Annotated in this window: 114 protein-coding genes, 5 tRNA genes and 1 riboswitch (1 of these 120 cut by a window edge); of the genes, 114 read left to right on the top strand and 5 right to left on the bottom strand. The window is 36.4% G+C overall.

Annotated features, from left to right (window positions below):
* Nucleotides 1-181 precede the first annotated feature (181 nt).
* The 31 genes from HMPREF1151_RS05105 (at nt 182) to HMPREF1151_RS04955 (ending at nt 26,809) form a co-directional block, all read left to right on the top strand.
* Nucleotides 182-379 carry a cold shock domain-containing protein gene (locus HMPREF1151_RS05105; protein WP_005379075.1) on the top strand — a complete coding sequence of 66 codons (198 nt, stop codon included), beginning with the start codon at nt 182-184 and terminating at the stop codon, nt 377-379.
* Between the two features lie 235 nt (nt 380-614).
* A complete protein-coding gene (gene hpf / locus HMPREF1151_RS05100) occupies nt 615-1,148 on the top strand; it encodes a ribosome hibernation-promoting factor, HPF/YfiA family (protein ID WP_005378989.1) in 534 nt (177 codons plus the stop codon).
* Between the two features lie 201 nt (nt 1,149-1,349).
* On the top strand, nt 1,350-3,785 hold the full coding sequence (gene secA, locus HMPREF1151_RS05095; RefSeq protein WP_009661221.1) for a preprotein translocase subunit SecA: 2,436 nt from the start codon (nt 1,350-1,352) through the stop codon (nt 3,783-3,785).
* Between the two features lie 125 nt (nt 3,786-3,910).
* Nucleotides 3,911-5,018, top strand: a protein-coding gene (prfB, locus tag HMPREF1151_RS05090) for a peptide chain release factor 2 (protein ID WP_227041155.1) whose coding sequence is annotated in 2 segments (ribosomal slippage) — nt 3,911-3,967 and nt 3,969-5,018 — 1,107 coding nt in all. Because the reading frame shifts where the segments join, the coding sequence is not laid out codon by codon here.
* Nucleotides 5,019-5,026: 8 nt separating this feature from the next.
* Nucleotides 5,027-5,719, top strand: coding sequence for an LmeA family phospholipid-binding protein (locus HMPREF1151_RS05085; protein ID WP_009661039.1), 693 nt, complete (start codon nt 5,027-5,029; stop codon nt 5,717-5,719).
* A gap of 12 nt (nt 5,720-5,731) precedes the next feature.
* Nucleotides 5,732-7,768 (top strand): DUF5693 family protein, encoded by a 2,037-nt coding sequence (locus HMPREF1151_RS05080; RefSeq protein WP_038141282.1) that lies wholly within the window; start codon nt 5,732-5,734, stop codon nt 7,766-7,768.
* On the top strand, nt 7,761-8,855 hold the full coding sequence (csaB, locus tag HMPREF1151_RS05075) for a polysaccharide pyruvyl transferase CsaB (protein ID WP_009661218.1): 1,095 nt from the start codon (nt 7,761-7,763) through the stop codon (nt 8,853-8,855). Before HMPREF1151_RS05080 ends, csaB begins: the two co-directional genes overlap by 8 nt.
* Before the next feature lie 36 nt (nt 8,856-8,891).
* Complete coding sequence (locus tag HMPREF1151_RS05070; protein WP_009661286.1) at nt 8,892-9,728, top strand: transketolase; 837 nt, start codon at nt 8,892-8,894, stop codon at nt 9,726-9,728.
* Nucleotides 9,728-10,660, top strand: coding sequence for a transketolase family protein (locus tag HMPREF1151_RS05065; RefSeq protein ID WP_009661116.1), 933 nt, complete (start codon nt 9,728-9,730; stop codon nt 10,658-10,660). Before HMPREF1151_RS05070 ends, HMPREF1151_RS05065 begins: the two co-directional genes overlap by 1 nt.
* A gap of 11 nt (nt 10,661-10,671) precedes the next feature.
* Nucleotides 10,672-11,358, top strand: a complete 687-nt coding sequence (gene ftsE / locus HMPREF1151_RS05060) for a cell division ATP-binding protein FtsE (RefSeq protein ID WP_009661118.1) — start codon at nt 10,672-10,674, stop codon at nt 11,356-11,358.
* Nucleotides 11,348-12,235 (top strand): permease-like cell division protein FtsX, encoded by an 888-nt coding sequence (gene ftsX, locus HMPREF1151_RS05055; protein WP_016475509.1) that lies wholly within the window; start codon nt 11,348-11,350, stop codon nt 12,233-12,235. The genes ftsE and ftsX overlap by 11 nt, the downstream gene beginning before the upstream one ends.
* Nucleotides 12,236-12,245: 10 nt before the next feature.
* The gene (locus HMPREF1151_RS05050) at nt 12,246-13,445 is read left to right on the top strand and encodes a murein hydrolase activator EnvC (protein ID WP_009661318.1); all 1,200 of its coding nucleotides are present in this window, start codon (nt 12,246-12,248) and stop codon (nt 13,443-13,445) included.
* Nucleotide 13,446: 1 nt separating this feature from the next.
* Nucleotides 13,447-14,583, top strand: coding sequence for a S41 family peptidase (locus HMPREF1151_RS05045; RefSeq protein WP_009661282.1), 1,137 nt, complete (start codon nt 13,447-13,449; stop codon nt 14,581-14,583).
* Nucleotides 14,584-14,605: 22 nt separating this feature from the next.
* On the top strand, nt 14,606-15,877 hold the full coding sequence (gene obgE, locus HMPREF1151_RS05040) for a GTPase ObgE (RefSeq protein ID WP_009661231.1): 1,272 nt from the start codon (nt 14,606-14,608) through the stop codon (nt 15,875-15,877).
* Between the two features lie 8 nt (nt 15,878-15,885).
* Nucleotides 15,886-16,170: a ribosome assembly RNA-binding protein YhbY gene (gene yhbY, locus HMPREF1151_RS05035; RefSeq protein ID WP_009661159.1), complete on the top strand. Its 285-nt coding sequence runs from the start codon at nt 15,886-15,888 to the stop codon at nt 16,168-16,170.
* A 36-nt stretch (nt 16,171-16,206) separates the two neighbouring features.
* Nucleotides 16,207-17,328, top strand: a complete 1,122-nt coding sequence (proB, locus tag HMPREF1151_RS05030) for a glutamate 5-kinase (protein WP_009661082.1) — start codon at nt 16,207-16,209, stop codon at nt 17,326-17,328.
* An 11-nt stretch (nt 17,329-17,339) separates the two neighbouring features.
* Nucleotides 17,340-18,593: a glutamate-5-semialdehyde dehydrogenase gene (locus tag HMPREF1151_RS05025; protein ID WP_009661313.1), complete on the top strand. Its 1,254-nt coding sequence runs from the start codon at nt 17,340-17,342 to the stop codon at nt 18,591-18,593.
* A gap of 139 nt (nt 18,594-18,732) precedes the next feature.
* Nucleotides 18,733-19,347 (top strand): nicotinate-nucleotide adenylyltransferase, encoded by a 615-nt coding sequence (nadD, locus tag HMPREF1151_RS05020; RefSeq protein ID WP_038141325.1) that lies wholly within the window; start codon nt 18,733-18,735, stop codon nt 19,345-19,347.
* 6 nt (nt 19,348-19,353) lie between these two features.
* Nucleotides 19,354-19,926, top strand: coding sequence for a bis(5'-nucleosyl)-tetraphosphatase (symmetrical) YqeK (gene yqeK, locus HMPREF1151_RS05015; RefSeq protein ID WP_009661125.1), 573 nt, complete (start codon nt 19,354-19,356; stop codon nt 19,924-19,926).
* A 1-nt stretch (nt 19,927) separates the two neighbouring features.
* Nucleotides 19,928-21,052, top strand: coding sequence for an LCP family protein (locus tag HMPREF1151_RS05010; RefSeq protein ID WP_009661276.1), 1,125 nt, complete (start codon nt 19,928-19,930; stop codon nt 21,050-21,052).
* Between the two features lie 11 nt (nt 21,053-21,063).
* A complete protein-coding gene (gene rsfS, locus HMPREF1151_RS05005; RefSeq protein WP_005378863.1) occupies nt 21,064-21,426 on the top strand; it encodes a ribosome silencing factor in 363 nt (120 codons plus the stop codon).
* A gap of 3 nt (nt 21,427-21,429) precedes the next feature.
* Nucleotides 21,430-22,323 carry a S1 RNA-binding domain-containing protein gene (locus HMPREF1151_RS05000; RefSeq protein WP_005381314.1) on the top strand — a complete coding sequence of 298 codons (894 nt, stop codon included), beginning with the start codon at nt 21,430-21,432 and terminating at the stop codon, nt 22,321-22,323.
* 3 nt (nt 22,324-22,326) lie between these two features.
* Entirely contained in the window at nt 22,327-23,667 is a 1,341-nt protein-coding gene (gene trkA, locus HMPREF1151_RS04995) for a Trk system potassium transporter TrkA (protein ID WP_005378830.1), read from the top strand.
* Between the two features lie 7 nt (nt 23,668-23,674).
* Nucleotides 23,675-25,162 carry a TrkH family potassium uptake protein gene (locus HMPREF1151_RS04990; protein ID WP_005381312.1) on the top strand — a complete coding sequence of 496 codons (1,488 nt, stop codon included), beginning with the start codon at nt 23,675-23,677 and terminating at the stop codon, nt 25,160-25,162.
* 46 nt (nt 25,163-25,208) lie between these two features.
* Nucleotides 25,209-25,805 carry an MBL fold metallo-hydrolase gene (locus HMPREF1151_RS04985; RefSeq protein ID WP_009661137.1) on the top strand — a complete coding sequence of 199 codons (597 nt, stop codon included), beginning with the start codon at nt 25,209-25,211 and terminating at the stop codon, nt 25,803-25,805.
* A 50-nt stretch (nt 25,806-25,855) separates the two neighbouring features.
* Nucleotides 25,856-25,931 (top strand) — tRNA-Asp (locus tag HMPREF1151_RS04980).
* 5 nt (nt 25,932-25,936) lie between these two features.
* Nucleotides 25,937-26,012, top strand: a tRNA-Phe gene (locus HMPREF1151_RS04975).
* Between the two features lie 7 nt (nt 26,013-26,019).
* Nucleotides 26,020-26,094, top strand: a tRNA-Gly gene (locus HMPREF1151_RS04970).
* A 12-nt stretch (nt 26,095-26,106) separates the two neighbouring features.
* A tRNA-Cys gene (locus HMPREF1151_RS04965) sits at nt 26,107-26,181 on the top strand.
* A gap of 16 nt (nt 26,182-26,197) precedes the next feature.
* Nucleotides 26,198-26,286, top strand: a tRNA-Leu gene (locus HMPREF1151_RS04960).
* A gap of 67 nt (nt 26,287-26,353) precedes the next feature.
* Nucleotides 26,354-26,809: a DUF523 domain-containing protein gene (locus tag HMPREF1151_RS04955; RefSeq protein WP_009661067.1), complete on the top strand. Its 456-nt coding sequence runs from the start codon at nt 26,354-26,356 to the stop codon at nt 26,807-26,809.
* A gap of 37 nt (nt 26,810-26,846) precedes the next feature.
* On the opposite strand, the gene HMPREF1151_RS04950 is transcribed toward HMPREF1151_RS04955, so the two are convergent.
* Nucleotides 26,847-28,679 carry a phosphoethanolamine transferase gene (locus HMPREF1151_RS04950; protein ID WP_009661169.1) on the bottom strand — a complete coding sequence of 611 codons (1,833 nt, stop codon included), beginning with the start codon at nt 28,677-28,679 and terminating at the stop codon, nt 26,847-26,849.
* Between the two features lie 168 nt (nt 28,680-28,847).
* On the opposite strand from HMPREF1151_RS04950, the gene HMPREF1151_RS04945 reads away from it, so the two are divergent.
* From HMPREF1151_RS04945 to HMPREF1151_RS04885, 13 genes are all read left to right on the top strand, one after another.
* Nucleotides 28,848-29,594 carry a ScpA family protein gene (locus tag HMPREF1151_RS04945; protein ID WP_009661090.1) on the top strand — a complete coding sequence of 249 codons (747 nt, stop codon included), beginning with the start codon at nt 28,848-28,850 and terminating at the stop codon, nt 29,592-29,594.
* Between the two features lies 1 nt (nt 29,595).
* Nucleotides 29,596-30,180, top strand: coding sequence for an SMC-Scp complex subunit ScpB (scpB, locus tag HMPREF1151_RS04940; protein WP_009661252.1), 585 nt, complete (start codon nt 29,596-29,598; stop codon nt 30,178-30,180).
* 13 nt (nt 30,181-30,193) lie between these two features.
* On the top strand, nt 30,194-30,919 hold the full coding sequence (locus HMPREF1151_RS04935) for a pseudouridine synthase (RefSeq protein ID WP_005378808.1): 726 nt from the start codon (nt 30,194-30,196) through the stop codon (nt 30,917-30,919).
* Nucleotides 30,916-32,166, top strand: coding sequence for an NAD(P)/FAD-dependent oxidoreductase (locus HMPREF1151_RS04930; RefSeq protein ID WP_009661047.1), 1,251 nt, complete (start codon nt 30,916-30,918; stop codon nt 32,164-32,166). The genes HMPREF1151_RS04935 and HMPREF1151_RS04930 overlap by 4 nt, the downstream gene beginning before the upstream one ends.
* Nucleotides 32,167-32,235: 69 nt before the next feature.
* Entirely contained in the window at nt 32,236-32,910 is a 675-nt protein-coding gene (cmk, locus tag HMPREF1151_RS04925) for a (d)CMP kinase (protein ID WP_005378996.1), read from the top strand.
* Nucleotides 32,911-33,531, top strand: a complete 621-nt coding sequence (locus tag HMPREF1151_RS04920; protein WP_005378899.1) for a 1-acyl-sn-glycerol-3-phosphate acyltransferase — start codon at nt 32,911-32,913, stop codon at nt 33,529-33,531.
* On the top strand, nt 33,522-35,420 hold the full coding sequence (locus tag HMPREF1151_RS04915) for a bifunctional 4-hydroxy-3-methylbut-2-enyl diphosphate reductase/30S ribosomal protein S1 (RefSeq protein ID WP_005378840.1): 1,899 nt from the start codon (nt 33,522-33,524) through the stop codon (nt 35,418-35,420). The genes HMPREF1151_RS04920 and HMPREF1151_RS04915 overlap by 10 nt, the downstream gene beginning before the upstream one ends.
* Nucleotides 35,421-35,535: 115 nt before the next feature.
* Complete coding sequence (gene der / locus HMPREF1151_RS04910; protein ID WP_009661107.1) at nt 35,536-36,870, top strand: ribosome biogenesis GTPase Der; 1,335 nt, start codon at nt 35,536-35,538, stop codon at nt 36,868-36,870.
* 39 nt (nt 36,871-36,909) lie between these two features.
* Nucleotides 36,910-37,503, top strand: a complete 594-nt coding sequence (gene plsY / locus HMPREF1151_RS04905) for a glycerol-3-phosphate 1-O-acyltransferase PlsY (RefSeq protein ID WP_038141322.1) — start codon at nt 36,910-36,912, stop codon at nt 37,501-37,503.
* Between the two features lies 1 nt (nt 37,504).
* Nucleotides 37,505-38,503, top strand: a complete 999-nt coding sequence (locus HMPREF1151_RS04900; protein ID WP_005378850.1) for an NAD(P)H-dependent glycerol-3-phosphate dehydrogenase — start codon at nt 37,505-37,507, stop codon at nt 38,501-38,503.
* Between the two features lie 69 nt (nt 38,504-38,572).
* A complete protein-coding gene (gene rsmD, locus HMPREF1151_RS04895) occupies nt 38,573-39,124 on the top strand; it encodes a 16S rRNA (guanine(966)-N(2))-methyltransferase RsmD (protein ID WP_005378836.1) in 552 nt (183 codons plus the stop codon).
* Between the two features lie 4 nt (nt 39,125-39,128).
* Nucleotides 39,129-39,620 carry a pantetheine-phosphate adenylyltransferase gene (coaD, locus tag HMPREF1151_RS04890; protein WP_009661312.1) on the top strand — a complete coding sequence of 164 codons (492 nt, stop codon included), beginning with the start codon at nt 39,129-39,131 and terminating at the stop codon, nt 39,618-39,620.
* Between the two features lie 14 nt (nt 39,621-39,634).
* Nucleotides 39,635-40,099 carry a hypothetical protein gene (locus HMPREF1151_RS04885; RefSeq protein WP_005381306.1) on the top strand — a complete coding sequence of 155 codons (465 nt, stop codon included), beginning with the start codon at nt 39,635-39,637 and terminating at the stop codon, nt 40,097-40,099.
* Between the two features lie 73 nt (nt 40,100-40,172).
* On the opposite strand, the gene HMPREF1151_RS04880 is transcribed toward HMPREF1151_RS04885, so the two are convergent.
* Nucleotides 40,173-41,891, bottom strand: a complete 1,719-nt coding sequence (locus tag HMPREF1151_RS04880; protein WP_009661041.1) for an NFACT family protein — start codon at nt 41,889-41,891, stop codon at nt 40,173-40,175.
* Nucleotides 41,892-41,998: 107 nt separating this feature from the next.
* On the opposite strand from HMPREF1151_RS04880, the gene HMPREF1151_RS04875 reads away from it, so the two are divergent.
* The 50 genes from HMPREF1151_RS04875 to HMPREF1151_RS04630 all read left to right on the top strand — a co-directional run bounded on the left by HMPREF1151_RS04875 (nt 41,999) and on the right by HMPREF1151_RS04630 (nt 94,815).
* Nucleotides 41,999-42,880: a YicC/YloC family endoribonuclease gene (locus HMPREF1151_RS04875; protein ID WP_009661254.1), complete on the top strand. Its 882-nt coding sequence runs from the start codon at nt 41,999-42,001 to the stop codon at nt 42,878-42,880.
* 12 nt (nt 42,881-42,892) lie between these two features.
* Complete coding sequence (gene remA / locus HMPREF1151_RS09775) at nt 42,893-43,162, top strand: extracellular matrix/biofilm regulator RemA (protein ID WP_005379012.1); 270 nt, start codon at nt 42,893-42,895, stop codon at nt 43,160-43,162.
* Nucleotides 43,163-43,170: 8 nt separating this feature from the next.
* A complete protein-coding gene (gene gmk, locus HMPREF1151_RS04865; RefSeq protein ID WP_005378959.1) occupies nt 43,171-43,800 on the top strand; it encodes a guanylate kinase in 630 nt (209 codons plus the stop codon).
* Nucleotides 43,801-43,804: 4 nt separating this feature from the next.
* A complete protein-coding gene (rpoZ, locus tag HMPREF1151_RS04860) occupies nt 43,805-44,020 on the top strand; it encodes a DNA-directed RNA polymerase subunit omega (protein ID WP_005378818.1) in 216 nt (71 codons plus the stop codon).
* A gap of 54 nt (nt 44,021-44,074) precedes the next feature.
* Nucleotides 44,075-45,277, top strand: a complete 1,203-nt coding sequence (gene coaBC, locus HMPREF1151_RS04855; protein WP_009661232.1) for a bifunctional phosphopantothenoylcysteine decarboxylase/phosphopantothenate--cysteine ligase CoaBC — start codon at nt 44,075-44,077, stop codon at nt 45,275-45,277.
* Nucleotides 45,278-45,398: 121 nt separating this feature from the next.
* Nucleotides 45,399-45,498: riboswitch (SAM riboswitch) on the top strand.
* Between the two features lie 47 nt (nt 45,499-45,545).
* The gene (metK, locus tag HMPREF1151_RS04850; RefSeq protein ID WP_005379087.1) at nt 45,546-46,736 is read left to right on the top strand and encodes a methionine adenosyltransferase; all 1,191 of its coding nucleotides are present in this window, start codon (nt 45,546-45,548) and stop codon (nt 46,734-46,736) included.
* Nucleotides 46,737-46,824: 88 nt separating this feature from the next.
* Nucleotides 46,825-49,008 (top strand): primosomal protein N', encoded by a 2,184-nt coding sequence (gene priA / locus HMPREF1151_RS04845; protein ID WP_009661152.1) that lies wholly within the window; start codon nt 46,825-46,827, stop codon nt 49,006-49,008.
* A 12-nt stretch (nt 49,009-49,020) separates the two neighbouring features.
* A complete protein-coding gene (def, locus tag HMPREF1151_RS04840; protein WP_009661291.1) occupies nt 49,021-49,509 on the top strand; it encodes a peptide deformylase in 489 nt (162 codons plus the stop codon).
* A complete protein-coding gene (gene fmt, locus HMPREF1151_RS04835; protein WP_009661086.1) occupies nt 49,502-50,509 on the top strand; it encodes a methionyl-tRNA formyltransferase in 1,008 nt (335 codons plus the stop codon). The genes def and fmt overlap by 8 nt, the downstream gene beginning before the upstream one ends.
* Entirely contained in the window at nt 50,466-51,290 is an 825-nt protein-coding gene (locus HMPREF1151_RS09945) for a DUF116 domain-containing protein (protein WP_038141277.1), read from the top strand. The genes fmt and HMPREF1151_RS09945 overlap by 44 nt, the downstream gene beginning before the upstream one ends.
* The gene (gene rsmB, locus HMPREF1151_RS04825; RefSeq protein ID WP_009661080.1) at nt 51,274-52,632 is read left to right on the top strand and encodes a 16S rRNA (cytosine(967)-C(5))-methyltransferase RsmB; all 1,359 of its coding nucleotides are present in this window, start codon (nt 51,274-51,276) and stop codon (nt 52,630-52,632) included. Before HMPREF1151_RS09945 ends, rsmB begins: the two co-directional genes overlap by 17 nt.
* A 30-nt stretch (nt 52,633-52,662) precedes the next feature.
* Nucleotides 52,663-53,709: a 23S rRNA (adenine(2503)-C(2))-methyltransferase RlmN gene (gene rlmN, locus HMPREF1151_RS04820; RefSeq protein ID WP_009661279.1), complete on the top strand. Its 1,047-nt coding sequence runs from the start codon at nt 52,663-52,665 to the stop codon at nt 53,707-53,709.
* Nucleotides 53,702-54,403, top strand: coding sequence for a Stp1/IreP family PP2C-type Ser/Thr phosphatase (locus HMPREF1151_RS04815; RefSeq protein WP_005378761.1), 702 nt, complete (start codon nt 53,702-53,704; stop codon nt 54,401-54,403). Before rlmN ends, HMPREF1151_RS04815 begins: the two co-directional genes overlap by 8 nt.
* Before the next feature lie 26 nt (nt 54,404-54,429).
* A complete protein-coding gene (pknB, locus tag HMPREF1151_RS04810) occupies nt 54,430-56,355 on the top strand; it encodes a Stk1 family PASTA domain-containing Ser/Thr kinase (protein WP_009661209.1) in 1,926 nt (641 codons plus the stop codon).
* Between the two features lie 7 nt (nt 56,356-56,362).
* Nucleotides 56,363-57,226, top strand: a complete 864-nt coding sequence (gene rsgA / locus HMPREF1151_RS04805) for a ribosome small subunit-dependent GTPase A (RefSeq protein WP_009661131.1) — start codon at nt 56,363-56,365, stop codon at nt 57,224-57,226.
* A gap of 1 nt (nt 57,227) precedes the next feature.
* Entirely contained in the window at nt 57,228-57,878 is a 651-nt protein-coding gene (rpe, locus tag HMPREF1151_RS04800) for a ribulose-phosphate 3-epimerase (protein ID WP_009661048.1), read from the top strand.
* A 238-nt stretch (nt 57,879-58,116) separates the two neighbouring features.
* Nucleotides 58,117-58,836, top strand: a complete 720-nt coding sequence (gene rpsB, locus HMPREF1151_RS04795; protein WP_005379396.1) for a 30S ribosomal protein S2 — start codon at nt 58,117-58,119, stop codon at nt 58,834-58,836.
* Between the two features lie 112 nt (nt 58,837-58,948).
* Nucleotides 58,949-59,629, top strand: coding sequence for a translation elongation factor Ts (tsf, locus tag HMPREF1151_RS04790; protein WP_005379419.1), 681 nt, complete (start codon nt 58,949-58,951; stop codon nt 59,627-59,629).
* A gap of 62 nt (nt 59,630-59,691) precedes the next feature.
* Nucleotides 59,692-60,417 carry a UMP kinase gene (gene pyrH, locus HMPREF1151_RS04785; protein ID WP_005378934.1) on the top strand — a complete coding sequence of 242 codons (726 nt, stop codon included), beginning with the start codon at nt 59,692-59,694 and terminating at the stop codon, nt 60,415-60,417.
* 6 nt (nt 60,418-60,423) lie between these two features.
* Complete coding sequence (gene frr / locus HMPREF1151_RS04780) at nt 60,424-60,984, top strand: ribosome recycling factor (protein ID WP_005378949.1); 561 nt, start codon at nt 60,424-60,426, stop codon at nt 60,982-60,984.
* Complete coding sequence (locus tag HMPREF1151_RS04775) at nt 60,984-61,235, top strand: hypothetical protein (protein ID WP_005383252.1); 252 nt, start codon at nt 60,984-60,986, stop codon at nt 61,233-61,235. Before frr ends, HMPREF1151_RS04775 begins: the two co-directional genes overlap by 1 nt.
* Nucleotides 61,216-61,977 carry an isoprenyl transferase gene (locus HMPREF1151_RS04770; RefSeq protein WP_005378832.1) on the top strand — a complete coding sequence of 254 codons (762 nt, stop codon included), beginning with the start codon at nt 61,216-61,218 and terminating at the stop codon, nt 61,975-61,977. Before HMPREF1151_RS04775 ends, HMPREF1151_RS04770 begins: the two co-directional genes overlap by 20 nt.
* A gap of 3 nt (nt 61,978-61,980) precedes the next feature.
* Nucleotides 61,981-62,802 (top strand): phosphatidate cytidylyltransferase, encoded by an 822-nt coding sequence (locus tag HMPREF1151_RS04765; RefSeq protein ID WP_005378915.1) that lies wholly within the window; start codon nt 61,981-61,983, stop codon nt 62,800-62,802.
* A gap of 27 nt (nt 62,803-62,829) precedes the next feature.
* On the top strand, nt 62,830-63,981 hold the full coding sequence (locus HMPREF1151_RS04760; protein WP_009661237.1) for a 1-deoxy-D-xylulose-5-phosphate reductoisomerase: 1,152 nt from the start codon (nt 62,830-62,832) through the stop codon (nt 63,979-63,981).
* Nucleotide 63,982: 1 nt separating this feature from the next.
* Complete coding sequence (gene rseP / locus HMPREF1151_RS04755) at nt 63,983-64,999, top strand: RIP metalloprotease RseP (protein WP_009661208.1); 1,017 nt, start codon at nt 63,983-63,985, stop codon at nt 64,997-64,999.
* Between the two features lie 24 nt (nt 65,000-65,023).
* Nucleotides 65,024-66,100, top strand: coding sequence for a flavodoxin-dependent (E)-4-hydroxy-3-methylbut-2-enyl-diphosphate synthase (gene ispG, locus HMPREF1151_RS04750; protein ID WP_005379002.1), 1,077 nt, complete (start codon nt 65,024-65,026; stop codon nt 66,098-66,100).
* Between the two features lie 4 nt (nt 66,101-66,104).
* Nucleotides 66,105-67,823 (top strand): proline--tRNA ligase, encoded by a 1,719-nt coding sequence (locus HMPREF1151_RS04745; protein WP_009661043.1) that lies wholly within the window; start codon nt 66,105-66,107, stop codon nt 67,821-67,823.
* Nucleotides 67,824-67,999: 176 nt separating this feature from the next.
* Entirely contained in the window at nt 68,000-68,824 is an 825-nt protein-coding gene (locus HMPREF1151_RS04740; RefSeq protein WP_009661138.1) for a PHP domain-containing protein, read from the top strand.
* Between the two features lie 20 nt (nt 68,825-68,844).
* A complete protein-coding gene (locus tag HMPREF1151_RS04735) occupies nt 68,845-69,723 on the top strand; it encodes an Asp23/Gls24 family envelope stress response protein (protein ID WP_009661250.1) in 879 nt (292 codons plus the stop codon).
* 8 nt (nt 69,724-69,731) lie between these two features.
* Nucleotides 69,732-71,048 (top strand): tRNA (N6-isopentenyl adenosine(37)-C2)-methylthiotransferase MiaB, encoded by a 1,317-nt coding sequence (gene miaB, locus HMPREF1151_RS04730; RefSeq protein WP_009661060.1) that lies wholly within the window; start codon nt 69,732-69,734, stop codon nt 71,046-71,048.
* A gap of 2 nt (nt 71,049-71,050) precedes the next feature.
* A complete protein-coding gene (mutS, locus tag HMPREF1151_RS04725; protein ID WP_009661142.1) occupies nt 71,051-73,672 on the top strand; it encodes a DNA mismatch repair protein MutS in 2,622 nt (873 codons plus the stop codon).
* A complete protein-coding gene (mutL, locus tag HMPREF1151_RS04720) occupies nt 73,672-75,630 on the top strand; it encodes a DNA mismatch repair endonuclease MutL (protein ID WP_009661128.1) in 1,959 nt (652 codons plus the stop codon). The genes mutS and mutL overlap by 1 nt, the downstream gene beginning before the upstream one ends.
* A 1-nt stretch (nt 75,631) precedes the next feature.
* Nucleotides 75,632-76,426 carry a class I SAM-dependent methyltransferase gene (locus HMPREF1151_RS04715; RefSeq protein ID WP_009661316.1) on the top strand — a complete coding sequence of 265 codons (795 nt, stop codon included), beginning with the start codon at nt 75,632-75,634 and terminating at the stop codon, nt 76,424-76,426.
* Nucleotides 76,423-77,346, top strand: a complete 924-nt coding sequence (gene miaA, locus HMPREF1151_RS04710; protein ID WP_009661112.1) for a tRNA (adenosine(37)-N6)-dimethylallyltransferase MiaA — start codon at nt 76,423-76,425, stop codon at nt 77,344-77,346. Before HMPREF1151_RS04715 ends, miaA begins: the two co-directional genes overlap by 4 nt.
* Nucleotides 77,347-77,363: 17 nt before the next feature.
* The gene (locus HMPREF1151_RS04705) at nt 77,364-78,602 is read left to right on the top strand and encodes a methionine gamma-lyase family protein (protein ID WP_009661186.1); all 1,239 of its coding nucleotides are present in this window, start codon (nt 77,364-77,366) and stop codon (nt 78,600-78,602) included.
* A 199-nt stretch (nt 78,603-78,801) separates the two neighbouring features.
* The gene (mnmA, locus tag HMPREF1151_RS04700) at nt 78,802-79,863 is read left to right on the top strand and encodes a tRNA 2-thiouridine(34) synthase MnmA (RefSeq protein WP_009661196.1); all 1,062 of its coding nucleotides are present in this window, start codon (nt 78,802-78,804) and stop codon (nt 79,861-79,863) included.
* A 38-nt stretch (nt 79,864-79,901) separates the two neighbouring features.
* A complete protein-coding gene (gene lepA / locus HMPREF1151_RS04695; protein ID WP_005379091.1) occupies nt 79,902-81,701 on the top strand; it encodes a translation elongation factor 4 in 1,800 nt (599 codons plus the stop codon).
* 1 nt (nt 81,702) lies between these two features.
* A complete protein-coding gene (gene hemW, locus HMPREF1151_RS04690) occupies nt 81,703-82,881 on the top strand; it encodes a radical SAM family heme chaperone HemW (protein ID WP_009661190.1) in 1,179 nt (392 codons plus the stop codon).
* Nucleotides 82,882-82,962: 81 nt separating this feature from the next.
* On the top strand, nt 82,963-83,565 hold the full coding sequence (locus HMPREF1151_RS04685) for a nitrite and sulphite reductase 4Fe-4S domain protein (RefSeq protein WP_005379020.1): 603 nt from the start codon (nt 82,963-82,965) through the stop codon (nt 83,563-83,565).
* A 278-nt stretch (nt 83,566-83,843) separates the two neighbouring features.
* The gene (hrcA, locus tag HMPREF1151_RS09730; RefSeq protein WP_009661111.1) at nt 83,844-84,860 is read left to right on the top strand and encodes a heat-inducible transcriptional repressor HrcA; all 1,017 of its coding nucleotides are present in this window, start codon (nt 83,844-83,846) and stop codon (nt 84,858-84,860) included.
* A gap of 12 nt (nt 84,861-84,872) precedes the next feature.
* The gene (gene grpE, locus HMPREF1151_RS09725) at nt 84,873-85,424 is read left to right on the top strand and encodes a nucleotide exchange factor GrpE (protein ID WP_005379060.1); all 552 of its coding nucleotides are present in this window, start codon (nt 84,873-84,875) and stop codon (nt 85,422-85,424) included.
* Nucleotides 85,425-85,451: 27 nt separating this feature from the next.
* Nucleotides 85,452-87,290 carry a molecular chaperone DnaK gene (gene dnaK / locus HMPREF1151_RS04670; RefSeq protein WP_009661280.1) on the top strand — a complete coding sequence of 613 codons (1,839 nt, stop codon included), beginning with the start codon at nt 85,452-85,454 and terminating at the stop codon, nt 87,288-87,290.
* A gap of 16 nt (nt 87,291-87,306) precedes the next feature.
* Nucleotides 87,307-88,464, top strand: a complete 1,158-nt coding sequence (dnaJ, locus tag HMPREF1151_RS04665) for a molecular chaperone DnaJ (RefSeq protein ID WP_005383294.1) — start codon at nt 87,307-87,309, stop codon at nt 88,462-88,464.
* 55 nt (nt 88,465-88,519) lie between these two features.
* Complete coding sequence (locus HMPREF1151_RS04660; RefSeq protein ID WP_009661238.1) at nt 88,520-89,383, top strand: 50S ribosomal protein L11 methyltransferase; 864 nt, start codon at nt 88,520-88,522, stop codon at nt 89,381-89,383.
* A complete protein-coding gene (locus HMPREF1151_RS04655; RefSeq protein WP_009661290.1) occupies nt 89,380-90,111 on the top strand; it encodes a 16S rRNA (uracil(1498)-N(3))-methyltransferase in 732 nt (243 codons plus the stop codon). Before HMPREF1151_RS04660 ends, HMPREF1151_RS04655 begins: the two co-directional genes overlap by 4 nt.
* A 52-nt stretch (nt 90,112-90,163) precedes the next feature.
* Entirely contained in the window at nt 90,164-91,459 is a 1,296-nt protein-coding gene (gene mtaB / locus HMPREF1151_RS04650) for a tRNA (N(6)-L-threonylcarbamoyladenosine(37)-C(2))-methylthiotransferase MtaB (RefSeq protein ID WP_009661068.1), read from the top strand.
* Between the two features lie 16 nt (nt 91,460-91,475).
* A complete protein-coding gene (locus HMPREF1151_RS04645; protein ID WP_005378992.1) occupies nt 91,476-91,820 on the top strand; it encodes a histidine triad nucleotide-binding protein in 345 nt (114 codons plus the stop codon).
* Nucleotides 91,821-92,008: 188 nt separating this feature from the next.
* The gene (gene rpsU, locus HMPREF1151_RS04640) at nt 92,009-92,188 is read left to right on the top strand and encodes a 30S ribosomal protein S21 (protein WP_004695751.1); all 180 of its coding nucleotides are present in this window, start codon (nt 92,009-92,011) and stop codon (nt 92,186-92,188) included.
* Nucleotides 92,189-92,308: 120 nt separating this feature from the next.
* Nucleotides 92,309-92,752, top strand: coding sequence for a GatB/YqeY domain-containing protein (locus HMPREF1151_RS04635; protein ID WP_009661126.1), 444 nt, complete (start codon nt 92,309-92,311; stop codon nt 92,750-92,752).
* A gap of 161 nt (nt 92,753-92,913) precedes the next feature.
* Nucleotides 92,914-94,815 carry a glutamine synthetase gene (locus tag HMPREF1151_RS04630; RefSeq protein WP_005378861.1) on the top strand — a complete coding sequence of 634 codons (1,902 nt, stop codon included), beginning with the start codon at nt 92,914-92,916 and terminating at the stop codon, nt 94,813-94,815.
* Nucleotides 94,816-94,892: 77 nt separating this feature from the next.
* Here the strand turns inward: HMPREF1151_RS04630 and HMPREF1151_RS04625 are convergent, their stop codons facing one another.
* On the bottom strand, nt 94,893-95,288 hold the full coding sequence (locus tag HMPREF1151_RS04625) for a phosphate-starvation-inducible protein PsiE (RefSeq protein WP_009661285.1): 396 nt from the start codon (nt 95,286-95,288) through the stop codon (nt 94,893-94,895).
* A gap of 60 nt (nt 95,289-95,348) precedes the next feature.
* Nucleotides 95,349-95,864: a thiol peroxidase gene (gene tpx, locus HMPREF1151_RS04620; RefSeq protein ID WP_005378916.1), complete on the bottom strand. Its 516-nt coding sequence runs from the start codon at nt 95,862-95,864 to the stop codon at nt 95,349-95,351.
* A 198-nt stretch (nt 95,865-96,062) separates the two neighbouring features.
* Here tpx and HMPREF1151_RS04615 point away from each other — a divergent pair, with 198 nt between their 5' ends.
* The 11 genes from HMPREF1151_RS04615 (at nt 96,063) to HMPREF1151_RS04565 (ending at nt 106,972) form a co-directional block, all read left to right on the top strand.
* Nucleotides 96,063-97,778 carry an ABC transporter ATP-binding protein gene (locus HMPREF1151_RS04615; RefSeq protein WP_009661151.1) on the top strand — a complete coding sequence of 572 codons (1,716 nt, stop codon included), beginning with the start codon at nt 96,063-96,065 and terminating at the stop codon, nt 97,776-97,778.
* On the top strand, nt 97,778-99,508 hold the full coding sequence (locus HMPREF1151_RS04610) for an ABC transporter ATP-binding protein (RefSeq protein WP_009661226.1): 1,731 nt from the start codon (nt 97,778-97,780) through the stop codon (nt 99,506-99,508). Before HMPREF1151_RS04615 ends, HMPREF1151_RS04610 begins: the two co-directional genes overlap by 1 nt.
* Entirely contained in the window at nt 99,490-100,284 is a 795-nt protein-coding gene (locus HMPREF1151_RS04605) for an RNA methyltransferase (RefSeq protein ID WP_009661162.1), read from the top strand. Before HMPREF1151_RS04610 ends, HMPREF1151_RS04605 begins: the two co-directional genes overlap by 19 nt.
* A gap of 251 nt (nt 100,285-100,535) precedes the next feature.
* Nucleotides 100,536-101,390 (top strand): ChbG/HpnK family deacetylase, encoded by an 855-nt coding sequence (locus HMPREF1151_RS04600; RefSeq protein WP_009661085.1) that lies wholly within the window; start codon nt 100,536-100,538, stop codon nt 101,388-101,390.
* Entirely contained in the window at nt 101,387-102,373 is a 987-nt protein-coding gene (locus HMPREF1151_RS04595; protein ID WP_005383313.1) for a lysylphosphatidylglycerol synthase transmembrane domain-containing protein, read from the top strand. Before HMPREF1151_RS04600 ends, HMPREF1151_RS04595 begins: the two co-directional genes overlap by 4 nt.
* 16 nt (nt 102,374-102,389) lie before the next feature.
* Nucleotides 102,390-102,839, top strand: a complete 450-nt coding sequence (locus tag HMPREF1151_RS04590; protein ID WP_005379031.1) for an ACT domain-containing protein — start codon at nt 102,390-102,392, stop codon at nt 102,837-102,839.
* A 42-nt stretch (nt 102,840-102,881) separates the two neighbouring features.
* A complete protein-coding gene (locus tag HMPREF1151_RS04585) occupies nt 102,882-104,171 on the top strand; it encodes a homoserine dehydrogenase (protein ID WP_038141268.1) in 1,290 nt (429 codons plus the stop codon).
* A 4-nt stretch (nt 104,172-104,175) separates the two neighbouring features.
* The gene (thrB, locus tag HMPREF1151_RS04580; RefSeq protein WP_005378865.1) at nt 104,176-105,102 is read left to right on the top strand and encodes a homoserine kinase; all 927 of its coding nucleotides are present in this window, start codon (nt 104,176-104,178) and stop codon (nt 105,100-105,102) included.
* A gap of 46 nt (nt 105,103-105,148) precedes the next feature.
* A complete protein-coding gene (htpX, locus tag HMPREF1151_RS04575) occupies nt 105,149-106,009 on the top strand; it encodes a zinc metalloprotease HtpX (RefSeq protein WP_005379787.1) in 861 nt (286 codons plus the stop codon).
* Nucleotides 106,010-106,027: 18 nt separating this feature from the next.
* Nucleotides 106,028-106,435, top strand: a complete 408-nt coding sequence (gene ndk, locus HMPREF1151_RS04570; RefSeq protein WP_005378852.1) for a nucleoside-diphosphate kinase — start codon at nt 106,028-106,030, stop codon at nt 106,433-106,435.
* A 21-nt stretch (nt 106,436-106,456) separates the two neighbouring features.
* Nucleotides 106,457-106,972, top strand: a complete 516-nt coding sequence (locus HMPREF1151_RS04565) for a cob(I)yrinic acid a,c-diamide adenosyltransferase (protein WP_009661319.1) — start codon at nt 106,457-106,459, stop codon at nt 106,970-106,972.
* Between the two features lie 38 nt (nt 106,973-107,010).
* Here HMPREF1151_RS04565 and HMPREF1151_RS04560 read toward each other — a convergent pair whose 3' ends face one another.
* The gene (locus tag HMPREF1151_RS04560; RefSeq protein ID WP_005379051.1) at nt 107,011-107,349 is read right to left on the bottom strand and encodes a hypothetical protein; all 339 of its coding nucleotides are present in this window, start codon (nt 107,347-107,349) and stop codon (nt 107,011-107,013) included.
* Nucleotides 107,350-107,413: 64 nt separating this feature from the next.
* On the opposite strand from HMPREF1151_RS04560, the gene cobU reads away from it, so the two are divergent.
* From cobU to HMPREF1151_RS04515, 9 genes are all read left to right on the top strand, one after another.
* Nucleotides 107,414-107,992, top strand: a complete 579-nt coding sequence (gene cobU, locus HMPREF1151_RS04555) for a bifunctional adenosylcobinamide kinase/adenosylcobinamide-phosphate guanylyltransferase (RefSeq protein WP_005379783.1) — start codon at nt 107,414-107,416, stop codon at nt 107,990-107,992.
* On the top strand, nt 107,985-109,511 hold the full coding sequence (locus tag HMPREF1151_RS04550; RefSeq protein WP_009661129.1) for a cobyric acid synthase: 1,527 nt from the start codon (nt 107,985-107,987) through the stop codon (nt 109,509-109,511). Before cobU ends, HMPREF1151_RS04550 begins: the two co-directional genes overlap by 8 nt.
* A gap of 5 nt (nt 109,512-109,516) precedes the next feature.
* A complete protein-coding gene (gene cbiB / locus HMPREF1151_RS04545; protein WP_038141318.1) occupies nt 109,517-110,509 on the top strand; it encodes an adenosylcobinamide-phosphate synthase CbiB in 993 nt (330 codons plus the stop codon).
* Between the two features lie 7 nt (nt 110,510-110,516).
* Entirely contained in the window at nt 110,517-111,404 is an 888-nt protein-coding gene (gene cobS, locus HMPREF1151_RS04540) for an adenosylcobinamide-GDP ribazoletransferase (protein ID WP_038141266.1), read from the top strand.
* Between the two features lie 45 nt (nt 111,405-111,449).
* Nucleotides 111,450-112,328 carry a GHMP kinase gene (locus tag HMPREF1151_RS04535; protein WP_009661188.1) on the top strand — a complete coding sequence of 293 codons (879 nt, stop codon included), beginning with the start codon at nt 111,450-111,452 and terminating at the stop codon, nt 112,326-112,328.
* Between the two features lie 13 nt (nt 112,329-112,341).
* The gene (locus tag HMPREF1151_RS04530) at nt 112,342-113,472 is read left to right on the top strand and encodes a histidinol-phosphate transaminase (RefSeq protein WP_009661269.1); all 1,131 of its coding nucleotides are present in this window, start codon (nt 112,342-112,344) and stop codon (nt 113,470-113,472) included.
* Between the two features lie 9 nt (nt 113,473-113,481).
* Nucleotides 113,482-114,120 carry an alpha-ribazole phosphatase gene (cobC, locus tag HMPREF1151_RS04525; protein WP_009661061.1) on the top strand — a complete coding sequence of 213 codons (639 nt, stop codon included), beginning with the start codon at nt 113,482-113,484 and terminating at the stop codon, nt 114,118-114,120.
* A gap of 35 nt (nt 114,121-114,155) precedes the next feature.
* Nucleotides 114,156-114,851 (top strand): pseudouridine synthase, encoded by a 696-nt coding sequence (locus tag HMPREF1151_RS04520; RefSeq protein ID WP_009661194.1) that lies wholly within the window; start codon nt 114,156-114,158, stop codon nt 114,849-114,851.
* A gap of 70 nt (nt 114,852-114,921) precedes the next feature.
* Nucleotides 114,922-115,343: the beginning of a Xaa-Pro peptidase family protein gene (locus tag HMPREF1151_RS04515; RefSeq protein ID WP_009661114.1), read on the top strand. The gene runs 652 nt beyond the window's last position; only the first 422 of its 1,074 coding nucleotides appear in the window; it begins with the start codon at nt 114,922-114,924; its stop codon lies beyond the right edge, outside the window.

Genomic DNA, 115,343 nt, shown 5'->3' with positions numbered 1-115,343 from the left:
AGTAAAACCAATAATAAAAAGGAATTAAGAATAAAAGTTATTTATTTCTTAGAGTTGAATCTGCATAATAATTTAAATGAAATACGAGTGTTGTAATTTGATATTTTATACACGCTATGTTATTATACAGATATAGAGCAAGACAGTAAGACAATATATATTTTATAGGAGGATATTACCCATGTTAGGTAAAGTAAAATGGTTTAGTGCAGAAAAAGGTTATGGATTTATTGAAAGAGAAGATGGTAGCGATGTATTCGTTCATTTCTCTGCTATTCAAGACGAAGGTTTTAAATCCTTATCTGAAGGTCAAAATGTAACATTTGACATTGTTGATGGCAATCGTGGTCCACAAGCAGCAAATGTTGTAAAAGCGTAATCATATACCAAATATTACATAAAAACTAAATTAAAAAAATCCCAACATCTTATTTGTTGGGATTTTTTGCACATTTAATAGTGTGCAATACATATTTCTACAAAAAATATAAAAATTTTTATAAAAAAAGAGGAGTTTTATATGTAGATGTAGAAATACTAATTAAGACACCAGAAATAGAGTAATAAGAACATTCTAACAACTGGTCGTTGATTTTTAGAAAGGGTGTTGACATATGAAAGTAGCAATCAGAGGTAAAAACATTGAAGTAACTGCGGCTCTTCGTGAGTATGTAGAAAAAAGATTGGGTAAGTTGACCCGTTACTTTGATGATGAGTTAGATGCACAAGCAGTATTATCTGTAGTGCGTGATAAAGCAACCATTGAAATTACATGTTTCGTTGATAAAATTGTACTTCGTGGCGTAGAAACAAATGATGATATGTATGCAGCAATCGATTTAGTAGTAGATAAAATCGTTCGCCAAATTCATAAACATAAAACTCGTTTGGCAAAACGTTTTAAACGTCAAGAAGCTTTCCATCCAGATGTAGCACCTCTTGATACACCTGTAGAAGAAGAAAAAATTGAAGTAGTAAAACGTAAACATTTTGCTGTTCGTCCTATGGATGTAGAAGAAGCTATCTTGCAAATGAACTTGATTGGACATGATTTCTTTATGTTCTTCAATGCGGAAACAGAAACAATGAATGTAGTATATCGCAGACATGATGGTTTCTATGGTTTGATTGAACCAGAATTAAAATAATATAATCGATTATTCAATTAATTATCTTTCTACGATGATTTAATCGAGTGAAATATAGAATGGATACCAGAAACGGTATCCATTTTATATTTCTAGTTGTATATCTATAGAAAAGCCTTGAATTCTTTGACTATTCAAGGCTTTTTCGTTATAATGAATTAGATATAATAATGTAAGATATCCCGAAGAGGAGTGATTTGTTTGTTCGGCTTTTTACAAAGTCTTATAGGAAATAATAGCGCAAAAGAAGTTAAAAAAATGCGCAAAATTGTAGATCATATTAATGAACTAGAACCTAATTATGTAAAATTAAGTGATGCTAATCTCGTTGCTAAAACTGATGAGTTTAAACGTCGCTTACAAAAGGGAGAAACGTTAGACGATATTTTACCAGAAGCTTTTGCCGTATGTCGTGAAGCATCTAAACGTGTACTTGGTATGCGTCATTTTGATGTGCAAATGCTAGGTGGTATTTGCTTGCATAGAGGTAATATTGCAGAAATGCGTACTGGTGAAGGTAAGACCTTAGTTGCTACCTTAGCTGTATATCTTAATGCTTTATCCGGTAAAGGCGTTCATGTTGTTACTGTCAACGATTACTTGGCTACACGTGATAGTGAGCAAATGGGTCGTTTGTATAATTTTTTAGGCCTTTCTACTGGTTTAATCGTTGCAAATCTCGATTATAATCAACGTAAAGAAGCATATGCTGCAGATGTAACATATGGTACTAATAATGAATTTGGTTTCGATTATCTTCGTGATAACATGGTGTCCGATGTATCTCAAATGGTACAACGTCCGTTGAACTATGCCATCGTCGATGAAGTTGACTCCATTTTGATCGATGAAGCGAGAACTCCGCTCATCATTTCTGGCCCTGGTAGTCGCTCTACTGACAACTATTATAAATTGGCGCAAGTTGTACCACATCTTGTAAAAGATGAAGACTATACAATCGATGAAAAACAAAAGACGATTGCACCGACAGATTCTGGTATTACAAAAGTTGAAAAAATGTTAGGCATCGAAAATTTATATGATGCTGATAATATTGAACTCAACCATTTACTAGGTGCCTCTTTACGCGCTTATGCTATGATGCATCGCGATACAGACTATGTAGTAAAAGATGGTGAAGTTGTTATTGTCGATGAGTTTACAGGTCGTTTGATGTTTGGCCGTCGTTATTCTGATGGTTTACACCAAGCTATTGAAGCAAAAGAAGGTCTTAAGGTCGAACGTGAAAGCCAAACATTAGCATCTATTACGTTCCAAAACTATTTCCGTATGTATGAAAAATTGTCTGGTATGACTGGTACTGCTAAGACGGAAGAAAAGGAATTTAATGATATTTATGGCTTGGAAGTAATTCCTATTCCTCCAAATCGTCCTTTGATTCGTGTGGATTTATCTGATCTTATCTTTAAATCTAAAGCAGCAAAATATCGTGCTGTTGTACGCAATGCTGTAGAACGTCATCAAACGGGTCAACCTATTTTGATTGGTACTACATCCATCACTCAATCCGAAGAACTTTCAGATATGTTATTGCGTGCTGGTGTACCACATAAGGTATTGAACGCTAAACATCATGAACAAGAAGCGGAAATTGTTGCCAATGCTGGTCAAATGGGTATGGTTACAATCGCCACAAACATGGCTGGTCGTGGTACTGATATTACATTAGGTGAAGGTGTGCCTGAACTTGGTGGTTTAGCTATCTTAGGTACTGAACGTCATGAAAGCCGTCGTATTGATAACCAATTACGCGGTCGTGCCGGCCGTCAAGGTGATCCAGGTTCTTCACAATTCTTCCTATCTTTGGAAGACGACTTGATGCGTATCTTTGGTGCTGATAATATTTCTGGCATTATGGATAAACTAGGAATGGAAGAAGATGAACCAATTGAACATTCCTTAATCACAAAATCTATCGAACGTGCTCAAAAGAAAGTTGAAGATCATAACTACAATATTCGTAAATATATCTTGGAATATGACGATGTTATGAATCAACAACGTGAAGTGTTATATGAGCAACGCCGTCGTATATTACGAAATGAATCTTTAAGAGATACCATTAATGAAATGATTGACAAGCTTGTCACTGAAGCTGTTGATACATATGCTGATGAAAAATTGTATCCTGAAGAATGGGATTACGAAGGTTTACATAAACACTTGAGTCAATACTTCTTGACTTCTGAACTTATGTCTGCAGAAGAGATGGAAGAATATACACGTCAAGAATTGGATGAACGTTTACACGAAATCGCACATAGCGAATATCAAGATCGTGTTGATCTTTTAGGTGAAGCAATGTTTAGCCAACTTGAAAAAGCGATTATGCTACGTGTTGTCGATAGTAAATGGATGGAACATTTGGATAATATGGATATGCTTCGTGAAGGCATTGGCCTTCGTGCATATGGCCAAAAAAATCCTTTGGTTGAATATAAATTTGAGGCCTATGATATGTTCCAGCACATGATTGAATCTATTCAAGATGAAACAATCATGGCATTGTACAAAATTCGTGCACAATTGATTCAAGAAATTGAACAACCAGTTGATCACTTAGAAGGTGCACAACCCCATCATGAAGATGTGTTGGAGCCACAAAACATAGATTAACATTTGTGAATGGCACGTTGCTCAATGGGAAAACACCTTCTGGGCAACGGCCATTTTTCATTTTAAAAATACAGTAAATCGTTACTATGTACATGTAGTAATTCTATAAAGGTGGTGAACATAAATTGTTAGAGGATTTAAAACCAATTATCTCTGGTTTAGAAGAGCGAATTTATGGAATGAGGGATTCACTTTAACATAGCTCAAAAAGAAGAACGAATCTTCACACTTGATGTACAGATGAGTGATCCTACATTTTGGGATAATCCTGATAAGGCTCGTGAGATTTCTCAAGAGGCAACACAATTAAAAAACTCTGTAGAGGGGTATAAACAGTTAGTGTCTGATATCGAAGATGCTAGTGTCATGTTGGATATGGCAATAGAAGAAGAAGATACCTCTATGGAGGGGGAAATCAAACAATTTGTAAATGGCATTCAAGAGGCTGTTGAAAAACAAGAGGTATTGCTTTTGCTCGGCGGCGAATATGATCAGAATAATGCTATTCTTACATTCCATGCTGGTGCAGGTGGTACAGAAGCACAAGATTGGTGTTCTATGCTGATTCGAATGTATTTGCGTTGGGCAGAAAAGACAGGGTTTTCCGTGGAACTTATGGATGAACAACCTGGCGATGAAGCGGGAATCAAAAGTGCAACATTTCTCATTAAAGGCGAAAATGCCTTTGGCTATTTAAAATCTGAAAAAGGCGTTCACCGTCTCGTTCGTATATCGCCATTTGATGCTGCTGCACGTCGTCATACTTCATTTGCAGCTGTTGACGTAATGCCAGAAATTGATGATACTGTGGAAATCAATATCGATATGAAAGATGTCCAAGTTGATACATATCGTGCAAGTGGTGCCGGTGGGCAGCATATTAATAAAACGGATTCTGCTGTTCGTATGACGCATAAACCAACAGGCATTGTAGTGCAGTGTCAATCTCAGCGTTCTCAAATGCAAAATAGAGAACAAGCTCTTCGTTTATTACGTGCAAAATTATTTGAATTAGAACTTGAAAAGCAGGCTGAATTAAAAGAACAAATTGGTGGGACATACCAAGCTATTGAATGGGGAAGCCAAATTAGATCCTATGTATTCCATCCTTATAATATGGTAAAGGATCATCGCACATCGGTTGAAACTGGTAATGTACAGGCTGTTATGGATGGCAATATCGACCAATTCATAGAAGGCTATTTAAAGAAAGAAGCTAATTTAACAGTATAGGTGTTATAATGAAAAAATTTTTAATATTCATCGTCTTGCTTATCATTGTATGTGTGGTGGGTGCTCAATTTGTAGTTCCAAAATATATGGAATCTATTGTAGAAGATGAGTTAAATCAATCACTTAAACCTTCCAGCCAAACTGTTGTTATTGAATCTACACCAGCCTTTAAACTGGTTTACGGACAAGCAGATCACGCGGCAGGAACATTGGAAAATGTTCAATTAGGAAAGTTGAATTTTTCTAGTCTTCATTATGAGGCAAATAATATTGTTATTAATCCTATTTCTCTCATTGCATCTCATGAGGTTGAGGTCCTAAGTCTTGGTCCATCCTATGCAGAAGGTATTGTGTTAGAGGATGATTTAAAGAAATTCCTGATTCAGAATACAGAAGGTCTGCAGGATGCTAATGTAGTAATTAATAATGACCGTATAGCATTAACTGGGACTGTTAACATTATGGGGTCTTTGAAAGGAACAGCTAGTTTGGAAGGCGCCTTGCAGTTGAAAGATAATGTTTTATCATTTGCTCCTAGTCGATTTACAGTTAGTGGATTGACTATTGCAGGTATTACATCACAACAATTGCATCCTATTGCTATCTATGATTTTAATAATTTCCCAGTTCCGGTTAAAGCTGAGTCTGTTAACGTTGAAAATGGAGAAATTCATATTAAGATTAAACCTGTACTCAATTAGAAAGGAAATATCGTGCATACTGTTAAGAAAACTAAGCACTCATTAGTTCTTATACTATGTATCATAGTAGGACTTATTTCAGCACTCTATTTAGTAATGGAGCGCAATACAATTGAAAAGGCACAAAATCATATTGAGAATATAGTAGATTATGATGCTGTACTTCGAGCTAATGCCTTTGAAAAACGTAGTCAAAAAGATGCTTTTGATGCACTGAAAGAGGCGGGAATAACGGCATTTGCCATTTATGATAGAACATTAGAAAAGGCAAATGACGCTGGTGAAATTAAATTACTTTCATCACAAGATATGTCCGATGTTCGTATCAATGGTGGTTCTATTAAACCAGGTGCTACTTATGTTGCACTTATTCCTGGTAAAGAAGGCTATTATAAAGAAATTCGCGAAGACCTATATCATCGTATTAGTAAAGAAAAGGTTAAAGAACTTAATACTAGTATAGGACCCGTTTTAGAATTACAAGGTGCTACTTCAGATAGCTATGCGAAGATGAACTTAGGCATCTCTAAGATTCAAGCCATGGAAGTGGCCAATCGCGGATTTAATGTAATTGTTCGACCTACTAATTATCGCAATGTTACATCTGATGATATTAAATATGTATTTAATCGTCTAGATGGGGTTCCTCATGTAACAGGTATTATATTTGCTGGTAAAGAGGCATTAGGTGCACCAGATCATATTGATGAAACCTTAGAGGCTATGAATAATCTTCATATTCCATTGGTTGGTATTGAAGCTGTTAATCAGTTGCAATATGAGCCTCAGTTAGGATTCTTAGATATGGCAGCTAAGAAGAATTACAGTGTAGGTCGTGTTTACACAATTTCTAAAGATGAGTTAAAGAAGATTACTCCGGAAGAAGCGGCTCAACGATTCTATATTAGCGATATTGAGCGCAACATTCGATTTAATTTATTCCCTATGTATGAAGTAGGGCAAAATAATGAAACTGTGTTACAAACAACGATTAACTATGTACATAGTGCAACAGATAAATTGAGTGCTAAGGGCTATGAATTTGGGCCAGCAGATATTTATCCTGCCTATACACCTAATCCTTTATTAGTTGTTCTAACAATGATTGGTAGTATTGCGTTATTTGTGTATGTAGGACAAATGTTTATAGCTATGTCACAACACAAACAATTAGTTCTATTTTTTGCACTATCACTACTATCCATTGTTGGATTTATTGTAACTAGCGGTACATTATTAGTTCAAATTTGGGCTTTATCTGCAGCTATTATGGCACCTGTTGGAGCCTTGGTGATTCTTATGGAAGAATGGCGCAGATCAGATGGTACACGTCCTATAGGTGCGTGGAAATCTACGCTACTCGCATTACTCTATCTCGTAATAGCAACATTATTTGCTGCTATTGGTGGCATGTATATTGCGGCATTATTAGGTAATACAAAATTCTTTATGGAATTTGAAATCTTTAGAGGTGTAAAACTTACCTTCGTATTACCAATCATCCTTGTTATGATTGCATATTTACAACGCTTTCCATTATGGAAAGGTCGCATGATTAACTCTAGAACAGAAGCTAAGCAATTCATTAAAGAATTTCTAACTACAGATGTAAAAATGTATGTGTTCTTTGTGTTTGCTGCTATAGGTGCTGCGGCTTGGGTATTTGTAGGTCGTAGTGGTCATACGGCAGGTGTGCCTGTTCCAACATTTGAACTCGTATTGCGTAGATTCCTAGAGAATACACTATATGCTAGACCAAGAGAAAAGGAATTTATGATTGGTCATCCATTGTTGATGCTCGCAACATTTGCATTCTTACGTAAATGGCCTATGGTTATTCACTTTGTATTAACTATAGCTGGCGTTATCGGCGTAGCGTCTATGGTTGAAACTTTCTGTCATATTAGAACACCTGTCTTCATGTCTATTATGCGTGGGTATGATGGCTTGTTGCTCGGTTGTGCTATAGGTATTGTTCTTATTCTTGCAGTTCGTTTCCTTATTTACATCTCGCAATGGGCTATGCATCGGGAGGACAGTCATGAGTAATATCGTTATTTCCGGTTACTATGGCTTTGGTAATGCTGGTGATGAAGCTATGCTTTGCGCCATTATCGACGCTATTCGTGATGTAGAAGACGATGCACATATTACGGTTATCTCCGGCAATCCTCAAGAGACTAGTAGAAAACATAATATTAAGGCTGTTGGAACATTTGCTGCCTTTGGTATTTTGAATGCCATACGTAATGCTGATTTAGTGATTAGCGGTGGAGGTAGTTTATTACAGGATGCTACAAGTATTCGAAATACCTATTATTATCTAAGTATCATGGGACTTGCAAAATTACTCGGAAAACCTGTTATGCTGTACTCTCAAGGTATTGGTCCTTTATATCGTAAATCTACAAAACGAGCTGTTAAATTTATGTTGAAATATGTAGATGGAATTACAGTTCGTGATTCCATTTCGAAAGATGAGTTGAATGCTCTAGGAATTTACGATGTTGAGGTTACGGCGGATGCTGTATTAGCTATGCATAAGGCCAATCCTAGTATCGGTGCTAATATTTTAACCAAATATAATTGTGCTCCTATTGAAAGTGGTAGAAAACGCATCGGCATTGCTGTGCGTAGTTGGAAGGATGATACAGCGTATAGACAGAGTTTAGCAGATGTATTGAGCCGGTTAAGTTTAGAGCAAGATGCTGAAATAGTATTCATACCTATGTCTCATCCTGATGATACGAAGGAAGCAAAGATTATAGCTTCATTAATGAAGATCAAACCAATCGTATTAGAAGGACCTTTTACCACAGAAGAGCAACTATCCTTATCTGGCAATGTAGATCTAATGATTGGCATACGCCTACATGCACTTGTATTTAGTTCCTTAATGGGAAAACCAGTTATTGGTATTTCCTATGACCCTAAAATTACAAGTTTTTTACATATGATTGAACAAGAACCAATTGGTACTATGACAGAATTAGATTCTAATGTTCTATATGATCGATGTGTAGAACTTTTACAATCTACAGAATCCTATCAACATTCATTCAATCGCATTCAAACATTGCGTAAGGTATCGAAACGCAATGCGGAATTTGCTATTTCACTTTTAGAAGAGTATTAAATATAAATTGGAGATTATCCAGAAAGTGAGGTCTTTATGGCTACATTGAGTCAAGATCAAAAACAATTAGTACAAGAGAAAGCAAAAGCGATTCGCGTAAGCATCGTACAGTCTGTTACAGCAGCTAAATCTGGACATCCAGGTGGCTCTTTATCCATTGCTGATGTAATGTCTCTGTTATATTTTGTAGAAATGAATGTAGACCCAAGTAATCCTAAAAAGCAAGATCGTGACCGGTTTGTGTTATCAAAAGGTCATGCAGCGCCAGCATTGTATGCGACACTTGCTGAAAAGGGATATTTTCCTAAATCTGAATTAATCAATTTGCGTAAAATTAATCATTTTCTACAAGGTCATCCTGACATGAAGCATACATCCGGTGTAGATATGTCTACAGGTTCTTTGGGCCAAGGAATTTCTGCCGCTTGTGGTATGGCATTAGCAGGTAAAATCGATAATGCTGATTATCGTGTATATTCCATTCTCGGTGATGGAGAACTTGAAGAAGGTCAAGTATGGGAAGCTGCTATGTTTGCAGGCCACTATAAATTAAATAATTTGACTGCCTTTGTAGATTATAATGGCCTACAAATTGATGGTGATATTGAAAAAGTTATGTCCCCATTGCCAATTCCAGATAAATTTAAAGCTTTCAAATGGAATGTTATTGAAGTAAATGGTCACGATATTGACGAATTACATCAAGCCATTGAAGAGGCGAAAGCTTTCACAGATGGTCCTACATGTATCGTAATGCATACTGTAAAAGGTAAAGGTGTTGCAGAAATGGAAGGTCAAGCTGGTTGGCATGGTAAGGCACCTAGTGAAGAACAAGGTGTAGCATTCGTAAATGAAATCATGGGGGTACAATAATGGGTAAAGCAACACGTGAAGCGTACGGTAATGCGCTAGCAAAAATTGGTAAAGAAAATTCTAATATTATTGTTCTTGATGCTGATTTATCAAAATCTACTAAGACTGATACATTTAAGAAGGAGTGTCCAGACCGTTTCTTTAATGTAGGTATTGCTGAACAAAATCTAATCTCTGTAGGTGCCGGTTTAGCTGCAGCAGGTAAGATTCCATTTGTATCTTCCTTTGCTATGTTTGCAACTGGTCGTGCATTTGAACAAATCCGTAATGCTGTATGCTATCCAAAACTTAATGTGAAAGTATGTGCTACACATGCAGGTATTACTGTAGGTGAAGATGGTGCAACTCATCAAAGTTTAGAAGATATCGCATGTATGCGTGTTTTACCAAACATGACTGTTATTGTGCCAGCAGATGAAAAAGAAACAGAATCTGTCATTCAATGGGCAGCTGATTATAATGGTCCAGTTTATGTACGTCTCGGTCGTGCTGGTGTTGATGATGTAACAGCAGAAGGATATACTTTCACACCTGGTAAATCCAATCAATTAAAAGATGGTTCTGATGTGACAATTATCGCTTGTGGTGCTTTAGTAGGCCCTGCAGTTGAAGCAGCTAAACAACTAGAAGGTGAACAAATTTCTGCTCGCGTTATTAATATGGCATCCATTAAACCTATCGATGCTAATGCCATCATTAAAGCCGCTGAAGAAACAGGTGCTATTGTGACTGCTGAAGAACATAATATTTTAGGCGGTTTAGGTTCTGCTGTATCTGAAGTTGTTGTTGCACATAAACCTGTTCCTATGGAATTCGTTGGTGTTCAAGATACATTTGGGGAGAGTGGTACACCAAAAGAATTGATGGCGAAATATGGTTTAACAGCTGAAGATATTGTAAAAGCAGTTAAAAAAGTGGTGACACGTAAATAAAAGGGGAACCAATGATAGAATTTAAGAATGTTAGTAAAGTATATGAAAACGGATCTACTGCACTTGATAATGTGTGCATCACCATTAATGATGGTGAGTTTGTATTGATTTGTGGTCATAGTGGGGCTGGTAAATCTACGTTGTTTAAATTATTAACTCATGAAGTTACACCAGATTCTGGATTAGTTATAGTCGATGAATTTGATGTTACAAAATTGAAACGTAGTAAAATACCAAAATTGCGACGTAAATTAGGCGTAGTATTTCAAGATTTCCGATTATTACCTAACAAAAGCGTAGCTGAAAATATTGCTTTTGCTTTAGAGGTTATCGAGGAGAAACCTAAGGTAATTAAAGAGAAGGTAGCTCACGTTCTTGAATTAGTTGGCTTATCTGATAAGGCGAATGATTTACCAGAAGATTTATCTGGTGGTGAACAGCAACGTGTAGCGATTGCACGGGCTATCGTCAATCGTCCATCTGTATTAATTGCAGATGAACCAACTGGCAATCTTGATCCGAATACGAGTAAAGACATTGTAGATTTGTTCAAGCATATCAATAATTTTGGCACTACTGTAATTATGGTTACCCATAATATGGATATTGTTACCTATTTAAATAAGCGAGTTATCGAATTAAAAGATGGTCGTGTTCTTAGTGATAATATGAGGGGTGCAGAATTTAATGAAGCCTAGAACAATGAAATATTTCTTTAAGGAAGCCTTAAAGTCCATGAAACGCAATGGACTTATGACATTAGCGTCTATTTCCACTGTAGCATTATCTTTATTTATGCTTGGTGTATTTCTCTGTGGCGTTATCAATCTTAATAACATGGCATCGAGCTTAGAGAATCAAGTGCAGTTAAGTGTGTATTTGAAAGATGGTCTTACTACAGAGCAAATTATGGCTGTTGGTAAGCAAGTGAAAGCAATTCCAAATCTAAAACACTTAGAATTTGTTAATAAAGAACAAGCTATGAAAGAATTTAAGGAGCGCTTGGGGGATCAACAACAATTGGTGAATGCCTTAGGTGGTGTAAATCCATTGCCAAACTCTTATGTTCTTACCTTTGAAAATCCTGAAGATGTTAAATCTACAGCTAAATTAGTAACTACATTCCAAGGCGTAGAAAGTACACATTATGGTCAAGACATCATTGAGGAATTGTTCCGAATTACACAAATTATCCGTATTGGTGGTATCGTACTCATCGGTTTCTTAGCAGCAGCTACATTGTTTATTATTTCTAACACTATTCGTTTAACTGTATTTGCTCGTCGCAAAGAGATTGCGATTATGAAATATGTAGGTGCTACTAATGGCTTTATTCGTTGGCCATTTGTTATCGAAGGCATGTTGTTAGGCTTTATTGGGTCCATTATTGCCGTACTATGCGTGGGTGAGTTCTATCATTTTATTACCATAGAAGTATCCGATTCACTTGCATTCTTCCCATTAGTTCCTATGTTCCCATTCTTCTATCAATTAGTAGCATGCTTAATTGGCGGTGGGATTATCGTAGGCATTATTGGCAGTACCATTTCATTGAAACAATATATGAAAGTATAGTAGAGGGATTATGAGACAGTATACATTTAAAACTCGTCTCGTAGCAGCCCTTCTTTCGGGAGTGGTATTATGCGGGACACCAGCCTATATTATGGCTGAAGATGAAGATTTAACAAATCAATTAGATTCGATTCAACAACAAGTTAACCAGCAAAATGCTGCAAAAGCAGATGCGGAAACTGTGATTGGAAGCGTTTCTGAACAGTTGCGACAAATTGAAGAACAACTTCGTCAAGCGACTGCTGAGTTAGGTACGATTAAAGAGCAGCGTGTAGCTGTAGAAAATGATATTACAGTTAATGAACGTCAATTGGCAGAAGCTCAAAAACGATTAGAAGGTCGAGAATCCGTATTTTATAAACGAGTTCGTGATATTTATATTAATGGACGACTTAGTTATCTTGATGTAGTCATTGGATCTAAAGATTTTAGTGATTTCGCTAATCGATTAGAGGTTTTAAAACGCATTATTGATTCCGATATTACATTGATTAACGAAATTAAAAAAGAGCGTGCTGAAATTGAAGCTCATAAACAAAAACTCGAAGCAGATCGTGCTAAGTTGGTTGAATTAGAAAAAGCTGCACTTGCTAAACAGGCTGAAATTGAACAGAAAAAAGCAGAACGCAATGTGGTTCTTCAAAAAGCGCAAAATGATAGAGCAACTGCAATGCAAGCAATTGAAGAACTTAATGCTTCCTCAGCGCAAGTAAGTGCTATGTTGAAAGAACGACAAGCTGCACGTGCCGCCGCAGCTGCTGCAGCGGCTGCGGCCGCGGCTCAATCCTCTGGTGGACAAGGTGCATCAGATAATTGGGTACAAGGTACAGGACAACTTGGCTGGCCTGTTAGTGGTGAAATCACTTCTCCTTATGGCTATCGTGTTCATCCAATTTGGGGGACCACAATTTATCACTCCGGTATTGATATTGGCGTTGATGAAGGTACACCTGTTCATGCTGCTGATGGTGGCGTCGTAGTTTGGTCTGGATGGATGGGCGGCTATGGTTATGCTGTTGTTATCGATCATGGTAATGGACTTTCTACACTATATGGTCATAACTCTGAGCTCGCCGTAGATGAAGGTCAATCCGTTGCAAAGGGCCAAGTTATTTCTTATGCCGGCAGTACTGGCAATAGTACAGGACCTCATGTTCACTTTGAAGTTCGTGTAAACGGGGATCCAGTAGATCCTATGGGTTATTTATAGAATGAATAATAATTTTAAAAGAATTGGTTTAGCCTTAATTAAATATATATTTGCGTCCATCATTATGTTGTGGCTCGTATTTTGGTATATTTCTGGTTCAGCCATGGGTTTACCACGATTTGTCGTAACCTATTACATAGCGACTCAGAAATTTATGACACCTGTAAGTAAAGCCACATTATTTGATGGTATGTTGAAAGGTTTAGTGGCTTCCTTAGGAGAACCTCATAGTGTCTATTTAGACAAGGATGACTTTGAATCTATGAAAGAGCATACCTCTGGCACCTATGCAGGTGTGGGCATGGTTCTTGGTCATGGTTCAAAAGGGTTAGAAGCAGTATCCGTGATTGATGATATGCCGGCTTATAAAGCTGGCATCAAAAGCGGTGATCACATTGTATCCATCGATGGCGTAGACACTAATTCTATGACGATTGAAGATGCAGCTTCAAAAATACGTGGTGAAGCTGGTAGCGATGTAACGATTGTGGTTGAACGGGATAATCAATTATTAACGTTTAATGTTACAAGAGAAGAAATCGTATTACCTACAGTAAAAAGTAAGATGTTATCAGACCATATTGGATATATTCGCATCAGTCAATTCGCTGAGCATACAGCAGGTGATTTTAAAACACAATATGAGCAGCTTTTATCCGAAGGAATGACTTCATTAGTTCTAGACTTACGCGATAACCCTGGTGGATTACTTAATAGTGCGCAAGATATTGCTAGCATTATTATGCCAGAAGGTACATTAGTATCTTTCACAACACGAGATGGAAAAACCAAAAATTATGTATCTGATGGAAAAAATCCTGCATTACCTATGGTAGTTCTCATTAATAAAGGTTCTGCTAGTGCATCTGAAATCATTGCTGGCGCTATTCAAGATAGAAAATTAGGTACCATTGTTGGCACTAATAGTTATGGTAAAGGCACTGTTCAAAGTGTATATCCAAATCTAGAGGATGAAGGTATTAAAGTGACTATAGCTAAATACCATACTCCTAATGATCGTGTTATTGATGGAACTGGTATTCAACCAGATGTAGTTCTAGAATTACCAAAGGGAACTACCCCATCTAGTGATATGTCAGATATTCAAATTCAAAAGGCAATAGAACTATTAAAATAGTTTTGCAGAAAAGGATGTAATTATGTTTATAGATCGCGCTCGTGTATTTGTAAAAGCGGGTGATGGCGGAGATGGTATGTCTAGTTTCCGTCGAGAGAAATATGTTCCTAATGGCGGACCAAGCGGTGGCGATGGTGGCCAAGGGGCAGATGTTATTTTAAAAGCAGATAAAAATATTAATACTCTTGTAGATTTTCGTTATAAACGCCAATTTAAAGCACCAAAGGGTGGTAATGGTGAAAGTGCCAATAAACATGGTCGCGGTGCAGAAGATTTAATTATTCCTGTTCCATTAGGCACCGTTGTTAAGGACGAAGAATCAGGTAAGGTGTTCTGTGACCTAGTTCATGATGGTGATACCTTTATCATCGCTAAAGGCGGTCGCGGTGGACGCGGTAATGCGAGATTTTTATCTAGCTCTAATCGTGCACCTACTTTTGCTGAAAAGGGGGAACCAGGGGAAGAACGCTGGTTACAACTAGAGCTAAAGGTATTGGCTGATGTTGGCTTGCTTGGCTATCCAAGCGTTGGTAAATCAAGTATTCTACGCAAAGTATCTAAAGCACAACCAGAAGTGGCGGCTTATCATTTTACAACATTAACTCCTGTATTGGGTGTTGTAACGCTCCCTGGTGATCGTAGCTTTGTATTAGCTGATATTCCTGGTCTTATTGAAGGGGCTAGTGAAGGTGTAGGCCTTGGTCATAATTTCTTGCGCCATGTAGAACGCACGAATATTCTGATTCACGTTCTAGATGTATCTGGCATGGAAGGTCGTGACCCTAAAGTAGATTTTGATGCTATTAATGATGAGTTGCGTAAATACTCAGAGAAATTAGCTAATAAGAAACAAATCGTGGCACTTAATAAAATAGATCTTGTCTTTGATGATGAAACAATTCCAAATACAAAATCTTATTTTGAAGACAAAGGTTATGAAGTTTTCTTAATCAATGCATTGAGTGGTGAAGGTTTACCTGAGCTAATGGAACGAGCGTATTATTATGTAGAAAATTATGAGCCAGAGGTTGAAGCCACTGATGATACCGTTATGTATGAAGCAAAACCAGATACGGATTTTGTTATTACACGTGGTGATGATGCTGCTTTCTATATTACGGGTAAACGTATCGAACGACTTGTGGCAATGACCAATCTTGACGATGATCAATCCTTACGTCGATTCCAACGTATTTGGCGTTTCATGGAATTGGATAATAAATTACGTGAAAAAGGATGTCAAGAAGGCGATGAAGTTGTTATTGGTGAACAACGATTCACATTCAGAGACTAGGAGTTATAATGACAGGAAAACAGAAACGGTATTTACGCTCATTAGCTGCAACTATGCCAGCTATTGTGCAAATTGGTAAAAATGGTCTTGAGGATAGCGTGATTGATAGTGCACGAGCAGCACTGATGGCACGTGAATTAATCAAGGTTAAATTGCTTAATAATAGTCCAGAAGATAAAGCGATATTCCAAGAATTAGCAGATATGCTTGGTGCTGAGTTAGTACAAGTTATTGGATTTAATGGTGTTCTTTATAAAGCTAAAAAAGAACCAAAAATTATATTACCGAAATAATAGTTATAACCTTTTTCCCTTATAGGAGATGATTGTATGAGAGATGCCATTAAGAATGCTAAACGCATTGTTGTAAAAGTGGGTAGCAGTACATTATGTTACCCAAATGGTCATTTAAATTTAGAACGGATAGAACATTTAGTCCGTCAATTATCAGATCTTGCCAACCAAGGGAAAGAGGTTATTCTTGTTTCCTCGGGTGCTACGGGTGCAGGTCTTGCGCCGTTAGGATTTAAAGAGAAACCAAGAGATCTTGTGTTACGACAAGCATCAGCAGCGGTAGGACAAGGTGTACTCATTCATATGTATGAACGCATGTTTCGAGAGTATGGTAGAACGGTTGCTCAAATATTATTGACGAAGGAGGATAGCACTTCTCGTCATAGCTATTTGAACCTACGAAATACATTACATGCGTTATTACAATTACATGTCATTCCAATTATTAATGAAAATGATGTAGTAGCTATTGAAGAATATAAAATAGGCGATAATGATACATTATCGGCTACTGTAGCAGGGATTGTAGAAGCCGATGTGCTTATTATTTTATCTGATATTGATGGTTTATATACGGCTAATCCAGCTACGGATTCTACAGCTACTTTAATCCACGAAGTTTCTGTAATTACAGATGAAACTTATGAAATCGCTGGTGGTGCAGGTTCAAGTATGGGTACTGGTGGTATGTATACAAAAATTAAGGCTGCCCATATGGCGACTAATTCAGGTATACATATGATTATTGCCAGTGGTGAATCGGATAATTCTTTACGTAAAGTATGTAAAGGTGAGAATATAGGTACATTATTTGTCGCTAATGATCAAGGTGTTTCTCAAAAGCATCATTGGGTAGCTTATGGGAAACGCTTAAGTGGAAGCATTACTATAGATGAAGGATGTACGAAAGCCGTATTAAATCACGGAGCTAGTATTTTACCAGCTGGTATTATTGAAGTGGATGGGTCTTTTGAACCTGGTGATACAGTATCAATTATTGCTAAGGGAAAAGAAATCGCTAGAGGATTAGTGAATTATAGTTCTACAGATTTACTTAAGATTAAAGGTCACAATACGCAAGATATAGCTCGTGTATTAGAAATTGATACAACATATGATGAGGTTGTTCACAGAAATAATCTAGTAATTATTCATTGATGAGGTACAGTATGAATTCATATGAAAGTATATTTAAAGAAATGGGTGAATCTGCACGAGCAGCATCTATTGTTTTACAGCAATTACCAGAGAAACGCATCAATGAGGTGTTATGTGCTATAGCCGATGCGTTAGTTGAATATAGTGAACAAATTTTAACTGCCAATCACATGGATATGGATTCGGCTAGAGGCGTGGTGCCTGATACGATGTTGGATAGATTACTACTATCTAAAGAGCGCATTAATCAAATGGCAGAAGGTGTTCGTCAAGTTAGTCTATTACCATCACCGGTAGGAACCATCCTTGAAACTATTAATAGGCCTAACGGACTTCATATTGAAAAGCGTGCCGTACCATTTGGTGTTATAGGTATCATTTTTGAAGCGCGTCCTAATGTCACTGTTGATGCTGGCGCCTTATGCTTTAAAACCGCTAATGCCACTATTCTACGCGGTGGTAAGGAAGCATACCGTACAAATCGCGTCATCGTATCTATTATGCAAGATGTATTAGAAGCCAATGATTTACCAAGAGCAGCTATCCAGTTAGTAGAAGTATTAGATCGTGAAGCTGTAAGTGTATTGCTACAACAACGCCGTTATATAGATGTAGTGATTCCACGTGGCGGTGCAGGACTAATACAACGGGTTGTACGTGATAGTATGATACCAGTTATAGAGACGGGAAGCGGTGTCTGTCATACCTATGTTGATGCTGAAGCTAACATTGACATGGCTGTTGATATTGCTGTGAATGCAAAGGTACAACGTCCTTCTGTATGTAATTCTATGGAGACTCTATTGGTTCATAAATCTATCGCTCACGAATTTCTGTTGGCATTAGACCATAAATTAGAGCTCCATCATGTAACGATTCACGGTACACCAGATGTATTACAGATTGTTAAGGGGATTGCTGTTGATGAGCACTCATTTAGTACAGAATATAATGATTTTGATTTAAATGTAGCTATCGTATCATCTGTGGATGAGGCTATTTCACATATTAATCAATATACGACACATCATTCTGAAGCGATTGTAACAGATAATATGAAAACCGCTCAGCATTTTATGAATCTTATCGATTGTTCTACTGTATATCATAATGCGTCTACACGTTTCACAGATGGTTTTGAATTTGGATTTGGTGCTGAAATTGGCATTAGTACACAAAAACTCCATGCTCGTGGACCAATGGGATTACAAGCATTAACATCCTATAAATATTTTGTATTTGGTACAGGACAAATTCGTTCGTGATGCGTTTATATTATTTGATACGAGCTTATTATCGTTATATTCAGACTCCAAAAGGTCGTTATGAGTGGGTATCATATGTAAAAGCATTAGCATTATTTATCTTGATTTGTATTATAGTCATAAAGGGTGTGACTTATATATGGTAGAGAACCGGCGGATTGGTATTATAGGCGGAACTTTTAACCCTATCCACTTAGGACATCTAATGATTGCAGAGGTGGCAAGGGAAAACTTTCATTTAGAAAAGGTTATATTTGTTCCTGCAAGAATACCTCCTCATAAACATAATGATGTTATTGATGCTAAGCATCGTTATGCCATGACGGCTGCGGCGGTAGCAGATAACCCGTATTTTGAAATATCCGATGTGGAAATGCGTCGTGAAGGGCCTTCCTATACAATTGATACTATTCATCATTTCAAAAAAATATATGGGGATTCTGTTTCTTTTTACTTTATTGCTGGTACAGATACAATACGAGACTTACCTAATTGGAAATTTATTGATGAATTATTAGAGCATTGTCATTTTATTGGTGCTATGAGGCCTGATGGATCTCAAGTTATTGATACAACATTAGAGTTATTAGGTCCCAAAGCTAAGAATAGAATTCATTTAATGAATGTACCAGAAATGAAATTATCTGCTACTTATTTACGAGACCGACTGCGTCATGGCTTGACGGTCAGATATATGTTACCTAAATGTGTAGTTCAATATATTGAAAAATATGATATTTATCGGAAGGAATAATTAAAGGTGGATATACAGCAAATTGAAACCGACTTATCTTATAAATTAAGTAAAAAACGTTTTATACATACCTTAGGTGTTGTAGAGTCAGCGATTTATTTAGCTAAAAAATATGGGGCTAATGTAGAAGACGCTCGGTTAGCAGCGATGTTACATGACTGTGCTAAAGAATTACCATTATTGGAAATGCAAGATTTAGTTGCAGATTTGGCCTGTGATGTTGATATGTTACATAGCGGTGCTTTATTACATGGTTTAGCAGGTATGGTGTTAGCGAATACTCATTATGGTATTACTAATCGAGAAGTATTAGAAGCAATACGTGTTCATACAACTGGAAAAGTGGGCATGTCAAAGTTGGATAAAGTTATATTTTTAGCTGATTATATTGAGCCTAATCGTAATTTTCCTGGCGTAAACGATATTCGTGCAGCTGCAGAACAGTCTCTTGATGCCGGAGTATTGTGTGGATTTGATATGACCATTCGACATTTAATAGATAGTAATGATACTATTTATCCTCTTACTATTATTAGCCGTAATGATCTTATACAGCATATGAAAAAAGGAGGTGCCTAGAATGGATGAACGTGAAAAAGCGCGAGCTCGTCGCCGTAGAAGACGTCGAGAACGTCAGATGAAAAAAAATAAGCTCCAATGGGGCCGTCTAATCATCGCATTCGTGTTAGCACTTACTGTTATTTGTGGCATCGGTTGGGGTATGTATAGTGGAATCAGCTATGTATATCATCGAGTAACACAAACTGATACTGCAAGTGAGATTGAAGAATCCAGTGAACCTAAGCATACTGATACAGTTAATGTAGAACAGAAAGCATTGGACAAGCCGGTATATGTATTAATTGTAGGGCGAGATAAAAATAATCCGAGTCAAGCTGACTCATTATTCCTCATGTCTATTAATATGAATACTAATACGATGGATATAATTGGTATTCCTAGCAATAGTAAAATTGAAAGTAGAGATCAAAAATCTGCATCTATGTTAAATCAAATGTATGCAGAAGGTAATATTGAACTAACGAAAGCCGTTGTAGAGGATATATTCCATATCAGCATACCTTACTATGTTGTCGTGGATGAGGCAGCTTTCAAAAAAACAAGTGATGTTTTAGGCAGTCAACAGTTTTACGTAGAAAAGAATATGGAACATGTTGATGCTGAAACTGGTAGTAAAGACATAGATTTACGCAGAGGCTATCAAAATTTAGATAGTGATAATGCATTAGCATATTTACGTTACACAGACGAAAATAATGATAATTTTGGACGTGTTCAACGACAAGAACGGTTCTTGAAATTATGGGTTGATCGGGAACAAGATACTTGGTTTATTACAAAAGCTTGGCATATATGGCGTTTATGGAGTCATTATGAAAGTAATATATCTACATGGGATGCTATTAAATTAATGCGTTCTATCGGTCAAATGGATAAAGACCATATTCATTTTTATATTTTGCCTGGTGAAAAAGAAAAAATTAATGACGTCGTGTATTGGCATGTAAATCCAACTGAGGCTCAGCGCTTAGTGGGAATTACAATGGGGACATTGGCACCAGAAGATTTAAGTCAATTTGTTTCTACACCTGAAACTAAAAAAGCACCTGTTGCGGTAGAATCAGAACAAAGCACACGTGTAAAACCATCAGAACCAGGTTCAGAACCAGAAAAGAAAGAATAATAGGAGATACAATGAAACAAAAAGAAGAAATTAAACAACATGTTTTAGCGCTTGCACAAGCGGCTTATGATAAGAAAGGTCATGATATTGAAATACTTGATTTGGAAGGTGTTTCTATGTTAGGCGATTATTTTATGATTGTAAGCGCCAATAATATTAAACAATCTCAAAGTATTGCAGATGAAATTGAGGATATAGCAGCAGAACAAGGTATGACGGTCCTCCATCGTGAAGGATATCGCGAAGGTGAATGGGTATTATTGGACTTTGGCGATATTATTTGTCACGTGTTTGGTAACGATGAAATTCGTGAATTTTATGGACTAGAAGCCTTATGGAACGATGCTGGACGTGTTCCTTTTGAAGGAGAATAATCTATGGCTAGCGAATTATTGGAAAATACCATTGCTACACTGCGTGTTCTACGTACTAGTGATCATGGCGCTTTCCTTGATGGTCAAACGGGAAATACAAATGATGATATTTTGCTCCATAAGGATCAACAAACTTCACCAGTTGCTATAGGTGATGATGTAGAGGTATTTCTATATCGTGACCCTAAGGGACGTTTGACTGCCTCCATGCGATTGCCTGCTATGAAGGTCGGTCAAATTGGTTATGTTGAGGTTATTAATGTAACCAATTTTGGTTGTTTCGTTGAGGTTGGTACTGAGCGGGGGATTTTTATGCCTCACGCTGAAATGCGTGGCAGACCTCAAGTAGGGGAAAAGGTATGGGTAAAATTATATACCGATAAATCTGGTCGTATGGCCGTTTCTATGGACGTTGATGATGAGATGAGACGCGCCTCTAAAGCTGCTACCGATGCTGTTGTAGGACAACAAGTAAGTGGTGCTATTTACAATTTGACTAGTGATGGAGCCTTTTTTATTACTCCTGAGCGATGGATTGCTTTTTTGCATCGTTCAGAAATGACACGCAAATTAAATGTTGGAGAAATGGTAGAGGCTCGTGTTACGTTTAAACGTGAAGATGGTCGTATTAATGTATCTATGCGTCCAATTAAAGAAAAAGCGTTAATCTCTGATGGTCAGATTATTATGGAATACCTATTACAACGGGGCGGTAAAATGCCTTATAGTGATGAATCATCAGCTATGTTGATTAAGGATAAATTTAACATCAGCAAGGCTGCATTTAAACGAGCGTTAGGTCATTTAATGAAATCCCGCCTTGTAGTACAAGAAGATGGTTGGACATTGTTGACAGAAACTGGTAAACAATGGACCCCAAATTCACAAGAGGTCTAAACTATGAAGATTATTGTAGTAGGCGCTGGTAAGGTTGGGTATTCCTTGTGTGAAAGACTGGTGCAAGATGATCATGACGTATATCTTATAGACCGTTCTCAGGAACGTATCCATAATTTAGAAAATACATTGGATGTTAGTTTAGTATGCGGTAATGGTAGCGATATTCAGTTGTTGAATGAAATTGACTTATCTGATGTGGGGATGTTTATCTCAGTTACCGATTCAGATGAAGTTAATATGTTATCTTGTGCGGTAGCTAAAATAGCAGGTGTTCCATCTACTGTAGCACGTGTGAGGGATACAAATATCGTTGATCATATGGACGATCATATGAAAGAACGATTAGGTGTTGATTTATTCATTAATCCAGAAATGGTTACGGCGCAAGAATTACTTCATATTATTGAAACACCATCCGCTTTGGACGTAGAAGAATTTGGTCAAGGCGCTGTACGTTTAATGGAATTTAAAATTAATAGTACATTCCCGCTCGTAAATAAACCTTTAAAAGAGTTAACTTTTCCAGAAGGTGTGTTATTGGTTGGCATTTTACGATTAGGTGAAATGATTATACCTCATGGTGAAAGCATATTATTACCTAATGACAGTGTTTTCTTTTTAGGTTTAAAAGATGGTATTAATGAAGTAGAACAAGAATGGTTTTCTAATCATGCAACCTTCCATAAACGGGCTGTTATTGTAGGCGCTGGTTTATTGGGTCGCAATCTAGCTATCTTATTAGAAAAAGCAGGATTTACTGTTAAGGTTATTGAGAAGGATATTGAACGTTGTGAAGCCTTGGCTGCACAAGTGGATAAAACCATTGTCATCAATGGGGATGGTACGGATTTTGATTTATTAGAAGCCGAAGAAGTAGCCGATAATGATGTTATTATTGTTTTAACAGATGATGATAAATTAAATCTTTTAGTTGCTTTAGTAGGGAAACATATGGGCATACCTAAAACCGTTGTTCGTGTGGGACGTCCTGAATATATTATGCTCATGGAACAAGTTGGTATAGATATTGTATTTTCACCACGTCTAATGACTGCAGGACAAATACTACGATTTGTTCGAAGTGGAGAAGGCGTAGTGTCCATATCTACTTTTGAAGGTGGCAAGGCTGAATCTATAGAGATTCTTATTACAGAACAATCTCCCGTAGCTGGTAAACAACTAAAAGATATTCGTCTACCTGGTAAAGCCTTAGTTGGTGTTATACTCCGCGGTGATGACGCGATTGTTCCACGGGGGAATACAGAGCTATTAGTGGGGGATCATATTGTACTATTCTCATTGCCTGAATCTGTTACTAAATTATTGAATTATTTAACGTAGGGGTTATATGCGTATACAGATTGTCATGTCCTTGGTAGGCAAATTACTCTATATTTTTGGAGCTTTTCTTGTTATACCATTTATATATAGTATTCTATTTGAAACTGCATATTGGTCCTTTTGTATTACAGCTATATTATCCATACTGCTCGGTGGTCTACTAGTACTTGGTGGAAATAAGAGTAAAACCTTTAGCTTGAGAGATGGCTTCTTAGTGGTTAGCTCAACATGGATTTTAACAATGTTATTGGGGGCGTTTCCCTTTATAATATCTGGTGTATTAGTTAACCCGATGGACGCGCTGTTTGAATCTATGTCAGGTATTACCGCTACTGGTGCTACAGTTATTTCTGATGTTGATAGCATACCAAAGTCTTTCATACTGTGGCGTGGATTAATGCATTGGATTGGCGGTATGGGAATCATTGTGTTGATTCTATCATTCTTACGTAATCTTGGTGCTGATGCTGCGCATTTTTTCAATGCTGAGGCATCTGTGCCAAAACCAGGTGTAGTGTTACCACGAATTCAATCTATAGCATCGAAATTATGGACATTGTACGTAATATTTACAATCATCTGTTTTATCATGCTTTGTTTAGGTGGTATAGATCCTTTTGATGCATTGAATTATGCTTTTTCTATTATTGCTACTGGTGGATTGACACCAACTACTGCAGGTACTTTTTTATATAGTCAAAATACATATATATGTGTTGTATTTATACTGTTTATGGTCATTGCAGGCGGTAATTTTGCCGTATATTATAATGTAATTCAAAAAGGATTCTCAGCGTTATTCTCTGATTTTGAAACGCGTATGTATTGGCTTGTATTAGTTATTGGTATTCTTATCACCTTTATATCCTTATATTTTCAATCTAATTCTATGGATATAGGACAAGTTTTTCAAGATGCAGCCTTTACCTTAGTATCAATACAAACGGGCAGTGGTTTTGCCGTATCTGATTACGATTTATGGCCTGCTGCGGCTCAAATGATGTTATTTATAGCTAGCTTTTTTGGAGGGTGTAGTGGATCTACGACCGGTGGCGTTAAGATTATTCGTCTCATTATATTAATTAAGAGTAGTATCATTTATTTGAGAAAAGCCATACATCCAGATATGGTTCAAGTTGTACGAATCAATGGAAAGCCATTACCAGATAAATGGGTGCATATGACGCAACAATTTATATTTCTATATTTAATGATTTATGTTATATCCGTATTTCTTATGACATGTTTTGGTTTATCTACAGGTGATGCACTCCAAATAGTCACCGCATTCCAAAGTAATGTAGGTTTAGCCTTTGGTGGTTATGGACCAACTGATTCCTTTGCATTATTGCCATTAGGTGCAAAAGGTGTGGCTATTGTAGATATGCTATTAGGTCGTTTGGAATTATTTACGATTCTAGTTATGCTTCATCCCCAATTCTGGGAAGGGTATTTTATTAAAAAAGATACTACAAAACGATATAGAATTTTATAGAAGTTTATATTGTATACTGCATTAGTTATGGGGGAGGGATTGTATAATGGAAATAATAAAACGCCCATTAGGCTTGTATAAGGCAAATTGTTATGTATTAAAAAAAGACAATCAATCTCTCATAATTGACCCTGGATTTCATAGTAAACATATAATTGAGATGGTAGGAGATTCCAAACCAATTGCGGTTTTATTAACACATGGTCATTGTGACCATGTGTCGGCTCTTGATGATATTTGTGGACATTATAATATACCTGCATATCTACATGATGGAGATCATGAATTATTGCAATTGATTCGTCGTCGACCAAGTGTATACAAGAAAAAAATGTTCACCCAATGTATTCCTTTGCAAGAAGGTATACTAAATATCGGACCATTTCATATACGGGTGTATCATACACCGGGTCATAGTGCGGGTTCAGTATGTTTTGAAATAGAAGGTCATCTATTTACAGGTGACACTATTTATAAACAAAATGTGGGCAATAGTGATAACTATAATGGCAATGCTGAAGATTTACGTAAAAGCTTATGTAAAATACTGGAGTTAGATGATGCATTATTAGTAGAACCTGGACATAGGGAGAGCACTATTTTGGGAGATGAAAAAAACTTCATCAAGAATTTACACATATAGTGTTGACAAAAACTCTGATAACAGATATACTAAGCAAGTACTTTGGATACGGCCCCGTGGTGTAGCGGTTAACATGTCGCCCTGTCACGGCGAAGATCGTCAGTTCAAATCTGATCGGGGTCGCCATTCATGCCTCGGTAGCTCAGTCGGTAGAGCAACGGACTGAAAATCCGTGTGTCGACAGTTCGATTCTGTCCTGAGGCACCATGTACATGCGGGAATAGCTCAGCGGTAGAGCACCGCCTTGCCAAGGCGGGGGTCGCGAGTTCGAATCTCGTTTCCCGCTCCACTAATTTTATATGGCGGCATAGCCAAGCGGTAAGGCAGAGGTCTGCAAAACCTTTATTCCCCAGTTCGATTCTGGGTGCCGCCTCCACAAAATCGTTACCCATGCCGGGGTGGCGGAACAGGCAGACGCAACGGACTTAAAATCCGTCGGTTAGAAATAACCGTACCGGTTCGATTCCGGTCCTCGGCACCATTAGACTAACTTCGGTTAGTCTTTTTTTGTATATAATTTTAACTGTATTTACGTGTAGGTATATAACGTGAGTAAACCGAATCTGTTGATTAGTGAATGTCTTTGCGGTGTTTGTTGCCGTTATGATGGTGACCATAATAAAATAGACTGTTTGGAAGAACTTAAGAGCCTCTATAACCTTATACCAGTATGTCCTGAGGTTATGGGTGGGCTTTTAACACCAAGACCCCCAGCGGAGCGGATAGGTGGTCGAGTCCAAACGAGAAATGGTATAGATGTTACAGAACAATTTAAAGGGGGTGCAGAATTAGCTTTAGCAATTGCTATAGATAAAAATTGTTTGTGTGCTTTACTAAAGGCTAAGAGTCCAAGCTGTGGATATGGTGAAATATATGATGGTACATTTACTAGAACCCTCGTAAATGGGGTTGGTGTCACGTCTGAGCTTTTATTACAACATAATATACAAATCTATACAGAAAAGAATGTACAGGACCTTATACAGCACAATAGCGACGATTGATATGTATCAATCGTCGCTATTGTTGTATTAGTGTATGTTATTGGCCTGCATTAACTGGGTCATTTGTTAATGGCTGTTCACCTAATAGTGTTGTTAAATTGTGTAAATTAAATCGATAAGCACTATTACTAAAGTCTCTTGTTTTATCGTAACGACTGTTTGGTGCATGCATGAGACCAACTAATGTATCGTATAATAAATCATTTGTGAAATATTGATGTTCATGACTATCGAGTGCTGATACCGTTTGAGGATATGCTGCACGATATTGAGGCGATAAGTACATCCAGAATGGAATGTGAGTCATCACAAAATCAAAGGTGTCTGGATTGTGGGACTTGTCAACGCTTTCACCATGATCAGAGAAGTAAACCATAGCTTGAAGATTTAAATTATCTTTACCATAGGTGTAGATTTGTTGTAACAACCAATCTGTATAGAGCTGACTATTAGCATAAGCCTCGATACCTTCAGGATTGGGACCTTTTTTCCATTTACTGAATTCATGCGGATAGCGGTCATTATAATAAATATGACTGCCCATAATATGAATTACGATAAAATTATTTTTACTTGGATCAGCTGTTTTTAACAATGGCAATAATGCTTCATCATATAAATCAGAGAAGCCATAGGATTCGTGAGCCCACTTTGTAGTATCCGCCGTTTTAGCCATTAAAGAAATAGCTGTATCGTATTCGCCAAATACGCCTTGGTTACTGAACCATGATGTGGTGTAACCTGCTTTTTTAGCTACATCCAAAATATTAGCAGAATCTAAGAATGGTCGGTCGTTATATTGATTGCGCTCTGAAAGGGCACGTTCTAAGGTTGGTACTGTTTGTACGTAGGAAGAGTACGCATGATTAAAAAAGATAAAATCTTTATTGTGATCGCGCATATCCTCTTGCCAAGGCGTGTCATCGTATTGGAATTTTGGATTGTAGACCTTCATATAGTCACGAGAACTGGATTCGCCGATAACGAGAATGATAGTTCCAGGCGTTTTAGTAGGTGTCGTATCCTTTGTATCCAAATTGAATGAATCAAATACAAGATGGTGATTATCGTTGTATTGTTGCATTTCTTTAACATAATTACCGGCAGCCGTCCAATTGGCTACGATGCATGTTTGAGGGAATAAGAAGAATGGTACATATACGATAAATGCTACCATGGATGCGATGAGTACACCTAATCGTAAAGGACGTGTTGTATTTAAATCGACAACTCGTTTCATACCTAGGTTGCACCAATATAGAAAGAGTGTCCATAAAATAAGGCCTATGACGATAGCGATAAGGCCGGGAATACCAGCAGCATTTTTTAAGAATCCAAAGGCTTCTTCAGGATTTGTCATGTATACGGCCAATAGGCTTGCTGGTGTTAAACAGTGCCAGGTGGTTATATAATAACCAATTTGTAATAATGGAATAAGACTAAGGAACGAAGAGAATAAAGCTAGTATAGCTGATGTTAATTTCTGTAGACGTCCCGTTTGGGTTACCAAATATTGGATACCTGAAAGCCCCATAAATAGAAGTAAGCCGAATAGAAAATCATTGGCAAACTCATAGAAATATAGAGGTTTTACATAAGACCAATGAAATAATAATGGAAATGTGAGTCCCCATAGTAAGCCTACTAAACCATATCCTAAGAACGCACGATGAAATACGGTACAACTCATAAAGTATTGGAATAAAAACATACCAACCATGGTCGGTACCGCAAGGATTGTAATATCCTCTACATCAAGTCCTAATGTGACAGGTTCATAAATAAAAAATAGTGCAATGTAGAGCACTATGCCTATAATGCCAAAGCGCAAAATAGGATTTTGAATCAATGATTTCATTGATGACAACATAATGTATCCTTTCTAAAGGAGATTATAACAAATATATAATTTTCTTCACATTATAAGATAACAAAGAATACTAAAAAATACAATTATATATGGTGAACGTAGAAGAAATTTTCGATTTACGATATAATTATATAGTTATGAAATAGTATCGTTAAGGAATGGGGATTCATGGGGGACTATAATTATAAATTGGATGTATTCGAGGGACCTCTCGATTTACTTTTACATTTAATTGAAAAACATAAAATTGAAATCACGGATATCCCAATCGTTGAAATCACAAGCCAGTATTTAGAATATCTAGATAATTGGAATCATTTTGATATCCATTATAGTAGTGAATTCCTTGTAATGGCATCTACATTATTACAAATTAAGTCCCGTATGCTATTACCTAAGATTGAACCGGAACCAGATGAAAGCGAAGATCCACGAGATGAATTAGTGGCTAAGTTAGTAGAGTTTAAAAAGATAAAAGATTTTACTCAGCTTTTAATGGAAAAAGCATCGGTTGAGTCGAATGTGTTTAGTCGCCCTGAAGAAACGAGTGTATTAGGTTTAGATAGTTATTATAATTTAGAACTATCTAAATTATATGATATATTCTATTCTGTATTACATAAGACCGTTGAATCTGAAGATGAACAACAGGTTCGTCAAGTAACTGTTGAGAAAGATGCATACAGCTTAGAGGATATGATCGTATCCTTAGCGAGTCGTGCAAGGCGTGGTGAACGATTGGCGTTTCGTGAGCTACTTGTTGCTATAGAATCTAAAAGTGGTATGGTAACTATATTCATGGCTGTACTAGAACTTTTAAAACAACAAGAATTAGTCATGTTTTACGAAAATGATGATATTATTTTTACCGCACCTATCATTGGTGAACGGGATGTACAAGTAGAGGAGGAGTAGCATGGGTATATCAGATTTAGAAGCTGTATTGTTTTCTGCGGCTAAACCTATTTCTATTGATGTCATTCAAGATATATTTAAGCTTTCAAAACAAGATAGCTTGACATTGATAGATCACTTAGCATCTGATTTAGAATCCCATAAACGCGGTATCCGCGTGCGAATCTCTGCTGCTGGTGTGGAACTGGTAAGTGCACCAGAATCGGCTATGTATATTGGTCATATACGTAAAAAAGAGGATAAATTATCTAATGCAGCTATGGAAACACTAGCGGTTATTGCATATAAACAACCAATTACAAAAGCTGAAATAGAAGAGGTGCGCGGTGTTAATAGCGACAAGGTAATTAAACAATTATTGTCTCGCTCATTAATTGCTGAGTTGGGCCATAAGGATACGGTAGGTCGCCCTATTCTGTATGGCACAACTGATGAATTTCTGCGAAGTACAGGTGTTACTTCAATTGATGATTTGCACAAAGAGCTAGATACTGTTGAGTCTGATATGTCAGGTGTATCAATAGACAGTGTGAAAGTTAAAAGCTTAATAGAACCTCCTAATGAGGATGGAACAGAGAACATATAGAAAAGGATATAATATGGAACGATTACAAAAATTTATCGCCAGCTGTGGTGTAGCTTCTCGTCGTAAGGCAGAAGAATTAATTGCGTCTGGTAAGGTACGTGTCAATGGACGTAAAGTGACGGAACTGGGTGTTAAGGTTGATCCTATGAAAGATAAGGTCATGGTTGATGGACAATTATTAGCCGTGGAAAAACCTGTGTATTATTTAATGAATAAACCGAAAGGTGTTATTACATCTGTTACAGACCCACAAGGACGGGAAACTGTAATGGATTATATTAAAAATGAAAAACGCCGTATCTATCCAATTGGGCGACTTGATTTACATACGGAAGGTTTATTGCTTTTAACAAATGATGGAGAACTAGCTCAGAATCTTACACATCCATCTAAAGGCGTTGAAAAGACATATGAAGTTCGTATTAAGGGGCGTGTAAATGATACAGATTTACAGGTTATCGCCGATGGTGTGCCTCTTGAAGATGGTGTGACAGCACCTGCTACACTTGTAGATTTAGGATTTGATGACCACAATGGGGTTCACGAAGTAGAAATTACTATTCATGAAGGTCGTAATCGACAAGTACGTCGTATGTTTGAACATTTTGGTTATCGAATTCATAATTTAAAACGTATTGCTTATGGTGGATTAACATTAAGTGGTGTTAAGCGCGGTGGTGTTCGTCAACTGACGCAACGTGAAGTAAGTGCACTTAAAGCGCTAGGAGCTTCTAAATGAAGCGCGTCGTAGTTATCGGAGGTGGTGCAGCAGGGCTAATGGCTGCTGTCATTGCTGGTCGAGAAGGGGCAAAGGTAACGCTTCTCGAAAAAATGAATTATGTTGGTAAAAAGATGGGCATTACCGGCAAAGGACGCTGCAATATTACGAATGCTTGTGATATGTCTGATTTTATTAAAAATACACCGGGCAATGGTAAGTTTTTATATGGTGCTTACGAGCGCTTTACCAATGAAGATTTGTTGCAGTTATTACACGACGCTGGTTTAGAAACCAAGGTAGAGCGAGGCGGCCGCGTATTTCCAGCTTCAGATTCCGCTCTGGATGTGCGAAATACCTTTATGAAGCTTATGAAACACTATGGTGTAGATGTTCATCTTGAGGAACCAGTTAAGAAACTTTTGATAAATGATGGTGTTGTCACCGGTGTTGTGACAGACAAAGAAACCTATCACGCTGATGCTGTGGTTATTGCTACGGGAGGTAAATCATATCCTGCTACCGGTTCTACTGGTGATGGATATATTTTGGCGGCTCAAGTAGGCCATAAGATTACCGATATCCGTCCATCTTTAGTACCGATTGTAACGGAAGAGCCCTGGGTAAAAGATTTAATGGGGCTTAGCCTACGGAATGTTGAATTGTCTGTAGTTGCTAAGAATAAGGTGCAAGCCAAGATGTTTGGGGAAATGATGTTTACCCATTTTGGCATTACCGGTCCTATCGTTTTATCCCTTAGTCATACGGTGGGAAAATTGATGTGCAAAAAAAATATCGGCACTATAGGTTTAGATATAAATTTAAAACCTGCATTATCTCCAGAGACATTAGATAAACGATTACAAAAAGATTTTGATCTCTATTCTAAGAAACAATTAATTAATGGGATGAAAGATTTGTTACCAAGTCGATTGATACCATTAATTATTGAATTGGCCGGTATTGATCCACAAAAACCGATTAATCAGATTTCAAAGGAAGAACGACAACAAATCGGTTATATGTTGCAACATATGCCTCTTACCGTGAAAGGATTACGTCCTGTAGAAGAGGCAATTGTTACTGCTGGTGGCATTTCTCTTAAAGAATTTAATCCTAAAACTATGGAATCTAAGTTGGTTAAAGGTTTATATGGTGCAGGTGAAGTATTGGATATTGATGCTTTTACAGGTGGATATAATTTACAGGCTGCCTTTTCTACAGGATATGTAGCAGCTATGCATATAACTCACCCTGAAGCGTTTTAATAGAGACATTTTACGCTGTATGATTGAATAGTATATTTTATATAATTTGTGAAAGTGATACAGGGACTTATGAATACACATAAAATTGCCGTTGCTGTTGACGGCCCAGCAGGCGCTGGAAAATCATCTATTTCTAAAATAGTGGCAAAAAAACTGGGGTATCTTTATATCGATACAGGTGCTATGTACCGTTCTGTTACATGGGCTGTATTGCATAATCATATCGATGTAAATAATCAAAAGGCAGTGGAAGCATTATTACCAGAATTAGATCTTACTATGGAGGCCAGTGATGATTCATGTAAGGTTTTTATTGCAGGTCAAGATGTGACTGATTTTATCAGAACGCCACAAGTGAACAATGCTGTATCTATAGTGGCTTCATATAAAGGTGTGCGTCAATATTTGGTTGAACGACAACGACTTATGGCAGAAGCTGGTGGCGTTATATTGGATGGACGTGATATCGGTTCCGTTGTATTACCTAATGCGGAATTAAAAATATATCTAACCGCTTCTGTAGAGGCTCGTGCTATGCGCCGTTACTTAGAAGTGAAGGGGACAGTTAACGAACAAACTTTAGAGGATATTAAAGACAGTGTTATGCAACGTGATGATATGGATAAGAATCGAAAGGAATCTCCATTGATTCAGGTAGAGGATGCTGTATTGGTCGATTCTAGCGAAATGACATTTGATGAAACTGTAGAACATATATTACATCTAGTACAGGAGCGAATCTAAATGAACAAATTTTCTACATGGCTTTGGCGAACTGCCTTTTGGTTGCGCTATAAAGTCGGCTATGGATTAAAGGTTTATGGTCGCGATAATTTCCCTATGGAAGGTCCGGTTATTGTGGTGCCAAATCATTTAAGTAATAACGATCCACCTATTTGCGGCTATGCATTGCCTAGGCACGTACACTTTATGGCAAAACAGGAATTATTTGTAAATCCAATTTCAAGATTTTTTTGTACCTGGCTTGGTGCATTCCCTTTAAACCGTGGAGCCATAGATAAAATAGCAATTCGTCATGCTTTAGGACTATTAAAGAATAATAAAGTATTAGGGATTTTTGCAGAAGGTAATCGTCAAAAGAATGGAAAATTAGGACGCTTTCACGATGGGGCCGCATCCATTGCGTTGCGTACAGGAATTGGTATTACCCCAGTTGCCATTATCGGTTCTCATAATATGAAGAGAAACCAAGTTGCTTGCATCATTGGTAAACAGGTACCTGTTAGTAAAGCTAAACCGACACCTGAGGCTATTAAAGAGGTTAATGATCGCGTAAAGGGTGAAATTCAACGCATGATTGATTCCTATCATGAAAATCGCATAGAGGAGACATTATGGAAATAATTTTAGCTGAAAATCATGGCTTTTGTTATGGCGTAAAACGAGCTGTTGAAATGGCCAATGAAGCTGCTGATAGCGATGGTAAAAGCTATACATTGGGTCCTATCATTCATAACCCACAAGTAGTTGGTCGTTTAGAGAGTAAAGGTGTTAGCCCGATTCAAGAGGTGTCGGATATTGATGAAGGAACTATGATTATTCGGTCTCATGGTGTGGGCCCTGCAATTTACGAAGAAGCAGAAGAGAAAGGCTTAAACATTTTGGATGCCACTTGTCCACATGTGAAAAAAGCTCAACAAGATGCAAAATCTGTTATCGAAGATGGTATGACACTGGTTATATTGGGCGAAAAAAACCATCCTGAGGTTAAAAGTATTAATTTATGGGCGAATAACAAAGGAATAATCATCGAAGATGAAGAATCCGCAAAAAATCTACAAGTTGTTGAAAAAATGGGCGTAGTTGTTCAAACGACCTTTTCACAATTCAAATTTAACAGTATAATAGAGATATTAGAGAAAAAATCTAAGAATCTTAAGATTTTCAAAACGATATGCAATGCAACTCAGGAACGTCAGAATTCTGCCGTTGAATTAGCTCGTAACGTAGATCTTATGATTGTGATAGGTGGTAAGAACAGCGGTAATACGAATCGATTGGCAGAGGTTTGTCGAGACGTTGGATGTACAACATATCACATTGAAACTTCTACTGAATTACAACTGGAATGGTTTAACCGAGTACAGACGGTAGGAGTAACAGCAGGAGCATCGACTCCCGACTGGATTATTAAGGAGGTCATTGAGACAATGAAAGATTTTGCAGAATTATTAGCAGCAGAAGGTCAAGAAGAATTTAAGAAAGGAAACGTTGTAGAAGGTCAAGTAGTACAAGTTGAAGATGAACGCGCATGGGTATCTTTTGGCTACAAAACTGAAGCAATTTTGAATAGAACTGAAATTTCTTATCCAGCACCAAACTCTGCCAAAGATGTGTTGAAAAATGGTGATGAAATTAAAGCAGTTATCATGAACCACATCAAAGAAGATAATCCTATTTATCTTTCCATGACTCGTTTGGCTAAAGATGAAGATTGGCAATATGTTATCGAAGCTCAAGAAAAAGACGAACCTATCGTATGTAAAGGTATCGATGCTATCCCAGCTGGCTTGGTGGTAACAGTAAAATCCCTTCGTGGTTTCATTCCATTGTCCCAAGGTGATGTGCATTTCGTAAAATCTTTGGACAACTTGGTTGGTACTGAATTCGAAGCAAAAGTTCTTGAAATCGACGAAAAGAAAAACCGTTTGGTTCTTTCCCGCCGTGCAGTACTTGAAGTGGAACGTCAAGCAAAATTAGCTGAAGCATTGAAAAATATCAACGTTGGTGAAAACTATAAAGGTATCGTTCGTAAAATCATGCCTTATGGTGCATTCGTAGATATCGGTGGTATTGAAGGTTTACTTCATATTTCCGACATTTCTTGGCAAAAAATTAAAAAAGTGGAAGATGTTCTTTCCGTTGGCCAAGAAATCGAAGTTAAATTGCAATCTTTCGACCCTGAAAGCAACAAATTATCCTTGTCCTTAAAAGCTTTAACTAAGAGCCCATGGGATGTTGCTGAAGAAACTTTACATGTTGGTGATGTAATCACTGGTAAAGTTGTTCGTTTGGTAGCTTATGGTGCATTTGTAGCTGTTAACGATGATATTCAAGGTTTACTTCACATTTCTCAAATTACAAAACAACGTAATGCGAAAGTTGAAGATTACTTGAACCGTGGTCAAGAAGTTGAAGTTAAAATCATTTCTCTTAACAAAGATGAAAAGAAATTGGGCTTGGCTTTGACTGAGTTGATGGAAGCAAAAGAAACAGAAGAAGACGCTGAATAATTCAGAATCTTTTAATGAGGCTAATCAAGGTTTTCCTTGATTAGCCTTTTTGCGTACATTCACTTTAATATGATAGAATGAAGTGATGTATATAGATAATAAAAGAGGTGAAAGTATGGCAAAACCATTAGTGGCCGTAGTTGGTCGTCCAAATGTAGGTAAATCTACATTATTTAATGCCATTGTTAATAAACGAATTTCTATCGTCGAGGATATACCTGGCGTTACACGAGATAGAATTTACTTCGATGCAGAATGGCTTAATCGTGAGTTTACAATGATTGATACAGGTGGTATCGAGTTTGTAACAGAGAACAGCCATGTCATTCCTAAAATGATGCGTTTACAAGCTGAACTCGCTATTGAAGAAGCTGATGTAATCCTCTTTGTGGTTGATGGCAAGCAAGGTATTGTACCGGCTGATGAAGAAGTGGCCAATATTTTACGTACTAGTGGAAAACCAGTAGTCCTTGTAGTAAATAAAATTGACAGTGTAAATCAAGAACCTAATATTTATGAGTTTTATAATTTGGGACTTGGTGATCCAATTGGCATTTCTGCAAAGAATTTAATGAATCTAGGTGATTTATTAGATGATACGGTTAAACATTTCCCACCTGTAGGAACTAATGTAGATGAGGAAGATACCATTCATGTGGCCATCATTGGTCGTCCTAATGTAGGTAAATCATCCTTGACTAATGCACTGTTAGGTCAAGATCGCGTTATCGTTTCCGATGTAGCTGGCACTACTCGGGACTCTATTGATACGCACTGGACACATGGTGATCAAAAATTCGTACTCATCGATACGGCAGGGATGAGACGTAAATCCAAGATTGATGAAGCTGTTGAACGTTACAGCATTGTTCGCTCTCTTCGTTCCGTTGATCGCTCTGATATTGTTGTATTTGTATTAGATGGCGTTGATGGCGTTACAGAACAAGATAAAAAAATTGCTGGTTATGCTTATGAAGCCGGTAAGGGCGTTATCATTGTAGTTAATAAGTGGGATCTTGTAGAAAAAGATGATAAAACTACATTGAGATACACTGAAGATATTTATGATGAGTTAGGATTCTTGCAATTTGCACCAATTCTATTTGCTTCCGCATTGACAAAACAACGTATTCATCGTTTAGCTGATATGCTTAAATTCGTATCAGAACAACAATATCGTCGTGTTTCTACTGGTACATTAAATCAATTACTACAAGATGCTCAAACTGTAAATCCAGTTCCATCCCGTAATGGTAGAATTCCAAAAATTTACTATATGACACAAGCCAGTGTTAAACCTCCAACATTTATCCTATTTGTAAATGAACCCGAATTAATTCATTTCTCGTATATGCGTTTCTTGGAAAATCGTTTACGTGAAAGTTTTGGTTTCGAAGGTACTCCAATTCGATTAATCCTTCGCGGTAAAAAACGTGAAGATGAAGAGTAATAAGTACAAAGGGTAAGGGTGACAGTTGTGAATGATTTTATGCCTATTATAGGGTATGCGTTATTAGCCTATGTAATCGGTTCAATTCCTAGCGGACTCATTATTGGTAAATTATTTTTCAATACAGATGTCCGTCTATATGGATCAAAAAATATAGGTGCTACAAATACATATCGTGTTATTGGTTTAAAGGCAGCGCTTCCTGTATTTTTCTGTGATGCATTAAAGGGTGCCATTGGGGTATTTTTGTTTTCCCATTTAAATCCAATGTACATGATTCTAGGTGGCATTTTGGCCATGGTTGGACACAATTGGTCAGTATTTCTTGGCTTTAAAGGTGGCCGTGGTGTTGCAACTGGTTTGGGGGTACTCATTGCATTATCTCCAATAGTTGCAGTTATTTGTTTTGCTATTTGGGGTATCATTGTATATTTCACAAAATTAGTCTCTCTAGGTTCTATAATAGCGGCTGCGCTTGTTCCTGTATTGATGTATGTAATGGGTGAATCCTGGTGGTTTGTAGGATTTGGTGCGCTAGCTGCATTGTTTGTTATCATACGTCATCGAGAAAATATTTCTCGTTTACTAGCTGGTAAAGAATTAAAGGTAGAACGCGTTAAAAAAGGAGAGTAATATGAAAGTTTGCATCGTCGGATCTGGTAGTTGGGGGACAGCTCTTGCTATTAAATCTGTAGTGGCCGGAAATGATACAACCTTATATTGCAGACGTTCAGAGTTTAAGGATGAACTTATTAAGTACAGGGAAAATAAGTCATATTTAGCTGGTGTTATATTGCCTGATGAACTCATCATTAGTTCTGATTTACAAACATCTATTGAGCAGGCTGATATTGTATTGATTGTTACACCATCTATTCATGTGCGCACAGCTTTACAGAATTTAAAAAGATATGCTCACAAAGATCAAATATACGTGTTATGCTCTAAAGGTGTAGAACGGGAAAGTGGTAAGTTATTGACTACAGTCATGAAGGAGGAATTATCCTCTGTCGGATGCCATTTAACTGTTTTATCCGGTCCTAATCACGCTGAGGAAATTGGTAGAAACTTACCTGCTGCAGCCGTAGTAGGTACGACATCTATGGACATAGGTAAAAAGGTACAACAGGCATTACACAGCAAAGAATTTCGTATATATACGAGTGACGATTATATTGGTGTTGAATTAGCAGGGGCTACAAAAAATGTAATAGCCTTGGCTGCTGGTATCGTTGATGGATTATCTCTTGGAGATAATTGTAAGGCTTTATTACTAACTCGTGGTCTACATGAAATGACTCGATTTGGTTTAGCTCTCGGTGCAAGAAAAGAAACTTATGCAGGCTTAGCTGGTATGGGGGATTTAATTGCTACTTGTATGAGCCAGCATAGTCGTAACCGTGCTGCAGGACAACAGCTAGCAGATGGTAAAACAATGGACTACATTATGAATCATACGAATATGGTGGTAGAAGGATTTTTTGCAACATCTATTATTCGTGATATGGCTATAAAACACCATGTAGAAATGCCTATCACACAATCACTATATGAGGTATTATATGAAGAGAAGTCCCCTCAATTAGCATTGCAAGAATTGATGGGCCGAGATAGTAAAATCGAAGTATCATAATTGTAAAAGATACTTTTATTTTAGGTATTTATATACTATAATTAATGAGTATAATCTAGTGAGGATTGTATGCGAATTATCGGAGGCACTGCAAAGGGCCATACTATAAAAGCTCCGAAGGGGATGGATACACGTCCCACCTTGGATCGTGTTCGTGAAAGTATCTTCAACGTATTAGCGCATCGCGGTATATTTGGTACTCGTGTATTAGATTTATTTTCTGGTACTGGTGCTGTTGCCATTGAAGCGCTCAGTCGTGGAGCTGAATCAGCGATTGCTGTTGATTATCGAACTGGTAAATTAATTCGAGAGAATGCGGAACATTGTCGTGTGTTGGATCGAATTCAAATCATACCTAAGAAACTTTCACAATTGAAACATTTTATAGGTGACCAGCAGTTCGATTATATTTTTTCTGATCCACCATATGAAAATGGCTTTATACAGGAGACTATTGATTTTGTTGTGGCTCATGATGCATTAGCTGATGATGGTGTTTTAGTCTTGGAACATCATAAAGATGAGGCTTTCACCATGCCACCAGAATGGGAATGTATAAAGGAACAAAAATTTGGTTACACCCTTGTTTCATATTTTGTGAAACATAGTGAAAGGAGTTAGACCCTTGCGGATAGGAGTTTGCCCAGGAAGTTTTGACCCCGTTACAAATGGTCACGTTGACATTTTTGAGCGCGGTAGTCGTCTCGTAGATAAGTTGATTATCGCTGTAAGTTCAAATCCTAATAAGAATTCATTGTTTACTATGGAAGAACGCGTTGAGATGATTCGCAATGCGGTTAAGCATATTCCTAATGTAGAAATCGACTGTACAGGTGGATTGCTCATCGATTATGTTAAATCCAAAAATGCAAGTATTATTATTCGTGGACTTAGAGCTCTTAGTGATTTTGAATATGAATTTCAACGTGCTCTATTTGCAAAATACTTGGATGATGATATTGAAACCGTGTTTATTATGACCAATAATAAATATTCTTTTGTAAGCTCAACAGGGATTCGTGAGTTAGCTAAATTTGGTGGTAAGTTAGATGGACTTGTTCCTGACGATGTAAAGGTAAAATTAGAAAAACGTTTTAACATCGATGGTAATAAATAATAGGAGTGAATTGTATGAAAACAGAAAAATTACTTGAAGATTTAGAGGTTCTTATTGAATCTAGCAGCCGTATTCCTATGACTACAAAACGCATGGTTGAAGAAGATGAAATTATGCGTATTATCGATGCAATTCAAGAATCTTTACCACTTGAGCTCGATGAATCTCGTCGTATTGTGGCCGAAAAAGATAAAGTATTGGCTGATGCTCAACGTCAAGCTGAAACATTAATCGATCAAGCTAAAGATTACATTGCTAAATTGACTGCTGAAAGTGAACTTGTTAAGCAAGCACAAGAACAAGCTAATCAAATTATCAATGCTGCAAACCAATCTTCTGAAGAGTTAAAATCTAGCTCTATTCAATATGCTGGTGATGTATTGAAATATGTAGAAAACAATTTAGAAAAAACGTTGGAAAGCCTTCGTCAAAACCGCGAAAGCTTGCAACAAAGTGAACAAAAAACTGATAATCAATAATATATTGTAATCAGTACAGATAATGCTAATGATTGCAGAGAAAACCCCCGATAGGTATCTATCGGGGGTTTTGTTATTCCTCATACATAGGTGGTTTTTCTGGTTCAACAATCATTGTTTGATGAGTGTTAAAAATCACAAATCCTAAAGGTGATTTAGGTGGTTTTTTGATATTTTTTATATATGTATAGTCTACAGGAACCTTTGATGAATGACGGGCCTTGCTAAAATAGGCAGCATATTTTGCTACTTGTGAAATGACCATATCATCAGGTTCATGATTCGTACGTAAAATAAGATGGGAACCTTGAATATCCTGTGTATGAAACCACAGATCATTTGGTTTTGCAAAACGATGAGTTAAGTATTCATTTTGCTGGTTATTTCGTCCGATATAAAGTTCGCCTTCTGGGATTTCAAGATGAATGTAATTCGATTTTCCCAATTTATAGGAGAGAGGTTTTTTAGATTTCTTAATAATGCCTGCATCCATACATTCATGGCGTATTTCTTCTAGTGATTCTCTAGTTGTGGCTAAAGATAAACTGTATAAGATTGTTCTATAATATTCTAATTTTATCGTACTTTGGTCTAGTTGGTATTGGCCACTAATAATCCGATTCTTTAATTTTGTATATAGTTTGTAATACCATTGTCCATTTTCCACAATGGTCAATTCAGGTTTTAAGGGAATTGTTATAGTTTCTACTGTTTCTGAAAGTAAATTTTGTACGTCAATAGAAGATTGATAGTGAGCTTGTATATGACTATTAATCATCAAAAGATCACCATATAATTTATAGGTTTCCATCTTTTTAGTATCATCTAGTTCATCTTTAATCTTTTTGTGACGTAACTCTTCTTTTTTTATAGCATTAGCTATAATACGTTCCAATTCCTTGTCAACCGTATGAATTGAACCCGTGTCAGCGATAGACTGTTCTATTGCTTTTGAGATGGTTGGATACGTTTCTATTAATGTACAATCCGTTTCCATTGGAAATGGCATATATATTTTTTTACCATTTTCATTTTTATAGACATATAATTGATTAGCGTTTAATAATTTTTCTTTTAAATTTTCTAGAGCCCCTGATAATCTTTGAATTGCATCGTCTGATAAGGCTTTTAGTTCTTCAGTGCCATCTAAACTAGATAATGTTAGAACATAATCCAATAGCGATTTCCCAAATCCATTAAAGACAGAGCGTATAGTATTAGTGACTGTACCAGAGCCAAAGGATGTAAGAATATTTAATATTTCTTTCTCATTAAAATCTAGTAAAGATACACGATTAGAATTAGGTGGTAATTCATATGCCATCTTAGGACCTACTGAACGTTCTCTGTTCATTATTGGTGATACATGAATAATAGATTCTAAAATTATATCATTTTGTACAAAGATACAGTTAGAATATTTCCCCATAAGTTCTATATATATCGATGTTGATGTGATGGAACCATCCATTTCAAGCTTATCAATATGGATACAGAGAATACGATCCCCGTTAATTTGCTCTACAGATGTAATACGGCTGCCCTCTATATGTTTGCGAAGAAACATGCATAATGAACTAGGTTCTTTGGGCAAATCTTGGATAGGTTTACATATATATATTGCGGGATTGGCCCCTACAGTTATCATCAGATTTACGTCTTGATTAGCATTACGTACTTTAAAAAGTAATGAGTGTTTATCTACTTGATAAAGTTTTTGTATTTGTCCACTCTGTAGGCTTTCATTTAATTCTCTTGCCAATACAGACATGGTTAATCCGTCTAAATTCATGGTGATCCTTTCATTTGGTAACTCACAATGTATAGTTTAGTATAACATAGATAATTAATAGATATCTTTAAAATTCGTGATACAATATATAAAAAGGAGGTTCTTCCATGAATAGCATGACGGGATTTGGGCGAGCAACTCAAATTGTAGATGGTTTACAATGTATCATAGAAATTAAATCTGTTAATTCTAGATTTTTAGATCTCAACATACGAAGTCCTAAACAAGTTAATTCTGTAGAGCATAGTATCCGTAAATGTATACAAAAAACAATACATCGAGGTAAAGTTGATGTGTTTGTAACATTGCAGGATGTAGCGGATAGAGAAAAACAGTTCATAATAAATAGTTCTTTAAAACATCAAATTCAAGACTTACTGGTATCAGAAGGATTTTATAGGGAGCCTCAAGAGGTACCTTTATCAGCAGTGATGGCCATATCCAATGATTGGGTACAAATCCAAGATTCTGAAGTTACAGAAGATGTACTTCAGTCTTTAGTTACTGATACTACAACTAATGCACTTAATGCATTAGTCAGTATGCGACAATCTGAGGGAATCCATATTCAACAAGATTTGTTACACCGGCTTTCACAAATGACAAATATTATAGAAGACATTAACAGTCATAAAGCCGATGCTGTTATTGCTTATAAAGAAAATTTGCGAACTAAAATGATGGACTATGTGGAAGGTCTTGATATTACTGCCAATGAAGATCGTTTACTACAAGAAGTTGCTATTATGGCTGACAAAACTGATATTACGGAAGAGATTGTCCGATTTAGGTCTCATGTGGTACAATTAACCAATACACTTAAGATGGATGAACCGATTGGTCGTAAGTTAGATTTTATCATTCAAGAGATGAATCGTGAGGTTAATACGATTGGCTCAAAAGCGATGGATATAACACTGACAGACTATGTGGTACAATTGAAATGTGAATTAGAAAAAATTAGAGAACAAGTACAGAATATTGAGTAAGGAGGTCTATTTATGAGTATCCAATTACTAAACATTGGTTTTGGTAATATGGTTTCTGCTAATCGCGTTATCGCTATTATTAGTCCTGAATCTGCACCTATTAAACGCATGGTTCAAGATGCAAGAGATAAAAGTCTCCTCATAGATGCAACCTATGGACGTAAAACTCGGGCTGTGCTCGTTATGGATAGTGGGCAAATCGTTTTGTCAGCTATTCAACCTGAAACGGTGGCACATCGTATTGTGCAACACGAAGTCGATGAAGATACTGTAGAAGCTTAGGAGTTAATATGGCAGATCGAGGTTTATTAATTGTTATCTCCGGCCCATCTGGTGCAGGCAAGGGAACGATTTGTTCTAATATACGAGGTGAAATGCCTAATCTTGTATATTCTGTATCTATGACCACACGTGAACCGCGGGTTGGAGAAAAGGAAGGAATTAATTATTTCTTCCGCACAAAAGAAGAATTTGAATCATTATTGTCAGAAGATGCATTTTTAGAGTATGCTAAGGTATATGATAATTATTATGGCACCCCAAAACAACATGTGATGAATTTGTTGGATGAAGGGAAGAGTGTACTTCTTGAAATCGATATTCAAGGTGCTATGCAAGTTAAAGAGCGATTTAGTGATGCCGTATTTATTTATATTGTGCCACCGTCTTTAACCGAATTATCTGAACGTCTTCATAATCGAGGAACTGATGCAAAAGAGGTTATCGATAAGCGTTTATCATTGGCATGTTCTGAGTTAGCATTAGCTCATCGTTATGATTATATTGTGGTCAATGATGATTTAGAGGATGCGTCTTTAAAGGTTGCTTCTATATTGCGTGCTGAAGCTTGTAAAATCAGTCGTAATAAAGAGCAAATTCAATATATTTATAAGCAATATCAAGAGTCTAAGGAGAAGTGATAGTATGATGGTAAAACCTCCATTGAAAGCATTGGAAAAACGTGTAGATAGTAAATATACATTGGTAACGCTAGCAGCTAAACGCGCTCGCGAGTTGACCGATGGTGAAGAATGTCTTGCTACAGATATTCATAATACAGATAAACCTGTATCTTTAGCATTCTATGAGATTGCTGAAGGTGAAGTAACATATAAACGCACTAAAGAAGGTATTAAATAATTTTACTCAAAATTCCTTGTACATTTTGTACAAGGAATTTTTAAAAGGAGAATTATGAAAGGGAAACATATTATCGTAGGTGTTTCAGCAGGTATTGCTGCATATAAAGCAATTGAAGTGGTAAGTCGTTTGCGAAAAGCTGGGGCAGAGGTCAAAGTGGTAATGACGAAAAATGCTACTCATATTGCGACACCTATGACATTTGGTGAAATTAGTGGTCATCCTGTAGCTGTTGATATGTGGGAAGAAATCCACGATTGGAATGTAGAACATATTGCTCTTGCAACCTGGGCTGATGCCTATATTGTGGTACCAGCTACAGCTAATGTAATTGGTAAAATACGAGCTGGTATTGCTGATGATATGCTCACTACAACAATTATGGCAACGCCAGCACCTAAATTTTTATGTCCTGCTATGAATACAGAGATGTTCAATAATCCTATTGTACAGAGAAATTTAAAGGATTTATCATCTTTGGGATACCATATTATGCAACCCGATGCTGGTTGGCTAGCTTGTGGCGTAACAGGTGTGGGTAGACTGCCAGCACCAGAAGAGATTGTTAATTGGTTGACAGAAGAATTACATTCTCTAGATGGGACTGGTAAATTAGCTGGTAAGACTGTTCTTGTTACAGCTGGTGGAACACAAGAAAATATCGACCCTGTTAGATATATAGGTAACAGATCTAGTGGGAAGATGGGATATGCCATTGCGGCGGCTGCTGCTAAGGAAAAGGCTCGCGTAATTCTAGTGAGTGCCCCTACATCATTAGAAATTCCTAAAGGTGTTGAATATGTACCTGTAGATTCTGCGGAATCTATGCAGGAGGCTGTTAATTCCTATTACGAATCAACAGATGTGGTGATAATGGCTGCTGCTGTTTCAGATTTTAGGGTGGCTAATAAAGCGCCTCAAAAAATCAAAAAAATGGAATCTATGACTTTAGAGCTCGTAAAGAATCCGGATATACTTAAAGGGCTGGGAGAGCATAAAACCCATCAATTACTGGTTGGTTTCGCTGCAGAAACAGAACATGTTGTAGATTACGGCATGGATAAAGTACGTCGCAAAAACCTTGATATGTTAGTAGCTAATGATGTAAGCAAATCAAATGCTGGGTTTAATGTAGATACGAATGAAGGCTATTTTTTATATCCTAATAAAGAGCCTAAAATAATGCCAAATATGCAAAAATCAGAATTAGCTAGATACATTATTGGAGAAGTTATTGAATTGTTAGCTGTAAAATAGCTTATGTAATATATCGAAAATTTGAAAGCGCATTACATAAGGCTGAACAGGATTTAGCGTTACATAAAGTGGATTAACTTGATTTTTCTACAAAAATGGTATACAATTTATATCGTAATTTAACTCATCAAGAGTAGTGGAGGGAAAGGCCCGTTGAAGCTACAGCAACCCTTTTTAAAAGAAGGTGCTAATTCCAACAGTCATGGACTGATAGATGGGTCTCCCTCATGAGAGACCATGAGGGATTTTTTTATTATAGGAGGCAAAAATGGCAGAAAAACATATGTTTTTTACTTCTGAATCCGTTACGGAAGGCCATCCAGATAAAATAGCTGACCAAATTTCTGATGCTGTTTTGGATGCGATTATTGAAAAAGATCCAAAGGCTCGTGTAGCTTGTGAAACACTTGTGACTACAGGTTTAGTCCATGTCGTAGGGGAAATCTCTACAAGCACATATGTTGATATTCCTCGTGTAGTACGTGATACAATTCGAGAAATTGGTTATACTCGTGCAAAATATGGTTTCGATTGTGATACTTGTGGTGTGTTAGTATCTATTGATGAACAATCTGCAGATATCGCTATGGGTGTAGACGAAGCATTAGAATCTAAAGATGGTAATAGCGAAATCAATGATAAAATTGGCGCTGGTGACCAAGGCATGATGTTTGGTTACGCAACAAACGAAACACCTGAATATATGCCTATGCCAATTTCTTTAGCACATCGTTTATCCCGTCGTTTAGCAGAAGTTCGTAAGAACGGCACATTAACATATCTTCGTCCAGATGGTAAAACACAAGTTACTGTAGAATATGTTGACAATCAACCTAAACGTATTGATACAATCGTTATTTCTACGCAACATAGCCCAGAAGTAACACAAGAGCAAATTAAAAATGATTTGAAACGCTATGTTATCGATGCAGCACTTCCGGCAGAATTCATCGATGAAAACACTAAATTCTTCATTAATCCTACAGGTCGTTTCGTTATCGGCGGTCCTCATGGTGATGCTGGTTTAACAGGTCGTAAAATCATCGTTGATACGTATGGTGGTATGGCTCGTCATGGTGGCGGTGCTTTCTCTGGTAAGGATCCTTCCAAGGTTGACCGTTCCGCAGCATATGCAGCTCGTTACGTAGCTAAAAATGTTGTAGCTGCAGGTCTCGCAGATAAATGCGAAGTACAAGTAGCGTATGCGATTGGTGTTGCAAAACCTGTATCCATTTTAGTTGATACATTTGGTACTGCTAAGATTGCAGAAGAAAAAATTCAAGAATTAGTAAGCAAACATTTCGACTTGCGCCCAGCAGGTATCATTGAAATGCTTGATTTATTAAAGCCTCATTATCGTAAGACGGCTGCGTATGGTCACTTTGGTAGAACTGATGTTGATCTTCCATGGGAACGTACTGATAAAGCTGATATTTTACGTCACGAAGCTGGCTTATAATAGTAAAGACTTAGTAGACTTGTCTACTAAGTCTTTTTTTATCTCCTCTAGGATATGTTATAATAATTAGATTAGAGGAGGTGAACTAATGCGCGTAGCAAGTATTATTATTAATAGACCTGCCAAACAATTACATAAACCGTTAAGCTATTTGTTACCAGAGAAATTTGGTGATGTGAAAGCCGGGACTCGTGTATTAGTTCCCTTAGGTGGTAGTCGTGAAGAGGGCATCGTTATTGGGTATGAAGAACTATTAGAGAAACCAACATTTACTTTGCGTTCTATAATAGATATTCTTGATAGTGATCCTTGGTTTACTCGGGAAATGATGGATACGGCACAGAAAATTAGTCGTTATTTTTTGTGTTCCTTTGGAGATGCTTTACGTCTTTTTACTGTGCATAAAACATTAAAATCTTACGATGCACCAAAAGAAGAATGGCTCGTTGTAACGCCAGAGTTTAAGATTGATCAATTAAGTCCTAAGAAGCGCAAGCAGCGTGAGTTGGCTAACTATCTCATCGACGTAGGTGGGGCTCCTAAATCTTTATTAAGAGCCAAAGGCTATTCTTATATGGTTATTAAACAGGTCGGTGAAGAGCATGGCATTCATATTGAAGAACGCTTTAAAGATACAAAAACTTCTTTTACCGAATTGCTGAGTGGCGAAGAAACAATTCCGTTAACTGAAGCACAACAAATTGTATATGAACCGATTAAGCAGATGATGGACCTTGAATCGTATAACACATTCCTTTTGCATGGTGTAACTGGTAGTGGTAAAACACAAATTTATTTAAAAGCTGCTGCTCGTTGTATAGGAAAAGGTAAAACCGCCATTATTCTGGTTCCTGAAATTATATTAACCGATCAGATTGTTCGTCGTTTTGTTTCTACCTTTGGCGATGAAGTTGTTGTTTTCCATAGTAAACTAACCATTAGTGAGCGAAATAATAACTGGGAACGTATACGAAGGAAGGATAGCCATATCATTATTGGCGCTCGTTCTGCCGTTTTCGCGCCTGCTGAAGATATTGGGCTTATTGTATTAGATGAAGAACATGATACGTCCTATAAACAGGAAGATATGATTCGTTATAATGCAAAAAATGTTGCATTATGGAGAGGTATGGCTCATGATTGTCCTGTTATTTTAGGCTCTGCTACACCTGCTATCACATCGTATTACAAGGCTTTACAAGGACAATATAAGCTGTTAGAGTTGCCAACCCGTATCTTTGATCAACCGATGCCAAATGTTCAAATTGTAGATATGAAAGAAGAAATGATTCGTGGCAACTACTCTGTGTTCTCCGATGCTATGACACATCTTATTGAGCGTACATTAGCGGATGGAAATCAGATGATTATTCTTTTAAATCGTCGTGGCTACAGCACATTTGTCATGTGTCGTGATTGTGGTGAAACGATTATGTGTCCTCATTGTGAGGTTGCTATGGTGTACCATCAAGCTGGTGAAGAGTTGCGGTGTCACTATTGTGAGCACCATGAACCAATTCCTTCAGTATGCCCTAAATGTCATAGTAAAAGAATTAAATTCTTTGGTTCTGGCACACAAAAAGTTGAAGAAGAATTACGCCGACATTTTAAAGGCGCTCGTATTGCGCGTTTAGATCAAGATGTAACTAAGCATAAAGATATGGGCGAAGAAATTCTTCAAGATTTTGGTAAACATAAATATGATATTTTATTAGGGACCCAAATGGTTTCTAAAGGGCATGATTTTAAGGATGTAACAGCTGTAGGTATATTGACAGCTGATTCTGTCTTAAATATACCTGTTTATTCAGCATCTGAACGTGCATTTGATCTACTAACGCAAACATCAGGACGAGCGGGGCGTGGTGATAAGGTTGGCAGTGTTGTTATACAAACATATAATCCTTTAAATTATGCTATAATAAAGAGTAAGGCTCATGATTATTTGGGCTTTTACAATGAAGAAATAGTAAATCGTAAGGACTTAGGGTATCCACCATTTCGCGAAATGATTTATATGGTTATAAGACATGGGAAGGAAGAAATGGCTGAATCGATTGCTCAAAAAATTGTAGATGATTTGGAAACAAATTTTAAATCACAATCGATTGATGTTAATGGTCCTTATGAAGCAGGCATTAAAAAGATTCGCGATATGTATCGTTTATCGATTATGATTCGCGGAGAAAATTTAGATGCTGTAAAAGATTATATATATAATTCTTGGATTTTTACACAAGAAGGTCTACTTATCGATGTAGACCCTATTTGATAAGAGGAGTATATGGCAGTACTTGAAGTAGTAAAAGCGGGACATCCCATATTAAAAGAGGTTGCAGAACCTGTAGAACATGTAAATAAAAAAATGCGTGCTTTAATAGAAGATATGGCCGACACAATGTATAAAACAGAAGGTGTTGGATTGGCAGCACCGCAGGTTAATGTTTCAAAACGCATAATAGTAGTTGATGATCATGCTGGTAGTGGATTAATAGCGCTTATCAACCCTGAAATTATTCATGGTGAAGGAAGCCAAATTGGGCTAGAAGGCTGTTTAAGTGTACCAGGTTATTTTGGAGATGTGGAACGTTTTGAAAAGGTTACCGTAACAGGTATAGATCCACATAATAAAAAAGTTATGATTAAAGCTGAAGGTTTTTTAGCTAGAATTTTTCAACATGAAATAGATCATTTAGAAGGTCATTTGTTTATTGAAAAAGCTACAAACTTACGCCGTATTGCAGATCATCCGGAGGAGAAGGAAATTGTCTAACAATAATCCATTACGCATAGTATTTATGGGCACGCCAGATTTTTCTGTTCCTACATTACGCGCATTAGTTGAGGCTGGTCATTCTATAGTAGGTGTATATTGCCAACCCGATAAACAAAAGGGACGTGGTAAGCAGATTCAAATGCCACCAGTTAAAGAAGCTGCGTTATCTTTGGATTTGCCCGTATATCAACCTATAACATTACGTGATGATGCTGTTCAACAGGAATTGATTAATCTTGCACCAGACGTTATCGTCGTAATTGCTTACGGTAAGATTTTGCCACCATGGCTTATTCGTTTGCCTAAATATGGATGTATTAATATCCATGCATCTATATTGCCAAAATATAGGGGGGCAGCACCTATCCATTATGCTATTTTAAATGGTGATACTAAAACAGGGGTTACCATTATGCATATGGATGATGGTTTAGATACAGGAGATATTATCGATATTGCAGAAATTGATATACTTCCAAATGAAACAACAGGCGCTTTATTTGAGCGCATTGCTGAATTAGGGGCTCGCACTATTTCTCCTGTATTAGATAAATGGGTGAAAGGTGAAATTACAGCCACCCCTCAAGATGACGCTTTAGCAAGCCACACTTCTAAGATTACAAAAGAAATGGGGCTTATTGATTGGCATCAACCGGCACATAAGATTGTCAACTTGATTCGTGGTTTAAATCCTGCACCTGGATGTTATTCTTTCTTACAGGGGAAACGGTTAAAGATATGGTCTGCTCAAATGGTTGAGATTATATCTGTAAACAATAATATGACCACAATTTTTGTAAATAACAATGAGATTCCTGTAGAATTTGCACCTCCTGGAACTATAGTGCATACAGCAAAGGGACTTGTTGTGTCGACTGGTGATCAAGGTTTTATTCTCCTTACAGAGGTACAACCAGAAAATAAAAAGCGTATTAGTGCCCAAGATTTTATTAATGGTCACCAAATTAAAGGTGGTATTGCATTTGACGAAGTGTAATATATATTACAAAAGATACCCATTATATTTAAAATTATCGGCTCTATCTTGTTTATTCATTTCAATAATCATCGGCTTTTCAATGTATATAGTTTGGCCAGGATTAGAAAGAATATCATACAACTTAGCTTTTATTAGTGAAAGTATAGGTGGACTCTTAATATTAGGTATTTGGGGACTTTGGTTTGTTCTAGCTATTGCTTCTCTAGGTTTTAGATATATTCATCCTATAGTTTTACGAATAGCTAATCGATTTATTTATTTACTTTTCCCATTATCATTAGGGCTAGGAAAGACTTTCATAGGCATACAAAAAGATGAATTACGTCAAGCTATGATTGATTTAATTAATCATCTAGTGGTTATGAATTTATATAAAGTACCTCCTGAACGTATCCTTTTATTAACACCTCATTGTCTTCAAGAGAACACCTGTATTCATAAGGTGACACATGATGTATACAATTGTAAGCAATGTGGTCGCTGTCAGGTAGGAGGGTTATTGAAAATCGCGAAGGAATATGGTTGTCAATTTATAGTTGTCACTGGTGGTACATTGGCTCGTATGAAGGTTAAAGAAGCAAAACCTAAAGCGATTATTGCTATAGCTTGTGAACGAGATCTTGCAAGTGGTATGGCTGATGTATTTCCTATTCCTGTTATCGGAGTATTAAATGAACGCCCTAATGGACCTTGTTGTAATACGACTGTTGATATTAACAAGGTACGAGATGCTGTAGAGTTACTGATTGATAAGGATAACTATGAACGAAATTGCTAAAAACGGACAAAAACAGAATATACGATTATTGGCTGTAAAGGCATTATCTGATATCAATCGTAAGGGTGCCTATGCTAATATTGTTTTACAGGACTATATTTCAAAATATAATCTATCTGACTTAGACAGACGCTTCTTTACAGAACTTGTATACGGTGTGGTGCGTAGACGCAATTATTTAGATGCTATTATCGTACATTTTGCCAAACGTCCTATAAAAAAATTGTCCTCTATGGTCGTAGAAATTTTACGACTAGGTGTATATCAGATTATCTATATGGATAAGGTACCGGAAAGTGCAGCAGTTAATGAATCAGTTAAATTAGCGAAGAAATTAACACGAGGTCTATCTGGCTTCGTAAATGCCATATTGAGATCCGTTATACGAGAACAAGATAGTATCGGTATTGAAGACTTAGCAGCTAATGATATAGAAGCTATTTCTTTCATTTACAATATTCCTCTTTGGCTTATCAATTTATGGATAAGTGAGTTTGGTCGTGACAAAACAGAAGATTTATGTGCATGGTTTAATGAACAGCCTAAATTGACGGCACGTATTAACACGATTCTTATTGATATTCCACAATGTTTAACTATGTTAAATGAACAAGGATGGGCTGTTACACAGGATTCTAATTACGAGGATATTATTTATATTAATAGCCATCGTGGTAGCCTTGAAAAATCTGAGGCATTTATAAAAGGTTATATTACATTTATGGATAAGGCATCTATGCTAGTAGCACGTCTCGTAAATCCGCAACCTGGTGAGCGTATATTAGATTGCTGTGCTGCTCCAGGTGGTAAATCCATGTACATGGCAACTTTAATGGATAATGTAGGTTCATTAATGAGTTGTGATATACATGAACATAAGATTGAACTCATGAATTCAAATGCTGACCGATTGGGTGCTTCTATTGTGCATACAAAAGTACAGGATGCCACAAAATTACCAGATTCATGGAACTCGTATTTTGATCGAGTGCTCGTAGATGCACCGTGTTCTGGATTAGGTATTCTTCAAAAGAAACTAGATATGCGTTGGCGAAAACAGGAATCAATACTTAGAGAATTACCACCATTACAGTTAGCCATTTTAGAACGTGCTGCTATGACTGTTAAGGAAAAAGGCTATTTAATATATTCCACTTGTACATTAAACTACAAGGAAAACGAAGAGGTAGTTGAATCATTTTTGCAGAAACATAAGGAGTTTTCTATTATTCCTGTGGTGGAGGATTTCCCACTTAAGTCAAATAGTGGTATGATTACAACATATCCACCAACAGATGATATGGATGGTTTCTTTATGGTTAAAATGCAACGTATTTCTTAACTAAGTTGTTAGCTTTGAATGGGAGCACTCATGATTGAATTGTTGGGTAAATCGTTAGTTGAATTGCAAGCGTTATTTGAGGAACATAAAATTCAAAAATTTCGTGCGAAACAATTGATTGATTACATATATCATCGTCATATTTTTGTATTTCAAGATATGACACAATTCCCTAAGACCTTGAGAGATTGGTTGGATTCTAATTGCATAGTATCGATTCCTAAAGTGATTACTCAATCTGTATCACCCGACGGAAAAACACAGAAATTATTATTGGAACTTGCTGATCACAGCAGAATTGAAGCCGTTCTAATGGAGCAACATTATGGTAACTCTGTATGTGTTTCCTCCCAAGTTGGATGTGCTATGGGCTGTGTTTTTTGCGCATCTACACAGGGGGGATTATTTAGAGACTTATCGGTTCCTGAAATTGTAGGTCAAGTTGTTCTCTTTAGTGCTTTAAAACAAGAAGATATTCACTCTTTAGTTGTCATGGGCGCTGGTGAACCATTACAAAATTATGACAATGTATTGCAGGCGTTAAAACTTATTCACGACCCTATGACATTTGATATTAGTTATCGAAAAATGACTATTTCTACCTGTGGTTGGGTTCCTAATATTTATAAATTGGCAGATGAGGATCTTCCGATTACATTAGCGTTATCTTTACATGCTACAACAGATGAAACACGTCGTAAGATTATGCCTGTTGGATCTCGATACAAATTAGACGAGGTTTTAGATGCTGTAAAATATTATTATGAAAAAACACAGCGACGTATAACATTTGAATATATTTTAATAGATTCAATTAATGTATCGTTAGAGGAAGCTCATGAGTTAGGAAACATTGGCAAGGCATTTCCTAATTGTCATGTCAATCTTATTCCTGTAAATGGGAATGAACATATTAATTTGTATAAACCTTCTAGTAAACATATGAACATATTTAAGGATATTGTCGCTTCTTATGGTGTTTCTGTTACAATTCGTAAAGAAATGGGCGATGCTATTCAAGCCGCATGTGGACAATTAAAAGTAGCCCACGGTCGGAAAGAGGAGATTCATGAATAATATCGTAGGTTTAAGTAAAATTGGATTAGTCAGAAAACAGAATGAAGATCGCTTTTTTATTAGTGATAATATTTGTGCTGTTACTGATGGCATGGGAGGCTATAGAGGCGGAGAAATCGCCAGCACCTATGCTGTTGATGAAATAAAAGAATATTTACAATCTACTCCTACCATTAATGAAACGTCCTTAGTTGATGCTATATTACATGCGAATACACGCATAGTTAATCGTGTGGCACGAGAGGAACGGCTTAGTGGAATGGGAACTACTGCTGTTGTGGTTGCTAAGGTAGATGATAATCTACTTTGGGCTAGTGTCGGCGACAGTAGACTCTATATTTATAGAAATGATGAATTGACGCAAATTACCACGGATCACTCTATGGTTCAACAGTTATTAGATGCTGGTGAAATTACAAAAGAAGAGATGATTGTACACCCGCAACGTAATTTATTAACTAGAGCCGTCGGTGTTGAAGAAGATTTACATGTCGATAGTGGTACACTACCTGTAAAATCCGGTGATCGAATTCTATTATGTACAGATGGATTATCTGGGTATATTAGCGATGAAAGAATACGAGAAGTATTACATCATATTGATGATAATACAGAGGTATTAAATACATTGATTGCTGATGTATATGATGCTGGTGCCGGTGATAATGTTACCATTATAGTAGGAACTATCTAATCTAGATATGGAGAGTTATAAATATTATGAAGATTAAAGATACATTGCTGGATAATCGCTATCGTATCCTGACCAAGATTGGTGTTGGCGGAATGGCCGACGTATATAAAGGTGAAGATACTTTATTAGGCCGTCCAGTAGCCATAAAAATTTTACATTCAAACTTTGCTAGTGACGATGAATTTGTAAGTCGATTTAAACGAGAAGCGCAGGCTGCAGGCAAGTTAAATCACCCTAATATCGTGAATATGTATGATGTAGGCTATGATCAAGGCATGCATTATATCATTATGGAATATGTAGACGGAGAAACACTTAAAGAATATATTACCCGTCATCATCGATTATCCATTGACGAAGCTGTTAAGATTACTATTGCTATCGGTGAGGGCTTAGAACATGCCCATGCAATGGGAATTGTTCATTGCGATATCAAACCACATAATGTAATTATTACAAATACAGGTCGTGTAAAGGTGACTGATTTTGGTATTGCACGTGCTATGAATACCACTAACACTGTTATGTACACAAATTCTATAATGGGGTCTGCTCATTATCTTTCACCAGAACAAGCTAGTGGAAAACCTGTCGATGGAAATACAGATATTTATTCCTTAGGTGTCGTTTTATATGAAATGTTAACTGGCAAGGTTCCTTTTGAAGGGGAAACACCAATTGCAGTAGCATTAAAACATGTACGAGAAAAGGTCATTCCACCTACAAGATATAATCCTTCTATACCACCATTGTTAGAAGCGGTTGTGATGAAAGCATTAGCTAAAAATCCTACTGATCGATTTGATTCCATATCTGAAATGATGGGGGACTTACGTTTATCTCAAGGCTTTACAATGGGAAAAACACAACGTCATGAACCATACGATTTTGCGACACAAATGATTCCGGCTGTAGATCCAGATACATTAGATGATTTCAGTGATATCGATGATTCTACGCCTAATGAGGAAAAAAAGAAATCTATGCTTAGTAAGATTGCATCTATACCACAAAAATATATAGTTCTTGGTGCTGCCGTTATTTTCTTGATTGCATTTTTAGGTGCATTCTTGAGTTATGGTAATTTCTGGAGTAATACTACTGTTGATGTACCAAATGTAGTAGGTAAACAAGTCTCTGTAGCCAAAAACATTTTGGAAGATAAACACCTACGCGTATCCACAAGTGAGGTAACTAATACAGATGTTCCGGCAGGACAAGTAATTTCTCAAAGCCCTGGTGCAGGTGAAAAAGTCAAGGAACAGCGTACGATTCATCTTGTTGTATCTAAAGGGGTTGGCGATATTACAGTGCCAGATTTATCTGGTTTGACTGTAGATCAAGCACGTCAACGTCTTAAAGATTTAGGCTTAGTAGTGGGAAAAATCACGCAAGGATCTGTTGAAGGAAAACCTGATAATGTTATAGTTGCACAAAGTCCTTCTGGTGATTCTAAGGTATCCAAAGGCACTACTGTTGATTTAGTTGTAAATAAAGCACAAGCTAAGAAGGTTAAAATGCCAGATCTCGTTGGTATGACCTTGAAAGATGCTCGCCAAGTATTGAGTTCTAACAATATTGGTGTTAATCAGATTGCTGGTTCAGTAGATGATAAATCAATTGTTACAGAACAAAGTATAAAAGCTGGTGAAGAGGTTTCTGAAGGTAGTAGCTTGAACTTAGCTACTGAATTAAAGGGAGATTCTTCAAAAAAAGACGACTCTAAGCAAAGCTCTTCTAATAGAACGAAAGGGACTGTAGATATAACTGTACCGTCTGGTTCTAAAAATCAAGAAGTCAAAATTGTCGTAAAGGATGATGATGGATCTTCCGTTATATACGATGATACAAATAAACCTGGTGACCGTATCGTAAAAAATGTATCTGGTGTGGGCAATGTTCGAATACAGGTGTACCTAAATGGTGCATTAGTTCAAGATACTGCGTTGTAGAGGCCGTATGAGTACAGGTATTGTAATTAAAAATATGAATGGTTACTTTTATATTCAAGATGAATTTGGAACCATTCATGAATGTAAGGTGCGGGGACGTATTAAAAAGTCGAAATATAGTTTGCTTGTAGGTGATCGTGTAGAGTTTTCAGAAGATGGATTCGTTGAGAATATCTTGCCACGTCACAATTCAATGATACGTCCTGCTGTCGCTAATATCGACCAAGTTATCCTTGTTGTTGCTTCTCATAATCCTGACATTAATGAGTTATTACTCGATAAAATGTTAGTAATGATTGAACATGCTGATATACCGGTCATTTTGTGCATAAATAAGTACGATGTCGGTGATGCATCGACAGATGTATTAATCGATAAGTACAAATCGATTGGATATCATGTTATCACTACATCGGCCATAAATCATATCGGTATTGATGAATTACGCAATCATTTGCAGCACAAGATTACTGCTTTTGCAGGACCTTCCGGTGTTGGTAAAAGTAGCCTCTTAAATGCAGTGGATGAAAAATTTGCATTCCAGACGGGTGAGATAAGCGATAAGATTAAACGTGGGAAGCATACAACACGTCATGCCTCATTGTTTAGTTTAAATGCTGATTCATTTATCATGGATACACCTGGCTTTAGTTCTATTGAATTTACTGATATTACATTAGAACGATTACCTACACTATTCCCTGAATTTTCTGATTATGTAGAAGCTTGTAAATTTAATCCTTGTTATCATGAGCATGAACCGATTTGTGGTATCAAGGAGGCTTTGGCAAATCATAAAATTTTTGAAAGTCGCTATGATGCGTACACGAATATTCGAAAAGATATACAAAACCAAAGAAAGAGGTTTTAAAATGATTAAAATAGCTCCATCTATGTTATCCGCAGATTTTTCAATATTGCGTGATGAAATTAAAAGTGTTGAACTTGCTGGTGCTGATTATCTTCATATCGATGTTATGGATGGACATTTCGTGCCTAATCTTACATTTGGCGGACCTATTGTAAAAGCTATCCGCCCACATACTGCATTGCCTTTTGATGTACATTTGATGGTCACTAATCCGGCTGATTATGTTGAAGAATATGCAAAAATTGGTGTTGAGTACTTTACCTTTCATCAAGAAACAGTTCCTCATATGCACCGATTGATACAGCAGATTAAATCCGCTGGTATGAAAGCAGGGGTTGCGCTCAACCCAGGGACACCAGTTTCGATGTTAGAAGATGTGGCCGGAGACTTAGATATGATTTTAATCATGTCCGTCAACCCAGGATTTGGAGGACAATCCTTTATTCCACGGGCTATAGAAAAAGTTAAACAAGCGAAACTTTTATTGGATTCAGCTGGTAATAATGATGCTGTTATAGAGGTTGATGGTGGTATTAACGATATTACTTGCATACCAATTAAGGATGCAGGTGCCACCATGTTAGTTGCTGGATCTGCTGTATTTGGGGCTCCTGATAGAGCGAAGATGATCGAAGCAATACGTAATAATTAATATAAAATATATCTAGATTCGAGTAAAAATCATAAGTTTTTTATTGTAGATATATACTATGCTATAAAGAGTCAGTAATTCTTTTGTAATTACTGACTCTTTACTTGCTTTTAGAATATTTTTTTGTTAAAATTACTAGGTATGAAAAATATGCACGTCAGTGGACTTCGGTACTGTGCCTAATTTTGGGTGACCCGAAGGATGAAGCGGCGGAGGTTAATTAACAGGAGGTGCCACAATGGCAGTTGTATCAATGAAACAATTATTAGAGGCTGGTGTACACTTTGGTCATCAGACTAGAAGATGGAACCCTAAAATGGCGAAATTCATCTTCACTGAACGCAATGGTATTTATATCATTGACTTGTCTAAAACAGTTAAAAAAGTAGAAGAAGCTTACAATTTCTTACGTGAAGTTGCTTCCCAAGGCGAAGTAATCTTGTTCGTAGGTACTAAAAAACAAGCTCAAGAAGCTATTAAAGAAGAAGCTATCCGTGCTAACATGTTCTTCGTTAACGAACGTTGGTTGGGCGGTATGTTGACTAACTTCAAAACAATTGAAACTCGTATTAAACGTTTAAAACAATTGGAAGCTATGGCAGAAGATGGTACTTTTGAAGTATTGCCTAAAAAAGAAGTTATCGGTCTTCGTCATGAAATGGAAAAATTGGAAAAATATCTTGGCGGTATCAAAGATATGCCTAAAATGCCAGGTGCTCTTTTCGTAGTTGATCCTAAAAAAGAAAAAATCGCTATTGCAGAAGCTAAAAAATTGGGTATTCCAGTTGTTGCAACAGTTGACACTAACTGCGATCCAGACGAAGTTGAATTCCCAATCCCAGCAAATGATGACGCTATCCGTGCAGTAAAATTATTGGCTGGTAAAATGGCTGACGCTGTTCTTGAAGGCCGTCAAGGCGAATCCTTCGAAGAAGGCAATGCTGAAGCTGCAGAATAATTCTGTTAGCACTTAATCATAATTGATTAGCATTTGAAAGATAAATCTATAACATATATAATTAGGGTAAGGACTATATCCTTACCTTAATTAGTACTAGGAGGAACAAATAATGGCAATTACTGCTGCTATGGTAAAAGAATTGCGCGACATGACTGGCGCAGGTATGATGGATGCAAAAAAAGCATTAGTTGAAACTGACGGTAATATCGATAAAGCGGTTGACCTTCTTCGTGAAAAAGGTTTGGCTGCTGCAGCTAAAAAAGCTGGTCGTATCGCAGCTGAAGGTGTAGTACAATCCTACATTCATGCTGGTGGTCGTATCGGTGTTTTAGTTGAAGTTAACTGCGAAACTGACTTCGTTGCTAAAACTGATGATTTCCAAAGCTTAGCACGCGACATCGCAATGCAAATCGCAGCTGTTAACCCTACATACTTAAACCGTGAAGAGGTTCCTGCTGAAGTAATCGAACATGAAAAACAAGTATTGTTGGAACAAGCTAAAGCAGAAGCTGAAGAAGATGTTAAAGCAGGCCGTAAACCAAAACCTGAAGCTGTTTTGGAAAAAATGGTTAATGGCCGTATTGAAAAATTCTATAAAGAAAATTGCCTATTAGAACAAGCGTTCATTAAAGATGGTGACAAAACAGTTACTGATATCATTAATGAAAATATTGCAAAAATCGGTGAAAACATCAACGTACGTCGTTTTGTTCGCTACGGTTTGGGCGAAGGCATTGAAAAACGCCAAGATGACTTCGTAGCAGAAGTAATGGCATCTGTTGGTAAATAATTAATAAATAATAAGAGAACACCGTACCGTGTTCTCTTATTTTGCAATAGAGGAGTATACAAATGGCAAAGAGACACTTTAAACGTATTGTTTTGAAGTTGAGTGGTGAAGCATTAGCGGGTGATCAAGGTTTTGGTATTAACCCTGATGTAGTTGAAAAGTTTGCACAAGAAATTGCAGCTTTGGCAAAATCCACTGATTTAGAAATCGCTATTGTTGTTGGTGGCGGTAACCTATGGAGAGGGTTAGCTGGTAGCAATCAAGGTATGGATCGTGCTACAGCTGACTATATGGGCATGTTGGCAACAGTGATGAACTCCTTAGCATTGCAAGATGCATTAGAACAAGCTGGCGTAGATACTCGCGTACAAACAGCTATTGAAATGCAGGAAATTGCAGAGCCTTATATTCGTCGTCGTGCAATTCGTCATTTGGAGAAAAAACGTATCGTTATCTTTGGCGCAGGCCTTGGGAAACCTTATTTCTCCACTGATACAACAGCTGCATTGCGCGCTGCAGAAATTGAAGCTGATGCAATTTTGATGGCTAAAAAGTTTGCTGATGGTGTATATGATTCTGATCCAAAAACAAATCCTAATGCCGTTAAATTTGATGAATTAACATATAATGACATTATTACAAAAGAATTAAAAGTAATGGATTCTACATCCACTACATTATGTAAAGACAATAATATCCCTATTATCGTTTTCAGCATGGATATTCCTGGTAATATTACCAAAGCTGCAAAAGGTGAAGAAGTAGGGACTATCGTTCGCGGAGAATAAACCACTATGGAATTAAAAGAATTAATGCAACAACAAGAAGAACGTATGAATAAGTCCATCGAGTCTTTAAAGCATGAATTTGCTTCTATTCGTACCGGTCGTGCTAGTACTGCATTACTTGATAAGGTGATGGTTGATTACTACGGATCTCCTACGCCAATTAATCAAGTAGCTAATATTTCTGTACCAGAACCTCGTATGATTTTAATTGCACCATGGGATAAATCCATGATTGGTGCTATTGAAAAAGCTATTTTACAATCAGATTTGGGATTAAACCCAGGTAATGATGGTACGGCTATTCGTTTGACAATTCCTCAATTAACAGAAGAACGTCGTAAGGAAATTGTTAAAGTAGTTCATAAGAAAGCTGAAGATGCAAAGGTAGCAGTTCGTAACATTCGTCGTGATGCTAATGATGCATTGAAAAAAGAAGAAAAAGCTAAAACGATTACTGAAGATGATGCTAAAGATGGTTTAGATCAAATTCAGAAATTAACGGATAAAAAGATTAAACAAATCGATGAATTGAAAGCCGTTAAAGAAAAGGACGTACTAGAAGTATAATGACTAATTCTAGTAGTCTTATTGGAATGCCTTGGCAGCTTGCAAAGTCTCAATTGCAGGCTGCCCATATTCCTTTTAAGGTAATAATAGGCGATAATTTTAATCGCTTTTTTGAGATAGCCTCTGAAGGCTATTATGTCGCAAGAATCACTGAATCTGAGGATATGCTTCATATCATTCTATATAGACCTATGGTTGCAAGTGATTTTGGACATACTCTGGAGGTAATGTATGCTGAGGAAACTATTTAAACGCCATACCTCATCTACAGTTAATATAGATGAACACAATGTGCCTCGTCACGTAGCTATTATTATGGATGGCAATGGACGTTGGGCAAAGCGTCGTGGCATGCCTCGGTCAATGGGACATCGAGCAGGTGCTGATGTATTAAAAGAAATTGTTATTGCTGCTGATGAAATCGGTGTAAAAGCATTAACAGTATATGGATTCTCAACGGAGAACTGGAAACGGCCTGAGCAAGAGGTTTCTCTTTTGATGGCCTTGATTAAAGAATATTTACAAAAAAACGTACAATATATGCATGAACATAATGTTCGTATACGTTTCATTGGATATATTCAAGGACTTTCAGAAGAATTACAAACGATTATTTCTGATTCCGAAGCATTAACTAAGAATAATACAGGCCTAACCTTACAATTAGCTATTAATTATGGTGGGCGTGATGAGATAGTACGGACTGTACAAGGAATAGCACAATCTGTGTTAGAGGGACAACTTGCAGTTCAAGATATTACTGAACAATATGTTAGCAGTCATTTGTATACGCAAGAGTTTAGTGATGTCGATTTACTAATACGTCCTAGCAAAGATTATCGTATTAGTAACTTTTTATTATGGCAGTTAGCATATGCCGAATTTTGGTTTACTGATTTACATTGGCCAGATTTTACAAAAGAAACATTATTAGAAGCTATAGCAGCCTATCAAAAACGAGAACGTCGTTTTGGTGGCTTGCAAGAGGAATAATCGATGCTTAAAACACGTGTTATCACTGCAGTTATCGGGTTTATCATTGCGTTAGGTGCCATTACACTAGGTGGCTTAACATATGATATACTCATTACATTATTAGCACTTATTGGATGGCGAGAATTTATACTGCTAAGTAAGGCTAAACATGTTCGTGTACCGGTATTGTGGGGATACCTTTCAATTATCGCTATCATGATATCCTTGTGGTTTGGCAGTTATACAGTAAGTATGGCTTGCTTTGTATTCGCCATTATTTCCAATTATCTAATGTGTACATTTGGTGAAAATACATATTCTATGAGTAGCGTTTCTTATAGCTTATTTGGTTTGCTATATATAGTAATGGGACTAGGCTCATTATTATTGATACGTCATGACTGGCTCTATAGTTCATTAACAATGCCTATTGTTGGTGAAAGTTGGGGCGTAGTTATGCTATGGTTATTATTGTTTTCAACATGGGCTAGCGATACCTTTGCGTACTTTGCCGGTCGTGCATTTGGTAAACGTAAAATTGTACCGTCCATAAGTCCTAATAAAACATTAGAAGGTTTTATTGGCGGTTTTATCGGCTGTGTTGTAACTGGTATTGTGTATGCTGTAATCAGTCATATACCAGTCTATATAGGTGCCTATGTTGGCATCATTTGTGGTGTATTAGCACCTTTAGGTGATTTATTTGAATCTAAATTAAAACGATTATGTAATGTAAAAGACTCAGGTACACTATTACCTGGTCATGGTGGGGTTTTAGATCGTTTTGATAGTTTAATGTTTACCGCACCAGTTACATTATTATTAATTTTATGTTTTGCATAATAAACATAAACAGAAAAGAAGGCTTTTATGAAGTACGTAAGTATATTGGGAAGCACTGGCTCAATTGGTACACAAACATTAGATGTTATTAAGCAACATCCTGACCAATTTAAAGCCGTTGCATTAGTTGCTCACCGTAATATTGATTTATTAGAACAACAAATTAATGAATTTAATCCATTAATAGCTGGTGTAGTTGATGAACAAGCATATATGCTTCTTAAAGAACGTTATCATGGTTCCACTAAAATTATAGGTGGTAAAGAAGCTTTGATTAGTGCAGCCACAATTCAAGAAGCTACTATGGTGGTTACCGCAATTGTTGGTGCTGTTGGTATTGAGCCAACTGTAGAGGCCATTAAGGCCCGCAAGACTATCGGCCTTGCCAATAAAGAAACATTGGTAGCAGGTGGACCTCTAATTACGGCACTTGCTAAGGAATATAATGTTGCTATTTTACCTATAGACAGTGAACATAGTGCTATTTTCCAATGTTTGGAAGGACAAACTAAATCGAATGTAGATTCATTGATATTAACTGCTTCAGGTGGGCCACTTCGAACCTGGCCTAGTGAACGTATTGCTTCTGCTACGGCAGAGGATTGTTTAAAACATCCTACATGGAATATGGGGAGCAAAATTACTATTGATTCTGCTTCTTTATTTAATAAAGGGCTAGAGGTCATTGAAGCCCATTGGTTATTCGACTTTGATTTTGATCATATCGATGTGGTGGTTCACCCTCAAAGTATTATTCATTCCATGATTCGTTTAAATGATGGTGCTATCCTTGCACAAATGGGTAATCCTGATATGCGTGAACCAATTCAATATGCTTTAACATATCCTAAACGGATGCACCTTGATATGAAACATTTGGACTTTAAAGAATTACTCACTCTTGAGTTTATGCCTCCTAGAGTGGATGATTTTCCTGCTTTAAATTTAGCATATGAAGTTGGTAAAATTGGTGGTTTTAAGCCAGCCGTATTTAATGCAGCTAATGAAACTGCCGTATATGCATTTTTAGATGGAAAAATCATATTTAGCGATATCTATAAAATCGTTACCGCTGTTTTGGAATCCATGGGAAGAGAAGATGATTTTACTCTCGATAACTTACTAGCTATCGATCAATGGGCTCGCATAAAAGCTTCAGAATTTATAAATAGGAGATAGTATGATTACGGCTTTAGCCACAATATTTGTATTTGGTCTAATCGTGTTTATTCATGAACTAGGTCATTTTATAACTGCAAAATTATCGGGCATGCGTGTTGATGAATTTGCTATTGGTTTTGGTCCTGTTTTGTTAAAAAAACAGTATGGCGAGACCTTATACTCTGTTCGTTGTATTCCGTTAGGTGGTTTCAATCGCATCGCTGGAATGACACCTGATGAGCCATTAGATGATGGTTCATTCTATACAAAACCAGCTTATAAAAAACTTATTGTTATTTCTGCTGGTGCTATTTTTAATTTCTTATTGGCTATAGTCATTTATTTCGGCCTAAATGCTACAGTGGGGACAATGGTTTCTACTGATAAGCCTATAATTGGCAGTGTTATTACAGGTGGTGCTGCAGATTTAGGAAAATTACAGGGTGGAGACATTATACTTTCCATTGATAACCAACCTATTTCCAAGTGGTCAGAGATTTCTGAACGTTTGAAAGGCACAGCTAATCACGGTGTTACCGTTGTAGTAAATCGTAATGGTGACACAGTTGAAACTACTGTAATTCCAAAGATTGAAAAGGATACACCAAAGTTAGGTATATATCAAGCGTATGAAACAATACCTCATAGTATAGGGGATTCTTTCATACTAGCTGTTCAGAAAACAGGATATATTATTGTAGCTATGGTAGATGGACTACGTGAAATGGTTGTAGGTACAGAGCAGGCTGAAGTATCTGGACCGGTTGGCATTTCACATATGGCAGGTTCTATAGCTCAACAAGGCTTTGCACCTCTATTGAGTTTTGCGGCATTGCTAAGTATTAATTTAGGTGTTATCAATCTTTTGCCGTTACCAGTTCTTGATGGTGGGCATCTCATCATCATTTTAATAGAGGCCATTACAAGACGTAAATTACCGGCTAAAGCTTTGATGTATATTCAAATGATTGGTATTGCGTTATTAGTTACAATATTTGTATATGCTACCGCAAAAGATATACTACAATTACTATAAATAAGTCATAGTTAGGAGTTATATATGATTACTAGAAAACCAACAAATGGTATCTATGTAGGCAATGTAAAAATTGGCGACTATGCACCTGTTAGTATTCAGTCAATGATTACTACTGATCCTGTACATACGGAAAAGGCGATTGCTGAAATCAATCGATTAGCTGATGCTGGTTGTGAATTAGTTCGAGTTGCAGTTCCTACAATGGAATCTGCAAAAGCATTAAAAGCGGTACGTGCAGGAATAACCATTCCTCTTATAGCAGATATTCATTTTGATTATAAATTAGCATTAGAAGCCATTGATAATAATGTAGATGGCCTTCGAATTAATCCAGGCAATATCGGTGGAGAGGATAAGGTGTTGGCCGTTATTGAAAAGGCTAAACCTAAGCAAATTCCAATTCGTATTGGTGTCAATGCTGGTTCTTTACCACAACATATATTAGACGCTTATGGAGGTCATCCAACAGCTGATGGTATGGTTGAGACTGCATTGGAACACGTACGTATTTTAGAGAAATTAGACTATAAACAAATGAAGATTTCTATTAAAGCTACCGAAGTACCACTTATGGTAGAAGCTTATAGAAAGCTTTCAGATAAAATACCATATCCATTGCATTTAGGTGTAACTGAGGCCGGTACCATTAAACAAGGTACGATTAAATCGGCTATGGGTATTGGTGCATTGCTATTAGATGGTATCGGTGATACCTTGCGCGTATCCTTAACAGGTGACCCTATTCATGAAATTGAGGTGGGTAAAAGTATTCTAAGCAATTTAGGTCTTAGAAACTTTGGAGCTACCATGATTTCATGCCCAACATGCGGTCGTTGCCAAGTTAATTTATTTGATATGGCAAGCATTGTAGAAGAACGTCTAGCATCCATTTCTGCACCTATTAAGGTTGCCGTAATGGGATGTGTCGTTAATGGACCTGGTGAAGCTAGGGAAGCCGATTTTGGTATTGCCGGTGGCAAAGGTCAAGGTATCGTTTTCAGAAAAGGGGAAGTTTTAAAAACCGTACCCGAATCTGAACTAGTAGATACTTTATTTAGAGAAATCGATCAATATTTAGAAACAATTGATAAGGAGTAATTGTATGTTAGCCAGTAAATTATATGCCCCAACATTACGGGAAGTTCCATCTGATGCAGATGTGGTAAGTCAACAGCTTATGTTGCGCGCAGGTTTTATGCGTAAGGTTGCTAATGGTTTATATAGTTTTTTACCGTTGGGCTGGCGAAGCATCAAAAAAATTGAAGCTATCATTCGCGAAGAAATGGACCGTTCTGGTGCACAAGAGATTATGATGCCTATTTTGCAACCAGCAGAGATTTGGAAAGAATCTGGTCGTTGGAATGCGTATGGTGCTGAAATGATGCGTATCAATGACCGCCATGATGTGGAGTACTGCTTAGGACCAACTCATGAAGAAATGATTACAACATTGGTAAAAAATGAAATTAATTCATATCGTCAATTACCAGTTAATCTTTATCAAATCCAAAGTAAATTCCGCGATGAACGTCGTCCACGATATGGTTTAATGCGTAGCCGCGAATTTATCATGAAGGATGGTTACTCCTTTGACATTGATGATGCAGCGGCAGATGTTTCTTACAAAAATATGTATGATGCATATAGTCGTATTTTTACTCGTTGCGGTCTTACTTTTAGACCTGTAGAAGCAGATAGCGGTGCTATTGGTGGTAGCAATACCCATGAATTTATGGCTATTGCTGAAGCCGGTGAAGCAGATATTATTCACTGTTCCGCTTGTGACTATGCAGCGAATATTGAAATCGGTAAACCTGGCATTATGAAGCAAGCAGAAGAAGCTTTAAAAGAATTAGAAGTAGTAGATACACCTCATGCATCTACTATTGAAGCTGTTGCAGAGATGCTCAATTTACCTTTGGAAAAAACTATTAAAGCAGTAGTATATGCTATTGAAGATAAAGTAATTCTAGCTATGGTTCGCGGTGATCATGATGTGAATGAAGTGGCTGTTCAACATGCTGTTAATGGTTCTGTAGAACCTGAAATGGCAACACCTGAACAATTGGAGAAGGTTGGATTGACAGCTGGTTTTATCAGCCCAGTAGGTCTTAAACAAACTGATGATTTTGCTATAGTTGTAGATGAATCTGTTATGGAAACTTACAATGTTTGTGGTGGTGCAAATAAAGCTGATGCTCATTACATCAATATCAATCCTAAACGCGATTTTAATACAGAAGATATTGTCGTAGCACCTATTCGTTTGATTACTAAAGACGATGTGTGCCCTGAATGCCATAGTCCTTTAGAATACAGTAAAGGTATCGAAGTAGGCCAAGTATTTAAGTTAGGTACTAAATATTCTGAAAGTTTACAAGCTACATACCTTGATCAAAATGGTCGTCCTAATGCAATGGTTATGGGCTGTTATGGTATTGGCGTTAGCCGTACATTAGCTGCAGCTATTGAACAATATCATGATGAAAATGGTATTATTTGGCCTCGTGCTATAGCTCCATTTGAAGTAGTTATTGTTCCTATTAACGCAAAAGATGAAGCTCTAATGTCCACAAGTACATCTATTTACGATATATTGTTAAACAATAAAGTAGATGTATTATTAGATGACCGTAAAGATCGGGCTGGTGTTAAGTTTAAAGATGCTGATCTTATTGGCTACCCATTGCGTATTACAGTAAGTAAAAATACGTTGGAAAGCAATGAGGTTGAAATCCGCGTTCGTAAAACAGGTGAAGCTATTAATTGTCCAATCGATGAAGTATCTAACAAGGTACAAGAATTATTGAGCCAATTATAATTAAATTGCGATTCTAGTGAAAGCTCATTGGAATCGCAATTTTTATATTTATATATATGTGAATACATTCAATTTCATATTGAAAACTTTTAGTTAATACCTTGTAAAAACTTGAATAAACAAGCGGAATAAGTCATAATAAAATGATAGGGTAATGTAATAATTTGGAGGTAATTATGCGTGTAGATTTTCATATGCATTCTACATTTTCTGATGGTGTAGAAACACCAGAACAGCTATTACAGCATGCTATTGAAGCTGATTTGAAAATGATTGCATTAACTGATCACGATGAAATTGCTGGTATAGATGTAATGTTACAAAATAATAGTTCTATTCAAATTATTACAGGTTGTGAGTTCAGTGGTCACTATAAAGGTAAGGATATTCATATCTTAGGTTATGGATTTAATCATCATGATGAAGGATTACGGAAATTCATTGAATTTTTCAAAGAAAAACGTGAATCAAGAATAAAAGAAATTATTAGTCGATGTATTGCTCATGGCTATGACATTTCTTTTTCTGAATTACAAAATTTATATCCAAATACTAAGTCCTATGGTAGACCACATGTTGCTAGATTATTAATAGATCATGGCTATGCCAAAGATGTACAAGATGTATTTGATGGTATATTAAATTCAAAAAGCCCTTGTTATATACCTAAAGTAAAATTAGAAGTACCTGAAATTTTAGATATTATTCATAATGCAAATGGTCTAGCTGTGTTAGCTCATCCAAAACTAGTCCGTAATGATGATTATGTTATAGAATTATTAAATTATAACTTTGATGGTGTAGAAGTATATCATTCTAAACATGATCATGATGATGAAGTAAAATATTTAGCTATGGCAAATGAACGAAATTTATTTGTTACAGGTGGATCTGATTATCATGGAATACCTAATCGATATCCTTATCATTTAGGTGAATATGTTGTAGATAGTAATCTAGTAAATCAATTTATTGAACGCATACGCTGTATATCTGCGTAATTATAGATGTGAGGTGTACTATGGAAGTTATTGCTTTTGTAGGTGGTAGTGGGACCGGTAAAAGCCATCGGGCTCTCGTACTAGCTCATGAAAATAGTGTGGAATGCATTATTGATGATGGTATTTTAATTCATGATAATAAAATTGTAGCCGGCTTTTCTGCAAAAAAAGAATCTAGCCGTTTAAAGGCTGTTCGTCGTGCTATATTCCAAGATCCTGTTCAAGTTAAAGAGGTTCGTAGTCAATTAGATGCAATAAATCCTAATCGATTGATGATTATCGGTACATCTGATAATATGGTCAAAAAAATTACAAAGGCATTGGGGATTCAAGAACCAGATCGATATATTCGCATTGAGGATGTGGCAACCCCTAAAGAAATCGAAAAAGCACAGTATGCACGATTAAAGGAAGGCAAGCATATCATTCCAGTTCCAACAATGGAATTAAAGCCTCATTTTAAAGGCTATCTTATCGATCCAATTAAGACGATTTGGCGTCGCCGTACATTGCGTAAACAAGATCCTGATAAAATTGGTCAAATTGGATCTGAAGGCTTTGAACGTTCTGTTGTTAGACCAGCCTTTAGTTATTATGGTCGTCTAACCTTTGATGATGAAGTCATCATTAAATTAATTCGAAATGGCCTAAAAAAGGTACCTGGTGTTGATGCTTCATCAGATATCGCTTTCAAAAAGAGCTCTAAAGGTCAGAACGGTTTAATGCTAGATATGTCAGTTGTTATTGAACAAGGACATCCGGTTAAACCACTTATGCAACAGGTACAAAAATCTGTGCGAAACGAATTAGAATACATTACAGGCATGTCTGTAGAGCGGATGTCTATAAAAGTAAAAAATATTGTAGAAACAAAACGTAAGATTATAAAACATATTTAGGAGTTAGAATGAAGTCATATTATATATATACCTATGGTTGTCAAATGAATACCGCTGATTCTGAGCGCCTTTCACATCAACTTGAAACAGTAGGTTATATACCGACCGATGATGTAGAATCGGCAGATTTAATATTATTGAATACCTGTGCGGTACGTGAAACTGCTGAAACGAAAGTATTCGGTCGTATTGGTGAATTAAAACGGTTAAAACAAAAAAATAAAGATTTGATCATTGCTATCACAGGTTGTATGGCACAAAAAAATCAAGCTGAAATGTTTAAACGAGCACCTCATATCGATATTGTACTAGGTACTCATAATATTCAACATATTAATGAAATGATTGCTGAGGTTAAGCGTACTCATAAGCACCAAATCAATGTTGATATGGATAATACAGTACTTCCAGAATTACAGGCAAAACCTAATGGCACATTTTTTGCTTGGGTTCCTATTATGAATGGTTGTAATAAATTCTGTACCTATTGCATCGTTCCTCATGTACGGGGACGTGAAATTAGCCGGCCTGTAGAAGCAATTGTAAAAGAAGTAACAGAGTTAGGTGCAAAAGGGTTTAAAGAGATTACTTTATTAGGACAAAATGTAAATTCCTATGGCTTAGACTTTAAAGATGGTACCGATTTTGGAACATTAGTAGATGCACTTGATCATATCCCAGGGATTGAACGTATTCGTTATATGACTAGTCATCCTCAAGATATGACTAAATCAATGATTGATGCATTGGGACGTTCTAGTAACATCGTTACGCATTTACATCTACCAATTCAATCCGGTTCCGATAGAATTTTAAAGAAGATGAATCGCCATTATACGGTGGAACATTATAAAGAATTATTATCCTACTGCAGAGAGAAAATTAAAAATGTGGTTGTAACAACCGATATAATCGTAGGTTTTCCTGGGGAGACTGAGGAAGATTTTGAACAAACGCTTCAATTATTAAAGGATGTTCGCTACGATATGGCCTATACTTTTATTTACTCTAAACGGTCTGGTACACCTGCTGCTACTATGGATGAGCAAGTTCCAGAAGAAGTAAAACGCGTTCGTCTACAGCAATTGATGGATATTCAAAATGAAATTTCACTAGAGCTAAATAAAACTATGGAAGGCCACGTATTTGATATTATTGTAGAAGGTCCAAGTGCTAAAGATGAAACCATGTGGTTTGGTCGTACGTCAGGGAATAAGATGGTATTATTCCCAAAAGATGATGAGTTAACTATCGGTGATACTGTACCAGCCTATATTGATAAAGCACAAACATGGGTCTGCTACGGTACCATTCAAAAGGGGTAAGAATGGCAAAAAAAGTAACACCAATGATGGAACAATATTTAGACATTAAATCGCGACACAGCGATGAGCTTTTATTTTTCCGACTTGGTGATTTTTATGAACTATTTAATGAAGATGCATTAATTGCATCGCGAGAATTGAATATCACCTTAACAGGTAGACCAACTGGCAATGAGGAACGAACACCTATGTGTGGCGTTCCTTTTCATGCTGCTGAAAGTTACATAGAAACTTTGGTTAAAAAGGGGTACAAAGTCGCTATCTGTGAACAATTAGAGGACCCTAAGGCCGTAAAAGGCATCGTTAAACGGGATGTTATCCAAGTCATCACACCGGGAACTGTAATGACAGAAAATGGTAATGATGCACGGAGTAATAACTTTTTAGCCTTGTTTTATTTAGTTAAAGAAGCATGGATTCTTGTATTCTCCGATATATCTACAGGCGAGGTTATTTGGGATCGTGTACCACAGAATAATATAAGTCAAATATATGATTCCCTTAGCATGTATAGACCTGCTGAAATCATTGTTCCTGAAGGCACTATTTTGCCACAAGCGATAGTAGATTTCATTCATAATCAATTTAATAATGTAGTATTGTCTCCGTTTACTTCCTTTGAAAGTGTAGATTCTGCATGTAAACTCGCAAATAATCACTTTCAAGATATGGGACTTATGGAAGAAGATGTATTAGCTGCATTAGGCTTTATGCTCTTATATTTACAAGATGTTATTAAGACCGAAATTTCTCATATTAATTATGTACATCAAATGGATGTAGGCAATCGGTTAATCCTGGATACATCATCTTTGCGCCATCTTGAGATTACTCACAATTTACGCGACGGCGGTGTAAAGGGAACATTATTAGATGTACTTGATAGAACGTTAACGCCTATGGGGGCCCGTTTATTAAAACAATGGCTGGAAAGCCCTCTTACAGATATACCGACCATTCAACGACGACAAGCTGCAGTTGCTGAGCTTATATCTCGCAATGCAGAACGCTGTGAAATACAAAGTTATTTAGATTGTATTTATGATTTCGAACGTATCGTAGGTCGTATTGAAACTGGATCTGTATCTCCGCGAGACTTTACATCACTTCGGGAATCCTTGCAAGTATTACCTAATATTAAGACTCTGCTTAAAGAGTTTTCTGGCTTATCATTAACATCTATTAATAGTCGTATTGACGATCATGCAGATATATATGATCTATTGAGTAGAGCTATTGCAGAGCAACCTGCGTTAACATTAAAAGATGGTCGAGTTATTCGAGATGGCTATAATGAAGAATTAGATGAACTTCGTTCACTAGCTACTAATAGTGAAGTATGGCTTCAAAAACTAGAGGATAAGGCTAGGGAAGAAACTGGTCTTAAACTTAAAACAAAATACAATAAGGTTTTTGGCTACTTCTTTGAAGTTAGCAAAGCTCAAGTTGATAAGGTACCAGCCTATTTTATTCGGAAACAAACCACAGTTAATGCAGAGCGTTATATTACACCTGATTTAAAAGAATTTGAAATTAAAATTCTCAGTGCCAAGGAAAAGATTGTTTCCTTAGAGCAACAACTATATCAAGATTTACGGAATCAAATTAAAGGGGTTATCAAAAAGGTTCAGGAAACAGCTAGGGCTTTAGCAGAACTTGATGTGCTTGCATCATTAGCAACCGTTGCCTATGAGTCTAATTATATTTGCCCTAATATTGTGATGAATGGGCAAATTAATATTCGCGATGGACGTCATCCAGTGATAGAAAAATTCTTAAAAAGAGAGGTTTTTGTTCCTAATGATGTCGTACTCAATCATGATGACGAAGAATTCATGCTCATAACTGGCCCTAATATGGCTGGTAAATCCACATATATGAGACAGGTAGCAATTCTTATGATTATGGCTCAAATAGGCTCCTTTATACCTGCCAGGGAGGCCACTATTTCTCCTGTAGATCGTGTATTTACACGTGTTGGTGCGAGCGATGATATTTCTACAGGCCAAAGTACTTTCATGGTTGAAATGAAAGAAGTTGCCTATATTCTTGAAAATGCTACATCTAAGAGTTTGATTATTCTTGATGAAATTGGTCGTGGTACAAGCACCTTTGATGGTTTAAGTATTGCGCAAGCAGTGGTGGAGCATATTTGTAAACATATTCATGCTAAGACATTGTTTGCAACGCATTATCATGAATTAATTCCTTTAGAAGAGGTATATCCAAGACTTAAAAACTACACAGTAGCTGTTAAAGAAAAAAGAAAGGATATAGCCTTTTTACGCCGCATCATTAGAGGTGGAGCTGATAGAAGTTATGGTATCCACGTAGCAAAATTGGCAGGTTTGCCAGCTCAAGTTTTAAAACGAGCCGAAGTTATTCTAGAATCATTAGAAGAGCAGAATACTGATTCAGATGATTTAAATAATCGTGTTATTACATCAGAAGCTGTTATTAAATATAATAAACCTACTGTTGATACAGATGATTTTGGCAATTTATTCACCCATTCTGTGGTAGATTCACTGTTGGCTATTGATGTTAATACTATGACGCCTATTGAGGCTTTGAATGCAATTCATCAATTACAGGCAGAAGCGCGTAATGGAGGCGGTAAATAATGGCAACCATTCATGTCTTAGATGAGACCACCATTAATAAAATAGCGGCTGGGGAAGTTGTAGAACGGCCTGCATCCGTGGTAAAAGAACTCATTGAAAACTCTATTGATGCCGGATCTACATCTATTGAGGTAGAAATCGGTGAAGGCGGTAGCGCATATATGCGTATTACTGATAATGGCAAGGGGATGACTGAGGAAGATGCACGCCTTGCTGTTCTTAGGCATGCAACCTCGAAGATTCAATGTGTAGAAGATTTATTTGATATTGCATCCTTAGGATTTCGGGGGGAGGCTTTGGCGAGTATCGCCTCTGTTTCTCATTTTGTTTTGACAACTAGAACCGTTGATCAAGAACTTGGTACACGAATCCTTATCGATGGAGGAACCTTTACTGATTGTATTCCTTATGGTGCTGCTCCAGGCACAACGATTGAAGTGAAGGAGTTATTTTTTAATACACCAGCTCGTCGTAAATTTCTAAAAACAGAACGTACTGAATCATCGAAAATTCAAGATATTGTTGGTAAATTAGCATTAAGTAACCCGCATATTGCATTTAAATTAACCATAGATGATCGTGTAGCCATCATTACACCAGGCTCTGGTTCCATACAGGATACGGTGGCTGCATTGTATGGATATAAAACTAAGAATGATATTTTCACTATAGCTTATGAAAGTGAGGATATTTATATTGAAGGTGTTGTATCTAAGCCCACATTATTAAAGAGCACGCGAATTTGGCAAACCATTATCGTTAATAATCGCGTCATCTCTGATAAGACAATTTTAAAGGCTATTGATAATGCGTACCATGCATTATTACCTAAATCAGGCTATCCATTGGTTTTATTGCACATTACGGTGCCTGCCAATATGGTTGATATCAATGTTCATCCTCGTAAGAGCGAAGTGAAATTTGAAGATGATAAAATTATATTTAAAGCTGTGTATCATGCAATTCTAAATGCTTTAAATAACCCTCTTCATAAACGGTATGAACGGGAGTCATCGTCATACGTACAACCTCTAGAAACTGAATCAAAAGTTAGTGGATATGATTCATACCAATCACCACAGGTATTCAGTGATCATATTGATACAGCCGAGCATATCGCAACAGCCATTGATTATGATAAGGTCTTTGGAGGACGTCGTACTAAAGGCTATGAGGTACTTCGACAAGATACGCGTGATTTTGTGGATGCTTTAAAAGAGAAAGGGTTCACACCACCAGCTCCTAAGGCCACATTCGAACAAGAGTCTTTTGAGGAATCTTCCTTTACATCTGTGCCAACAGCTTATACTAGCTATACTACAGAAGATAAAGAGCGATTCCATCAAATACAAGAACAGCATATAGAAGATGAATCTAGAGATATACAAAAATCTGGCTTTTTACCAATGGGACAAGTCGCATCTTGTTATATATTGGCTAAAAAGGGAGATGATTTATATATAATAGACCAACATGCTGCGCATGAACGAGTTCGTTATGATAAATTGTGTAAGTCCTCAGAATCCATACCAATGCAAAGTTTATTAGTTCCTCTATATAGTAATGCTACAGAGGACGAAATGAATATTGTTGAAAATGATCAACAAGCATTGTTGGATTTAGGTTTCGAAGTAGAACTTGGTGGACCTAATCAAATCAAATTAGTTGGCGCCCCTGTCGATCTAGTGGAAAGCAAAGCCCAGGAAATTTTATCTTATGTCTTTACTTATTTGCATGACCATGAACAGCCTACAAAGGCACAATTGCGTCATGAAATGCTAGCTTATGCATCTTGTAGGGGGGCCATTAAATCTGGACACAATCTTAATATGTACCAAATGACCACACTTATTGAAGATTTATTCCATACAGATAAACCTTATGTGTGTCCTCACGGTCGCCCAACTATTATTAAATTTACACCTGATGAATTAGGTAAGTTATTCTTAAGGTCTTAATATGATAATTACAACATCACAAAAAGCATCTTCAGAGGTCAAAGCAGAAACAAAAGAATTAGCTAATTCATTAGATCTAATATACAAAGAGCGTCATAAAAAACCTATTTCTGAATTGTTATTAGAGGATATGCCCGTAGCGGTTGTTTCTAAGAATCAATTGACAATTCATTTTAACGAGGAACAGGAACATAGGTTTCACTTATCAATGGCACAATTGCGTATTTTACGCCTACAACGCGGAGATGATGACCACCTTGTAAAAGCTATAGAATCGTTAAGCGCGGACTCTTCTAATTCCATATCTATAGTTGATTGTACGCTAGGTCTTGGCAGTGATAGTATTATCATGTCTTATGCGTTTCCAAATGCACATATTATAGGACTAGAGGCATCATATCCTATATGGTTATCTACGTGGTTTGGATTGAAACATCATATTCATGAGGATATGACTGTAACAAATGCACTACGTCGCGTTGATGCTCGTCATGATAATTTTGAAAGCTTTTTACAGGGGCAACCAAATGATAGTGTGGATATATTATATTTTGACCCTATGTTTGAAGTCCCTATTGAAGAAAGTCCTCAATTTAAACCATTGAGAGGACATACTTCGGAAGGTAGAATCACAGATTCTGTTATTCAGGAAGCTAGGCGCGTTTGTCGATTAGGTTTTATTATCAAAGAACGGCCGTTTAGCTCTGTATTTAAAGATTTTCCACCATCTAAATGGGTGGGTGGCAAATATAGTCGTATCGGCTATGGTGTTTACAGTAATAAGGGGTTACAATGAAAAATTTAATAACAATTGTAGGTCCTACAGCTGTAGGTAAGACTGATCTAACATTAGCATTGGCTAAACGCTATCATGGTGAAGTGATTTCTGGTGATGCGTATCAGGTATATAAACATTTGAATATAGGCACCGCTAAACCAACTGCTGATGAATTATCTATAGTTCCACATCATCTTATTGATATATTAGATCCTAATGATGATTACAGTGTATCAATTTTTCAACAACAGGCTAAGACATTAATTGATACGTTAAATCAAAATCAGATACTGCCAATTCTATCGGGTGGCACAGGTTTATATGTGCAATCATTGCTGGAGAATTATAATTTCAATGATATAAAACCTAATACAGAGCTCAGAAGCGAATTGGATGAGTTATATGCTGAATATGGCATAGAGGGCTTACGTCAGTATGCTCATAATTTGGCAGAAAAAGGTGGCATAGAAATTAAATATACTGATAAACATCGATTATATCGCGCCATTGAATTAATGACGGCTGGTGATTTTGATGCATTAACAAGTCAGACAAAAGACGGTTTATCCTATGAAGGACCTGTTATTGGATTACAACGTGAACGCAGTGATTTATATAATCGAATTAATCGTCGCGTAGAAATCATGTTTGAAAAAGGTCTCGTTGATGAAGTCAAACAGTTACTAACAAATGGAGTGAATCCAAACTGTCAGGCCTTTAAAGGTATTGGCTATAAAGAAGTTGTACAGTATATAGAAGGACTCATCAGTTATGATGCATGTGTTGATTTAATTCAAAAAAATACGCGACACTTTGCAAAACGACAGATTACGTGGTATAAACGTATGCCGTATATAAAATGGATTACCATAGATTCACAAACAACAGAAGCCGAAATTTATGGTATGGCTTGTAATATAATTGACTCAAGTTTTTAATAGATAAAGGATAGAGAATGACATTAGAAGAAATACGTAGTAAAGCCCTTGAAATGGCTGAACCACAATTTAAAAAGTTTGAACCTATTGCATTAGCAAATACGAAAAAGGTATTAGAAGCATTTAAAGAGTGTCAAGTATCTGACTATCATTTTACAGGCACAACCGGTTATGGTTATAACGATGTAGGCCGTGAAAAATTAGATGAAGTATTTGCCTATGTATTCAAAGGCGAAAAGGCTCTCGTGCGCCCACATTTTGTATCGGGTACTCACGCATTAGCTACCACACTGATGGCTATTATGGGAAATGGCTCTAAAGGAACTGAATTTATCTATGCCGTTGGAGCTCCTTATGATACCATGCAATCCGTTATAGGCTATACTCGTCCTGTTAAGGGTTCATTGATTGAAAAAGGTTTTACCTATACAGAAGTGCCCCTTAACAATAATACCTATGATTTGGACGCTATAGGACAGGCTGTTAATTCCAATACGCGTGCTGTGGTTATCCAACGTTCTCGTGGGTATAGTACTCGTGAGCCATTGTCGATTGCGGATATTAAAGCGATCGTTGATGTTGTGAAAGTTAAGAATCCGGAAACCATTTGCTTTGTAGATAATTGCTACGGTGAATTTACAGAGCTTCAAGAGCCATTAGAGGCCGGTGCTGATATCATGGCAGGTTCTCTCATCAAAAATGCTGGCGGTGGTTTAGCACCAACCGGTGGCTATATCGTGGGCCGTGAGGATTTAGTTGAAGATGCATCATATCAATTGACGGCTCCAGGGCTTGGTGATCATATGGGTTCCTATGCTCCTGGCTATCGTCTATTCTTCCAAGGCTTATTTATGGCCCCTCATGTAGTGTTACAAGCACTTAAAGGAGCTGTGTATACAGCTGCGGTAGGTGAATTACTAGGATATGAAGTATTTCCTAAGGTAGATGCAGCGCGTTATGATTTGATTCAAGCCATCAATTTAAAAAATGGCGAGGAAATGGAGCATTTCTGTGTAGGCATGCAAGCTTACTCTCCTGTAGATGCGCATGTGCATCCAATTCCTGGGGATATGCCTGGTTATGAAGATAAAATTATCATGGCTGGCGGTACCTTTGTACAAGGGTCATCTATTGAACTTAGTGCTGATGGTCCTGTGCGCCCTCCATATACAATCTTCATGCAAGGTGGTCTTGTATTTGAACATTCTATGCTCGGCATTTTAGGTGCGGCAGAGGAATTATTAAAACATAGATAACCTTTTGAATCTCTTTCTTTGATGGAAAGAGATTCTTTTGTTTCAAATCTTTTCAATATACCTCGTTCTAGGCTATAATATAAGTTGCTATAATTTCATAGCAATACTACTCGGACTTTTACACCGAATTAGTGTTTTTACACGTCAGGCTTTCACCCTGATTAGTTGTATGATCAAGAGATCATTAAAAGGAGAAAGTATGGAAAAAGTTATCGCTGTAGCTATGAGTGGTGGCGTAGACAGTTCTTTAACTGCTGCAATGCTACTAAAACAAGGCTATAAAGTATTTGGTATTACCCTATGGCTGTGGGTGAGTGGTACTCCTTATGATGAGGTTCCCCTCGCCGTAACAGATGCTAAGAAAATGTGTGATTTTCTTGGTATTGAACATCACGTTATCGATGCGCGAGATGTATTCTACGATAATGTGGTAGATTACTTTGTAAAAGAATATGCTTATGGGCGTACACCAAATCCTTGTGTATTCTGTAATAAAAATATCAAATTTGATTTGATGCTTAATCGTGCTCTTGAACTCGGTGCCACCCATATGGTTACTGGTCACTATGCACAGGTTAATTATAATGCGGATACTGGTTTATATGAACTGCATAAAGGTGTTGACCCTACAAAGGATCAAAGCTATGTTATGTACAATATGAACCAACGAATTTTGAGTCATCTCATGTTCCCTTTGGGTGGACAATGTAAGACTGAAACTCGTAAACTAGCTGCTGAGTATAATTTGCCTGTAGCTAAAAAACCGGATAGTGTAGATATTTGTTTCTTGCCTCATGGTAACTACCAAAAACTAGTGGTAGAAGAAATGAAGACGAAACCAAAATCTGGTAATATCGTTACTGAAGATGGTGAAGTATTAGGGAAGCATAATGGTTTATTTAATTACACCATCGGTCAACGCAAAGGACTAGGCATTGCTTATAAACATCCTCTATATGTTATTGGATTTAATGGTGAACGAAATGAGGTCATCGTTGGTCCTAATGAACGACTCTTTACAAATCGTATGATTTGTAAGTTCTATAACTTCTTAGATGACACGATTCACAAAGAATTAAAGGCAGAAGGTAAGATTCGTTATGCGGCTACGCCTTCACCTTGTACAGCTAGCATCTTGGATGATGAGACGATGGAGGTTGTTTTTGAGGAACCTCAACGGGCTATTACACCAGGTCAGTCCGTAGCCTTTTATAATGGCACTCAACTACTAGGAGGTGCTGTTATCGATCGCGTATGTTAGAAAGGAGAATACAAGTTCCTTGAACTTGTTCATATAGTATGTCAACGAAAAAGATTAGAAACTTCTGTATTATAGCTCATATCGACCATGGTAAATCTACCATCGCTGATAGATTAATTGAATATACTGGTACATTACAAAAACGAGAAATGGAAGCGCAAGTCCTAGACTCCATGGATTTGGAACGAGAACGTGGTATTACTATTAAAGCGCAATCTGTTCGAATTTTGTATAAAGCACAAGATGGAGAAGAGTATACTTTAAACCTTATCGATACTCCTGGCCATGTGGATTTCAGCTATGAAGTATCTCGTTCGCTTGCAGCTTGTGAAGGGGCATTACTCGTTGTAGATGCTGCACAAGGTGTAGAGGCTCAAACGTTGGCAAACGTGTATCTTGCTTTAGAACATGATCTTGAGATTATTCCTGTTATCAACAAAATTGATTTGCCTTCTGCCGATCCTGATCGGGTTAAACATGAAATTGAAGATATCATTGGTTTAGACGCATCAGAAGCAGTATTATGTTCTGCTAAATCTGGCATTGGCATTCCAGATATTTTAGAAGCTATTGTAAATAAGGTGCCTGCACCACCAGATAAATCTGATGAACCAACAAGAGCATTGATTTTTGATAGCCGCTTTGATGCTTATAAAGGTGCTATTGCTTATGTGCGCGTAAAAGAAGGTACTATTAAAACAAAAGATACCATTCGTATGATGCATGATAATAAGGATTTTGATGTAACTGAGCTCGGTATCTTTACACCAAATCTTGTGCCTGTCCAAGAATTACCATGTGGTTCTGTAGGTTGCATTGCAGCAAGTATTAAGAATGTAGCTGACTGTCACGTAGGTGATACGGTAACATTAGCTGATAATCCTGCACCTGAACCATTACCAGGTTACCGCAAGGCTGTATCTATGGTATATTGTGGTCTCTACCCTACAGAGTCTAAAGACTACGAAAATCTTCGTGATGCATTAGAAAAATTACAGCTTAATGATGCTGCCTTAGAATATGAAGCAGAAACATCCTTGGCTCTCGGCTTTGGTTTCCGTTGTGGTTTCTTAGGCTTACTACATATGGATGTTATTCAAGAGCGCTTAGAGCGTGAATATAATCTAACACTTATCACTACGGCTCCATCTGTTAATTACAAGGTATATAAAACAAATGGGGAAATGCTAGAAGTGGATAATCCTGCTAAGTTACCACCTCCAACGGAAATCGATTATATTGAAGAACCATATGTTAAGGCTACTACCATTGTACCTAAGGATTTTGTTGGTACTATTATGGAATTGTCTCAAGATAAACGTGGCGAATATCAATCCATGGAATACTTGGATGAAACGCGTGTATCTGTTGTATATCACTTACCATTGAGCGAAATCATTTATGATTACTTTGATAAATTAAAATCTGCTACAAAGGGGTATGCATCTCTTGATTATGAATTGATTGGTTATAAACAATCTCCAATGGTTAAGATGGATATCTTGTTAAATGGAGAACCTGTAGATGCATTATCTATCATCGTTCATAAGGATCGCGCTGCTACACGTGGCCGTGCATTAGCTGAGAAATTAAAAGAATTAATTCCTCGTCAAATGTTTGAAATTCCTATTCAAGCAGCAGTAGGCACAAAAATTGTAGCTCGTGAAACTGTAAAAGCTTGGCGTAAAGACGTTTTAGCAAAATGTTATGGTGGCGATATTTCTCGTAAACGTAAACTCTTAGAAAAACAAAAGGCCGGTAAGAAACGCATGAAAGCTGTTGGTTCTGTAGAGATTCCACAAGAAGCATTTATGGCAATTTTAAAGGTAGAAGATTAATATGGAAACAAATCGTAACGATTTGTTTGTACAGCGGGATATGGGGCTATACATCCATATCCCGTTTTGCAAACAAAAATGTATATATTGTGACTTTCCAGCATATCAAAATTTAGAGGAATATTACGATACATATCTGTATGCCTTGGTTCAAGAAATGACTATGTTCGGTGATGCATATCCTAAATCTCGTACTAAACTTGTAGACACTGTTTATTTTGGAGGCGGTACACCGACGGAATTATCCTTATTACAGTTAGAACAAATTTTGAATACCATTAAAACTACCTATAATGTATCTCCTGATTGTCAGTTTACCATCGAATCAAATCCTGGAGAGGTAGATCAGGCTTATTTAAAGGGGCTGCATAAGTTAGGATTCTCTCGTATCAGTTTTGGGGTTCAAACTTTTAATGATAAATCTCTAGTAAGTTTACATAGAAGTCACAATCGTGAGGATGCTATACATGCAGTTCAATGGGCTTTTAAGGAAGGCTTTCAAGATATTAATATCGATTTAATATATGGATTACCGAATCAAACAACTGATGAAATTAATAAAAATTTAGATATTGTTAGTACATTGCCTATTAATCATATTTCTACCTATGGTTTACAAGTAGAACAAGGAACACGATTATATTATTTGGTTGATAAAGGAGTCATTTCTTTACCTGATGAATCAACAGAGGATTCGATGTATGACATGATGATGCAAGGGATTCAAGATTTGGGATTTGAGCGTTATGAAATATCCAATTTTGCGAAAGATAAGGCCTATAGTAAACATAATCTAAAATATTGGCAATATTGTGATTATTTAGGCTTTGGTGCGGGGGCTCATTCCTTTTTTAACGGTGTAAGACGAGCTAATAATCGCAATGTTATGCCTTATGCTAGAAAGATAGACTGTTTTGAATTTCCCGTTGTTGAAGAGGAAGTTATAGATTCCAAGCGAGCTAAAGAAGATTATTGCTTTTTAAGCTTACGAACCAAGTGGGGAATTAATACGGTCGATTTTAGCGAAAGATTTGATATACGATTAGAAGATATATATGGCTCTATTTTAGATGATTTAACTAAAAAGAATCTAATTATAAAAGAAGGAGACTTATATTATCTAACGCCAGAAGGTGCTAAGCATGGAAATTATGTGTTTAGTCAATTCATAAAAGAGTAAGATTTCTCATAGTTTCTCAATAAGTAACATGTTAGGATAAATAGGATGATGATGAATATGCATGCTTATTTAGGAGGAAAGATGAAGACATCTGTTATAATACATGGATTACATAATGAATTTTCTTTGGACCAAATGAAAGCATGTATATCATTAGCTGAAAAATACGGTGGTTCCTTTAGACATGTGGTGACTGGTATACAAATTACAGGTATTGATAAGGATGATAAAGAGGCTTTGATTGCTGAGTTACCTGATGGGGTTACTACAGTTATTCATAGAGGTGTCAATTCGTTAATTGCCTGTGTAGGTAAAGGAAAATGTAAAAACGGTCAGATGGAGACTGCTGAATTAGCAGATTATATAGAACGTAAACATTATGGTCGTAAAACAAGTCACAAATGTAAAATAGGAATTAGTGGTTGTGGTCGTAATTGTCCTGATTCTATGGTTAAAGATATTGCCTTTATTGGTACATCTCAAGGATTTATGCTCGCCGTAGGTGGTAATACTGGTATGCGCCCTGAAGCAGGGAAAATACTAATGCGTAAATTATCTGTTGAACAAGCAAAAAAAGCTGCTGATATACTGATTGATTGGTATGCAGAAAATGGGGAACCAAAAGAACGGATGGGAAAATTGTTAGAACGTCTTGGCAATCCATTAGAAAATAAAACTTTATAATTTAACAATAGCTCCTAGTGATAAATTGACTGGGAGCTATTTATATTTCTATAAAACCTTATAAATATAGACAGTCCTTGTCTTTTTGACTATTTTTCCATATCTATTTGGTTGTCTTTTTGACCTATTATTCTGTAAAATAACATTGTCTTTTTGACTAAACTTGATTTTATTAGGTTTTTAAGGATAAATTTACTTGACATTTTATTTTGGTATGGTAATATTATACATGCGATTAGCACTCGAATATTTTGAGTGCTAACAAGTGAGGTGTCATTATGGATGAAAGAAAACAACGCATCTTACGAGCGATTATAGAGGATTATGTAAAATCTGCTGAGCCTGTTGGTTCTAGGACGATTGCTAAAAATTATAACTTAGGTATTAGTCCTGCCACGGTGCGAAACGAAATGGCTGATCTTGAGGACTTAGGCTATTTAGAAAAACCTCATACATCAGCTGGTAGAATACCATCGTCAAAAGGCTATCGCTTATACGTTGATTCTATGATGCATCAAGGTCCAGTGGAGAATGAGGATGTGAAACAAATCCATTCTATATGGAATGATCCGCAGCTTTCTGGCAATGAAATGTTATTACATATGGCTCGATTAGTTTCTCAAATCAGTCATAGTATGAGCTTATTATTAGCCCCTGGACATGATCAAGCAATGTTAAAATATATACATATTTTACCTCTTGATGCTCACCAAGCTGTTATGGTTGTAATAACTGCAACCGGTGCACTTGATAATGAATTGATGTATTTTACATCACCAGTGAAAGCTGATGAATTACAACGATTAGCTATACAATTTAGCAATGCCGTTCAAAATAAGCTTTTACGTGATATTACATCGGCTCAAATAAGTGCAATTATCGCACACATAGACGGTTCAAAATCCGTATTATTACAAATCGGAGAAACCTTATTAAGGGTCATCACAAAGCGACGTTTATTTTATTCCGTTGGTACTACTGAGTTGTTACGACAACCGGAATTTAAAACGGTTGAAAAGGTACAGCCTGTACTTTCATTATTAGAAGAACAACAAGAATTAGGTCACATATTGCAAGATAATTCAAACAAACCAATTAAGATTAAGATTGGTTCAGAAAATCAAATGGAAGCATTAAGTGATATGAGTCTTATTCAAACTGATTTTTCTCAAGATAATAATCAACTTGGTACATTGGCTATATTGGGCCCTACACGAATGGAATATAGTCGAATTATTAATATGCTTTCCTATATGAAACATTTAATGGAAACGATGGCAAGGAATCAAACATAGAAAGGATAAGGCATGTCTGAAGAAAAAATTAAACAAGATGTGGTAGACGAAGAAATCTCTGAGCCTACAGAAGCAACGAAGGAACAATCGGAAGCGCAAAATGCTGAAGAGTCTGTAGTTGATGCAAGTGAGGTGTTAGAAGAATTAAAAGCCGATTTTGATAATCGTTATAAACGCTTACAAGCGGATTTTGAAAATTTTAAACGCCGTACTAATCAAGAAAAAGAACAGTTGGCAGGTTTTGTTAAGGGCGATGTCCTAAAAGATTTGCTACCTGTATTAGATAATTTTGAGCGAGCTGTACAAGCTCCTGCAGAAGGGGATACAAAGGTATTCCTTGATGGATTTGTTATGATTCATCAAAACTTGATGGCTATGTTGTCTAAGCATGGTTTAGCTGTTATCGATGCAGTTGGTAAACCATTTGATCCAAATTTCCATCAAGCAATTATGCGCGTACCATCAGATGAATATGAATCAGATACGGTATGTGAAGTACTGCAAACTGGCTATACTGTGGATGGTCGTTGTATTCGACCAGCAATGGTTAAGGTTGTTGAATAGATTATAAGTATTAGGAGGTCATATATTATGGCAAAGGTAATTGGTATTGATTTAGGGACTACAAACTCTTGTGTTGCTGTTATGGAAGGCGGCGAACCTACGGTTATTACAAACCAAGAAGGTGCACGTACAACTCCTTCCGTAGTTGGTTTTGCGAAAAATGGCGAACGTTTAGTTGGTCAATTGGCTAAACGTCAAGCTGTATCCAATCCAGAAAACACAATTATTTCTATTAAACGTCATATGGGTTCTGACTACAAAGTAACTGTAGAAGGTAAATCTTATACACCTCAAGAAATTTCTGCAATGATTCTTCAAAAAATTAAAGCTGACGCAGAAGCTTATTTGGGCGAACCTGTAAAACAAGCTGTTATTACTGTTCCAGCATACTTTACAGATGCTCAACGTCAAGCTACTAAAGATGCTGGTTCTATTGCAGGTCTTGAAGTACTTCGTATCATCAATGAACCTACAGCTGCTGCTCTTGCATATGGTGTAGATAAAGACGAAGATGGTAAAGTTCTTGTATTTGACCTTGGCGGTGGTACATTCGACGTTTCCATTCTTGAACTTGGTGATGGCGTATTCGAAGTATTGGCAACATCTGGTAATAACCACCTTGGCGGCGATGATTTCGACCAACGTATCATGAACTACCTTATTGAAGAATTCAAAAAAGAAACTGGTATCGATTTATCCAATGATAAATTAGCTGACCAACGTTTAAAAGAAGCTGCTGAAAAAGCTAAAATTGAATTGTCTGGCGTAGCTAGCACAAACATCAATTTGCCATTCATCACAGCTGATGCTACTGGTCCTAAACATTTGGATGTAACATTGACTCGTGCTAAATTTGAAGAGTTAACTGCTGATTTGGTACAAGCTACTATTGAACCTACTCGTAAAGCTATGAACGATGCTGGCTTATCTGCATCTGATATTGATAAAGTGTTGTTAGTTGGTGGTTCTAGCCGTATCCCAGCTGTACAAGAAGCTATTAAAAAAGTATTGGGTAAAGAACCAACTAAAAACGTTAACCCAGATGAATGCGTAGCTATTGGTGCTGCTATTCAAGGTGGTGTATTAGTAGGTGAAGTTAAAGATGTATTGTTACTTGACGTAACTCCATTGTCTCTTGGTATCGAAACAATGGGCGGTGTATTTACTCGTATCATTGATCGTAACACTACAATTCCTACATCTAAATCTCAAGTATTCTCCACTGCAGCTGATAACCAACCATCTGTAGATATCCATGTGTTGCAAGGTGAACGTGAATTTGCAGCAGATAATAAAACATTGGGTCGTTTCAACTTGGATGGCATCCCAGCAGCTCCTCGTGGGGTTCCTCAAATCGAAGTAACTTTCGACATCGATGCTAATGGTATCGTACATGTAAAAGCTAAAGATTTGGGTACTCAAAAAGAACAAAAAATTACAATTACTTCTTCTAGCGGCTTGAAAGAAGACGAAATTGAACGCATGGTTAAAGAAGCAGAAGCTCATGCAGCAGAAGATAAAGCTAGAAAAGAAGAATTAGATGTTAAAAATAATGCAGATTCCTTAGTATACCAAGCTGAAAAAGCTTTGAAAGATCTTGAAGGTAATGGCGATGCTGCATTGTTGAAAGAAGTTGAAGACGCTAAGGATAAATTAAAAAAATCCATCGAAGCTGGCAACATTGAAGATATTAAAAAAGATAGTGAAGCTTTGGAACAACCTTTGCACAAATTAGCTGAACAAATGTATGCTGCTGCTCAACAAGCACAACAAGCTGCTGGTGATGCTAAACAAGGTGAACAAACAAAAGCTGACGATAATGTAGTTGATGCTGATTACACTGTAGTTGATGACGATAAGAAATAAGAAGGGTTGGTAACTAATGGCACGAGATTATTATGACATCTTAGGGGTCAGCAAAAATGCAACTCAAGATGAAATTAAAAAAGCCTTCCGTAAAAAGGCTCGCCAATACCATCCAGATGTAAATAAAGATAATCCAAAGGAAGCAGAAGCAAAGTTTAAAGAAGCTAACGAAGCTTACGAAGTATTGTCTGATGAAACTAAAAAAGCTCAATATGACCAATTCGGCCACGACGCCTTCAAACAAGGAGGCGGCGCTGGCGCCGGTGGTTTCCAAGGTGGCTTTGGCGGTTTCGGTGGTCAAGCTGGTGGCTTCAGTGATATATTTGGTGATTTCTTTGGTGGCATGTTTGGTGGTGGACACCAACAACATGGTCCTCAAAAGGGCAATGATCTTCGTGAAGACATAGATATATCCTTTGAGGATGCTGCCTTTGGTAAATCAATGGCAATCAACATTCAACGTCATGAAGAATGTAATCATTGTCACGGTACCGGCGGTGAACCTGGATCTAAAGTTGATACATGTCCTAATTGTCATGGCTCTGGTCAAGAGGTTGTTATTCAAAATACACCATTTGGTCGTATGCAATCTGCTCGTACTTGTTCTCGTTGCCATGGCTCTGGTAAGGTCATTGAAAAACCATGCTCCAAATGTCGTGGATCTGGTGAAATCTTAGTAAAACGAAAAATCGATATTAAGATTCCAGCTGGTGTAGATAACGGATCTCGTCTACGCGTTTCCAATGAAGGTGAACCGGGTATATTAGGTGGTCCAAAAGGCGACTTATACGTTTATATTTACGTACGCCCTCACAAAGAATTTGAACGAAATGGCAATGATGTTATCAGTCGTGTTACAATTAGCTTTGCACAAGCTGCATTAGGAGCGACTATACAAGTGAATACCTTAGATGGTAAAGTAGAATTGAAGATCCCAGAAGGCACTCAAACGGGAACTGCATTCAGACTTAAGGGCAAAGGTATTCCATATTTACGCAATCCAAAACAACGTGGTGATCAACACGTAGTCGTTACGGTTCAAACACCTAAAAAATTAACGGAAACACAACGTGAATTATTACTTCGATTTGCCAAAGAAGGCAATGAAGATGTGAATAACTTACAAGTTAGTAAGAGTTTATTCGAGAAAATCAAGGATCGTTTAACTAAATGAACAGCTCTGATGCGTGAATGGTTTGTTCCTGCGCATCAATAGTAAAGGAGCATTTATGCAATGGATAGAAATATCTATTGTCTGCGAAAGAGTAGCCACCGATGAGGTGACTACTCTTTTTGGCGATTATGCAGACAATGGAATTATAGAAGAAGATGTAGATAATCAACCGAATTTAGTACAATTAACGCTTTATGCTGATGCATCATTAGATCCTAACACGATTAAGTCTGATATAAAGGGGCGTCTTAACGAAAGCAATATCGAAATCACATCAATAGATGCACATATATTAGATGAATCTACGTGGCTCAATTCTTGGCAACAGTATATAGAACCTACAGAAATACTACCTAATTTAATAATCAAACCTGCATGGCAAGAATATGATAATGAACAGAATAAAACTATTATCGAAATCGATTCAGATATATCGTTTGGTACTGGTTCTCATGAAACTACGAGAACTTGTGCAGAACTTTTACAGGCCTATAGTAAATCCATGAATTTAGATTCTGTTACTTGTTTAGATATTGGGACAGGGACAGGCATTCTGTTGTTAGTAGCTGCTCATTTGGGTATAAAACATCTTGTAGGTATCGATATAGAAGAATATGCAGCTAAACAGGCAAGAATTAATTGTGATAATAATCATGTCGTAGCTGATATCATTTGTGGTAATTTGGATACTGATTTTAAGGGCACCGCTCAATTGATTTTAGCGAATTTAACAGTAGATCCTTTAAAAATTTTATTGCCACAAATTGGTAAAAAACTTGATGATAAAGGTATTCTCATCATTAGTGGTATTATTGATGATCGGTATGATGAGATTATGCCTTATATTAATAAAGAGTGGCATATTATTGAGGAGCGCATTGCTGGACCTTGGCATACATTTGCGCTGGAAAAACGATGAAAAAGATATTTATTCCTACACCATTAGATGAATCCATTGTATTACCTAAAGATGTGACTCATCATATATTACATGTATTTCGCCATAATATAGAGAAACCCATTACTGTCACAGGTAGCGATAACCGTTGTGGTATCTATCAGATTAATGATGAGATAAATGGCTTAGCACAAGCTAGTCTTATAGAATACATTGATTCTCCTACATCTATGCATAGAACTATATTAGTACAATCTTATTTAAAAGGTGAAAAATTAGAATGGGTTTTACAAAAAGCTACAGAGCTTAATGTTGATACCGTATATCTTGTACCTACATCGAACTGTGTTGCTAAGTACGATGCAAAAAAATTACAGTCAAAATATAGTCGTTGGGAAAAGATTATGTTAGAAGCTTCTCAACAATGCGGGCGCACACAGCTACCTACGCTCGTTGTGGGTGAGCCCCTTTCGAATGTATTAGACATCGAATCTGAATCTTTAAAGTTGGTTGCCTATGAAAATGAAGCGGGTTATACCATAAAAGATGCTTTAAAGGCTATTAATAGTGATTCAACTAATAGGGATATCTTAATTTGTATTGGCCCTGAAGGGGGCTTTCAAGAGAAAGAAATCAATGATATTATAGAATGTGGTGGACAATCAGTTACATTAGGTCATACTATATTACGTGCCGAAACGGCTGCGATTGCTACATTATCGATGGTTCACTATGAATTAGAACTATAAAATACTATATACATATGCTATAAGATATTTATATAAAGAAATGGGAGGTGCAATGAAAACCGTTGCCTTTACAACTCTAGGGTGTCGTGTCAATCAGTATGATACGGATGCTATGAAGGGGTTATTTTTACAACATGATTATGAAGCTGTTGATTTTGATTCTAAGGCTGATATTTACGTTATTAATACATGTTCTGTTACGAATATGGGAGAGAAAAAGTCTCGTCAATTAATTCGTAAAGCTAAACGTCAAAATCAAGATGCTTATGTTATCGTTACAGGTTGTTATGCACAACTTGATGCTGATGCAATTGCTGCCATTGATGGCGTTAATCTAGTTATTGGCACAAACAATCGCTCAAAAATTGTTGAACTTGTTGAACAACTCGAAACAACAGAACGTCAAATTAATGCTGTTCGCGATATCATGAAAGAGTCTAATTTTGAAGAGATGCCATTATTTGGTAATGAATCTGATAAATCGAGAGCTTTCATGAAAATTCAAGAAGGTTGTAATAATTATTGTGCATTTTGTATCATTCCTTATACGCGTGGGAAACTAAAGTCCCGTAAAGTGGATGATATTGTAAATGAAGCGAAACGTTTAGTAGAACATGGATTTCATGAGATCGTTTTAACCGGGATTCACCTTGGAAACTATGGCGTTGAATTACCAGAAAGACCTACGCTAGCCGATGTGGTAAAAGCCCTCTTAGAAATTCCAAACTTACATCGCATACGTTTTGGATCTATTGAGTCTGTTGAAGTATCGGATGAACTCATAGAATTAATGGCTACGGATAAGCGCGTATGTCCACATTTACATTTACCTCTACAAGCGGGGTCAGATCATGTTCTAACATTGATGAAACGTCATTATACGCTTCAAGAATATAAAGATTTGATTAAGAATTTAAGAAATCGCATCCCAGATTTATCAATTACTACTGATATCATTGCAGGATTTCCACAAGAAACGGATGAAGACTTTGATGAAACAATGAATACGGTAAAAGAAATTGGCTTTACTCATATTCATGCATTCCCATATTCTATTCGTGAAGGTACACCGGCTGCAACAATGCCAAATCAAGTACCAGAAGCCGTTAAGAAGGCTCGCGTAGCACTTTTAAATGATCTAAGCGAAAAAGGTTTACATGCGTATGCAACATCTCGTATAGGTAAACCTGGTGAAATCCTCATTGAAAAAGAGGAAAATGGATATTATACAGGCTTAACAAATGAATATATTCATGGTAGAGTTAAATCAGATGGTCAACACTCTATAGGTGATCTCATAGGCGGTACTGTGGTGGCTGTTGAAAAAGATTTTGTAATCATTGAATAAGATAGAGGAGGTCCCCATGAGCGACTGTATTTTTTGTAAAATTATTAATGGCGAAATTCCATCAAAAAAAGTATTAGAAAACGATAAATTTTATGCTTTTTATGATATTGAACCTGTAAAAAAAGTTCATGTACTCATTGTTCCTAAAAATCATGTTGCTAATATTGCTCATATTACAGAGAAGAATGAAGACTATGTTGAAGGTTTATTACCATTTGTCCGTGATGTGGCAAAAGAACTTGGTATTTCCAAGGATGGTTATCGATTGATTTTTAATACTGGCGCAAAAGCTGGTCAAAGTGTATTTCACATGCATGCTCATCTATTAGGTGGCGAAGAAATGGGTTGGCCTGAAGCGTAATGGCTTGTAATAGAAAATTATTAATTTTGAAGTAGTAAGACATCAAAAAATATTGATTTGTAATAAAATTCCTATAAAATATAGCGGTATATATTGACAGAACCTAGTGTTCTACATATAATATGTATATGTGCGTAAATAAAATTATCAGCACTTCCCTGAGATTAATTTTGGAGGGAGGGATATAGATGTCTGAAATTAAAGTCGGTAAAAACGAAACGCTTGAAAGTGCTCTTCGTCGATTCAAACGCTCCTGCCAAAAAGCAGGTGTTTTGTCTGAAGTAAGAAAACGCGAACACTACGAAAAACCAAGCGTAAAAAGAAAGAAAAAATCTGAAGCAGCAAGAAAACGCAAATTCAGAGCATAAGATGATTACCCTAATTCTGCCTTTTCATGGCTTCATGAAATCCAGAATTAGGGTTTCTTTATATATTAGTTTCTAAGATGCTAATATGTATTTAATGATTGAGTCGTATAGGAGGTTCCCATGAGTTTAAAAGATCAATTAAAAGAAGATATGAAAGCTGCTATGAAGGCTCGAGAAGAAGGCAAAATAGCTTTATCTGTTATTCGTATGGTCAATAGTGCCATTAAAAATACAGAAATAAATGATAAAATTGAACTTGATGATAATGGTGTATTAGGCATTTTAGCTAAAGAAATGAAAACACGCCAAGATTCTCTTACAGAATTTGAAAAGGCAGGTCGTGAAGATCTAATTAGTCATGTTAAGGAAGAAATAGCTGTTCTTCAAAAATATATGCCAGCGCAATTGACAGAAGATGAAATTCGCGATGTCGTAAAAAAAGCCATTGCTGAGTGCGGAGATAATGTAAATATGGGTAACGTTATGAAACATGTTATGCCACATACTAAAGGCCGTGCAGATGGTAAATTAGTAAATACCATCGTAAAAGAATTACTAGGTTAATATTCTGGTAAAATTCTATAGAAATTTGTTGACAAGAATTTTCTCACTATGGTAATATGTACTCAAGAAAATAATTAGTCAATGAAGACTCCACTGGATAGGTATGCAGTTTGTATATCTATATTGTTGGAGTCTTTTTTTATAGTTTAGGAGGAACAAATATGGCTACAAAAGAATTATTGTATTACATTCCTGCAGGTCAATATGGTAAAGAAGGTGTTTTATCTCTATTAGAACAACATCCAGAAATTAAATTCGTATCTTTAGTAGGTATCGACTTAGCTGGTAATGATACAGATGAAAAAATCCCAATGGCTGCATTCTTTGATGATTATGAAGCATTCTTTGAAGGCCGTGCTGTTCAAACTGATGGTTCCTCTGTAGTATTGACAAATATCGCTACATTGAACAATGCTCGTGTTGATATGTGGGGCGACCCAAGTGTAAACTGGTTTGTTGATTACAACTACGAAAACATTGATGAAGCAACAGGTTTGCCAACTGGTACACTTCGTATTCCTGCATTCTTGATGCATAATTACCGCTATGTAGATTCTCGTTCTATTTTGAAACGCAGCTGTGACTATGTTCGTGCAGAATTGTTATCCTTGATCAAAGAAAAAGGTGTACCTGGTATGCCTCATGTGAAAGCTGATGATGTGGTAGATATTGTTTTCACATCTGCTACTGAATTAGAATTCTGGGTAAAAACACCTTCTAAAACAGTTACTAAAAAAGAATTATCCGTTTCTCAACGTTTGCAAGAACAATACTGGCAACGTACACACGGCACTGTTCGTACTGCATTAGAACAAGCCGTAGAACGTCTTGATAAATACGGTATGGTAGCTGAAATGGGCCATAAAGAAGTTGGTGGTGTAAAAGCTAAACTTGATGAAGATGGTCATGAATCCGTTGTATTGGAACAATTGGAAATCGACTGGAAATTCTCTGGTAACCCATTACAAACAGCAGATAACGAATTACAAGCTCGTATTATCGTTCGTGAAGTATTCCGTGAAAATGGTCTTGATGTAACATTCAATGCAAAACCAATTATCGGTGTTGCTGGTTCTGGTGAACATACTCACTTTGGCGTAATGGCAAAATTAAAATCTGGCAAACTTGTTAACTTGTTCAGCCCAGAAGATATGAAAAAAGAATCTGCTAGCTCATTGGGTATTGGTGCAATCATGGGTCTATTGAAACACTATGAAGCTATTAACCCATTCATCAGCTCTACAACAGATTCCTTGAATCGTTTGAAACCTGGATTCGAAGCTCCAGTTTGTATCGTAACTTCCTTAGGTAATGATCCTTCTGAACCTAGCCGTAACCGTACAATCCTTTGCGGTTTGATTCGCGATATCGACAATCCTATGGCTACACGTTTTGAATTGCGTTCTCCAAACCCTTATACAAATACATACACTGCATTAGCATTGATTTTCATCTCTGCATTTGATGGCATGAAATATGCCATTACAAGTGGTAAAACTCAAGCACAATTGGAAGCAGAACTTTCCAAAGAAGCTGGTCAAGATGCAGATTACTTACCTAAAGAACGTGCATTCCGTTCTGAAAAAGATGTATTCGAAGACTACACTCAAGAAGAACGTAATCAAATGTTCGGCGTAGCGCCTGCAACAGTATGGGAAAACATTAAAGGTTATAAAAATAATCCTGAACTTGTAAATACATTGGCACAAGGTGATGCATTTGCTCATGACTTAATGGATTCCTTCATTGCATCCATTTTGAAACGTTGGAAACTCGTATTGGCTCATCGTATCATTCCTGATAATATGGATACAGTACGTAAAATGGTTTCCATTCACACAGATAGCCGTAATAGCATTGATGACAAACGCTTTGCAGAAGTTAATGACTTACGTTTTTATCTTGCAAAAGATAGCGATGATCGCAAATCCTTGTTCACACGTATTGTAGAAGCTTTACAATCTGAAGATTATGATACTGCATCTGCATTACAAATCGAAATGAATGACAAAATGGAAGAATTAGAAGCTAAATACGCTAATTACAGCAAAAACATTTTCTAATCCTTTGGATATGGATAAAGGTCCTACCGAAAATCGGTAGGACCTTTTTGAGTATTATAGAATCATAAATAATTATATTATTCATCGTGACCAATATATTTTTTTACCAATACTAAACTACATACGAGCACAAAAATAGAGATAGCCCATATGAGGATGTCAAAGGCTGTATCATGGGCAATAATTACAGATCGAACAATGGCCGTAATACCAATATATAGGAAAAAGTCGAGAGGAAAGTGAAAGTTATTTTTAAAGTACTTTACAATCAACGCAATAAACTCGAAATAGAGGAAGAAGGTAATTAATTCTTCAATAAGATTGTAATATGTGCTTTCACCATTAATATTTGCCCATGTAATAACACCTAAATTAATAAGTGAATTGACTAAAGCGATACACAGGGCTACACCAACACCGAGAAGGGCGATATTTTTTATAGTTAACAATAGTTTTGAAAATTTAATCCACATACATAACTCCCATGAATAGAAAAAGGCCGTACGACGTACGGCCTTAATAAGTAGATAATATTAGATATCAGCTTTAATTGCTTCTAATGCTGCGTCAAAATTAACAGCTTGAGTTACTTCTGGTACATATTCAACATATGTTACTTTGTTATCTTTATTGATAACTACAACACCACGGGATAATAGACGTAATTCTTCGATTAAGAAACCATAGTTTGTACCGAAAGAAGCATCTTTGTGGTCAGATAATGTTTCTACTTTATCTACGCCTGCAGCACCGCACCAACGTTTTTGAGCAAATGGAAGGTCCATAGAAATTGTCAATACTACAACATCATCAGATAAACCTGTTGCATCTTGGTTGAACCAACGAGTTTGTGCATCACATACGCCAGTATCAAGAGAAGGTACTACGGAAATTACCTTTACTTTACCTTCATAATCTTTCAAAGTTTTAGGTTGTAAATCATTAGATAATACAGTGAAATCAGGTGCTTGTTGACCTACTTTAATTTCTGGGCCCACCAATGTGATAGGGTTACCTGCAAATGTTACAACACCAGTACGTTTTTCCATGTTTCATTCCTCCTAAGAGTTTATATACTAAATAGATTAAACAATGTTTCTATGGTTAGTATACCATTTCTATCCATTTTAGTAAACTAATTTTTTCGATATAGTTTGCTATTAATTTTGGATATAGTTTAGTTTAATGTTTTTGGTAGAAGAATTATGTAGTAAATGGTACGATAGAAAGAAAACAGGAGGTAGTCGATGAATCCATATGCAATTTTCAAGGAATTTTTTCGCCGTGAAGGTATATATTATCTCATCGGATTAACTATGCTAATCGCAATTGATGTAGCTTTTTTAATTGTACCACAATTAATTGGTAGTGCCATCGATACATTGAGTCATAATAAAGAGGGCTTAACCCATTATATATTGTATTTCATTGGTTTATTAATCATTATTACTATATTGAAAGTTATATCACGTAGAACATTATTAGGATCTATCCGACGCATGGAGTATTTATTCCGCCAAAAATTATGTGCTCGTGCTTTAGAAATCCCTACTACATATTATGATGTTAATGGACCTGGTAAGGTAATGGCTTTGATGACAAATGATGTTACATCATTACGCGTTGCCCTAGGTTTAGGTGTTATGATCGTCGTTGATATTATTTTATATTCTATATTGGGCTCTATCATATTAATTCAAAAAATAGATTTTATTTTAGCCTTAAAGATTATGACACCGGTTATTTTTATTTTAGGTTCAATTTTTACACTAGGCCGGCGTTTACGAAAGAAACAACGTCAGGCTCAAACTACATATAGTGACATGACAGAATTTGGGCAAGAACTATTCCAAGGCATGGATGTTATACGAGCTTTTAATAAAGAATCGATTATAGGAGGATTGTTTAATCGTATTAACAAGAAAAATTATTCCGATAATATGAGTGTAGCTATTCTTGATGCTATTTTATCGCCTTTAACTATGATTGCGCCATTTATATGCATCAGTATTAGTATGTATATATGTGGTACGTTAGCCGTAGAAGGCCTTATGACTGTCGGTGAGTTCGTTACAATCAATGCTTTTATTATGCTTATTATAGGCCCATTGATTTCTTTGGGTTCATTAGTAGCCATAGTTCAAAAGGGGATGGCCTCCCTTGATCGAATTATTGATTTTATGAGTCTTCCTGCAGAATGTAATGACACTGATGGTAAACAACTTGGTTTAGGCGATATTGATATAAAATATTTAAATTTCACCTATGATGAATCTAAATCACCTGTATTACGTCAAATTAATATTACATTCAAAAAAGGAGAGTTTGTAGGTATAGTGGGTAAGCCTGGCTCTGGTAAAAGTACACTCTTCAAATTGTTATTAGGACTTCAAAAAGCACCATCAAAGACTATTTATATTAATAATCAAGATATTACGACACTGCCCATTGGTACTGTTAGAAACTCGATTTCTTATGTACCAACGCAATCATATCTACTAAGTTCAACAATTGCTGACAATGTTAGCTTCGGCTATGAAAATAAAAATCATACTACCGTTGCTGAAGCAGCCAAAAAAGCTCAATTATATCGTGACTTAGGAAAGGATTTGGAGAATCCATTAAGCGTATTAGCAGAGGAAGGGCGCGATTTATCAGGTGGTCAAAAACAGCGCATCAATATTGCACGTGGATTTTACAAAAATGCACCTTACTTATTATTAGATAATTGCTTCTCTGCTTTAGATGCCATAACTGTAGATAAAATGTTACAAGTATTGCAATCTACAAAGGATAAAACCATTTTATGTATATCTCAACGACTAGAGGTAATCAAGCATGCGGATCGTATCATTGTATTGGATGAAGGTAGAATTTGCGAAGTTGGAACACATGATGAGTTAATGTGTAAAAACGGTTTATATTTTCAGATGTATACAGCTCAAAATAAGGAGGCCCAATAATGAAACTAAAGTATAATGATTGGCGCCTATTTACATATTTAACAAAATATATTAGGCCTTATTTATGGCTACTCATTTTGGCTAGTATAGCCCTTATTAGTAATCTATTATGCTCGCTTATACGTCCATATCTTTCTAAACAAGCTATCGATTTAGGCTTTGCTATGAAAGATTTGAATACTATTCAGCATTATGCTGGACTATATGCATTAACTATAGTTGGCAGCATTGTCTTTATTCTCTTACAAAACTATTTATTATCTACATTTGGGCAGAAGATTATTTTTCATATACGCAGTACGGTATTTGAAAAAATTCTTCATAAATCTGCCGAAGATTTTCAGTCTTTGCCTATAGGTAATTGGGTAACCCGTATTACCAATGACGTAGAATCATTGCGTACATTATATACAGATGTATTGCTAAAACTCATAAGCAGTGCATTGATGATTTTGGGCATATTAGCTTTTATGTATGCTATTAATGTGCCCTTAGCAATTGTTATGACCTTGTTGATTCCTATAATGGGGTTTATTATCTGGGTGTATCAAAAATTTTCCAGAAAAGCTTTTAGACAAGTTCGTTCTTCTGTAGCAGCTTCTAATTCGAGCATCAAAGAATTGTTGAATTACATATTAATTGTAAAAACTTATTTAGGTGAAAGAAGTATTGAACAACGGTACGACTCTGTCAATCGCGAGTTTTTAAAAGCCGGTATATTTGAGGTTACAACCTTTTCTATTTTTAGACCTCTCGTAGATGGTTTGTTCTTTGTGGCACTCATTGTTATTTTTACAATGACAAATCTATTAGATTCCGTAGCAGATGCAGGTACGGTGTTTGCATTTATACAATATATGGATAGATTCTTTCAACCTATGAAAGAAATTGCTGATAAATATAATTCCTTGCAAAGTGCATTAGCCGGTGCAGAACGATTGATTCCTATTTTGGATGAACCAAAGCGCGAGTTGATAACAACTGTTCCCAATGAATTTAAGACCATTGATACCATCGAATTAAAAGATGTGTATTACTCCTATGATAACAGTGATGTATATGCTTTGAATAACATTTCTTTTACAGTAAAAAAAGGAGAGTATCTTGGTATTGTAGGACTATCTGGTAGTGGAAAATCAACATTACTTTCATTATTGATGGGAATATTGCGACCTACAAAAGGCAACATTTATATTAATGGTCATGATATTAGCCAATATGATTCTTCAATGATTAGAAATATTATGGGCTATGTATTTCAAAATGCATACTTATTTAAAGGTACGATTCAAGATAATCTTAATTTATATGATTCCTCTATCTCTATGGACACTATTATAGACGCTACTAAAAAGGTCAAATTACACGATATGATTGAATCTTTGCCAGATGGATATCAAACATCAGTAGGATATTTGGGATCGCTATTATCAGATGGCCAAAAGCAATTATTAGCCTTTGCAAGAACGTTGATTTTAAATAGACCGATTTTATTGCTTGATGAAGCAACGGCAAATATCGATAGTCATACGGAATCACAAATTCAAGAAAGTATTGAAACTATACGTGGTGAAAAAACAATTATAAATGTAGCGCATCGTTTATCAACTGTACAAAAAGCAAATAGAATTCTAGTTCTTTCTTATGGTAAGATTGTGGAAGATGGAACATTTGATGAGCTTATGCAACATAAGGGGGATTTTTACGAGTTATGGAATCACCAAAAATAGATTATATTCAATCGAAAGACAATAAGACTATAAAACATATTATCAGTTTACAACAGCGAAAATATCGACAAAAATTTGGTGAATATATGGTGGAAGGAATTCGTGCTGTAACGGATATAGGAAAAAAAGATTGTTTGCGCTCTATTTTAATTAGAGAATCAAAGCGAAGTGAATTGGAACCACTAGTGGAAAAAGGTTTGACTGTTTCTTCCGTCTATGTAGTACAAGATCCAATATTTGATAAAATTGAGCACTCTGTAAATGGACAGGGTATACTAGGTATAGCGAAAAAATATGTTAATGATTTGCATTCATTGATAGTAGAGGATGGATTATATGTCGCACTAGATGGTGTACAGGATCCAGGAAACTTAGGTACCATAATTCGTACAGCGGTGGCTGCTGGTGCAAAAGGTATATTCTTGTTAAAAGGAACCGTAGATCCTTATAACGAAAAATGCGTACGTAGTACGATGAGTGCGCTTTGTAATATTCCGATTTTTGAAGATGTCACATTATCTGAATTTTATGATTTCATAAAGGATAATACGATAAAAACCTATGTTACCTCACTAGAAAATGCAAAACCTTATCATACCATTTCATATCCTAAACGAACCATGATTATACTCGGTAATGAAGGAAATGGAGTGTCTAGAGAAATTATTGAAATGTGTGATCAGGCTATTACGATTCCCATGTATGGTGATATAGAATCTTTAAACGTATCAATTGCGGCCGCCCTATGTATGTATAAAGTAAGAGAACAAATTTAATATATTATAACGATACCCTGTCATCGATCATTTTTGATGACAGGGTATATAATTTTCTATAGTAGTATAAAATATGATTATCTATGATAGAAGGGTATATAAATTATGTGAAAACGATATAAAAAGTCCGTTTCCAGTATACAAGTATTGCTATTTTGTATTGATTTTATATACCTGTATTTGTTAAAATAACATATATCTTTTCTGAGTGAACATTGTTTTTCCGTTTTTACGAATAAAGAGGCACGCATATGTCAAAATTAATTATAAATGCTGACGATTTTGGCCTTCATTCAGCTATAAATGAAGGTATTATTGTAGGGCATACTAAAGGTGCTATTACAAGTACATCTATATTGGCAAGTGGTGCTGCTTTTAATGAAGCAGTAGATATGGCAAAGGAATATCCAAAGTTGGGTATAGGTATTCACATAGCTTTGGTGGGAGGAATCGCCCCTGTAAGTGATCCTAGTGAAATTCCTAGTCTTGTAACAAAAGAAGGTGTTTTTGTTGATAATTATGTAGAGTTTATGAAGCGCATATATAGTGGCTCTATTAATTATGATGAAGTGAGAACAGAGATTACAAAGCAAGTTTCTAAAATTATGGAATCTGGTGTAAACGTTACTCATATTGATGGACACCAACATATGCATGTATTACCTAGTATTCTACCTATAGTTTTAGAACAGTCTATGCGATATAAAATTAAAGCCATACGGGTACCAAATGAAAAAATAACATTTTTAAATGGCGTGCATAATCCTGTTCGTATTATGGGGAAATGTGGTTTGAGCACCGTGGCTGCGCAAGCATTGCCTAGCATTCGCGACAAGGGGATTTACTTTACACAATACTTCTGGGGTATGATTAATGGTGGTGCTTTAGGAGAAACAGAATTATTATCGATTTTAAAACAAGTTAGCTCTCTATCTGGGGCCCATGAAATTATGACGCATCCAGGCATTAGTGATGAAATTTTAAGAAAGCAATATAATTGGGGTTATCATTGGCAAGATGAATTATCTGCTATGACATCCGATAATGTACGCAGATATATTTCACAACATAATATAGAACTCATTAATTATGGGGATTTGTTATGAGTAAGATGATGAGACGCGGCATATTTATGTTTGTCCTACTTTTTGCCGTATCTTTAGGAATCATTTATTATACTATCGATTTAGAAGCCCTTAAAACAATAACAACTTTTAATGGTGAATCTTTGTTGCTTGCCATTATTGCACTTGCTTTAGGGATGTATTTTGATGGATTAAGATTGCAGCGCCTTGTAAAAATTGGCGGTTATCATTTATCAATAAAAGCTGTACTTCGGGTTATATTTAGCAACTATTTTATGGCTATGCTCACACCAGGTGCCAGTGGTGGAGCTGTGGCTCAAGTACTCGTATTAAGAAGCTATGATGTTCCGATAAGTAAGGGAACTCCAATCGTATTGATACGTACTGTTTTTTCAATCATGTTTTTAGTCATCATGTTACCGATTGTGTTTTTATATGACTCCATAGAAATACCATATATTTCAAGAGATATGTTATTACTATTTTCCTTCTTGGCCGTCATGGCCACCTTATTAGGAACATATCTTTTACAAACGGTATATATGAGGAAATTCGTATATAATTTAGCACAACGTTTTAAGGCACATAAGACCAAAGATTGGTTGGCGAAATTAGAAACACTAAATCAAGGGCTTGCATTATTGTATAAAAAACCTACTCAATCCTTTATTGTATTTATCGAATCAGGATTAAGTTTATTATGCTTATACTGTATAGCACCGGCATTGATGTTTGCTTTTACTAATGATGTGCCAATTATTACGATATTAGATAGAATGATATTGTTGAATTTAATACTTTATTTTGCACCCACTCCAGGGGGAACAGGTATTGCTGAAGGATTATTTATTTTACTTTTTGCACCATTCGTACCGAGTGGTACTGTAGGTATTATAGCTGTGGCGTGGCGTGTGATGGCAGAATATGTGCCATTTTTTATAGGTATGTATGCAGTATTAACTTTATATGGACGTCAGTTTGTTGCTCAGGAAACATCTAATTAATGTAAGGAGAATTAGTATGACAAAACCGAAAAAGGACAAATTTTATTTAGTTCAAGAAGATATTTTACCAGAAGCGATTAAGAAAACGATTAAAGTAAAAGAGATTTTGAAACTAGGTGAAGTAAAAACCATAAATGAAGCTGTTGAGAAAATGGATTTAAGTCGATCTGCTTATTATAAATATAAAGATTATGTATTTCCATTTTTTGAGATTGCTCAAGGAAAAATTGTTAGCATTACCGTTTCAATGTCCAATGAATCAGGTATGTTATCAAGTGTTTTAAAAGCAATAGCCGATAAAAACGGAAGTATCTTGACCATAAATCAAGATATTCCATTACAGGGTATTGCTAATAGTAGTATTTCTTTCGAAACCAAAAACTTGCAAGGTTCCTTAGAGGAATTATTACATGATATTCGCAATATGAAAGGAATTATTAAAGTAGAAATTTTAGGTCAAGCATAATATAAATATTATATTGACCAGTCAGAAGAGAGTAGGACCATTATGAAGACCGTTAAAATAGCCTTATTAGGATTTGGTACTGTTTCCCAAGGAACTTTTAATTTATTACAAGATAATGTCGATTTGATTACTAACAGAAGCGGTGTAACTATCGAGATTTCAAAAATATTTGTTCGCAACCCAGATAAATACACAAATATTACACTACCAAGCACTGCACAATACGTGACTAACATTGATGATGTTCTTAATGATGAATCGATTGCTATTGTCGTTGAATTAATGGGGGGCACAACATTTGCGAAAGATTGTGTTGAAGCAGCTTTAAAACATGGAAAAAGTGTTGTTACAGCCAATAAGGATTTATTAGCAGAAGCAGGCCCATATTTATTTGACTTAGCGTATAAAAACCACGTAGATTTACGTTTTGAAGCCTCTGTATTAGGTGGCATTCCAATTATTAGAACATTATACGATTCCCTTGGCGGTAATCGCATTACTGAACTTGTTGGTATTATGAATGGTACTACAAACTTTATTTTATCTAAAATGACAGATGAAGGATTAAGCTACGGGGATGTATTAAAAGAGGCTCAAGATTTAGGCTATGCAGAAGCTGATCCAACTGCCGATGTAGAAGGATTAGATGCAGCTCGTAAACTTGCTATTTTAGCATCCATTAGCTTTAACCGTCGTATATTCTTCGAGGATGTAACTGTAGAAGGTATTACTAAAATTGATACAGAAGATATTTCCTTTGGTAAGGAATTTGGATACAATATTAAACTTATTGGCATTGCAAAAGAATCGTCAAAGGGTTTATCTCTCAATGTATACCCTGCTTTCGTACCATTAACACATCCACTTGCATCTGTACGCGGCTCGTACAATGCAATTTATATCAAGGGTAATGGCATTGATGATGCCATGTTCTATGGACGTGGCGCCGGTAGTTTACCAACAGGCAGCTCCGTTGTTAGCGATATTATGGAAGTAGCTAAAAACGTAGCTTTTGAAGCTACAGGACGTTTTAAACCATTCTACTTTGACCAAAAGAATATTTATTCCCCAGGTAAAATACAATCCAGTTACTATATGCGGTTAGCTGTTGATAATAAAACTGGTGTTCTTGCAAAGATTGCTACAAAATTAGCAGAGCAAAAAATCTCTGTTCTTTCAATCGTTCAACGAAATAAAGATCCTGAAACAGCAGTACTTGCTATTGTGACTTCTAAATGTCCACATTCCTATATTTTAAATTTAATTGATTCTTTTAACAGCTTGCGATCTGTGAAAGATGTATGTAGTGTAATCAGAATTATGGAAGCGTAATATTATGACAACAATTCGTGTACAAGTGCCTGCTACAAGTGCCAATTGCGGACCAGGTTTTGATTGCCTTGGACTAGCATTAAATCTATATAATATTTTTGAATTTACACCTGATGCAAATGCTACATCTTTTAGCTATACATTTCATGGATATGGCGCTGATATATTAGAAAAAGAAGATCCTAAAAAGAATCTCATCGGCATAGCTATTGAACAAGTATTTGCTAAAGCACAAGAACCAATACAATATGGTCATATAACTTCAGAAACACTGATTCCGCCATCACGTGGCCTTGGTAGTAGTAGTACCGCTATTGTAGGTGGGCTTTTACTAGCCAATAATCTCGTAAATAAACCGCTTTCAAAAGAAGAGTTACTCATCATTGCCAATCGTATGGAAGGGCATCCAGATAATGTGGCACCAGCCATTTTTGGTAATCTTTGTTGTGCTACAGGCCTAAAAGATAAAGTGTTGAATACAGTTATCCCTGTACCAGAGTCACTTCATTTTGCTGTAGTCGTACCAGAGGTATTAGTTTCTACAGAATATGCACGATCTGTATTACCAAATCATGTGCCTTTTAAAGAGGCTGTTCAAAATGTGAGTCATGCATCGTTATTTGTAACTAGTTTAATTACGAACCAATTGGATAATCTTGCGGTTGCCTTGGAGGATAATCTCCATGTACCGTATCGAAAAACGTTGATTCCACATTGTGATAAGGTATTCTCTGCCGCAAAAGCCGCTGGAGCTTATGGTGCAACTATCAGTGGATCTGGTTCTACCTTGATTGCATATACAGATAAAGCTCACGTACAAACAGTAGCTGATGCAATGGGGCAAATCTTTGATTTCCATGGTATTGAGAACAAGGTATATGTGTTAGAGGCAGATACAGCAGGAGCCACAACTATTCAAAATGTGGTATAATAAATCTAGTTAAGGCATAGTCCAAAAACTTATGTTGGAGGACTCTATGAATAATTTTAAAACAACAATGTTACTAGCCACTTTAATAGTGATACTAGTATTATTAGGCGATGCCTTTGGCGGCGCTCGTGGAATGATGTTAATGTTCATCATATCTGCAGGCATGTCAATAGCATCGTATTGGTATAGCGATAAGATTGTGTTAGCACAATACAATGCACAACAAGTTACCGCTCAATCAAACCCAAAACTATATGGTATGGTTGAACAATTGGCTAAAAACGGTAAACTACCAATGCCAAAGGTTTATATCATCCCTACGGACGTACCAAATGCATTTGCAACTGGTCGTAATCCAGAACATGCTGCGGTAGCTGTAACAGCCGGAATTCAACGTTTATTAACAGATGATGAATTAGCGGGCGTTTTAGGTCATGAATTAACACATGTTAAAAATCGTGATACCCTAATTAGTACTATTGCTGCCATTATTGGAGGCGCTATATCTACTATTGCCCATTTTGGTATGTTCTTTGGTGGTCGCTCTGATGACCGCGATGATAATGTCAATCCACTTGCGTTGATTGGTATGGTTATTTTGGCGCCTATAGCAGCTGCTATTATTCAGATGAGTATTTCTCGTACTCGTGAATATTTAGCTGATGAGGGTGGGGCTATGTTAAGCAAGAACCCTTTAGGACTTGCATCGGCATTGGCTAAAATTGAAGAATATTCTAAATATGGAACATTACCTAATGCCAATAATGCTACAGCGCATATGTTTATAATTAATCCTATGATGGGTATTGGTGCTAGTTTATCGAATCTTTTTAGCACACATCCTAGTACTAAGGATCGTATTGCTAGATTGAAAAAACTATCTCTAAATCCACATTATAGATTTTAATAAAAGGGAGGTTTAAAGATGGAAGAAACTTTAGTTCTCATTAAACCAGATGGTGTAAAACGTCAAATCTGTGGTGAAATTCTTACACGTTATGAACGTAAAGGCTTAATCATTAAAGCTATGAAATTACTTCAAACTCCAAAAGAATTAGCACAAGAACATTATGCAGAGCATAAGGATAAACCATTCTTTGGTGAATTGGTTGATTTTATCACTTCTGGACCTGTACTAGCTTTTGTACTAGCTGGTAAAAATGCCGTTACTTCTGTACGTACTATCAATGGTGCAACTAATCCTGTAGATGCCACACCTGGTAGTATTCGCGGTGACTATGCCTTAACTATGGATTCTAATGTTGTACATGCATCTGATTCAGTTGATTCAGCAGCACGTGAAATTCATTTATGGTTCCCAGAATATAAATAACATCTAATTAGGAGGTAAGCCATGGGTAGTAGTGTTTATACAAAAACAGGTGATCAAGGTACAACAGGTCTTTATACAGGTGAACGTGTAAAGAAATCTTCTCTTCGCGTTGAAGCCTATGGTACGATTGATGAGCTTCAATCCTTCTTGGGATTAGCTCGAGCCTATGCAAAGAATGTAAGAGTACAAGCTGAGTTACTCGATATAGAACGTTCCTTATGGACCTTAATGGCTGATATTGCTAGCTTGAATCAAGCACCACAAATAACAGATCAACAAGTAAAACATTTGGAAAAGGTTATCGACCGTTTTGATGCAAAATTAGAACCTCTTGCAGAATTTATTCTACCTGGTGAAAATAAATCTTCTGCCTACTTACATGTATCTAGAACAGTTGCTCGTCGTGCAGAACGTGATTTATGGCGTGTATTAGACGATGGTGAAAGCGTACATGAATCTAATTTGCGATACTTAAATCGACTATCTGATTTATGCTTCATATTAAGTCGTGTAGAAGAAGAAATCGGAGAAGAATAAACAAAAAAAGCTATGTCTTCACATAGCTTTTTTCTTTATTAAGATTGTGTAATTTCTTGATTCAATACATCATGTGGACTTGGATAGAAAAAGAAGATATGAGGAATTTGATATCTAAATTTTTCACGCAATAAATCTGCTAATGTTGTCTCAAAATTTATAATTTTAGATGCATCAAAAGAAAAATCCTCTACTAATACAAACATTTGTGGTTCCACAATAGGTGCATTAGGAGGTAATTCAGAAGGGTCTAGCGGTACATTAACAACTACACGACATGTACCAATATATCCACCTTGACCATCTTCAATAGCTACACGATAGGTATTTTCCCAAAGGGTAGACATCATTTTTAATTTCATATTCATAATTTCCATAGTGTATCTCCTTTTGTTATACTAATAATGATACAGAAATTATATATACTTGTATAGGTGGTTTATGAAATCTACAATTATTCTATGCTCCGGAGGAGCTCGTAGTGGAAAAAGTGAATTTGCAGAACAATTAGCCTTATCCTTAAAAGGGCGAAAGGCATATGTTGCTACAGGGCAAGCTTTTGATGACGAAATGAAAGATCGTATTAAAAAGCATCAGTTGCGCCGTGGTAAAGAGTGGATTACCTTCGAAATTCCACTATACTTACACAAAAATTGGGAACAAATTAAGAATGTAAGTGATGTCATCTTGATTGATTGTCTTACAATGTTTACATCAAATCACGTCTTCGCTCATGGGGATATCAATACGCAGGAAGATTCTAATCGTATTGAATCTATTATTTTAGAAGAGCTACGACTATTATTACAGGAAATTAATAACAGTAATGATAAAACTGTTATTTTTGTGACCAACGAAATTGGATTAGGTATTGTACCGGAAAATAAATTGGCAAGATATTTCCGCGATATAACTGGTCGTGTAAATCGAGAGGTTGCTAGTGCTGCCAATAAAATGTACTTAACAATTAGTGGAGTAACCATAGAATTAAAATCTCAGGAGGTTCATATAAATGGCTAAAAAAATCATGTTCCAAGGAACGAGCTCTAATGTAGGCAAAAGTATTTTATGTACTGCATTATGCCGCATTCTTTATCGAATGGGCTATAAAACTGTGCCATTTAAAGCACAAAATATGGCTTTAAACTCCTATGTAACCAAATGGGGTGATGAAATTGGACGAGCACAAGTTGCCCAAGCTGAAGCAGCTGGTATTGATCCTATTGTACAGATGAACCCTGTATTGCTTAAACCTACAGGAAATCAGTCATCTCAAGTCGTATTAATGGGCAAACCAGTTGGTGTCTATAGTGCTAAAGAATATCATACCCATTACTCCTTAACAGCTCTTGATAAGGTCAAAGAATCTCTTGCCTTTCTCGATGAAAATTTTGAAATGATTGTTATCGAAGGGGCTGGTAGTCCTGCTGAGGTTAATTTAAAAGCTAATGATATCGTAAACATGCGTATTGCTAAAATGACACAAGCGCCTGTATTTCTCATTGCCGATATAGATAGAGGTGGTGCTATTGCTTCTATTGTGGGCACATTAGAATTACTCGAACCAGAAGAACGCGATTTAATAAAGGGGATTGTAATTAATAAATTCCGTGGCGATATTAAGTTATTAGAACCAGCATTGACTTTCATCGAAGAAAAAACAGGTAAAAAAGTAGTTGGTGTTATTCCTGCCATAGAAAACCTTGATATTGATGAAGAAGATTCTGTAGCTTTGGAAAATAAAAAGAATGTAGGTTCTAAAGACATTCAAATTGCTGTAATCCAAACTCCTAAAATCTCTAATTTTACAGACTTTGATGCATTGAACTATGAACCAGATGTATCCGTTCGTTTTATCGGTTCTGGAGATGTTATTGGTACGCCTGATTTGATTATTTTACCAGGTTCTAAAAATACATTGGCTGACTTAACATATTTAAAAAACTCCGGCTTAGCTAATGAGATTAAAGAGCTCGCAGAAAAAGGAACTCCTGTAATCGGTATTTGCGGTGGTAACCAAATGCTTGGTACTGCTATATATGATCCGCATCACATGGAAGGGGATATTGAGGAGAGTGAAGGTCTGGGTTTAGTTAACTCTACTACAACCATGAAGGATCAAAAAACGACACATCAAGTCACATTTGATGTTGAGAATTTACATTTCCTTAACGGTACATTTTCTGGTAGTGAACTCGTAGGCTATGAAATTCATATGGGGGATACAACACCAAATGATGATACTGTAAAACGTTGTTTTACCATTACTAAACGTAGTGAAAATCCTATAACGGTCGTAGATGGGTTTATCGATGGTCGTCATCAAGTTATGGGTACCTACATTCATGGTGTTTTTGATAATGATGAATTCCGTCGTTTTATTATAAATCAATTGCGTTTACGTAAAGGATTAGATGAAACACCTGTTGTTTTCCATTATTTCGAACATAAAAACAATGCGTATAATCGTTTAGCAGACATCGTAGAAGAACATTTGGATATGGATTACATTATGACTCTATTAAAGGATAATGGGTGATGTTAATGGATTTAAACATTCTCTTAGAGTGGTTTAAACACTACAACTATGTGTGTATTCCAATTTTGGCATTTATTATTGATACGATTATTGGGGATCCCAATAGTAAGTTTCATCCTGTTGCCCTAATTGGTCGTGTCATATCATTTTATGAGGCTGTATTTTATAAAGATACAGATAATGATACAAAAAAACTTTGGTATGGTGGTATTGCAGTTGGATTTATATTGTTAACCATTTATATCATAGCCTCATTGATTCTATGGATTGGTAGTCTCATTAATGAATGGGTAGAATATTCTATTCAAGTTCTGATCGTGTACATTACTATTTCACCTCGTTCATTAGGTGCGGCTGGATTTGAAATTAATAGATTGCTTAAACAAGGTCGTATCGATGATGCAAGACATCGCGTTTCATGGATTGTAGGGCGCGATACAGAAGATCTTGATGAAAGTGAAATCACTCGAGCCACAGTAGAAACGATATCAGAAAATACTATTGATGGCATAATTTCACCACTATTTTTCTTTATATTAGGTGGTCCTATAGGAGCTATATTATATCGCACAGCTAATACTATGGATTCCATGTTGGGATATAAGAACCAAAAATATATGTTCTTTGGCCGTGTGGCGGCTCGTTTAGATGATATATTAAATTGGATTCCAGCACGACTAACATTCCTATTATTAGTTATTTCTGCCTTTATATTACGATTTGATGGCAAATCCGCATTTCGTATTGGTCTTCGCGATGCCTATAAACATCCTAGCCCTAATGGTGGCTATGCAGAAGCGCCTGTAGCAGGGGCATTGCACATTCGCCTAGGCGGTTATAACCAGTACTTTAAAAAGATGACGTTTCGTGAATATATGGGTGATGCATTAGAAACACTAAATCGACTACATATTACTCGATCTATATATATGATGTATTTGTCAACAATACTTATGATAATCATCACCACCATAGTCGCTTATCAATTTATGGAGTAATACATAGATGACACCTTTCTTTATAGCTTTACAATTTCTAACTAGACTAAAAATAGTAAATCAAACAGAATGGTCCATGGAAGCTTTTGGTAAGTCTGTTGGTACATTTCCTTTTGTTGGATTGATCATCGGTATATTTTTAACCCTAATTTATTTTATATTCTCTCAATTTTTGTCACCTTTGCCATTAATGCTTATTATCGTTATTAGTGAATTTTTGTTCACCGGTGGTTTACATGCTGATGGATTAATGGATACAAGTGATGGACTTTTTTCTGGCCGTGAAAGAGAGAAAAAACTAGAAATAATGAAGGATAGCCGTGTAGGTTCCTTTGGGGTTGTAGCTTTTGTATTTATCACATTGTTAAAATGGCAACTGTTAACTGCAATTCCTATACCTGAATTTATACCTATTATACTTGTAATGATGCCTCTCATGAGTAGATACACATTGATTTTAAGTATTCGCTCTTATCCATATGCTCGAAAATCGGGTATGGGGCAGGCCTTTGCAGTATATGCACCAAAACATGTCATCACATGGAGCACGATTTCTACTTTCTGTATGCCTATTATTATTTGTTTACTTTTATCGTTACTATATGCAATCGCTTTAGGTATAACAAGTATACTTTCGATTCCCTTTATACCATATAACATAGCTATTTTTGGCCTAGCATACGCTTTGGTTGGTTTAATGGAAATCAATATTTTCTCAATGATCGTGAGCTATATCATTAATCGTATTATCAATCACTATATTGTTAAACAACTAGGTGGAACGACTGGTGATACATATGGTTTCGTTGTTGAAGTAACAGAGGTCTTGTTGATATTAGTATATATAATTACGTTGACATTATTATCTTCTGTTGTGAAAGCTCCTATTCTTTAATCATTTAATTATACATAGATTGTTTTATTGTGTAAGGAGGATTTAGTGACTTATTATGTTCGTGCACCAGGCACTTGTGGGGAATTTATCCAAGGGGCCATTGATGGACAATCATTTCTTGTGACATGTCCAATCAATCGCTATTCCTATGCACTGAGCCAGGTAACACATCCATTACCACACTATTATTGCTCCTTACAACCTAAGTCTAGTCAAGCTCGCAACTTAGTAAAGGATATTTTACATATTCCCAGCTGTGACAATACTGCTATCTATATAAGATCAGATATTCTTCAAGGAAAAGGAATGGCATCTAGCTCTGCGGATATAGCAGTAGCCGCAATGGCCACTGCTTTATCATGTAATAGAGCATTAACACCAAAAGAGCTAGAAACCATCTGTTTATCAGTAGAGCCGACGGATGCTGCTTTTTATCCTGGTATTACACAATTTGATTATATAAATGGGTCCATCTGTAATTTTTTAGGAACGTGTCCGCCTTTAAAAATACTAATTTTTGATGAAGGTGGTACTATTGATACTATCTCTTTTAATCAACAAAAAGATTTATCCCACAAAATACAGGAGAAAGAGCCTATCATTAGAGAATCACTAGAGCTCTTCAAAAAAGGTCTAGAAACACATGATATTACGTTGATAGGACAGGCCGCTACATTGAGTGCCTTTGCTAATCAACGTATTTTATATAAACCAAATTTATATGAATTTCATGACATTGGTAATGCTTTTCATAGCGTTGGTACAATCATTGCTCACAGTGGTACAATAATGGGTCTATTATTTCCAAGTGATTATACGGCTATCGATGAATGTAAGCGATACATCGAAAAAAAATTACCTACTTTACAATATATTGATATTGTGGAAACAACAAATGAAGGACTAACATATATAAAACGATAAAGGAGGATCTCCTATGCCAGATACACATGGCGGAAATATCTTTAAATTTTCTCATGACCACAAAATAAATCTATCTGAAGTAACTGATTTTAGTGCCAATATTAATCTATTAGGACCTAGTCCAAAAGGCTTAGAAGCACTAAACGAACGGTTGCGATATATATCTCATTATCCAGATGTTACAAATGATGATGTTATGAATACTATTGCCGATGTATATGGTATAGAAAAAGATTCTATACTTCTTGGTAACGGAGCTGCAGAGCTCCTCTATGCAGTTGGACGATTATCTGGATTTACAGGGGCTTTTGTTCCTGCGCCTGGCTTCTCTGAATACCAAGCCTCTATGGATGCTGCGAACATACCGGTAAGGGAAATTTTTTATCGTCAGCGACAAAATGATGATGGCACCCCATATTTTGAAGTACCTTATTTAGCATTACAAACATTTGCTGCTGAATTAAAGGGTCAAGATGGACGCATTATCGTATTTTTAGGTAACCCTAATAATCCAGATGGAACATTGTTGGATAAACAATCAATCAAGGTATTAGCACAAATGTTAAAAGATGCTAATAGCTTACTTGTTATCGATGAATCGTTCATTGATTTTATTGGTAATGAATCGTTACGAGACAATAGCCACTCTATGCGCGAGCTCATTAATCAATATGACAATGTAATTATCGTACATTCTTTTACAAAATTTTATGCTGTACCAGGACTTCGTATTGGTGCAGTGTTCGCCAATCCTACATTAATACAAGAATTGCGTCAATATATTCCTGCATGGTCTGTAAATACATTGGCACAAGCTTATACTGAATCCGCACTAACCGATACTAAGTATATTAACGATAGTAAGATGGTATTGGCTAATGAAGCAAAGTATATGTATGAATCATTATCTGCTATTAAAGATTTAGTAGTCTATAAGCCATCTGCCAATTATATCTTAATGGAAATTAATAATCCTGATATTACAGTTACAGATGTACAAACTAGATTAGAAAAACATAATCTATTAATTCGTAGCTGTGCTAATTATAAAGGGTTAGGTCCAAAATGGATGCGGATTGCTATAAAAGATCATGCACACAACGTGGAACTTATTCATTTATTAAGTACCATATTTGAGAAATAGGAACACAACATGAAAACATTATATATTATTAGACATGGCGAAACAGAATGGAATAAGATAGGTCGCTATCAAGGCATAACCGATGTTCCTTTGAATGACAATGGAATAGCACAGGCAAAAGCTTGCGCTAATGCATTGAAGAATGTACATTTTGATCGTATTTTATCAAGTGATCTATCTAGAGCCCTCGTAACAGCAGAAACGATTCGTGGTAATCGAAATATCGATATTACAGTAGATTCTCGGTTGCGAGAAATTGATTTTGGTGACTGGGAAAAATTATTGTTCTCAGAAATCGAAGAACGATGGCCAGGCCTTATTGATCAAATGTATCGACAACCTGATATTATCAAGCTACCAAATGGAGAAAGCTTTCAAGAAGTACAAAATCGTGCATGGGATGGCCTTTCAGAATTTATAAGCCAAAATGATGATGACGAAACAATTTTAATAACCTGTCATGGTGGGACGATACGTACACTTTTATGTAAAATGCTTGATATTCCCATTGGTCACTGTTGGAATTTCAGCCAAGGTAATACAGCAATTAATCGCGTATTTTACAATGGTATGGGACCATCGGACCATAATATTTTAAACTTATTAAATGATACTGCTCACGTAGATAACTTAAGAGGGCATGTATAATTGATTCTTTCAAACACTATGAAAGAGGAATTAATATGCGATTAGATAAACTATTAGCCAATAAAGCCTTTGGTAGTCGCAAAGAGGTTCACCAAATTATTAAGGATGGACGTGTTACTGTAAACGGTGTTGTTATCCTAAAAAAGGACCAATCCATACATATAGATGATATCATTGCAGTTGATGGCGTACAAATATCAACAAAACAACAGTATTATATTAAATTTCATAAACCTGCTGGATATATTACGGCTGTAGAAGATCCTACGCATCCTGTAGTGATGGATTTATTACCACCTGAATTTAAGAAAATGGGTGTATTTCCTGTGGGACGCCTAGATAAAGATACAGAAGGTCTATTATTACTCACAAACGATGGTATTTGGGCGCATTCTATCATTAATGGACACAAACATGTGCCGAAGTTATACTATGTGGAATTTAATGGTAAACTCACAAAAGAAGGTATTGAACGTATAGAAACAGGAATAGTATTAGGGGATGGAACCCAATGTAAACCGGCTAATATAGACGTTCTTTCTGAACAGTCTCTACATATAACCATTGAAGAAGGAAAGTACCATCAAGTTAAACGTATGATTGGGGCCGCTGGAGGCGAAGTTACCTATTTAAAGAGATTGTCCATAGGTCATATTACATTAAATGGCATTGAGGCTATTAATACATATTCAGAAATAGACGACCAAGATGTAGTAGACTTTAAAAAATAGCATGAAAATCTATTCAATATAGGCATTTTATGGTATTATAAGGTGTACTTTATAGACTAGGAGCATGATTATGAACGGATTAAATCAGCTACAAAAGTATATTAAAGAACAAGAATTAACTGGTGTCGTTTTAATTGACCCTATAAATTTACATTATTTTGCTGGTTTTACAGGTACCACAGGATTTGCTATTGTCACACAAGATAAAGCTTTCATGATTACCGATTTTAGATATACAGAGCAAGCTACAAAACAATGTGAAGGCTATAAGGTTATTCAATATGAAACATCAGTTATGGATACTCTTGTAGATATTTTTAATGACAATCACATCCACGATGGTCTCTTTGGTATTGAAGGAAAATATATGCCTGTTGATACATATGAAACCTTATGTGATACTTTAGATGAACGCTTTAATTTTACATCTATCAATTTTGCTAAATTACGTGCTGTAAAACGAGAAGATGAATTAGAATTAATGCGTAAAGC

It is taken from the genome of Veillonella sp. ACP1, assembly GCF_000286635.1.
In the GTDB taxonomy this organism is placed as follows: domain Bacteria; phylum Bacillota; class Negativicutes; order Veillonellales; family Veillonellaceae; genus Veillonella; species Veillonella atypica.
The sequence above is the reverse complement of the archived record's forward strand: the minus strand, read 5'-3'. Positions and strand labels throughout refer to the sequence as shown.

Coding starts and splice junctions, on each gene's coding strand:
- HMPREF1151_RS05105 (WP_005379075.1), top strand. CDS start 182: ATGTTAGGTAAAGTAAAATGGTTTAGTGCAGAAAAAGGTTATGGATTT.
- hpf (WP_005378989.1), top strand. CDS start 615: ATGAAAGTAGCAATCAGAGGTAAAAACATTGAAGTAACTGCGGCTCTT.
- HMPREF1151_RS05085 (WP_009661039.1), top strand. CDS start 5,027: ATGAAAAAATTTTTAATATTCATCGTCTTGCTTATCATTGTATGTGTG.
- csaB (WP_009661218.1), top strand. CDS start 7,761: ATGAGTAATATCGTTATTTCCGGTTACTATGGCTTTGGTAATGCTGGT.
- HMPREF1151_RS05070 (WP_009661286.1), top strand. CDS start 8,892: ATGGCTACATTGAGTCAAGATCAAAAACAATTAGTACAAGAGAAAGCA.
- HMPREF1151_RS05065 (WP_009661116.1), top strand. CDS start 9,728: ATGGGTAAAGCAACACGTGAAGCGTACGGTAATGCGCTAGCAAAAATT.
- ftsE (WP_009661118.1), top strand. CDS start 10,672: ATGATAGAATTTAAGAATGTTAGTAAAGTATATGAAAACGGATCTACT.
- ftsX (WP_016475509.1), top strand. CDS start 11,348: ATGAAGCCTAGAACAATGAAATATTTCTTTAAGGAAGCCTTAAAGTCC.
- HMPREF1151_RS05050 (WP_009661318.1), top strand. CDS start 12,246: ATGAGACAGTATACATTTAAAACTCGTCTCGTAGCAGCCCTTCTTTCG.
- HMPREF1151_RS05045 (WP_009661282.1), top strand. CDS start 13,447: ATGAATAATAATTTTAAAAGAATTGGTTTAGCCTTAATTAAATATATA.
- obgE (WP_009661231.1), top strand. CDS start 14,606: ATGTTTATAGATCGCGCTCGTGTATTTGTAAAAGCGGGTGATGGCGGA.
- yhbY (WP_009661159.1), top strand. CDS start 15,886: ATGACAGGAAAACAGAAACGGTATTTACGCTCATTAGCTGCAACTATG.
- proB (WP_009661082.1), top strand. CDS start 16,207: ATGAGAGATGCCATTAAGAATGCTAAACGCATTGTTGTAAAAGTGGGT.
- HMPREF1151_RS05025 (WP_009661313.1), top strand. CDS start 17,340: ATGAATTCATATGAAAGTATATTTAAAGAAATGGGTGAATCTGCACGA.
- nadD (WP_038141325.1), top strand. CDS start 18,733: ATGGTAGAGAACCGGCGGATTGGTATTATAGGCGGAACTTTTAACCCT.
- HMPREF1151_RS05010 (WP_009661276.1), top strand. CDS start 19,928: ATGGATGAACGTGAAAAAGCGCGAGCTCGTCGCCGTAGAAGACGTCGA.
- rsfS (WP_005378863.1), top strand. CDS start 21,064: ATGAAACAAAAAGAAGAAATTAAACAACATGTTTTAGCGCTTGCACAA.
- HMPREF1151_RS05000 (WP_005381314.1), top strand. CDS start 21,430: ATGGCTAGCGAATTATTGGAAAATACCATTGCTACACTGCGTGTTCTA.
- trkA (WP_005378830.1), top strand. CDS start 22,327: ATGAAGATTATTGTAGTAGGCGCTGGTAAGGTTGGGTATTCCTTGTGT.
- HMPREF1151_RS04990 (WP_005381312.1), top strand. CDS start 23,675: ATGCGTATACAGATTGTCATGTCCTTGGTAGGCAAATTACTCTATATT.
- HMPREF1151_RS04985 (WP_009661137.1), top strand. CDS start 25,209: ATGGAAATAATAAAACGCCCATTAGGCTTGTATAAGGCAAATTGTTAT.
- HMPREF1151_RS04950 (WP_009661169.1), bottom strand. CDS start 28,679: ATGTTGTCATCAATGAAATCATTGATTCAAAATCCTATTTTGCGCTTT.
- HMPREF1151_RS04945 (WP_009661090.1), top strand. CDS start 28,848: ATGGGGGACTATAATTATAAATTGGATGTATTCGAGGGACCTCTCGAT.
- scpB (WP_009661252.1), top strand. CDS start 29,596: ATGGGTATATCAGATTTAGAAGCTGTATTGTTTTCTGCGGCTAAACCT.
- HMPREF1151_RS04935 (WP_005378808.1), top strand. CDS start 30,194: ATGGAACGATTACAAAAATTTATCGCCAGCTGTGGTGTAGCTTCTCGT.
- HMPREF1151_RS04930 (WP_009661047.1), top strand. CDS start 30,916: ATGAAGCGCGTCGTAGTTATCGGAGGTGGTGCAGCAGGGCTAATGGCT.
- cmk (WP_005378996.1), top strand. CDS start 32,236: ATGAATACACATAAAATTGCCGTTGCTGTTGACGGCCCAGCAGGCGCT.
- HMPREF1151_RS04920 (WP_005378899.1), top strand. CDS start 32,911: ATGAACAAATTTTCTACATGGCTTTGGCGAACTGCCTTTTGGTTGCGC.
- HMPREF1151_RS04915 (WP_005378840.1), top strand. CDS start 33,522: ATGGAAATAATTTTAGCTGAAAATCATGGCTTTTGTTATGGCGTAAAA.
- der (WP_009661107.1), top strand. CDS start 35,536: ATGGCAAAACCATTAGTGGCCGTAGTTGGTCGTCCAAATGTAGGTAAA.
- plsY (WP_038141322.1), top strand. CDS start 36,910: ATGCCTATTATAGGGTATGCGTTATTAGCCTATGTAATCGGTTCAATT.
- HMPREF1151_RS04900 (WP_005378850.1), top strand. CDS start 37,505: ATGAAAGTTTGCATCGTCGGATCTGGTAGTTGGGGGACAGCTCTTGCT.
- rsmD (WP_005378836.1), top strand. CDS start 38,573: ATGCGAATTATCGGAGGCACTGCAAAGGGCCATACTATAAAAGCTCCG.
- HMPREF1151_RS04885 (WP_005381306.1), top strand. CDS start 39,635: ATGAAAACAGAAAAATTACTTGAAGATTTAGAGGTTCTTATTGAATCT.
- HMPREF1151_RS04880 (WP_009661041.1), bottom strand. CDS start 41,891: ATGAATTTAGACGGATTAACCATGTCTGTATTGGCAAGAGAATTAAAT.
- HMPREF1151_RS04875 (WP_009661254.1), top strand. CDS start 41,999: ATGAATAGCATGACGGGATTTGGGCGAGCAACTCAAATTGTAGATGGT.
- remA (WP_005379012.1), top strand. CDS start 42,893: ATGAGTATCCAATTACTAAACATTGGTTTTGGTAATATGGTTTCTGCT.
- gmk (WP_005378959.1), top strand. CDS start 43,171: ATGGCAGATCGAGGTTTATTAATTGTTATCTCCGGCCCATCTGGTGCA.
- rpoZ (WP_005378818.1), top strand. CDS start 43,805: ATGATGGTAAAACCTCCATTGAAAGCATTGGAAAAACGTGTAGATAGT.
- coaBC (WP_009661232.1), top strand. CDS start 44,075: ATGAAAGGGAAACATATTATCGTAGGTGTTTCAGCAGGTATTGCTGCA.
- metK (WP_005379087.1), top strand. CDS start 45,546: ATGGCAGAAAAACATATGTTTTTTACTTCTGAATCCGTTACGGAAGGC.
- priA (WP_009661152.1), top strand. CDS start 46,825: ATGCGCGTAGCAAGTATTATTATTAATAGACCTGCCAAACAATTACAT.
- def (WP_009661291.1), top strand. CDS start 49,021: ATGGCAGTACTTGAAGTAGTAAAAGCGGGACATCCCATATTAAAAGAG.
- HMPREF1151_RS09945 (WP_038141277.1), top strand. CDS start 50,466: ATGGTCACCAAATTAAAGGTGGTATTGCATTTGACGAAGTGTAATATA.
- rsmB (WP_009661080.1), top strand. CDS start 51,274: ATGAACGAAATTGCTAAAAACGGACAAAAACAGAATATACGATTATTG.
- rlmN (WP_009661279.1), top strand. CDS start 52,663: ATGATTGAATTGTTGGGTAAATCGTTAGTTGAATTGCAAGCGTTATTT.
- HMPREF1151_RS04815 (WP_005378761.1), top strand. CDS start 53,702: ATGAATAATATCGTAGGTTTAAGTAAAATTGGATTAGTCAGAAAACAG.
- pknB (WP_009661209.1), top strand. CDS start 54,430: ATGAAGATTAAAGATACATTGCTGGATAATCGCTATCGTATCCTGACC.
- rsgA (WP_009661131.1), top strand. CDS start 56,363: ATGAGTACAGGTATTGTAATTAAAAATATGAATGGTTACTTTTATATT.
- rpe (WP_009661048.1), top strand. CDS start 57,228: ATGATTAAAATAGCTCCATCTATGTTATCCGCAGATTTTTCAATATTG.
- rpsB (WP_005379396.1), top strand. CDS start 58,117: ATGGCAGTTGTATCAATGAAACAATTATTAGAGGCTGGTGTACACTTT.
- tsf (WP_005379419.1), top strand. CDS start 58,949: ATGGCAATTACTGCTGCTATGGTAAAAGAATTGCGCGACATGACTGGC.
- pyrH (WP_005378934.1), top strand. CDS start 59,692: ATGGCAAAGAGACACTTTAAACGTATTGTTTTGAAGTTGAGTGGTGAA.
- frr (WP_005378949.1), top strand. CDS start 60,424: ATGGAATTAAAAGAATTAATGCAACAACAAGAAGAACGTATGAATAAG.
- HMPREF1151_RS04775 (WP_005383252.1), top strand. CDS start 60,984: ATGACTAATTCTAGTAGTCTTATTGGAATGCCTTGGCAGCTTGCAAAG.
- HMPREF1151_RS04770 (WP_005378832.1), top strand. CDS start 61,216: ATGCTGAGGAAACTATTTAAACGCCATACCTCATCTACAGTTAATATA.
- HMPREF1151_RS04765 (WP_005378915.1), top strand. CDS start 61,981: ATGCTTAAAACACGTGTTATCACTGCAGTTATCGGGTTTATCATTGCG.
- HMPREF1151_RS04760 (WP_009661237.1), top strand. CDS start 62,830: ATGAAGTACGTAAGTATATTGGGAAGCACTGGCTCAATTGGTACACAA.
- rseP (WP_009661208.1), top strand. CDS start 63,983: ATGATTACGGCTTTAGCCACAATATTTGTATTTGGTCTAATCGTGTTT.
- ispG (WP_005379002.1), top strand. CDS start 65,024: ATGATTACTAGAAAACCAACAAATGGTATCTATGTAGGCAATGTAAAA.
- HMPREF1151_RS04745 (WP_009661043.1), top strand. CDS start 66,105: ATGTTAGCCAGTAAATTATATGCCCCAACATTACGGGAAGTTCCATCT.
- HMPREF1151_RS04740 (WP_009661138.1), top strand. CDS start 68,000: ATGCGTGTAGATTTTCATATGCATTCTACATTTTCTGATGGTGTAGAA.
- HMPREF1151_RS04735 (WP_009661250.1), top strand. CDS start 68,845: ATGGAAGTTATTGCTTTTGTAGGTGGTAGTGGGACCGGTAAAAGCCAT.
- miaB (WP_009661060.1), top strand. CDS start 69,732: ATGAAGTCATATTATATATATACCTATGGTTGTCAAATGAATACCGCT.
- mutS (WP_009661142.1), top strand. CDS start 71,051: ATGGCAAAAAAAGTAACACCAATGATGGAACAATATTTAGACATTAAA.
- mutL (WP_009661128.1), top strand. CDS start 73,672: ATGGCAACCATTCATGTCTTAGATGAGACCACCATTAATAAAATAGCG.
- HMPREF1151_RS04715 (WP_009661316.1), top strand. CDS start 75,632: ATGATAATTACAACATCACAAAAAGCATCTTCAGAGGTCAAAGCAGAA.
- miaA (WP_009661112.1), top strand. CDS start 76,423: ATGAAAAATTTAATAACAATTGTAGGTCCTACAGCTGTAGGTAAGACT.
- HMPREF1151_RS04705 (WP_009661186.1), top strand. CDS start 77,364: ATGACATTAGAAGAAATACGTAGTAAAGCCCTTGAAATGGCTGAACCA.
- mnmA (WP_009661196.1), top strand. CDS start 78,802: ATGGAAAAAGTTATCGCTGTAGCTATGAGTGGTGGCGTAGACAGTTCT.
- lepA (WP_005379091.1), top strand. CDS start 79,902: ATGTCAACGAAAAAGATTAGAAACTTCTGTATTATAGCTCATATCGAC.
- hemW (WP_009661190.1), top strand. CDS start 81,703: ATGGAAACAAATCGTAACGATTTGTTTGTACAGCGGGATATGGGGCTA.
- HMPREF1151_RS04685 (WP_005379020.1), top strand. CDS start 82,963: ATGAAGACATCTGTTATAATACATGGATTACATAATGAATTTTCTTTG.
- hrcA (WP_009661111.1), top strand. CDS start 83,844: ATGGATGAAAGAAAACAACGCATCTTACGAGCGATTATAGAGGATTAT.
- grpE (WP_005379060.1), top strand. CDS start 84,873: ATGTCTGAAGAAAAAATTAAACAAGATGTGGTAGACGAAGAAATCTCT.
- dnaK (WP_009661280.1), top strand. CDS start 85,452: ATGGCAAAGGTAATTGGTATTGATTTAGGGACTACAAACTCTTGTGTT.
- dnaJ (WP_005383294.1), top strand. CDS start 87,307: ATGGCACGAGATTATTATGACATCTTAGGGGTCAGCAAAAATGCAACT.
- HMPREF1151_RS04660 (WP_009661238.1), top strand. CDS start 88,520: ATGCAATGGATAGAAATATCTATTGTCTGCGAAAGAGTAGCCACCGAT.
- HMPREF1151_RS04655 (WP_009661290.1), top strand. CDS start 89,380: ATGAAAAAGATATTTATTCCTACACCATTAGATGAATCCATTGTATTA.
- mtaB (WP_009661068.1), top strand. CDS start 90,164: ATGAAAACCGTTGCCTTTACAACTCTAGGGTGTCGTGTCAATCAGTAT.
- HMPREF1151_RS04645 (WP_005378992.1), top strand. CDS start 91,476: ATGAGCGACTGTATTTTTTGTAAAATTATTAATGGCGAAATTCCATCA.
- rpsU (WP_004695751.1), top strand. CDS start 92,009: ATGTCTGAAATTAAAGTCGGTAAAAACGAAACGCTTGAAAGTGCTCTT.
- HMPREF1151_RS04635 (WP_009661126.1), top strand. CDS start 92,309: ATGAGTTTAAAAGATCAATTAAAAGAAGATATGAAAGCTGCTATGAAG.
- HMPREF1151_RS04630 (WP_005378861.1), top strand. CDS start 92,914: ATGGCTACAAAAGAATTATTGTATTACATTCCTGCAGGTCAATATGGT.
- HMPREF1151_RS04625 (WP_009661285.1), bottom strand. CDS start 95,288: ATGTGGATTAAATTTTCAAAACTATTGTTAACTATAAAAAATATCGCC.
- tpx (WP_005378916.1), bottom strand. CDS start 95,864: ATGGAAAAACGTACTGGTGTTGTAACATTTGCAGGTAACCCTATCACA.
- HMPREF1151_RS04615 (WP_009661151.1), top strand. CDS start 96,063: ATGAATCCATATGCAATTTTCAAGGAATTTTTTCGCCGTGAAGGTATA.
- HMPREF1151_RS04610 (WP_009661226.1), top strand. CDS start 97,778: ATGAAACTAAAGTATAATGATTGGCGCCTATTTACATATTTAACAAAA.
- HMPREF1151_RS04605 (WP_009661162.1), top strand. CDS start 99,490: ATGGAATCACCAAAAATAGATTATATTCAATCGAAAGACAATAAGACT.
- HMPREF1151_RS04600 (WP_009661085.1), top strand. CDS start 100,536: ATGTCAAAATTAATTATAAATGCTGACGATTTTGGCCTTCATTCAGCT.
- HMPREF1151_RS04595 (WP_005383313.1), top strand. CDS start 101,387: ATGAGTAAGATGATGAGACGCGGCATATTTATGTTTGTCCTACTTTTT.
- HMPREF1151_RS04590 (WP_005379031.1), top strand. CDS start 102,390: ATGACAAAACCGAAAAAGGACAAATTTTATTTAGTTCAAGAAGATATT.
- HMPREF1151_RS04585 (WP_038141268.1), top strand. CDS start 102,882: ATGAAGACCGTTAAAATAGCCTTATTAGGATTTGGTACTGTTTCCCAA.
- thrB (WP_005378865.1), top strand. CDS start 104,176: ATGACAACAATTCGTGTACAAGTGCCTGCTACAAGTGCCAATTGCGGA.
- htpX (WP_005379787.1), top strand. CDS start 105,149: ATGAATAATTTTAAAACAACAATGTTACTAGCCACTTTAATAGTGATA.
- ndk (WP_005378852.1), top strand. CDS start 106,028: ATGGAAGAAACTTTAGTTCTCATTAAACCAGATGGTGTAAAACGTCAA.
- HMPREF1151_RS04565 (WP_009661319.1), top strand. CDS start 106,457: ATGGGTAGTAGTGTTTATACAAAAACAGGTGATCAAGGTACAACAGGT.
- HMPREF1151_RS04560 (WP_005379051.1), bottom strand. CDS start 107,349: ATGGAAATTATGAATATGAAATTAAAAATGATGTCTACCCTTTGGGAA.
- cobU (WP_005379783.1), top strand. CDS start 107,414: ATGAAATCTACAATTATTCTATGCTCCGGAGGAGCTCGTAGTGGAAAA.
- HMPREF1151_RS04550 (WP_009661129.1), top strand. CDS start 107,985: ATGGCTAAAAAAATCATGTTCCAAGGAACGAGCTCTAATGTAGGCAAA.
- cbiB (WP_038141318.1), top strand. CDS start 109,517: ATGGATTTAAACATTCTCTTAGAGTGGTTTAAACACTACAACTATGTG.
- cobS (WP_038141266.1), top strand. CDS start 110,517: ATGACACCTTTCTTTATAGCTTTACAATTTCTAACTAGACTAAAAATA.
- HMPREF1151_RS04530 (WP_009661269.1), top strand. CDS start 112,342: ATGCCAGATACACATGGCGGAAATATCTTTAAATTTTCTCATGACCAC.
- cobC (WP_009661061.1), top strand. CDS start 113,482: ATGAAAACATTATATATTATTAGACATGGCGAAACAGAATGGAATAAG.
- HMPREF1151_RS04520 (WP_009661194.1), top strand. CDS start 114,156: ATGCGATTAGATAAACTATTAGCCAATAAAGCCTTTGGTAGTCGCAAA.